This is a genomic window from Providencia sp. UF-224 (assembly GCF_058245955.1).
This window is the reverse complement of record NZ_JBSICC010000002.1, coordinates 57,672-173,014: the sequence shown is the minus strand read 5'-3', so window position 1 is coordinate 173,014 and position 115,343 is coordinate 57,672. Positions and strand designations below refer to the sequence as shown.

At 42.2% G+C, this 115,343-nt stretch carries 99 protein-coding genes and 1 other annotated feature (1 of these 100 only partly in view); of the genes, 36 read left to right on the top strand and 63 right to left on the bottom strand.

The window, feature by feature from the left end; translation table 11 throughout:
* Both dxs and caiF read left to right on the top strand, forming a co-directional pair.
* Positions 1–542, top strand: partial view of a 1-deoxy-D-xylulose-5-phosphate synthase gene (dxs, locus tag AC4IFO_RS03045; protein WP_490731741.1) — the end only. Its footprint begins 1,324 nt before the window's first position; only the last 542 of its 1,866 coding nucleotides appear in the window; its start codon lies beyond the left edge, outside the window; it ends in the stop codon at positions 540–542.
* A gap of 537 nt (positions 543–1,079) precedes the next feature.
* On the top strand, positions 1,080–1,472 hold the full coding sequence (gene caiF / locus AC4IFO_RS03040; RefSeq protein WP_206084583.1) for a carnitine metabolism transcriptional regulator CaiF: 393 nt from the start codon (positions 1,080–1,082) through the stop codon (positions 1,470–1,472).
* A 66-nt stretch (positions 1,473–1,538) separates the two neighbouring features.
* Here the strand turns inward: caiF and caiE are convergent, their stop codons facing one another.
* The 6 genes from caiE to caiT form a co-directional block, all read right to left on the bottom strand.
* The gene (gene caiE, locus AC4IFO_RS03035) at positions 1,539–2,132 is read right to left on the bottom strand and encodes a carnitine operon protein CaiE (protein WP_490731739.1); all 594 of its coding nucleotides are present in this window, start codon (positions 2,130–2,132) and stop codon (positions 1,539–1,541) included.
* 23 nt (positions 2,133–2,155) lie between these two features.
* On the bottom strand, positions 2,156–2,941 hold the full coding sequence (gene caiD, locus AC4IFO_RS03030; protein ID WP_490731737.1) for a crotonobetainyl-CoA hydratase: 786 nt from the start codon (positions 2,939–2,941) through the stop codon (positions 2,156–2,158).
* An 85-nt stretch (positions 2,942–3,026) separates the two neighbouring features.
* Positions 3,027–4,586: a crotonobetaine/carnitine-CoA ligase gene (gene caiC, locus AC4IFO_RS03025; protein ID WP_490731735.1), complete on the bottom strand. Its 1,560-nt coding sequence runs from the start codon at positions 4,584–4,586 to the stop codon at positions 3,027–3,029.
* A 72-nt stretch (positions 4,587–4,658) separates the two neighbouring features.
* A complete protein-coding gene (gene caiB / locus AC4IFO_RS03020) occupies positions 4,659–5,879 on the bottom strand; it encodes an L-carnitine CoA-transferase (protein WP_206084579.1) in 1,221 nt (406 codons plus the stop codon).
* A 72-nt stretch (positions 5,880–5,951) separates the two neighbouring features.
* On the bottom strand, positions 5,952–7,094 hold the full coding sequence (caiA, locus tag AC4IFO_RS03015) for a crotonobetainyl-CoA dehydrogenase (RefSeq protein WP_102139025.1): 1,143 nt from the start codon (positions 7,092–7,094) through the stop codon (positions 5,952–5,954).
* 34 nt (positions 7,095–7,128) lie between these two features.
* Positions 7,129–8,646 carry an L-carnitine/gamma-butyrobetaine antiporter gene (gene caiT / locus AC4IFO_RS03010; protein ID WP_273803196.1) on the bottom strand — a complete coding sequence of 506 codons (1,518 nt, stop codon included), beginning with the start codon at positions 8,644–8,646 and terminating at the stop codon, positions 7,129–7,131.
* 503 nt (positions 8,647–9,149) lie between these two features.
* Between caiT and fixA the strand changes: the two genes are divergently transcribed.
* The 5 genes from fixA (at position 9,150) to AC4IFO_RS02985 (ending at position 13,895) form a co-directional block, all read left to right on the top strand.
* Positions 9,150–9,920: a putative electron transfer flavoprotein FixA gene (gene fixA, locus AC4IFO_RS03005; RefSeq protein WP_490731732.1), complete on the top strand. Its 771-nt coding sequence runs from the start codon at positions 9,150–9,152 to the stop codon at positions 9,918–9,920.
* A gap of 11 nt (positions 9,921–9,931) precedes the next feature.
* Entirely contained in the window at positions 9,932–10,873 is a 942-nt protein-coding gene (locus AC4IFO_RS03000) for an FAD-binding protein (protein WP_490731730.1), read from the top strand.
* Positions 10,874–10,925: 52 nt separating this feature from the next.
* Positions 10,926–12,212, top strand: a complete 1,287-nt coding sequence (gene fixC / locus AC4IFO_RS02995; protein WP_273839288.1) for an FAD-dependent oxidoreductase FixC — start codon at positions 10,926–10,928, stop codon at positions 12,210–12,212.
* Entirely contained in the window at positions 12,209–12,496 is a 288-nt protein-coding gene (gene fixX, locus AC4IFO_RS02990; RefSeq protein ID WP_219245730.1) for a ferredoxin-like protein FixX, read from the top strand. Before fixC ends, fixX begins: the two co-directional genes overlap by 4 nt.
* 73 nt (positions 12,497–12,569) lie before the next feature.
* A complete protein-coding gene (locus AC4IFO_RS02985) occupies positions 12,570–13,895 on the top strand; it encodes an MFS transporter (RefSeq protein ID WP_490731728.1) in 1,326 nt (441 codons plus the stop codon).
* Between the two features lie 64 nt (positions 13,896–13,959).
* Here AC4IFO_RS02985 and pgpA read toward each other — a convergent pair whose 3' ends face one another.
* The 11 genes from pgpA to queA all read right to left on the bottom strand — a co-directional run bounded on the left by pgpA (position 13,960) and on the right by queA (position 24,132).
* Positions 13,960–14,469, bottom strand: coding sequence for a phosphatidylglycerophosphatase A (pgpA, locus tag AC4IFO_RS02980; RefSeq protein ID WP_219245729.1), 510 nt, complete (start codon positions 14,467–14,469; stop codon positions 13,960–13,962).
* Positions 14,459–15,451, bottom strand: coding sequence for a thiamine-phosphate kinase (gene thiL, locus AC4IFO_RS02975; RefSeq protein WP_490731725.1), 993 nt, complete (start codon positions 15,449–15,451; stop codon positions 14,459–14,461). The genes pgpA and thiL overlap by 11 nt, the downstream gene beginning before the upstream one ends.
* 252 nt (positions 15,452–15,703) lie before the next feature.
* Positions 15,704–16,120 (bottom strand): transcription antitermination factor NusB, encoded by a 417-nt coding sequence (nusB, locus tag AC4IFO_RS02970; RefSeq protein ID WP_219245727.1) that lies wholly within the window; start codon positions 16,118–16,120, stop codon positions 15,704–15,706.
* 92 nt (positions 16,121–16,212) lie between these two features.
* On the bottom strand, positions 16,213–16,686 hold the full coding sequence (gene ribH / locus AC4IFO_RS02965) for a 6,7-dimethyl-8-ribityllumazine synthase (protein ID WP_206084570.1): 474 nt from the start codon (positions 16,684–16,686) through the stop codon (positions 16,213–16,215).
* A 91-nt stretch (positions 16,687–16,777) separates the two neighbouring features.
* Positions 16,778–17,890: a bifunctional diaminohydroxyphosphoribosylaminopyrimidine deaminase/5-amino-6-(5-phosphoribosylamino)uracil reductase RibD gene (ribD, locus tag AC4IFO_RS02960; protein WP_490732046.1), complete on the bottom strand. Its 1,113-nt coding sequence runs from the start codon at positions 17,888–17,890 to the stop codon at positions 16,778–16,780.
* Between the two features lie 8 nt (positions 17,891–17,898).
* Positions 17,899–18,348: a transcriptional regulator NrdR gene (nrdR, locus tag AC4IFO_RS02955; RefSeq protein ID WP_206084569.1), complete on the bottom strand. Its 450-nt coding sequence runs from the start codon at positions 18,346–18,348 to the stop codon at positions 17,899–17,901.
* Positions 18,349–18,544: 196 nt separating this feature from the next.
* Positions 18,545–19,513, bottom strand: coding sequence for a protein translocase subunit SecF (gene secF / locus AC4IFO_RS02950; RefSeq protein WP_219245726.1), 969 nt, complete (start codon positions 19,511–19,513; stop codon positions 18,545–18,547).
* Between the two features lie 10 nt (positions 19,514–19,523).
* A complete protein-coding gene (secD, locus tag AC4IFO_RS02945) occupies positions 19,524–21,371 on the bottom strand; it encodes a protein translocase subunit SecD (protein ID WP_219245725.1) in 1,848 nt (615 codons plus the stop codon).
* Positions 21,372–21,397: 26 nt separating this feature from the next.
* On the bottom strand, positions 21,398–21,730 hold the full coding sequence (gene yajC, locus AC4IFO_RS02940; protein ID WP_004905542.1) for a preprotein translocase subunit YajC: 333 nt from the start codon (positions 21,728–21,730) through the stop codon (positions 21,398–21,400).
* 114 nt (positions 21,731–21,844) lie between these two features.
* On the bottom strand, positions 21,845–22,972 hold the full coding sequence (gene tgt / locus AC4IFO_RS02935) for a tRNA guanosine(34) transglycosylase Tgt (protein WP_219245724.1): 1,128 nt from the start codon (positions 22,970–22,972) through the stop codon (positions 21,845–21,847).
* Positions 22,973–23,061: 89 nt separating this feature from the next.
* Positions 23,062–24,132 carry a tRNA preQ1(34) S-adenosylmethionine ribosyltransferase-isomerase QueA gene (gene queA, locus AC4IFO_RS02930; RefSeq protein ID WP_490731721.1) on the bottom strand — a complete coding sequence of 357 codons (1,071 nt, stop codon included), beginning with the start codon at positions 24,130–24,132 and terminating at the stop codon, positions 23,062–23,064.
* A gap of 363 nt (positions 24,133–24,495) precedes the next feature.
* Between queA and AC4IFO_RS02925 the strand changes: the two genes are divergently transcribed.
* From AC4IFO_RS02925 to ggt, 4 genes are all read left to right on the top strand, one after another.
* Complete coding sequence (locus tag AC4IFO_RS02925; protein ID WP_490731719.1) at positions 24,496–25,107, top strand: acyl carrier protein phosphodiesterase; 612 nt, start codon at positions 24,496–24,498, stop codon at positions 25,105–25,107.
* Between the two features lie 210 nt (positions 25,108–25,317).
* Positions 25,318–25,920, top strand: a complete 603-nt coding sequence (locus tag AC4IFO_RS02920) for a peroxiredoxin C (RefSeq protein WP_219245721.1) — start codon at positions 25,318–25,320, stop codon at positions 25,918–25,920.
* Positions 25,921–26,119: 199 nt separating this feature from the next.
* Positions 26,120–26,740 carry a hypothetical protein gene (locus AC4IFO_RS02915; RefSeq protein WP_490731717.1) on the top strand — a complete coding sequence of 207 codons (621 nt, stop codon included), beginning with the start codon at positions 26,120–26,122 and terminating at the stop codon, positions 26,738–26,740.
* Positions 26,741–26,941: 201 nt separating this feature from the next.
* Positions 26,942–28,708: a gamma-glutamyltransferase gene (ggt, locus tag AC4IFO_RS02910; RefSeq protein WP_490731715.1), complete on the top strand. Its 1,767-nt coding sequence runs from the start codon at positions 26,942–26,944 to the stop codon at positions 28,706–28,708.
* A 42-nt stretch (positions 28,709–28,750) separates the two neighbouring features.
* Here ggt and nadS read toward each other — a convergent pair whose 3' ends face one another.
* The 5 genes from nadS to phoB all read right to left on the bottom strand — a co-directional run bounded on the left by nadS (position 28,751) and on the right by phoB (position 33,420).
* Complete coding sequence (gene nadS, locus AC4IFO_RS02905) at positions 28,751–29,053, bottom strand: NadS family protein (protein ID WP_490731713.1); 303 nt, start codon at positions 29,051–29,053, stop codon at positions 28,751–28,753.
* 46 nt (positions 29,054–29,099) lie between these two features.
* Complete coding sequence (locus AC4IFO_RS02900; protein WP_490731711.1) at positions 29,100–29,423, bottom strand: type II toxin-antitoxin system RelE/ParE family toxin; 324 nt, start codon at positions 29,421–29,423, stop codon at positions 29,100–29,102.
* 157 nt (positions 29,424–29,580) lie between these two features.
* Positions 29,581–30,906, bottom strand: coding sequence for a branched-chain amino acid transport system II carrier protein (gene brnQ / locus AC4IFO_RS02895; RefSeq protein ID WP_490731709.1), 1,326 nt, complete (start codon positions 30,904–30,906; stop codon positions 29,581–29,583).
* A gap of 490 nt (positions 30,907–31,396) precedes the next feature.
* Entirely contained in the window at positions 31,397–32,707 is a 1,311-nt protein-coding gene (gene phoR, locus AC4IFO_RS02890; protein ID WP_490731707.1) for a phosphate regulon sensor histidine kinase PhoR, read from the bottom strand.
* Positions 32,708–32,730: 23 nt separating this feature from the next.
* Complete coding sequence (gene phoB / locus AC4IFO_RS02885) at positions 32,731–33,420, bottom strand: phosphate regulon transcriptional regulator PhoB (protein ID WP_219245717.1); 690 nt, start codon at positions 33,418–33,420, stop codon at positions 32,731–32,733.
* A gap of 236 nt (positions 33,421–33,656) precedes the next feature.
* Here phoB and sbcD point away from each other — a divergent pair, with 236 nt between their 5' ends.
* Both sbcD and AC4IFO_RS02875 read left to right on the top strand, forming a co-directional pair.
* Complete coding sequence (gene sbcD, locus AC4IFO_RS02880) at positions 33,657–34,868, top strand: exonuclease subunit SbcD (protein WP_490731704.1); 1,212 nt, start codon at positions 33,657–33,659, stop codon at positions 34,866–34,868.
* Between the two features lie 5 nt (positions 34,869–34,873).
* Positions 34,874–38,557 (top strand): SbcC/MukB-like Walker B domain-containing protein, encoded by a 3,684-nt coding sequence (locus AC4IFO_RS02875; protein ID WP_490731702.1) that lies wholly within the window; start codon positions 34,874–34,876, stop codon positions 38,555–38,557.
* 50 nt (positions 38,558–38,607) lie between these two features.
* Here AC4IFO_RS02875 and AC4IFO_RS02870 read toward each other — a convergent pair whose 3' ends face one another.
* Both AC4IFO_RS02870 and AC4IFO_RS02865 read right to left on the bottom strand, forming a co-directional pair.
* Positions 38,608–39,891 (bottom strand): cystathionine gamma-synthase family protein, encoded by a 1,284-nt coding sequence (locus AC4IFO_RS02870; protein WP_490731700.1) that lies wholly within the window; start codon positions 39,889–39,891, stop codon positions 38,608–38,610.
* Between the two features lie 49 nt (positions 39,892–39,940).
* A complete protein-coding gene (locus tag AC4IFO_RS02865; RefSeq protein WP_490731698.1) occupies positions 39,941–40,975 on the bottom strand; it encodes an isopenicillin N synthase family dioxygenase in 1,035 nt (344 codons plus the stop codon).
* A gap of 251 nt (positions 40,976–41,226) precedes the next feature.
* On the opposite strand from AC4IFO_RS02865, the gene AC4IFO_RS02860 reads away from it, so the two are divergent.
* The 3 genes from AC4IFO_RS02860 to AC4IFO_RS02850 all read left to right on the top strand — a co-directional run bounded on the left by AC4IFO_RS02860 (position 41,227) and on the right by AC4IFO_RS02850 (position 43,784).
* Complete coding sequence (locus tag AC4IFO_RS02860) at positions 41,227–42,087, top strand: MetQ/NlpA family ABC transporter substrate-binding protein (RefSeq protein ID WP_490731696.1); 861 nt, start codon at positions 41,227–41,229, stop codon at positions 42,085–42,087.
* A 346-nt stretch (positions 42,088–42,433) separates the two neighbouring features.
* The gene (locus AC4IFO_RS02855) at positions 42,434–43,033 is read left to right on the top strand and encodes a nitroreductase family protein (protein ID WP_219245711.1); all 600 of its coding nucleotides are present in this window, start codon (positions 42,434–42,436) and stop codon (positions 43,031–43,033) included.
* A gap of 451 nt (positions 43,034–43,484) precedes the next feature.
* A complete protein-coding gene (locus tag AC4IFO_RS02850; protein ID WP_490731693.1) occupies positions 43,485–43,784 on the top strand; it encodes a YmdA family protein in 300 nt (99 codons plus the stop codon).
* A gap of 179 nt (positions 43,785–43,963) precedes the next feature.
* On the opposite strand, the gene AC4IFO_RS02845 is transcribed toward AC4IFO_RS02850, so the two are convergent.
* On the bottom strand, positions 43,964–45,913 hold the full coding sequence (locus AC4IFO_RS02845; protein ID WP_490731691.1) for a bifunctional 2',3'-cyclic-nucleotide 2'-phosphodiesterase/3'-nucleotidase: 1,950 nt from the start codon (positions 45,911–45,913) through the stop codon (positions 43,964–43,966).
* A 589-nt stretch (positions 45,914–46,502) separates the two neighbouring features.
* On the bottom strand, positions 46,503–47,408 hold the full coding sequence (gene mak, locus AC4IFO_RS02840) for a fructokinase (RefSeq protein WP_490731689.1): 906 nt from the start codon (positions 47,406–47,408) through the stop codon (positions 46,503–46,505).
* A 210-nt stretch (positions 47,409–47,618) separates the two neighbouring features.
* On the opposite strand from mak, the gene rdgC reads away from it, so the two are divergent.
* Together rdgC and AC4IFO_RS02830 are read left to right on the top strand one after the other, a co-directional pair.
* Positions 47,619–48,524, top strand: a complete 906-nt coding sequence (rdgC, locus tag AC4IFO_RS02835) for a recombination-associated protein RdgC (RefSeq protein WP_206084547.1) — start codon at positions 47,619–47,621, stop codon at positions 48,522–48,524.
* Positions 48,525–48,764: 240 nt separating this feature from the next.
* Positions 48,765–49,274, top strand: a complete 510-nt coding sequence (locus tag AC4IFO_RS02830; RefSeq protein WP_490731686.1) for a GNAT family N-acetyltransferase — start codon at positions 48,765–48,767, stop codon at positions 49,272–49,274.
* Positions 49,275–49,653: 379 nt separating this feature from the next.
* Here the strand turns inward: AC4IFO_RS02830 and yedF are convergent, their stop codons facing one another.
* The 4 genes from yedF to exbB form a co-directional block, all read right to left on the bottom strand.
* Positions 49,654–49,893: a sulfurtransferase-like selenium metabolism protein YedF gene (gene yedF, locus AC4IFO_RS02825; protein ID WP_353244313.1), complete on the bottom strand. Its 240-nt coding sequence runs from the start codon at positions 49,891–49,893 to the stop codon at positions 49,654–49,656.
* The gene (gene yedE / locus AC4IFO_RS02820) at positions 49,890–51,104 is read right to left on the bottom strand and encodes a selenium metabolism membrane protein YedE/FdhT (RefSeq protein ID WP_273804520.1); all 1,215 of its coding nucleotides are present in this window, start codon (positions 51,102–51,104) and stop codon (positions 49,890–49,892) included. The genes yedF and yedE overlap by 4 nt, the downstream gene beginning before the upstream one ends.
* Before the next feature lie 1,628 nt (positions 51,105–52,732).
* Entirely contained in the window at positions 52,733–53,158 is a 426-nt protein-coding gene (exbD, locus tag AC4IFO_RS02815; RefSeq protein WP_490731683.1) for a TonB system transport protein ExbD, read from the bottom strand.
* A gap of 5 nt (positions 53,159–53,163) precedes the next feature.
* Positions 53,164–54,078: a tonB-system energizer ExbB gene (exbB, locus tag AC4IFO_RS02810; RefSeq protein WP_490731681.1), complete on the bottom strand. Its 915-nt coding sequence runs from the start codon at positions 54,076–54,078 to the stop codon at positions 53,164–53,166.
* Between the two features lie 429 nt (positions 54,079–54,507).
* On the opposite strand from exbB, the gene metC reads away from it, so the two are divergent.
* Complete coding sequence (metC, locus tag AC4IFO_RS02805) at positions 54,508–55,692, top strand: cystathionine beta-lyase (RefSeq protein WP_490731679.1); 1,185 nt, start codon at positions 54,508–54,510, stop codon at positions 55,690–55,692.
* Positions 55,693–55,842: 150 nt separating this feature from the next.
* Positions 55,843–56,517: a DedA family protein gene (locus tag AC4IFO_RS02800; protein WP_490731677.1), complete on the top strand. Its 675-nt coding sequence runs from the start codon at positions 55,843–55,845 to the stop codon at positions 56,515–56,517.
* A 32-nt stretch (positions 56,518–56,549) separates the two neighbouring features.
* Here the strand turns inward: AC4IFO_RS02800 and AC4IFO_RS02795 are convergent, their stop codons facing one another.
* From AC4IFO_RS02795 to ribF, 9 genes are all read right to left on the bottom strand, one after another.
* A complete protein-coding gene (locus tag AC4IFO_RS02795) occupies positions 56,550–57,575 on the bottom strand; it encodes a MerR family transcriptional regulator (protein WP_490731675.1) in 1,026 nt (341 codons plus the stop codon).
* 165 nt (positions 57,576–57,740) lie between these two features.
* On the bottom strand, positions 57,741–60,962 hold the full coding sequence (gene carB, locus AC4IFO_RS02790) for a carbamoyl-phosphate synthase large subunit (protein WP_490731673.1): 3,222 nt from the start codon (positions 60,960–60,962) through the stop codon (positions 57,741–57,743).
* Positions 60,963–60,975: 13 nt separating this feature from the next.
* A complete protein-coding gene (gene carA, locus AC4IFO_RS02785; RefSeq protein WP_490731671.1) occupies positions 60,976–62,139 on the bottom strand; it encodes a glutamine-hydrolyzing carbamoyl-phosphate synthase small subunit in 1,164 nt (387 codons plus the stop codon).
* A gap of 445 nt (positions 62,140–62,584) precedes the next feature.
* Positions 62,585–63,406 carry a 4-hydroxy-tetrahydrodipicolinate reductase gene (gene dapB, locus AC4IFO_RS02780; RefSeq protein ID WP_490731669.1) on the bottom strand — a complete coding sequence of 274 codons (822 nt, stop codon included), beginning with the start codon at positions 63,404–63,406 and terminating at the stop codon, positions 62,585–62,587.
* A gap of 290 nt (positions 63,407–63,696) precedes the next feature.
* Positions 63,697–64,650 (bottom strand): 4-hydroxy-3-methylbut-2-enyl diphosphate reductase, encoded by a 954-nt coding sequence (gene ispH, locus AC4IFO_RS02775; RefSeq protein ID WP_490731667.1) that lies wholly within the window; start codon positions 64,648–64,650, stop codon positions 63,697–63,699.
* Entirely contained in the window at positions 64,631–65,101 is a 471-nt protein-coding gene (fkpB, locus tag AC4IFO_RS02770; RefSeq protein WP_490731665.1) for an FKBP-type peptidyl-prolyl cis-trans isomerase, read from the bottom strand. The genes ispH and fkpB overlap by 20 nt, the downstream gene beginning before the upstream one ends.
* Before the next feature lie 83 nt (positions 65,102–65,184).
* On the bottom strand, positions 65,185–65,688 hold the full coding sequence (gene lspA, locus AC4IFO_RS02765) for a signal peptidase II (RefSeq protein WP_219245695.1): 504 nt from the start codon (positions 65,686–65,688) through the stop codon (positions 65,185–65,187).
* Positions 65,688–68,498 (bottom strand): isoleucine--tRNA ligase, encoded by a 2,811-nt coding sequence (gene ileS / locus AC4IFO_RS02760; protein WP_490731663.1) that lies wholly within the window; start codon positions 68,496–68,498, stop codon positions 65,688–65,690. Before ileS ends, lspA begins: the two co-directional genes overlap by 1 nt.
* A gap of 28 nt (positions 68,499–68,526) precedes the next feature.
* Entirely contained in the window at positions 68,527–69,465 is a 939-nt protein-coding gene (ribF, locus tag AC4IFO_RS02755) for a bifunctional riboflavin kinase/FAD synthetase (protein ID WP_219245693.1), read from the bottom strand.
* 589 nt (positions 69,466–70,054) lie between these two features.
* On the opposite strand from ribF, the gene rpsT reads away from it, so the two are divergent.
* Positions 70,055–70,315 (top strand): 30S ribosomal protein S20, encoded by a 261-nt coding sequence (gene rpsT / locus AC4IFO_RS02750; RefSeq protein ID WP_219245692.1) that lies wholly within the window; start codon positions 70,055–70,057, stop codon positions 70,313–70,315.
* Between the two features lie 57 nt (positions 70,316–70,372).
* Here rpsT and nhaR read toward each other — a convergent pair whose 3' ends face one another.
* Complete coding sequence (nhaR, locus tag AC4IFO_RS02745) at positions 70,373–71,290, bottom strand: transcriptional activator NhaR (RefSeq protein ID WP_490731660.1); 918 nt, start codon at positions 71,288–71,290, stop codon at positions 70,373–70,375.
* A gap of 193 nt (positions 71,291–71,483) precedes the next feature.
* On the bottom strand, positions 71,484–72,659 hold the full coding sequence (gene nhaA / locus AC4IFO_RS02740) for a Na+/H+ antiporter NhaA (RefSeq protein WP_490731658.1): 1,176 nt from the start codon (positions 72,657–72,659) through the stop codon (positions 71,484–71,486).
* 392 nt (positions 72,660–73,051) lie between these two features.
* On the opposite strand from nhaA, the gene AC4IFO_RS02735 reads away from it, so the two are divergent.
* On the top strand, positions 73,052–73,900 hold the full coding sequence (locus AC4IFO_RS02735; protein WP_490731656.1) for an EamA family transporter: 849 nt from the start codon (positions 73,052–73,054) through the stop codon (positions 73,898–73,900).
* A 76-nt stretch (positions 73,901–73,976) separates the two neighbouring features.
* Positions 73,977–75,377, top strand: coding sequence for an amidohydrolase (locus AC4IFO_RS02730; protein WP_490731654.1), 1,401 nt, complete (start codon positions 73,977–73,979; stop codon positions 75,375–75,377).
* A 64-nt stretch (positions 75,378–75,441) separates the two neighbouring features.
* Here the strand turns inward: AC4IFO_RS02730 and dnaJ are convergent, their stop codons facing one another.
* On the bottom strand, positions 75,442–76,581 hold the full coding sequence (dnaJ, locus tag AC4IFO_RS02725) for a molecular chaperone DnaJ (protein ID WP_219245687.1): 1,140 nt from the start codon (positions 76,579–76,581) through the stop codon (positions 75,442–75,444).
* 109 nt (positions 76,582–76,690) lie between these two features.
* Positions 76,691–78,601: a molecular chaperone DnaK gene (gene dnaK / locus AC4IFO_RS02720; protein ID WP_490731651.1), complete on the bottom strand. Its 1,911-nt coding sequence runs from the start codon at positions 78,599–78,601 to the stop codon at positions 76,691–76,693.
* Between the two features lie 337 nt (positions 78,602–78,938).
* Between dnaK and satP the strand changes: the two genes are divergently transcribed.
* Positions 78,939–79,505: an acetate uptake transporter gene (satP, locus tag AC4IFO_RS02715; protein WP_490731649.1), complete on the top strand. Its 567-nt coding sequence runs from the start codon at positions 78,939–78,941 to the stop codon at positions 79,503–79,505.
* 58 nt (positions 79,506–79,563) lie between these two features.
* On the opposite strand, the gene mog is transcribed toward satP, so the two are convergent.
* Positions 79,564–80,145: a molybdopterin adenylyltransferase gene (gene mog / locus AC4IFO_RS02710; RefSeq protein ID WP_219245684.1), complete on the bottom strand. Its 582-nt coding sequence runs from the start codon at positions 80,143–80,145 to the stop codon at positions 79,564–79,566.
* 189 nt (positions 80,146–80,334) lie between these two features.
* Positions 80,335–81,288, bottom strand: a complete 954-nt coding sequence (tal, locus tag AC4IFO_RS02705) for a transaldolase (RefSeq protein WP_272539038.1) — start codon at positions 81,286–81,288, stop codon at positions 80,335–80,337.
* 351 nt (positions 81,289–81,639) lie between these two features.
* Between tal and yaaA the strand changes: the two genes are divergently transcribed.
* Together yaaA and AC4IFO_RS02695 are read left to right on the top strand one after the other, a co-directional pair.
* The gene (yaaA, locus tag AC4IFO_RS02700; RefSeq protein ID WP_490731646.1) at positions 81,640–82,416 is read left to right on the top strand and encodes a peroxide stress protein YaaA; all 777 of its coding nucleotides are present in this window, start codon (positions 81,640–81,642) and stop codon (positions 82,414–82,416) included.
* Positions 82,417–82,607: 191 nt separating this feature from the next.
* Positions 82,608–83,597, top strand: a complete 990-nt coding sequence (locus tag AC4IFO_RS02695) for an aldo/keto reductase (protein ID WP_490731644.1) — start codon at positions 82,608–82,610, stop codon at positions 83,595–83,597.
* Positions 83,598–83,650: 53 nt separating this feature from the next.
* On the opposite strand, the gene AC4IFO_RS02690 is transcribed toward AC4IFO_RS02695, so the two are convergent.
* Genes AC4IFO_RS02690 through AC4IFO_RS02670 form a run of 5 tightly spaced genes read right to left on the bottom strand, consistent with a single transcriptional unit; the run spans position 83,651 to position 90,284 of the window.
* The gene (locus tag AC4IFO_RS02690) at positions 83,651–84,073 is read right to left on the bottom strand and encodes a DUF411 domain-containing protein (protein WP_490731642.1); all 423 of its coding nucleotides are present in this window, start codon (positions 84,071–84,073) and stop codon (positions 83,651–83,653) included.
* Between the two features lie 45 nt (positions 84,074–84,118).
* On the bottom strand, positions 84,119–87,256 hold the full coding sequence (locus AC4IFO_RS02685; protein WP_490731640.1) for an efflux RND transporter permease subunit: 3,138 nt from the start codon (positions 87,254–87,256) through the stop codon (positions 84,119–84,121).
* 3 nt (positions 87,257–87,259) lie between these two features.
* Positions 87,260–88,528 carry an efflux RND transporter periplasmic adaptor subunit gene (locus tag AC4IFO_RS02680; RefSeq protein WP_490731638.1) on the bottom strand — a complete coding sequence of 423 codons (1,269 nt, stop codon included), beginning with the start codon at positions 88,526–88,528 and terminating at the stop codon, positions 87,260–87,262.
* Between the two features lie 17 nt (positions 88,529–88,545).
* Positions 88,546–88,887, bottom strand: coding sequence for a copper-binding protein (locus tag AC4IFO_RS02675; protein ID WP_490731636.1), 342 nt, complete (start codon positions 88,885–88,887; stop codon positions 88,546–88,548).
* Between the two features lie 8 nt (positions 88,888–88,895).
* Entirely contained in the window at positions 88,896–90,284 is a 1,389-nt protein-coding gene (locus tag AC4IFO_RS02670) for an efflux transporter outer membrane subunit (RefSeq protein WP_490731634.1), read from the bottom strand.
* A 153-nt stretch (positions 90,285–90,437) separates the two neighbouring features.
* Here AC4IFO_RS02670 and AC4IFO_RS02665 point away from each other — a divergent pair, with 153 nt between their 5' ends.
* From AC4IFO_RS02665 to AC4IFO_RS02645, 5 genes are all read left to right on the top strand, one after another.
* Positions 90,438–91,121: a heavy metal response regulator transcription factor gene (locus AC4IFO_RS02665; RefSeq protein WP_490731632.1), complete on the top strand. Its 684-nt coding sequence runs from the start codon at positions 90,438–90,440 to the stop codon at positions 91,119–91,121.
* On the top strand, positions 91,114–92,499 hold the full coding sequence (locus AC4IFO_RS02660; RefSeq protein WP_490731630.1) for a Cu(+)/Ag(+) sensor histidine kinase: 1,386 nt from the start codon (positions 91,114–91,116) through the stop codon (positions 92,497–92,499). The genes AC4IFO_RS02665 and AC4IFO_RS02660 overlap by 8 nt, the downstream gene beginning before the upstream one ends.
* Positions 92,500–92,609: 110 nt before the next feature.
* On the top strand, positions 92,610–93,077 hold the full coding sequence (locus tag AC4IFO_RS02655) for a hypothetical protein (RefSeq protein ID WP_490731628.1): 468 nt from the start codon (positions 92,610–92,612) through the stop codon (positions 93,075–93,077).
* 200 nt (positions 93,078–93,277) lie between these two features.
* Positions 93,278–93,499 (top strand): hypothetical protein, encoded by a 222-nt coding sequence (locus AC4IFO_RS02650; RefSeq protein ID WP_490731626.1) that lies wholly within the window; start codon positions 93,278–93,280, stop codon positions 93,497–93,499.
* Positions 93,500–93,555: 56 nt separating this feature from the next.
* Positions 93,556–94,215 carry a hypothetical protein gene (locus AC4IFO_RS02645; RefSeq protein ID WP_490731624.1) on the top strand — a complete coding sequence of 220 codons (660 nt, stop codon included), beginning with the start codon at positions 93,556–93,558 and terminating at the stop codon, positions 94,213–94,215.
* 87 nt (positions 94,216–94,302) lie between these two features.
* Here the strand turns inward: AC4IFO_RS02645 and thrC are convergent, their stop codons facing one another.
* The 4 genes from thrC to thrL all read right to left on the bottom strand — a co-directional run bounded on the left by thrC (position 94,303) and on the right by thrL (position 99,175).
* Positions 94,303–95,598, bottom strand: a complete 1,296-nt coding sequence (thrC, locus tag AC4IFO_RS02640) for a threonine synthase (protein WP_490731622.1) — start codon at positions 95,596–95,598, stop codon at positions 94,303–94,305.
* A gap of 3 nt (positions 95,599–95,601) precedes the next feature.
* A complete protein-coding gene (thrB, locus tag AC4IFO_RS02635) occupies positions 95,602–96,531 on the bottom strand; it encodes a homoserine kinase (protein ID WP_490731620.1) in 930 nt (309 codons plus the stop codon).
* Between the two features lie 3 nt (positions 96,532–96,534).
* On the bottom strand, positions 96,535–98,994 hold the full coding sequence (thrA, locus tag AC4IFO_RS02630; protein ID WP_490731618.1) for a bifunctional aspartate kinase/homoserine dehydrogenase I: 2,460 nt from the start codon (positions 98,992–98,994) through the stop codon (positions 96,535–96,537).
* 24 nt (positions 98,995–99,018) lie between these two features.
* Positions 99,019–99,141: a sequence feature (Thr leader region), on the bottom strand.
* A complete protein-coding gene (thrL, locus tag AC4IFO_RS02625) occupies positions 99,080–99,175 on the bottom strand; it encodes a thr operon leader peptide (protein ID WP_219245668.1) in 96 nt (31 codons plus the stop codon). (Overlaps the previous feature by 62 nt.)
* Positions 99,176–100,207: 1,032 nt before the next feature.
* Between thrL and arcA the strand changes: the two genes are divergently transcribed.
* Positions 100,208–100,924 (top strand): two-component system response regulator ArcA, encoded by a 717-nt coding sequence (gene arcA / locus AC4IFO_RS02620; RefSeq protein ID WP_206084510.1) that lies wholly within the window; start codon positions 100,208–100,210, stop codon positions 100,922–100,924.
* 274 nt (positions 100,925–101,198) lie between these two features.
* The gene (locus tag AC4IFO_RS02615; protein WP_490731616.1) at positions 101,199–102,161 is read left to right on the top strand and encodes an Abi family protein; all 963 of its coding nucleotides are present in this window, start codon (positions 101,199–101,201) and stop codon (positions 102,159–102,161) included.
* Positions 102,162–102,233: 72 nt separating this feature from the next.
* Here the strand turns inward: AC4IFO_RS02615 and creA are convergent, their stop codons facing one another.
* Positions 102,234–102,710 (bottom strand): protein CreA, encoded by a 477-nt coding sequence (creA, locus tag AC4IFO_RS02610; RefSeq protein ID WP_219245667.1) that lies wholly within the window; start codon positions 102,708–102,710, stop codon positions 102,234–102,236.
* A gap of 179 nt (positions 102,711–102,889) precedes the next feature.
* On the opposite strand from creA, the gene robA reads away from it, so the two are divergent.
* Positions 102,890–103,804 carry an MDR efflux pump AcrAB transcriptional activator RobA gene (gene robA, locus AC4IFO_RS02605; protein ID WP_219245666.1) on the top strand — a complete coding sequence of 305 codons (915 nt, stop codon included), beginning with the start codon at positions 102,890–102,892 and terminating at the stop codon, positions 103,802–103,804.
* A gap of 39 nt (positions 103,805–103,843) precedes the next feature.
* Here the strand turns inward: robA and gpmB are convergent, their stop codons facing one another.
* Positions 103,844–104,491 (bottom strand): 2,3-diphosphoglycerate-dependent phosphoglycerate mutase GpmB, encoded by a 648-nt coding sequence (gene gpmB, locus AC4IFO_RS02600; RefSeq protein WP_219245665.1) that lies wholly within the window; start codon positions 104,489–104,491, stop codon positions 103,844–103,846.
* A 52-nt stretch (positions 104,492–104,543) separates the two neighbouring features.
* On the opposite strand from gpmB, the gene yjjX reads away from it, so the two are divergent.
* Positions 104,544–105,080: an inosine/xanthosine triphosphatase gene (gene yjjX, locus AC4IFO_RS02595; protein ID WP_219245664.1), complete on the top strand. Its 537-nt coding sequence runs from the start codon at positions 104,544–104,546 to the stop codon at positions 105,078–105,080.
* A gap of 366 nt (positions 105,081–105,446) precedes the next feature.
* Here yjjX and trpR read toward each other — a convergent pair whose 3' ends face one another.
* The 4 genes from trpR to AC4IFO_RS02575 all read right to left on the bottom strand — a co-directional run bounded on the left by trpR (position 105,447) and on the right by AC4IFO_RS02575 (position 108,934).
* Positions 105,447–105,764 carry a trp operon repressor gene (gene trpR / locus AC4IFO_RS02590; RefSeq protein ID WP_490731612.1) on the bottom strand — a complete coding sequence of 106 codons (318 nt, stop codon included), beginning with the start codon at positions 105,762–105,764 and terminating at the stop codon, positions 105,447–105,449.
* 382 nt (positions 105,765–106,146) lie between these two features.
* Positions 106,147–108,060: a murein transglycosylase gene (gene sltY, locus AC4IFO_RS02585; RefSeq protein WP_490731610.1), complete on the bottom strand. Its 1,914-nt coding sequence runs from the start codon at positions 108,058–108,060 to the stop codon at positions 106,147–106,149.
* A gap of 279 nt (positions 108,061–108,339) precedes the next feature.
* On the bottom strand, positions 108,340–108,642 hold the full coding sequence (locus AC4IFO_RS02580) for a HigA family addiction module antitoxin (RefSeq protein WP_490731608.1): 303 nt from the start codon (positions 108,640–108,642) through the stop codon (positions 108,340–108,342).
* A 10-nt stretch (positions 108,643–108,652) separates the two neighbouring features.
* Positions 108,653–108,934, bottom strand: a complete 282-nt coding sequence (locus tag AC4IFO_RS02575) for a type II toxin-antitoxin system RelE/ParE family toxin (protein ID WP_490731606.1) — start codon at positions 108,932–108,934, stop codon at positions 108,653–108,655.
* 257 nt (positions 108,935–109,191) lie between these two features.
* Here AC4IFO_RS02575 and ettA point away from each other — a divergent pair, with 257 nt between their 5' ends.
* Positions 109,192–110,859 carry an energy-dependent translational throttle protein EttA gene (ettA, locus tag AC4IFO_RS02570; protein ID WP_353244260.1) on the top strand — a complete coding sequence of 556 codons (1,668 nt, stop codon included), beginning with the start codon at positions 109,192–109,194 and terminating at the stop codon, positions 110,857–110,859.
* 494 nt (positions 110,860–111,353) lie between these two features.
* Here ettA and nadR read toward each other — a convergent pair whose 3' ends face one another.
* The 3 genes from nadR to serB all read right to left on the bottom strand — a co-directional run bounded on the left by nadR (position 111,354) and on the right by serB (position 115,211).
* Positions 111,354–112,589, bottom strand: a complete 1,236-nt coding sequence (nadR, locus tag AC4IFO_RS02565; RefSeq protein ID WP_273804498.1) for a multifunctional transcriptional regulator/nicotinamide-nucleotide adenylyltransferase/ribosylnicotinamide kinase NadR — start codon at positions 112,587–112,589, stop codon at positions 111,354–111,356.
* Positions 112,590–112,613: 24 nt separating this feature from the next.
* Positions 112,614–113,999, bottom strand: a complete 1,386-nt coding sequence (radA, locus tag AC4IFO_RS02560) for a DNA repair protein RadA (protein ID WP_047756332.1) — start codon at positions 113,997–113,999, stop codon at positions 112,614–112,616.
* Between the two features lie 234 nt (positions 114,000–114,233).
* Positions 114,234–115,211 (bottom strand): phosphoserine phosphatase, encoded by a 978-nt coding sequence (serB, locus tag AC4IFO_RS02555; RefSeq protein ID WP_225820232.1) that lies wholly within the window; start codon positions 115,209–115,211, stop codon positions 114,234–114,236.
* Positions 115,212–115,343 lie beyond the last annotated feature (132 nt).

Sequence of the window (115,343 nt, the reverse complement as noted above, 5' to 3'; positions counted from 1 at the left end):
GCATACCAACTATGGTTATTATGGCTCCAAGTGATGAAAACGAGTGCCGCCAGATGCTACACACCGGCTACCATTATAACGATGGCCCAAGTGCTATCCGTTACCCTCGTGGTACAGGTACAGGGGCTGAGCTTCAGCCTTTAGCACCATTGCCAATCGGCAAAGGCATTGTCCGTCGCCAAGGTGAAAAGGTTGCTATTTTATGTTTCGGTACTTTACTCGCTCACGCGCTTGAAGCGGCAGAGCAATTAAATGCGACCGTTGTCGATATGCGCTTTGTGAAACCACTAGATGAAGCATTGATCCTCGAAATGGCAAATAGCCATGATGTGTTAGTAACACTCGAAGAAAATGCCATCATGGGTGGTGCAGGCAGCGGCGTGAACGAATTTTTAATGCAGGAAAAGAAAATGATTCCTGTATTAAACCTTGGCCTACCAGACTACTTTATCTCTCAAGGTAGCCAAGAAGAGCTGATTGCTGACCTTGGATTAGATGCTAAAGGCATTACAAATTCAATCACAAGCTACCTGAATAAATAACCCCTTATTGAATGAGAGTCATTATTTCACGTAATGACTCTCATTCTTTAAATACACACAAATTGAGTAATAAATTAATTTGTTATAAAAATAGTTATTTTAAATAACAACTTTCACATATCCCCATTAATTTAATATCATCCCTTTCAATAAAAAAACCAAATATAATCAGCTAATAAACAACAATGTTTATCTCTTTACCCAGAAATAGAATATAAACAAAATTATTGCCTTGAATGTAAATTTCAAAAATAAACACATGCAAATTATATTTAAATCTATTATTATGAACCATGTCACTGTATGACTGCGCAATTTAGGCTCTGACTTATATTCGTTATAAATTACTTAACCATCTAAAAGTAAAGTAAAATATATTAATAACGACTATATTATTTTAACAATTTTAACCAGGCTTTAATAATTAATTATTTTCCTTTAATTTATCACTGGAAATTAATAACATTATTCCAACTACAATTTACATATAGTTTCTCTTTATTTATTCAATTTTAATAATTAGATTTGGGAGCGCTTATGTGTGGACAATATATTAACGAACCCTTGTATTTATCCATAGCACATTGGGTAATGAAGCAAGGTCGTTGGACAACAGCCAGAGAAATATCTAACAATTTCGATATCCCGCATCCTAATGCCGTTAATATTGTCTCTTATATTCTATCGGATGTGGCTGAGATCCAATGTGAAGTTAAAATGATCCCGAATAAACTGTCGGGTCGTGGGTGCCAATGCCAGCGTTTAATAAAAGTGAGTAAAATTGATAACCAACTTTATTCTCGTTTAAGAAACCACCAATCGGAAAAAGTCACCATTGATTCCCCCGTGAAAGCGGCCTCAATGCCACCAAGTGAACTGAATAGAGAGCAGAAATGGCAATGGATGTTATCCAAAGCACAACGCCGCTAGTTAATGTGTTATATCAATAAAAAAACGCAGGTTTTTAAACCCGCGTTTTTTATTTCCGACCAGTACTTATTGCCCTTTAGGCTTCACATCTGTGGTGCCAAACAATTTCGGTCGATTAATTTCAATTTCAGTAAGGGGCTTAGTCTCTTCGAGTCCAATAAGATAGCGACCAGCAAGATCCTGATACTCTTTGGTATTTAGCTGCTTCCAATGTAATTCTTCATCCCTAACCTGACGAAGAAACCGCGCAGGGCTTCCCACTAACATCTGCCGCGGTTCGCCTTGAAAGCCCGCTTTAACAAAACTCATGGCAGCGACAATGCTTTCTTCACCAATCACAGCGCCATCCATTATGACGCTATTCATGCCAACTAACGCATCGCGACCAATGATACATCCGTGTAAAATAGCGCCATGACCAATATGCCCGCACTCCCGCACAATGGTTTCCACATCACTGTAACCGTGCATAATGCAACAATCTTGAATATTGGCGCCTTTTTCAATTACCAAGCGCCCATAGTCCCCTCGGAGTGACGCATTCGGCCCAACAAATACCCCTTCCTTGATAATCACATCACCAATCACAACCGCGGAAGGATGTACATACGCTGTTGGGTGAACCACGGGCCTTGCGCCTTCAAATGAATAGAAGCTCACAATTAACCTCTCAGATGGCTAGGCTAGCGACCTTTCCAGCTTGGTGAGCGTTTTTCTGCAAACGCTAACGGCCCTTCTGTCGCATCTTCCGAATGTAAAACCGCTGGGTAGTTGGTTAGTACCCCACTACGCATCAGTTTATAACCTTCTTCTACTGTCAGTTCCCCAGTCGCACGGAAAATTTCTTTTAATGCTGCAACCGCTAATGGTGCGCTTTGCGTGATTTGCTCCGCTAGCTCACGGGCTCTATCCATTAATTTTTCAATGGGCACCACGTCATTCGCAACCCCCCAACGTAAGGCTTCTTGAGCATCCATGCGTCTGCCTGTCATCACCATTTCATTGACAATAGGTGCCGGTACAATTTTCGGCAGGCGTAAAACACCGCCACTGTCTGGGACAATCCCTAATTGGGCTTCAGGCAGCGCAAAACTGGCATTTTCTGAACAAATAATCATATCTGCCGCCAATGCAAGCTCAAAACCGCCACCAAATGCATAGCCGTTCACTGCCGCAATCACCGGTTTATTCAGATTAAAAATCTCGGTTAAGCCAGCAAAACCGCCAGGGCCAAAGTCCGCATCAGGGGCTTCACCTTCCGCAGCAGATTTTAGATCCCACCCCGCAGAAAAGAAGCGCTCTCCTGCCCCGGTAATAATGGCAACTCTTAAGGATGGGTCATCTCGAAAGTTAAGAAAAACTTCGCCCATTTTGAAACTGGTTTTTGCATCTATCGCATTCGCTTTAGGCCTATCGAGTACGATTTCCAAAATGGAGCCATTACGGGTAACTTTTAATGATTCGCTCATAGTGCAATCCTTTAGTCATCATAGGGTGGCAGCTCTGTTTTGAGTCATAAACACAGCTGCACTCAGAATTAATAGAATGATCAGATTATTGCAGATGCTTTTTCAGTACCTTCCCAGAACAATTTCGCGGCAAATCTTTCCGCACTTCAACACAAGTAGGCACTTTGAATTTCGCCATTTGTTTTTCACAAAAGGCAAAAAACTCTTCCTGTGTTAAGGTTTCCCCTTCCTCCAGCACAATAAACGCCTTAATGGCTTCGTCGCGTATATCATCCGCAACACCTATGACAGCCACATCGACGATAGCAGGGTGCGAGGCAATGATATTTTCGATTTCACTGCAAGAAACATTCTCACCACCGCGTTTGATCATGTTGCTGCTTCTATCGACAAAATAGAAAAAGCCATCTTCATCTTGGTACGCAAAGTCCCCTGTGTGCATCCACCCTGCGTCATCAAAGGTTTTTGCCGTTACTTCAGGGTTGTTGTAATACGCTTTGAATAGCGTTTTGCCCCGTTCGCCTTTAACACACAATTCGCCGACCACGCCACTTTCGACAGGTTGATTATTTTTATCTCGAATTTGCGCTTGGTAACAAAAACCTGGACGACCAATGGATGGCCAACGGCGGATATCGCCCGGCCTGTCTCCAATTAACCCCACTATTGTTTCGGTCATACCATAAGAGGTCAAAAAGCGTTTTACGCCAAAACGCGCCATAAACTGCTCTTTTTCTTCATCGCTTAAATTGAGATAAAACATCGCTTCTCGCAGGCAATGGTCTTTTTCGTTATCCGCCAGCGGTTGGCTTAATAACGTTCGGATCATCATTGGGATCAGCTCGGTGACAGTGGCACGGTGCCTGACAACTTGCTGCCAAAAACGGCGCGCACTGTATTTTTCGATTAAGACAAACGTGGCACCTACAGAGAAAGCTGCCATCGATGCCGTACACTGGCAGTCAATGTGAAAAGCGGGCATCACGGTTAAATACACATCATCGGCGCGTAACGCGTTTTGCCATGAAGAGTAATACCCCGCAAAACGTAAGTTATAGTGAGTGATAATCACCCCTTTGGGTTTTGAAGTTGTCCCTGAGGTAAATAAAATTTCCGCTGTATCGCTCACACTCAGTTCCACAATTTGTGTGAGTTCGATAGGTTGATGCGCCTGTTCTGATAAAAAGTCTGAAATACCGTCTTGTTGTGGGATAGATGTATCTGCAATTAAAAAAATATGTTCGAGACAAGTGCTTTCATCCGCTAAAACACGTTGATAAATATCTAAAAACGGCGTGCAGGTCACCACCATACGAGGTTGGCAGTTCTGCATAATCCACGCACTTTCGTTATATTTATACCGTGCATTGATGGGCACCATAATTGCGCCGATTTTCGCTAAACCAAACCAGCAAAAGAAAAATTCAGGGCAATTATCCAGATGTAAGGCAACTTTATCCCCTTTTTGAATGCCATAGGCTAAAAAGAGATTCGCTGTGCGATTAATTTGCGCATTCATATCTAAATAACTGAATTCGCGAATATTTCCATCACAAGACTCAAAGATAAGCGCCTTATTGTCTTGGTGAGTCAACGCAAGGTCGTCCCACATTTGACGCAAATTTTGTCTACCGATTACATCCATTAATTGTTTTCCCTCTATTTCCCCAATGAACATTCAGGCCAACAGGAAAGATTGACCTGAATAATCATTTAATTACTCAACAATTTTGGCTAGCCCTTTATCGACTAGCTCCCGAATATCATTTTCGTTGTAGCCAATATTTTTTAGTATTTCAGTGGTATCCATACCGTGAGATGGCATACCGCGCCAAATTTGCCCTGGATTGTTTTTGAATTTTGGCATCACATTTGGGCCACGACAGGTTTCGCCATCCATGGTTTGCCAACTGGTGATAGATTCACGGGCAATATATTGTGGGTTAGTTTCTAACTCAGGAATGGTTAACACTTTGGCGCTTGCAATATTTAGCTCGGCTAACCTTGCAAGTACCTCTTCGATGGAACGTGCGCCTAACCACTCATCTAATTTTTCTTCAACCAGTGGCCCATATGGGCATTCAACACGGTGAATCAGTTGTGTGCCTTCTGGAATTTCAGGCGTACCCAATAAATGCGCTAGGCCGATATCTTTAAAGATTTCTTGAATTTGTGTAATACCGACAATTTCCATGACAATATAGCCATCATTACAGCTATACAGGCCGCAACCTGCGTAATACGGGTCTTTCCCTTTGGTCATACGTGGGCAAACTTCACCCCCATTGAAATAATCCATCATGAAGTACTGCCCCATGCGCAGCATAACTTCATACATTGCCACGTCGATGCTTTCCCCTTTTCCTGTTTCGCGCGCTTTATATAACGCCGCTAATGCCGCGGTTGTGGCGGTCATGCCAGAGAAATAGTCTGCCGTGTATGGGAATGCTGGCATTGGTTGGTCTTTATCACCGTTTTGAATGAGGTAGCCACTGAAGGCTTGAGCGATGGTGTTATATGCAGCAAGGTTGGTATATTGCGGATCACCATACTGGCCAAAGCCCGATAAGTGAGCGATAACCAATTTTGGATTGTGCTCCCACAGCACTTCATCCGTGATCCCACGGCGAGCAAATGCAGGGCCTTTACTTGCTTCAATAAATATATCCGTCGTTTCCATCAACTTGAGAAATGCTTCTCGTCCTTCATCCTTAAAGATATTCAATGAGAGCGCCCGTAAATTACGTCGCGAAAGCTGCGGGTAATTTGGCTGGACACGGATAGTGTCAGCCCATGCCACGTTCTCAATCCAAATAACTTCTGCGCCCCACTCCGCAAACATTTGTCCCGCGAATGGGCCTGCAATTTCAATTCCTGAAAATACGACTTTAACCCCTGAAAGCGGGCCAAATTCAGGCATAGGTAAATGCGCTGCCATGTTCGATTCTCCTGTGAAACTCGGTTGACCCTCTAACTTTGGTTAAAGGGCCAATCCACGACGGTTACGTCATTAGCGGTACTGTTTCAGTACACTGCGGCCTAGTGTCAGTATTTGCATTTCATCTGAACCACCCGATACGCGGTCAACACGCAGGTCGCGCCAGAAACGTGCGATCCGATGTTCACCCGCGATACCAACGCCACCCAGTACTTGCATCGCAGAGTCCACCACTTCGAATGCGGCATTTGCACAGAAGTATTTACACATAGCTGCATCACCTGAGGTGATCAGCCCGTTATCACTCTTCCATGCAGTTTCGTATAACATGTTGCGCATTGAATTGAGCTTGATCGCCATATGTGCAAATTTTTCTTGAATTAATTGGTAACGACCAATTGCTTCACCGAATTGAACACGTTGGTTGGCATAACGCGCTGCATCTTCAAATGCGCACATTGCGGTACCATAGTTAGTCAGCGCCACTAAGAAACGCTCGTGGTCAAACTCTTCTTTTACGCGGTTAAAGCCGTTTCCTTCGCGACCGAACATGTCTTTTTCATCCAGTTCGACATTATCAAAGGTAATTTCACAGCAGCTGTCCATGCGCAGACCAAGTTTCTCAAGTTTGTTAACCTTGATACCCGGTTTGCTCATATCCAAGAACCACTCAGTAAAGACTGGTTTATCCGGTGAGTCTGCATCGCGGCTCATCACCACAATGTATGGAGTGTAAGCGCTACTGGTGATAAAACATTTGCTTCCGTTCAGGTAAACTTTACCGTTACGGCGCTGATAAGTGGTTTGCAGGCTACCCACGTCAGAACCCGCGCCCGGCTCAGTAATTGCCGAGTTCCACATTTGCTTCCCTGTGCCGCGGAACGCCATGATTTTATCAATCTGCTCTTGTGTCCCTTCACGAAGCACGGTATTGAAACCACCCGGCAGTTGATACAGCACGTAAGTTGGCGCACCTAAACGACCCAGTTCCATCCATACCGCTGCAACGGTAATAAAGCCTGCATCTAAACCACCGTGTTCTTCTGGGATCAGCAGGTTATCAATTTCCATATCCGCTAACGCTTTGACAAAACGTTCAGGATATTGGCTGTCACGGTCACATTGTGCGAAGTAGCTTTCCCAGTTTTCACTGGCCATCAGTTCACGGATCCCTGCGACAAACAGTTCCTGCTCATCATTCAATCTAAAATCCATATCAATAACCTCTTAAATGTTGTTTCTGAGTAAATTAGTCATCTTTCCAATGCACTTTGGCATCTTTAATAAACGAGAGCGTTACCATAATGTTGACGAAAAAAAGTGGGCATCCTCCGGCAATTATCGCTGTTTGAATTGGTTTCAATCCGCCGAGTGCCAGTAAAACAATGCCGATGACACCCACTAAGACAGACCAACCGATGCGCACTAACAATGGCGGCTCATCACCATCTTTCACTGCGCGACAAGTCGACATAGCGAGGGTGTAGGAACAGGCATTAATTAGTGTCACAGTGGCGATAAAGCAGAGGATGAAGAAGCCCCAAATTGTTACAGTGCTCAAAGGTAAGGCAGCCCATGTCTCAATGATGGCGCGTGGAACGCCAAACTCATCAATCAGTTTTGGAATGTTAATAATATTTTGGTCGACAAGTTGCAGTGTGTTACTGCCTAAAATCGTCCAAATCAGCGTGGTACCTGCGGTCAGACCCGCAACCATACCAATACACAGTTCACGAACAGTACGACCTTTAGAGATACGTGCGAGGAAAATACACATTTGGATAGCGTAGATAACCCACCAAGCCCAATAGAATACTGTCCAGCCTTGTGGGAAACCGCTTTTACCGACCGCATCTGTATAGAACAGCATGCGCGGCATATACATCATTAATACCCCGATAGAATCGGTAAAGTAGTTAACGATAAAACTTGCACCGCCGACAATGAACACCCACCCAAGCATTAAGAAGCTCAAGTAGCTACGCACATCACTGGCAATTTTCACCCCTTTTTGCAAACCAAATGCCACACAAATTGCGTTCAAAATGATCCAACAGAAAATAATGATCGCATCGAGCTGTAAGGTATGAGGGATCCCAAATAAATACTGAATACACTCAGTGACTAGCGGTGTTGCTAGCCCTAAACTGGTACCCATTGCTAGAATTAACGCGACTAAATAGAAGTTATCAACGATTGTCCCGAACCAACCATTAACACGTTTTTCACCTACCAGCGGTACTAACGTACTACTTGGGCGGATAACATCCATTTTGCGCACAAAGAAGAAGTAACCAAACGCAACCGATAAGAAGCTGTAAGTTGCCCACGGTAACGGCCCCCAGTGGAATAAGCTATAGGCTAAGCCAATACTTTTCGCCTGAGTTGAATATGGTGCAAATTCAAAAGGTGGTGTTGAAATATAATAATAAATTTCAATAGACCCCCAGAAAAGCACCGCTGCCGATGTACACGACGCGAACATCATGAAAATCCAGCTCGCACGGCTAAATTCAGGCTTCTCTTCCCCTAGACGTTTTTTAGCATATGGCCCTAAAATCAACCAAAACCAGCCACCAAACATCACGACCATATACCATTCAAATGCCCAGCCCCACACGTTTGTCACGTAGCTAAACACTTGGTTGATCACTTCATTTGAAGCATCAAGGTCACGGACGGTTAACCAGCACAATAGTCCAACAATGATCAATGGAGGAAAAAACACTTTAGGTTCTATCCCACCCTTTTTATTTTCTTTGCTCATAGTTCGATCCCAATTTATTATTTAATACATAAGTTTTAAAATAGATATTATTCTCAATACCTCACCACTTATTTATTATTTAATTCCCATAAATTTAATTAATTATTAATCCAATCACTATTCAAATCATGTCGGCTCGTCATTAACAATTCTGTTATTAAGGTCACAATATTATTCGTGATAAATATTTGTTACTATTTTTATGCGTTTTAATAATTAAAATTCTTAATAAATACAAAAGGATAAAATATAGTGTAACGACGATGTTATTAAATACCTTCAGTATTGGTGATTAGGGTAGCAATATTGAACATTTCGTCGCTAAGTTGATGATTTTTACAATATTGGTGAGTAAGGTAGCAGTATGAATATTTAAGTCACGTTTAATTTCAAGTTTTCAATATTGGTGACCTAGGTTTTATTTTTAAATATCCAGTTCATGATAATTATATAATCCGAAACCAAAACGGATCATATTTATTAAATATATTTTAGGAGATGTAATGAATATTATTACATGCTATAAATCTGTTCCTGATGAACAAGATATTATTATTAATAGCTCAGATGGCTCTTTAGACTTTTCCCGTGCGGATACCAAAATTAGTCAATATGATTTAAATGCCATCGAAGCGGCTAATCAAATTAAAGCACAACAACCCGATAGCAAAATTACAGCGTTAAGTATTGGTGGCAAAGCGCTGACCAACATGAAAGGCCGTAAAGACGTACTATCTCGCGGCCCAGATGAATTAGTCGTGGTTATTGATGACCAATTCGAACATGCCCTTCCTAATCAAAGTGCGATCGCCCTTGGTGCAGCAGCACAGAAAATAGGTTTTGACTTAATCATTTGTGGTGACGGCTCTGCTGACCTCAACGCGCAACAAGTCAGCATTCTACTGGGTGAAAGCCTGCAAGTTCCTGCCATTAATGGCGTGAAGAAGATTGTGTCTCTTGGGGCAGATAACATTGTGGTTGAGCGTGAACTTGAAGATGAAATTGAAACATTGTCGCTCCCGCTGCCAGCCATTATTGCTGTGACCTCCGATATTAACGTCCCTGTTATTCCGTCTATGAAAGCAATTTTAGGCGCTGCGAAAAAACCCGTTCAAGCTTGGAGCATTGCAGATATTGCCCTCACTGACATCGCCGCTTTATCGGCTCAATCGATTGCAGCACCGAAGCAAAAAGTACGTCAGCGCATCATTATTGAAGGCGATGGCGACGACCAAATTGCACAGTTTGCTGAACATTTAAGAAAAATTATTTAATCGGAGGCGTTATGAGCAAATTATCAACCGTTTGGGTCTTTAGTGATATGACATCTCGCCTACCCGAACTGATTGGCGGAGCACTCACTCTCGGTGAACAAGTAAATGTATTAGCATTAGATGAAGCACAAAGTTCCCATGCATTTCAATTAGGTGCAACACAAGTTTTTCAATTAACGGGCAAACCAGATGACCGTATTTTGGAAGACTACGCTGACACCATCGTTGCGACCATCAAACAACATGGCGATAAAGGTCTGTTGCTACTACCGAACACACGTCGTGGAAAATTACTGGCTGCTCGTTTAGGGGCAAGGCTACAAGCTGCTGTTTCGAATGATGCAGCATCGATTACGGTCGAAGCTGACAAAGCGGTTATTAAACATATGGTTTATGGCGGTTTAGCTTTTGGTCAAGAAACCTTAAATAGCATATTTTCCATTGCAACCGTTACCACCGGCACCTTTGAAGCCGCTGCAAGTGATGCATCACGTAGCGGCGCGGCTCAAGCTGCACAATGGGTCGAACCAAAACAATCTGTTGTACGTACCTCGGTTCAGAAAAAAGCAGGTAACTCCGTGGAATTAGACAAAGCTCGCCTTGTAGTGAGTGTCGGTCGTGGGATTGGCAGCCAAGAGAATATTGCGATTGCGAAAAGCCTTGCAGATGCCATTGGCGCTGAAATCGCCTGTTCTCGTCCTGTCGCTGAAAATGAAAAATGGATGGAACACGAGCGCTACGTTGGAATTTCCAACCTGATGATCAAACCTGAACTGTACCTTGCTGTCGGTATTTCAGGGCAAATCCAGCACATGGTCGGGGCAAATGGCGCACAAACTATCGTCGCCATCAACAAAGATAAAAACGCGCCAATCTTCCAATTTGCAGACTATGGGATTGTCGGTGATTTATTCAAAATTCTACCTGCTTTAACGCAGCAATTGGCGAAATAAGCCTATCGCAGTGGGGCATTGGCTCCACTGCTTTGTAAGATTTGGAGAAACTATGTCCGATGATATTTTTGATGCAATCATTGTTGGTGCAGGCCTAGCGGGTTCTGTCGCTGCACTGGTGCTTGCCCGTGAAGGTGCGCAAGTTCTCCTAATTGAAAGAGGAAACTACGCCGGCGGGAAAAATGTTACAGGTGGGCGAATGTATGCCCACAGTTTAGAACGCATTATTCCTGGATTCACCCAAGAAGCGCCTATCGAGCGCATGATCACCCGTGAAAGACTGTCATTTATGACCGACACAGGTGCTGTCACTGTCGACTTCCAAAATAGCGCAGAGCAAAGTCCTGATGAAACGTCTTGGTCTGTTTTACGCGGTAAACTCGACCCATGGCTGGTAGAACAAGCAGAAAATGCGGGAGCGCAATGCATTACAGGTATCCGAGTTGATAAACTGGTCGAACGAGATGGCAAAATCGTTGGAGTCGAAGCAGATGGCGATGTACTTGAAGCCAAAGTTGTCATTTTGGCTGATGGGGTAAACTCACTGCTCGCTGAGCAAATTGGCATGACCAAGCGTGTGAGTGCTGAACATGTCGCCGTTGGGGTTAAAGAGTTAATCGAACTCCCTAAGGATGTTTTATGTAACCGCTTCAATATTAAAGATAATGAAGGTGTTGCATGGTTGTTTGCGGGCTCACCAACTGATGGGCTAATGGGCGGTGGATTTTTATATACCAATGAGGACACGGTTTCTTTAGGCCTGGTTTGTGGCCTGCATCATATCAAAGATGCCAAAAAGTCCGTTCCACAAATGTTAGAAGATTTCAAGCAGCACCCCGCAGTCGCCCCGTTAATTGAAGGTGGCAAAATGATTGAATACGCAGCTCACGTTGTGCCAGAAGCAGGCTTAAAAATGCAGTCAGAGCTTGTCCGTGATGGCGTGTTAATTGCGGGTGATGCCGCAGGTATGTGTATGAATCTTGGCTTTACCATTCGCGGCATGGATTTAGCAGTTGCTTCTGGAGAAGCCGCAGCTAAAACCGTACTTAACGCAATGAAAAAAGAAGACTTTAGCAAACAGGGGTTAAGTGAATACCTCACATTGTTAAATGAAGGGCCACTTAGGGACATGAAAATGTACCAAAAAATGCCTGAATTCTTAGATAACCCACGCATGTTTACGGCTTACCCTGAAATGGCGGTGGGGATTGCGAAAAAGCTGTTTACCATCTCTGATGAAGCACCTGTTCCACTGCGTAAAACCATGCTGCAACATGCGAAAAAAGTGGGCTTCATGAATTTAATCAAGGATGGAATTAAAGGAGTGAGAGCAATATGAGCCAGCCAGTTAACGTGGACGTCAAACTTGGCATTAATAAATTTAATGTCGATGAAGAAAACCCACATATTGTCATCAAAGAGCACCCAGATATGCAAGTGCTCGATACTTTAACAAAGGCCTGCCCCGCAGGTTTATATAAAAAACAAGAAGATGGCTCAGTCCGTTTTGACTATGCCGGATGCCTTGAGTGCGGTACCTGCCGTATTTTAGGTTTAGAGGGTGCACTCGAAAAGTGGGAATACCCACGCGGCACTTTCGGCATTGAATTTCGTTACGGCTGATTAGCATTACTCTCGGAGTTTCAAAAGCTTCGAGAGTTTTATAGCGTATTTTACGCTGACACTGGGATACACAATGAAACCGAAAAGTTTTGATGATATTCAATTCTCCTCCGTGCATCGGCGGATCATGCTATGGGGCAGCGGCGGGCCTTTTCTTGATGGTTATGTATTGGTCCTCATCGGTGTCGCACTTGAACAACTCACCCCCGTGCTCAATTTAAGCAGCGAGTGGATAGGCTTACTGGGCGCAGCAACCCTTGCTGGGTTATTTATCGGTACATCGCTCTTTGGCTATATATGCGATCAAGTCGGTCGGCGTAAAATGTTCCTCATTGATATTGTGGCTATCGGCGTTATTTCTGTCGCAACCATGTTTGTCTCTACGCCATTGCAGCTACTTCTCATGCGCTTTTTAATTGGTATCGTAATTGGTGCAGACTACCCCATCGCCACCTCAATGATCACCGAATTTTCAAACACCAAGCAGCGGGCATTTGCTGTCGGCTTTATTGCTGCGATGTGGTACGTGGGTGCGACTTGCGCCAACCTTGTAGGCTACGCGCTGTATGATGTTGAAGGCGGCTGGCGCTGGATGTTAGGCAGTGCAGTGATCCCCTGTATCATTATTTTGATTGGTCGCTTTGATTTGCCAGAGTCTCCACTATGGTTAATACGCAAAGGGCGAATTAAAGAATGCGAAAAAATGATGGAAAAGCTCTTTGGCCAGCCAGTGATTTTTGAAGCTGAAGAACAGAAAAAAACCCATTTCCTGCAATTATTCACTAAACGTCATTTTTCTTTTGTCTTATTTACCGCGATTATTTGGACTTGCCAAGTGATCCCAATGTTCGCTATCTACACCTTTGGCCCACAAATCGTTGGGCAACTCGGTTGGGATCAAGGTAAAAACGCTGCGCTTGGCAATGTCGTGATCAGCCTATTCTTTATGTTAGGCTGCGTCCCTGCGATGTATTGGCTTAATAAAATGGGCAGACGCCCCTTACTTATTGGTAGCTTTGCCATTATGACCCTTGCATTGGCGATCCTCGGGTTATTCTCCAACCTTGGGATCTGTCTGGTGATCATTATGTTTGGGATCTACGCCTTTTTCTCTGGCGGGCCTGGGATCTTGCAATGGCTTTACCCAAATGAACTGTTCCCAACCGATATCCGAGCTTCCGCCGTGGGTGTGATCATGTCGATTAGCCGTATCGGAACCATCTTTTCTACGTGGGCTCTGCCCGTGTTTATCAGTGAATATGGTATTAGCAATGTGGTGTTGATGGGGGCGGGCGTGTCATTATTAGGCTTAGTTGTTTCGATACTGTTTGCACCAGAAACCAAAGGCTTAACGTTAGCACAAACATCAGTAATGGGAATTAGCCGTCGAAAAAAATAGCGTTCTTAAAATACTCATGAATACAAAAAAGGCCATCGATTGATGGCCTTTCTCATTTTGTTGATTAAAAGGGCAGGAGCTTATACCAAACGCATAACCAAACGGTGAAATAAGCAAAAATAGCCGCGATAATATCGTCGATCATAATGCCAAAACCACCGCTGACTTTACGGTCAAAAATACGGATCGGCCAAGGCTTCCACATGTCGTAAATACGAAAAACAACAAATGCGGTGAGAACCCAAGCCACATTTACCACAGGAATTGCCATCAGTGTGATCCACATACCGATAAACTCATCCCACACAATACTGCCGTGATCATGAATTTTCATGTCGTCCGACGTACGCTGGCAAATATAACAACCAATAATAAAACCAACCACAATAATAGCCCAACATAACCATACTGGTAGGTTGATCATCAATAACCAAAATGGGATCGCAGCGAGTGACCCCATTGTGCCGGGAACAATTGGCGATAACCCACTGCCAAACCCTGTAGCAAGTAAGTGCCACGGATCACGCATGTTTAACCGCTTTTTAGCTTCTGCTTTTTCTTGGCTAGTCGCCATAGACACCTTCCGAAACAAAGTGATCGAAACCTTTAAGGTTTACATCAACTTCTTGGTTATTGCAAAAGTAGCTGATCCCTTCGGACTGCGGTTTGATCTGCCCAATGCAGGTAAAACCAGACCCTGTATGTGCTAATGCCATTTCTAACGCACCACGATTCATTTCAGGCACCGTAAAGCACAGCTCATAATCTTCGCCGCCACTGAGCGACCACAGGCGGCCTTGCTCTACGCTACAGCTTTGCTTTAGCGCTTCCGATTGTGGCAACGAATCTAAGTTGATTCGCGCACCGCAGCCACTGGCTTTCAAAATATGATTTAAATCGGAAACCAAACCATCAGAGATATCAATCGCTGAAGAGGCTAAATTACGCAGAGCTTGCCCTTGTAAAATGCGCGGTTGAGGACGCAAATGTCGTGCAACTAACCACGTTTTGTCTTCGGTATTCGCGACATGCAGCCTATCTTGCAAAATAGCGAGCCCCGCTGCGCTATCCCCCAAGGTACCCGTCACATAAATCCAATCGCCATTACGCGCACCGGAACGGGACATCGCTTTGCCAACTGGCACTAGGCCATGCACTGTATACGTTAAGCTCATTGGCCCACGCGTGGTATCACCGCCAATTAATTGCATTCCATAATAATTTAGCTGTTCAAACAAGCTATCACTAAAGGACTGCAACCACTCACAATCAACACAAGGCAATGTAATGGCTAAAGAAACCCAAGCAGGATCAGCGCCCATTGCAGCAAGGTCACTTAAATTAGAGGCTAATGATTTATACGCAAGATCAGCGGGAGAAATCGTAGGTAGGAAATGAATACCGGAAACAAGAGTATCAGTACTCACAGCAAGTTGCTGTTTTTCTGGGATGGTCATCAACGCACAGTCATCGCCAATACCGATATTCACATCACGTCGGTTAGTGGTTTGACGGTTAAAATAACGTGCGATGAGGTCAAATTCGCCATATGACATGGTAGATTTTCCGTTTTCGCTATCTCTATTTTCGTTTTAAACGAAATAAATAATTTATACTCTGAATAATTCAAGCTACAAATAGGCGGCAAATGACTGCCCTACCTAGAGTCGACTAAAACCTACATCTGAAGCTATTTTAGCCAATACACCTGTAACTTAAAGTATGACGAGCCTATAAGTACAAAGGTAGACTGGAACCCAGCCTACCTCTCGACTACTGTAGTGTTACAGGAGGGAACCCTGATATTATTATTTTTTACGGCGAACCGCAGGTGCCGCTTTATCTAATACACCGTTAACGAATTTATGGCTATCTTCTGCACCAAAAACTTTCGCTAATTCAATGCCTTCATTAATTGCGACTTTATAAGGCACATCTTCACGGAAACTTAATTCAAACATGGAGACACGTAAAATCGCTTTTTCTACCTGACCCAGCTCTTCGAGTTGACGAGATAAATAAGGCGTCATCAGTTGATCAAGCTTGGTTGCATTAGTCGCAACGCCTGATAACAGTTCACGAAAATAGTTTACGTCAACGTCTGACATGTCCTGTTCAGCAATAAACTCATATTCGACTTCAGCAATTGGATTGCCAGATAATTGCCATGAATAAATGGCCTGTACAGCACACTCACGAGCGCGGCGACGAGCAGCAGGTTTCACAAGATTCCCCTTAAATTTAAAAACTATACACAAAACAATTTTGCCGCATGGAGATTGATACTCTCATCATGCGACATCCAATTATTTGTGTATTATTTGCCTTTGATGGCTTTAATTACATTAATCATTTCAAGTGCCGTTAATGCAGCTTCAGCACCTTTGTTACCCGCTTTAGTACCCGCACGTTCGATAGCTTGTTCGATATTTTCAGTGGTTAATACACCGAAAGTTACAGGCACTTCGCTATTCATTGCAACGTGGGACAGACCAGAGCTGCACTCACCTGCAACATATTCAAAGTGAGCAGTACCACCACGGATAACCGTACCTAATGCGATAACAGCATCATATTTTTTGGTTTCAACCAGCGCTTTCGCGGTTAATGGCAGTTCATAGGCACCCGGTACCCAAACGATAGTAATGTTGTCGTTTGAAACCTGACCAATGCGCTCTAACGCATCAACAGCACCTTCCAGCAGACTATCATTAATAAAGTTGTTAAAACGAGCAATAGCGATAGCAACACGCGCTTTTGGCGCAGCAACAACACCTTTAATTACGTTCATAGTCTTCCTCTAATATTAATTATAACCCGCGGGGCGCGGATTTTATCACATTCTTTCGTTTATCGTATGCGCGAATTTCAAAAAAACGCACTTACCAGACAGGACGCAGCCTGACACGCAGGTCATCACCGACTTTCGTCACATCTGTAAATTCAAATCGTGGTGCATCAACTAAAGCACTTAATGCAGGGAAATCAACCAAACCGCGTGCACTATTGCCCAGTAATTTAGGGGCGATATACACAATCAGTTCATCAACAATACCCAGTTTGAGTAACGAGCCTGCTAATTTAGCCCCTGCTTCTACCCAGATACTGTTGACGTTACGTTTCGCCAGTTGCATCATCAAAATAACCAAGTCAGTGCCGTTATCATCAGCAGGAACAGCAATTTGCTCAACCTTCCCTAGCCATGATGCGCTTGCATCTGGGTTTGCACGAACTAACCAACACTCACCATCAAGCTGAGTGACTTTATGGTCAGCCGTCACACGGTTATGATTATCCAGCACAATACGAATTGGCTGGCGTACTTGGCTTTCTGGATAAACATGTTGGATATCCGCGGGGAGCTCGTTCCAACGCACCGTCAGTGAAGGGTCATCCGCAATCACGGTGCTACTGGTGCTTAGAATAGCGCTGGCCTGCGCACGGAATTCTTGGACATCTTTACGCGCCGCAGCACTGGTGATCCACTTGCTCTCACCTGACGCTAATGCCGTCTTGCCATCCAATGAGGCGGCAAGTTTTAACTGAATATACGGGAAGCCCGTACGCATGCGTTTTAAAAAACCGCGGTTTGCCGCTTCGGCTTCCTCTAATAAAACATTGCTGCGAGTTTCAATTCCCGCTTGAGACAACATGTACAGACCACGACCAGCAACTTGCGGATTAGGGTCTTGCATCGCCGCAACAACACGGCTCACGCCAGCGTTAATTAACGCTTCTGCGCAAGGCGGCGTGCGCCCATGGTGGCTGCAAGGCTCAAGGGTGACATACGCCGTTGCCCCTTTTGCTTTCTCGCCTGCCATTCGCAGTGCATGCACTTCTGCATGGGGTTCACCGGCTTTTTGGTGGTAGCCTTCACCTACAATTTCGCCATCACGCACAATCACACACCCGACATTCGGGTTTGGTGATGTGGTAAATCGGCCGAGATGTGCCAATTCAAAGGCACGAGCCATGTAAATGTTATCTTGTTCAATCATTGGTGCTAATCCTGTAATTTCGCGATTTCTTCGCCAAATTCACGCACATCTTCAAAACTACGGTAAACCGAGGCAAAACGAATATAGGCAACTTTATCGAGCTTTTTCAGCTCATCCATCACCAAGCTACCGATCAGTTTTGACGGAACTTCACGTTCCCCCGTTGCACGGAGTTGGGACTTAATGGAAATGATAGCTTGCTCAATATCATCAGAGCTAACAGGGCGTTTTTCCAACGCTTTTTGCATACCGCGATTGAGTTTTTCTTCATCAAACGGCTCACGCACTTCATCACTTTTAATGACCCTAGGCATGACCAGTTCCGCCACTTCAAATGTGGTAAAACGTTCATGGCAAAGTAAACATTGGCGGCGTCTACGGACTTGAGCACCTTCACCAACCAGACGCGAGTCGATGACTTTCGTATCTACAGCTGAGCAAAATGGGCAATGCATAGCGTTTCCTGAGTCCTATTTACGGAGGGATAGTTTACCCTACTATGCAATAAAAAACACCCTAGAAGATGCCTTCTAGGGTGCTTGTAACGCTGCATATTCCGCGCTGTAGAGGTGTTCGCTTAGTTTATTCACCTTAGTGACATATTGTTGAATGCCTCTAGAGATTAATAACACTTGCCGCTGGGCTACAACACTAAGGCAGTAATGACTCTTGGTCTGCGCCTTCTTTCTCGACTTTCGCTTGCATCAAGTGCTCGCGTTTCATTCCCATCTTCAGTGCTAATGCAGAAGCCACGTAAATAGATGAGATAGTACCGATAGTTACACCGATTAACATAACCAGTGAGAAGCCTTCCAGCATCGCGCCACCGAACAGGTACAGCATCAGAACCACTAATAATGTGGTGGCTGATGTCATGATGGTACGGCTCAATGTTTGCGTCAAAGAGACGTTCATGATTTCGTACGGTGTACCACGACGAATTTTACGGAAGTTTTCACGGATACGGTCGGAAACAACGATACTGTCGTTCAGCGAGTAACCAATAACCGACATCAATGATGCTACGATGGTCATATCTATCTCAATATGGAACAGAGACAGAATACCCAAGGTAATCACCACGTCATGGGCAAGCGATAACACGGCACCCGCCGCCAAACGCCATTCGAAACGAAAACCAACGTAAATTAAGATACAGATAAGCGCAGTTAACAGGGCTAATGCCCCCGTTTGCGCCAATTCTGCACCAACACTCGGCCCCACGAATTCGATTCGTTTAACGGTGGCTTTATCATCCACGTTTTGGTTGATAACCGTAATAATCTCTTTGCCAACTTCTTGACCCGCAGTGCCTTCAATTGGCGGAATACGGATCATGATGTCACGGCTGCTACCAAAGTTTTGAATCAATGGGTCTTTATGGTTCGAGTTAGACAAGCTATCACGAATTTTGTCCAAATCAGCAGGTTGGCTTAGGCTAATCTCAATAACCGTCCCCCCTGTGAAATCCAGACCCCAGTTAAAACCTTTTAGTCCGATAATGACAACCGATGCAACCAATAACAGAGCTGAAATCGTGAAGGCAACGTTGTCCCAGCGCATAAAGTCATAGACTTTACGGCCATAGTTCAATTGTTCAACAGTATAATCCTGTGCCACAACGTGCTCCTTAAATTGACAGCTTGTTAATACGTTTACCGCCGTACAGCAGGTTCACAATCGCACGTGTACCTACAATCGCTGTAAACATAGAGGTTGCGACACCAATCGCTGTCGTAATCGCAAAGCCTTTAATCGACCCTGTACCCACTGCATATAGAATGATAGCGGTGATCAATGTCGTTAAGTTTGCATCGGTAATACTTGAGAAGGCGCCTTTATAACCCTCATGAATCGCTTGCTGAACGGATCGCCCGTTTTTCAGCTCTTCTTTGATACGTTCGTTGATAAGTACGTTAGCATCGACCGCAACCGCAAGGGTTAGTACGATACCTGCAATACCTGGCATGGTGAGTGTTGCACCCGGCAACAACGACATCACACCCACGATTAACACCAAGTTCGCTAACAGCGCGCTACTCGCAATCAAACCAAATTTACGATAGTAGATAATCATAAACAGGATAGACGCTAACAGACCCGCGATACACGCCTTCAGACCTTGCTCGATATTTTGCATACCCAGCGTTGGACCGATAGTACGTTCTTCAACGATTTGAATTGGCGCAATCAACGCACCCGCACGTAATAATAATGAAAGCTGGCGTGCCTCATTACCATTATTGATACCAGTGATACGGAACTTGCTACCAAAACGTGCAGAAATACGTGCAGCGTTGATAACTTTTTCGTCTTTCACCAAAATTGAACGGCCTGTCGCATCTTTTTTGCCGCTGTCTTTATATTCAACAAACAGCGTTGCCATCAACTTGTCTTGGTTATCACGTGTAAAGTCAGACATGATAGAACCACCAGAACTATCAAGGCTGATGCTCACTTGCGGTGCGCCGTTTTCATCGGCTTCAGAGGTGGAGTCAGTGATGTGGTCACCGGTTAAAATAACGCGTTTATACAGGACATACGGCGCCCCTTCACGGTCGTATTTAACTTCAGAGTCACCCGGAACACGGCCACTTTCTGCGGCGGATGAATCCACGCTAGTATTCACAAGGCGGAATTCTAATGTCGCGGTTGCGCCTAAGATTTCTTTAGCGCGTGCTGTATCTTGAATACCCGGTAACTCAACCACAATGCGGTCTGCACCTTGGCGTTGAACTAAAGGTTCGGCAACACCTAATTGGTTTACACGGTTACGAATGATGGTAATGTTCTGAGAAACAGCATAATTGCGAGCTTCACGTAAGCGCTCGTCGGTCATCACAGCGATCATGGTGTTGTCGCTGCCATCACTAAACACGAGGTCTGGGTATTTACGTGCTAGTGCTTTTTCTGCTTGGCTACGATCGTCAGCATTACGGAAGCGAACTTCGACGCTGTAATCATTGCCTTTACGAATAGAAGAGTACGCAATGCCTTCTTGACGCAGGTCATTACGCAAACCATCCATGTTTTGTTCCTGCAATTTACCTAATGCAGTGTCCATATCAACTTCCATCAGGAAGTGAACCCCACCACGCAGGTCAAGACCCAGCTTCATCGGCTCACCGCCGACAGCTTCGAGCCATTTAGGCGTCGCAGGTGCAAGGTTTAATGCAACAACATACTGGTCACCCAGTGCATTCATGATGACTTCACGAGCACGTAACTGAACATCAGAGTTGTTGAAACGGGCTAAAATTGCCCCATTTTCCAGAGAGATAGACTTACTCTCAATTTTGTCATCTTGTAACGATTTTTGGACTTGGACCAGCGTTTGTTCATTGGCGGCGGTTCCCCGCACGCCAGTGATCTGAACAGCCGGATCCTCACCATATAGGTTTGGAAGCGCATAAAGCAGACCGATGAGGATCGCAACGATCAACATCAGATACTTCCACAAAGGATAACGGTTTAGCACGGCAGTTCCCTTCGGGAAAATCAGAATTAAATTGCTTTCATTGTGCCTTTAGGTAAAACAGCAGCAACGAAATCACGTTTGATGGTTACTTCGGTGTTCTCACTCAGTTCAAGAACAACATAACCTGTTTCAGACACTTTAGTAACACGTCCGATTAAACCGCCAGTTGTTAAAACTTCATCACCTTTCGTGATAGATTCCATCAATTTACGGTGTTCTTTCGCACGCTTTTGCTGTGGACGCAAAATCATGAAATAGAAGATCAGCGCGAAAACAACAAGCATGATAACCATAGTGTATGGGCTACCCTGCGCTGGTGCGCCTGCTGATGCCGCTGCTTCAGAAATAAAAAAACTCATTAAACTTTCCTCATTGTTTTATTGAAAGCAATTTTTAAGTACAGACTCTAACTAATTCAGTGCGTTTACCAAGCTAACTATGCTACACAGATTAGCGTGATTTCGCACTTAAATTCATTCGATATTTAACGAAGGTTCAGGTTTTCCAATCTTTTGATAGAAATCTTTCGCAAACTCTTCGAAATTACCATCTTCAATGGCTTGTCGGATACCCGCCATTAAACGCTGATAGTAACGTAAATTATGGATGGTATTGAGCCTTGCGCCAAGAATTTCATTACATCTATCAAGATGATGCAAATAAGCACGACTATAATGACGACAAGTATAGCAGTCACAATCCGCATCGAGCGTTGATGTGTCAGATTTATACTTCGCATTACGGATTTTTACCACGCCATTCGTGACAAATAAATGGCCGTTTCGTGCATTTCGTGTTGGCATCACACAGTCGAACATGTCGATACCACGACGAACGCCTTCTACTAAATCTTCCGGCTTACCGACACCCATTAAATAACGCGGTTTTTCTGCCGGAATTTGTGGGCAAACATGCTCTAAAATACGGTGCATGTCTTCTTTCGGTTCGCCAACGGCAAGGCCGCCTACAGCGTAACCATCAAAGCCGATTTCCACCAGTCCCTTAACCGAAATATCACGTAAATCTTCGTAAACACTGCCTTGGATGATACCAAACAGGGCATTTTTATTGTTTAACTCGTCAAAACGTTGGCGGCTACGTGCTGCCCAACGCAGCGACATTTCCATTGAGGTCTTTGCATAGTCCCAATCTGCTGGATATGGTGTACATTCGTCGAATATCATCACGATATCTGAACCGAGGTCGTACTGAATTTCCATCGATTTTTCAGGGCTTAAGAAAACTTTCTCACCGTTAATTGGGTTACGAAAATGTACGCCTTCTTCTTTAATTTTACGCATCGCGCCAAGACTAAAGACTTGGAAACCGCCAGAGTCCGTTAAAATCGGGCCTTGCCATTGCATAAAATCATGGAGGTCACCATGTAACTTCATAATTTCTTGGCCAGGACGTAACCACAGGTGGAAAGTATTGCCTAACAGGATTTGAGCGCCCGTCTCTTTCACTTCTTCTGGGGTCATACCTTTTACGGTACCGTAGGTGCCCACTGGCATAAATGCAGGGGTTTCAACCACACCGCGCTCAAATACTAAACGGCCGCGGCGTGCATTGCCATCGGTCGTTTGTAATTCATATTTCACGTTTGCCTCCAAACATCAGAAAAACAGTCTGATGTTATCGATAGTATTAATTTGCTAAGCAAGCAGCCGATGCCACCGCTTATCACTGATTATTCGCCAATTTTTTCGAATTTTGCATTCGCATTGGGGGTGATAAACATCGCATCACCATAGCTAAAGAAACGGTATTGCTCAGCAACCGCCGCTTTGTACGCATTCATTGTGTTTTTATATCCAGCAAATGCAGAAACCAACATAATTAATGTCGATTCAGGCAGATGGAAGTTAGTGATTAATGCATCAATCACCTGATATTCATAACCTGGATAAATAAAAATTTGGGTATCATCAAAAAATGGAGCAATTAAGGCATCTTGGCTGGCTTTAGCTGCGCTTTCTAATGAACGAACTGACGTTGTTCCCACAGCAACAACACGGTTACCACGCGCTTTACACGCTAATACCGCATCAACCACATCTTGTGGCACTTCCGCATATTCGGAGTGCATGATGTGGTCTTCGATGGTATCAACACGAACAGGTTGGAATGTCCCCGCGCCAACATGTAACGTAACAAACGCCATTTCGACACCTTTTTGGCGCAAAGCGTCAAGCAAAGGCTCATCAAAGTGTAGGCCCGCCGTTGGCGCTGCGACAGCCCCCGGTTTTTCGCTATACACCGTTTGATAAAGCTCTTTATCTGCTTCCTCATCAGGTCGGTCGATGTAAGGTGGCAATGGCATATGACCAATTTGATTCAAAATGCTCAATACATCCCGTTCATCATCAAAACGCAGCTCAAATAAAGCACCATGACGCGCGACCATCGTGGCGTTGACGCTTTCATCTTCGCCCAGTAACAATTCAGTGCCTTCTTTCGGTGCTTTTGAGGCACGAACATGTGCTAATACACGGTGTTCGTCCAACATACGTTCGATAAGAACTTCAATTTTGCCGCCACTAACTTTGCGACCAAATAGCCTTGCAGGGATCACGCGGGTATTGTTGAATACCAGTAAATCCCCTTTCTCCAATTTTTCTAGGACATCCGTAAAAACACCATGCGTTAGCTGCCCCGATCCACCATCCAGACTTAATAAGCGGCAAGCGCTACGTTCAGCCTGTGGATAGTGGGCAATCAGTTCTTCAGGTAATTCAAAAGTAAAATCAGAAACACGCATTGTATTGACATCAATCTAAAAAAAACAGGCAACTAGTCTAGTGCCGCACTGCCTTTGGCGCAAGAAATAAGCGCAAAATCGCACAAAAAACCACCATTATTTAACAAATATTTTGTTAGCAAAAAATTCTGTACGCTATTTATCCATTCGATGAATAAATTATTTCAATTTTACTTACCTTTCATGACAAATTGATTTCTATTATTTTGGTTTTCATCTCAATACTGATACCTCATGAATTTCGAATTAGAGCAAGGCAGCAAGCAAATTGAGCCCTAGGAGCATACATAAGTATGTGACTAGGGTCGGTTTGCGCCGCTAACACCGCTATAATTTGAAAGGCATCAGGTATACTATAAAAGAATGAATTACTTAGCACACTTACACCTAGCCCACCTCGCTGCCAGCTCTCTGCTCGGCAACACAATGGCTGACTACGTTCGCGGCAACCCTGCGGGCCTTTACTCGCCTGAAGTCGTCTCTGGCATTATGATGCACCGCGCAGTTGATCGTATTACTGACACTCACCCTTTGGTCAAAGAGGCCAAGTTACTGTTTCGTGAGGAATATCGCCGCGTTGCCCCGATTACATTGGATTTAGTGTGGGATCATTTTTTGTCTTTGCATTGGTCGACAATTGAGCCCGACACTTCACTGCCTGAATTCGTGCGTTATTGCCGAAATATTATCGAACCTCAGCTTTGTCATACCCCTGAAAAATTTCAGGAGTTAAATGAGTTTCTCTGGCCACAACAGTGGTTAATTCGTTATGCAGATAAAAACTATATTGGTAAATCCCTGAATGGAATGGCGAAAAGAAGACCAAGGCTCAGTGCGCTAAGTGGTTCATTTGATGATTTTTTATTGCAGTATGATGCGCTGGAAAATATTTTCTTTCAATTTTACCCACAAATGATGGCGAATGCGCTGCAACAAATTTTTGCACAAGATGTCACAATACAGGCAAAGGGATAAATTAATGCTTGCACTTTGGCAGAATAAAACTATCTTATTGATATTAATTTATTAAATCAGTATAATTGATAGTTAAAACCTATCACAATAATTGGTTTAAATGTCTTTATTATCAAAAGATAATTTTTTATCCTTTTGGAAGTCTATGTTCGAAAATACACAATTTTTGTGAAATCTCTCGGACAAAAATCAAACTCATAGGAGTAAATTATGGTTCTGGTAACACGTCAAGCCCCTGACTTTACTGCTGCTGCTGTTTTAGGTAACGGTGAAATCGTTGAAAACTTCAACCTGAAAACCCACCTGAACGGCCGTCCAGCTGTGATCTTTTTCTGGCCAATGGACTTCACTTTCGTGTGTCCTTCAGAGCTGATCGCATTTGACCACCGCTATGAAGAATTCAAAAAACGCGGTGTTGAAATTGTTGGTGTTTCTTTTGACTCTGAGTTTGTTCATAACGCATGGCGTAAAACCCCTGTTGATAACGGCGGTATCGGTGAAGTTAAATACCCGATGGTTGCTGATATCAAACGCGAAATCATGAAAGCTTACGGTATTGAACACCCAGAAGCAGGCGTTGCACTGCGTGGTTCTTTCCTCGTTGACAAAAACGGTGTTGTTCGTCACCAAGTGGTTAACGACCTGCCATTAGGCCGTAACATCGACGAAATGCTGCGTATGGTTGACGCACTGCAATTCCACGAAGAGCACGGTGATGTTTGCCCAGCTCAGTGGGAAAAAGGAAAAGAAGGTATGAACGCATCTCCAAAAGGCGTTGCTGACTACCTGACCAAAAACTCTGCAAAACTGTAATCAATCGATTTAGTTTTTCGAAAGCGGGCTTATTGCCCGCTTTTTTCTTTTCACCTTCTCCCCCTTTAAGAAACATCCCAAACAACACAATATATCCCCCTTATCATTTCTCTTAGACTGTAAACCTTTCCTTATTTATATTATTGTTACAATTAGAATCATTTAATTACAAATAAATAACAAAGCTAGGTATCGGAAAATGAACTTAAAACTCATCGCCTCAATGACTATTATCAGTGCATTCCTTGCTGGATGCGATAGCAGCCAAACTGCATCAGAAAGTAACTTCAAAAAATCCATCCAAGACTATCTCGATACTAAAAAAGCGATTTGTATCAATGTAGATCCAATACCAGCAGGCTTTATCACTAAATTCAGCTACCGCAATATTGAGCAGCTGGATACGCTAGTTGGTGCGGGGTTACTGGCTAAAAGTGAAAAACAAATCACGGTGAAAGACGTATGGACTGGTGAACAAACAGGAGATGGTGTCGAATATACGCTGACCAGTGAAGGGCAAAAATTTTATGACGAGAAACAAGCTAAATCTTCCGGTCGTGGCAGTTTCTGCACAGGTAAGCTCGTTGTTAACGAAGTCACTAATTTTACTGAGCCAGCAGAGCGCGGTGGGCAACAAATTTCTATCGCCAACTACACGCAAAAACTGGAAGATATTGCTGCGTGGGCGAAAAATGAAAAAGTGATTGCGGCTTATCCTCAAATTCAATCAGCACAAACACATGCTGAACGTGCACAGCAAAGCCCTCTCATTTTAACCAATAATGGTTGGGTTCACATGTCATTGTTTAATAAAAAATAATATACTTTACGGGCTCTTTTTGAGCCCTTTCCCTACCCATATTTAACACCTGCTTATTCATAAATAACCCTACCCAGTTAACACTTCTTAACTCAAATATTCAACACTCCACACTATTGTATGCTATACATTAAAAACACAAATAATTAACAAATTATTAATTTGTGTTATATCAAACCTTACCTTAACTGGGAGATACGAATGATCAGAACATCATTACGCCCTGCTGCATTATTGCTTTCCTTATTATTTTCAAGCCAACTCTTTGCTGCATCAGAACCTGCCGTTGAAGCCAAAAAAGGCATGGTCGTTTCATCTCAACATTTAGCCTCACAAATTGGCGCAGATATCTTGAAATCAGGCGGAAACGCTGTGGATGCTGCAGTGGCAGTTGGCTATGCCCAAGCCGTTGTTAACCCGTGTTGTGGCAATATTGGCGGGGGAGGCTTTATGACCATTCACCTGGCTGATGGCAAAGACCTATTCATCAATTTTAGAGAAACCGCCCCTGCCGCAGCAAGCGCTGACATGTATCTCGATAAAGACGGTAAGTTAATCAAAGACGCAAGCTTATATGGCTACCTCGCTTCGGGTGTGCCAGGTACCGTTAAAGGCCTCGATTACGCATTAGAAAAATACGGCACGATGAGCCGCCAACAAGTGATGGAGCCTGCAATTAAGCTTGCCAGAGAAGGTTTTATCTTAACCCGTGCAGATACGGATGTACTGGATACAACCACCGAGCGCTTTAAGCAAGATCCTGAAGTCGCACGTATTTTCTTAAAACCTGACGGTAGCGCATTCCAACCCGGTGATTTATTGGTGCAAACCGATTTAGCCAATACCCTTGAAAAAATTGCTAAAAATGGGCCATCCGCTTTCTATGAGGGGGAAATACCGAAAGCCGTCGAGGAAGCCTCAAAGAAAAATGGCGGCATACTCACCGCGAAAGATTTTGCTGATTTTACTATCACGGACACAGCACCAGTTAGCTGTACCTATAGAGGCTATCAATTTATTTCTGCACCACCGCCAAGCTCTGGTGGTGTAACTATCTGCCAAACCTTAAATATTTTAGAGGGTTATGACCTTAAAGAGATGGGCTTTAATTCTGCTGAGTATATTCATACCCTAACCGAAGCTATGCGCCACGCCTATATGGACAGAAATACGTTTCTTGGTGATCCTGAGTTTGTGGATAACCCAACCGAAAAATTGTTAAGTAAAGCCTACGCCGAAGAGCTGCGCAAAGAGATCAAACCAAACCAAGCCACACCTTCAACCCAAGTTCAGCCGGGAATGGGGCCTCATGAAAAGCCAGAAACAACCCATTACTCAGTTGTTGATGAAAAAGGAAACGCCGTTTCAACCACTTACACGATCAACGGTCGATTTGGTTCCGTGGTTATCCCACCGGGAACAGGTTTCTTCCTTAATGATGAAATGGATGATTTCACCACAAAAGTTGGCGAAAAAAACCTTTATGGTTTAGTCCAAGGTGAACGAAATTCTATCGCGCCGGGTAAACGCCCACTCTCATCAATGAGCCCAACCATTGTCACCAAAGATGGCAAGGTGTTCTTAGTGCTGGGCTCCCCAGGGGGGTCACGTATTATTTCTATCACGTTGCAAACCGCATTAAACATAATTGACCACGGAATGCCACCACAAGAAGCGGTCAATGCACCTCGTATTCATCACCAATGGCTACCTGATGAGGTGTATTACGAAGAGCGCGGTGTGTCGAAAGACAGCTTAGCCCTTCTCGATAAGATGGGTTATAAGATGGTTGAGCAAACCCCTTGGGGTGCTGCTGAGCTAATTATGGTTGCTATTCCTGATGGTGCGGGCGTCAGTGCCAAATCATCGGGTAATGACTCAGCCGTTTCAGGCAAAGTCCGCGAAGGCTTTATTTACGGTTCTAATGATGTTCGCCGACCAGCGGGTAGTGCCGTCGGCGTGGATTAATTTAGAATAATAAAACCAAGCCCTGTACTACCACGGGCTTGGTTAAACCCGAATATCCCTTAACTCATCAATAATGCTGGGTTTCTTTTCAATAAGAAATAAAATTTTGAGTGCCATGCCCGATGGGAATCTTCGCTTTTGCTCCCAACTACGAACTAAATCCACACTTGAGCCAATCGCCTCAGCAAACTCTTGTTGCTTCATTCCAGCATGCTTACGAATCGCTTTGACATCAGGTAATTCGAGACGATGAACATTTTCGCTATCTGGAATCAGTTCGCCATTTTCAATAGCGACCATTTCTTCCAAACTACTCACTAAGTCATCAAAAAGTTTTTTTTCCATACCGTTATTCCCATGATAGAAAGGTTTAATTCCATTTAGTCTCAAATTAAGCAAGCTTTTGAATAATAGACCTTAAGACTGTTTTTTCTTGCTCTTTTAAATCATCCTTTCCATTTTTAGCGTAAATCAGAAGCAGGTACAGCCTACCACTGATTGCTCTTGTATAATAAATCACTCTAATACCACTACGTTTGCCTTTATTTAATAGGCCCCAACGTATTTTTTTACATCCACCAGTACAACTTACCGTATCGCCATACTCATAGTTTTCTAACAAAAATGTCTGAAATAATTGAAACTCATCATCGTCCATTAATAACTGTCGCTCACGGCTAAATACCGTCGTTTCAATAAGCTCTAAGTAGTTCATCTGCACCTCCTTGCGCACATCACCACTTTATTCGTACCAAGTACTAATTTCAACCAAAAAAACTCGATATTTATCTGATAAATACATTTCAGTTTTGAAAACACTCAAAAAGAAAAAGGGAGCCAATTGGCTCCCTTTTGTTTGATAATTCAGATAATTAAGCTTGTTTATGCTGCACTGATGGTGACACCACTTTGTCACAGACAATCGCGACGACCAAAACAACAAGTGTTGGCAATACCCAAACTAAATCTTGTTTATACAATGGCATCGCCGTCATCCACTCTGGGATATAGACCTTCAAATGATCGGACGCTTTCACCGCGCCGATTAAGCCTACGACAAAGCTGACTAGCATTGTTGGCGCAATTACCACTGTTGGATTTTTCCACCATTTCAATGTAAAGCTCATTAATATCAAGACAATACAAGGTGGATAAATTGAAACCAACACAGGTAATGAGAAGGCGATTAACTTACTTAAACCTAAGTTTGAGATGATCATGGAGAAAACCCCTAAGATCAGCACAAGCTTACGGTAAGAAATCGGCACATAGCGGCTAAAGAATTCAGCGCAAGCACAAGTCAACCCAACAGCAGTCACCATACAAGCCACAAAAATCAATACCGCAAGGAAGAAGCTGCCGTAGCCACCAAACGTATACTGAACATAAGTGTGCAGGATATCCGCGCCATCTTCTGGATTCGGGATCAGTGAACCGCTATTTTCACCCAGTTTGAATAAGGATAGATACACCAGCGTCAACAGTACCCCAGCAATTAAGCCAGCCCACATGGTATAGCGAGTGAGTAATGATGAATTTTCGATACCCCGTGAACGCGCTGCATTCACGATAACAATACCAAACACCATCGCCCCAAGGGTATCCATTGTGAGGTAGCCGTTAATAAAGCCATTTGAGAAGGCCATATCGCGGTATTCTACCGTTGATGGAATTGGGTCACCTGCTGGCCACATTACGGCTGCGACGCCTAAAATAGCCAGTGCGAGCATTTTTACAGGCGCCAATATGTGCCCTACGCTATCCAGTAATTTGCCCGGATACAGCGAAATACCTATCACTAGCACAAAATAAACTGCGCTATAGATAAGCAGTAACATGTCAGACTCGCCACCAAATAACGGGGCGATACCCACTTTATACGATACGGTTGCGGTTCTAGGCGTTGCGAATAATGGGCCAACAGATAAGTAAGCGACAACCGCGAGCAGTAAACCCGCGGTTTTCCCCACAGGTGTGCTCAGGGCTTCAATTCCGCCCCCAACTTTCGCTAATGCGATAACGGTTAATACGGGTAGACCTACACCTGTGACTAAAAAGCCAAGTGCGGCGGTCCAAACTTGTTCCCCTGCCTGTAAGCCAACCATCGGAGGGAAAATGATATTTCCTGCCCCGACAAATAACGCAAAGGTCATAAAACCTAATGCGATGATATCTCTTGATGATAAACGATGAGCCATATTATGTTAATTTTTAGTAGCGGAAATAGAAAATTACGGGTATGCACCTAGCAACCCTTTGAAATATATATAGCGAGATAGAATTCTGATAAACATACTGTTAACAATATAAAAAGTATGCTTGCTTGCCGATGACAAAACGAAAAATCAAAAAACAGAAAAAATCGCCAATAACTGACAACAAGTAGAACTTTTATAGGGCAAAAAGGCAATAGCAAACCCGAAAACAAGAGGAAATAACTAAACTAATTTTCAGAACCAGTGATTCATTTCAGTAAAATCACAATACCCGTTATATGATTTGCTTGAAAATTAATCAACTCCTCATTTTATCATTCACTTTTTTTGATAACAGGTAGGATATATTATTTTAAAATTATTAGTTGGTGGGATAATATAAAAAAACAATGCATTAATAGAATTAATTAATCGAAATAGAAGCAGGATCCACTTTATTAATAAATTGATTCTATTAATAAAGTGGAATTTTCTAAGCTTTTTTGAGTTTTTTATCATCAACAATTAGCACTGGCGGCAAGGTAAATGAGAACTCACTCCCTTTCCCCACTTGGCTAGTAACCACCAGCTGGCTGCTATGGTGTTGAACGGCATGTTTTACAATAGCCAACCCAAGCCCTGTACCGCCGCCACCTTGGCGTGAACGCGCTTTATCCACACGATAAAAACGCTCAGTTAAGCGAGGAAGATGTTCCGACGGGATCCCGGGGCCATTATCCTTCACACTAAACCGCGCGCCATTGCTGGTTCTTTGCCAATCAACACAAATTTTTGTGCCTTCTGGCGTATGATTAATGGCGTTATACACTAAGTTCGCCACCGCACTGCGCAATTGCTCTTCATTGCCATGCACCCGCAGTGATTCATCGATGTTAAACTCAAATTGCTGGCGACCGTGGCTTAAACTTAACGCCTCTTGCTCAATCATTTTGAGGATCACGGGAATATTTACTTGCTCATCAAGGTTGATTTGCGGGGCAATTTCGATGCGGGATAACTGCAAAAGTTGTTTCACTAAATTATCCATTCGGTGAGCTTGCTCTTGCATCACATTCAGCGCTTTTTTATTGACAGCAGGCATACCTTCTTGGTCATCCATCACCTCAAGATATCCCTGAATAACGGTAAGTGGCGTGCGTAGTTCATGACTCACATTGGCAAAAAAATCTCTACGCGCTTTCTCCAACCGACGTTTTTCAGTGACATCTCGCGCCACCATCAATAATTGCCCTTCCGTATAAGGCAAAATACGAAACTCAACAATTTCCCCACTATTAAGTTCAATGGTTAATGCTTGGTCATAACTTTTGATTGAAAAATAGCGGCTAAAATCAGGGTAACGCAATAGATTGAAAATATGTTGGCCGTTATCTTCTGGCCAGCGAAAACCTAACAACGCCTGCGCATGGCGGTTACACCAGAAAATATTGCCCTCCGTGGTCATCATCACGACGGCATCCGGTAAAGATTCAGCCCCACTACGAAAGCGCTTAATCAGTTGCCCTAATTCGCGACGGCGTTTACGGTTACGTTGCTGCATCTGGTAAATGCCGTAAAATATCGGCTCCCAGCCCCCTCGTCCCTCAGGTGGTAACATGCTTTTATCCAACCAAAGCCAATAAGACAATTTCAGCAAGTTATACGCATGCCACACTAAGGCGGCCAGTAAAGAAACCACTAGCAGCCAAGGTAAGTGCCCGATAAAAACGGACAAAATCAGCGCGGGTAAGATAAATAAAAACAGCCCCCAAATCAGCTGTTTAATCGATAAGCGTTCAAGCACGCATGTCTCTCCCTAGTGTGTCGTTAATAACGAACAGAGAAACGGTAACCTGTACCGCGTACTGTTTGCACCATTTTATCATGACCTTCAGTTTCTAGCGCCTTTCTTAAACGCCGAATGTGTACATCCACCGTTCTGTCTTCAACATAAACGTTCGCGCCCCAGACATAATTCAAGAGCTGTTCACGGCTGTAAACACGTTCAGGGTGCGTCATAAAGAAATGCAGAAGTTTATATTCCGTTGGCCCCATATCAATTGGGGTTTCGTTACTGGTTACACGGTGGGAGGTTGGGTCTAAGGTTAACCCATTCATTTCGATGATATCTTCCGTCGACATTGGAGAGATGCGACGGAGAATCGCTTTAACACGAGCAATTAATTCTTTCGGGGAAAACGGCTTAATCAAATAATCATCCGCACCGACCTCTAGGCCTTTCACGCGATCCTCTTCTTCCCCACGAGCCGTTAGCATCATCACTGGGACATCGCGAGTGGCGCTATCACGCTTCATATGTTTAATCACTTGGAGCCCTGACCCACCGGGGATCATCCAATCTAATAACACCAAATCGGGTAGAGGGTCGACTAACTGTGCAATTGCGCTGTCATAATCATCAGCTTCAATCGGCTGGAAACCATTCTGTTCTAATACAAAACAAACCATTTCTCGGATGGGCGCTTCATCTTCAACCACTAGAATGCGTCTTGCCATGATTGTTCCTGTAAATAAGAAGACATTGTTAATGTGAACGCATTATGCGTCACTTTTATGACAGAATTATGAATGTCTATTCGCAAATCAAATATTTCTCCTTATATTAGCGGGTAAATGTCATCTAAGTGAAATAATTCCGCCATAACACGAGAAAAACACGAGGTTTTGGTAGGATAAGGTATACTGGATAGCAGTAATTTATGCCCTTTATCGAAGACAGGAACTGATGGCTCATGCGCATTATTCACACCTCTGACTGGCATCTTGGCCAATACTTTTTTACCAAAAGCCGTGCGCCTGAGCACCAACACTTTTTAAATTGGCTAGTGAACCAAGTCGAAATTCATCAAGTCGATGCCGTCATTGTGGCAGGGGATATTTTCGATACAGGGTCACCGCCAAGCTATGCCCGCGAGTTATATAATAAATTTATTGTAGATTTGCAAAAAACCGGTTGCCAGTTGGTCATTTTGAGTGGAAACCACGATTCCGTCTCTGTCCTGAATGAATCAAGCTCACTATTAAGCTACCTCAATACTCAAGTGGTCACCTCTGGCAGTGAGCCGAATGTTATCACTCTGCACAATAAACAAGCACAACCCATTGGCCTTGTGTGTGCAATTCCTTTTTTACGACCTCGAGATATCCAACTAAGTGTTGCAGGGCAAAGTATTGAAGAAAAACAACTTTCCCTCCAAACTGCCATTCATGACCATTACCAAGCCAGCTACCAACTTGCCCTAGAGCAACGGGCAATGCTCGGCCTGGATATCCCAATTATTGCCACCGGGCATTTAACGGTGATTGGCGCGGAACTCACAGATTCCGTACGCGATATTTATATCGGCACCTTAGAAGCCTTCCCTTCCGGGGCATTTCCCCCTGCGGATTATATTGCGCTTGGTCATATTCATCGCCCTCAAGTCATTGGTGGAAAACAACAGATTCGTTATTGCGGCTCCCCTATTGCCCTCAGTTTTGACGAAACAGCCCAACAAAAAAGTGTCTGTTTAGTTGAATTTACAGGCAGCGAATTAAGCGAAATCACCCCGTTAGCGATCCCTATTTTTCAGCCTTTACATACGTTAAAAGGCTCGTTAAAAGAGATAGAGCAACAACTTAGTGTATGGCAGGACTACCAAGGCGAAAATGCGGTTTGGTTAGATATCGAGGTGGCTTCTCAAGACTATCTCGCGGATATTCAGCAGCGCATCGAAACACTCACGCAAAACCTTCCCGTTGAAGTTGTGTTACTGCGCCGTGCAAGAAAGCAAAAACAAGGGCAAAACCTTGCGTTAGCGAATGAAACCCTGAATGAACTTACTGTAGAAGAGGTTTTCCTACGCCGCCTGAGTGAAGAAACCCTTGAAGACCCTGAACGTGAACAGCGTCTAACCCAACTTTTCCAGCAATCCTATGACGCATTACGCCACGAGAAAGGGTAATTGATATGAAAATCTTAAGCTTACGTCTAAAAAACATTAACTCTCTCAAAGGCGAATGGAAAATCGATTTTACGCAAGAACCGTTTGCCAGTCAGGGGTTATTTGCCATCACCGGTGCGACAGGGGCAGGAAAAACCACCTTATTGGATGCCATTTGCCTCGCGTTATATCACCGTACACCACGGTTAGATTCAATTTCCGCAAGCCAAAATGAATTGATGACCCGCCACACAGGTGACTGTCTTGCTGAAGTGGAATTTGAAGTTAAAGGTACGGCCTATCGCGCATTTTGGAGCCAACGCCGCGCGGGGAATAAACCCGATGGCAATTTGCAATCACCGAAAGCTGAGCTAGCCCAAGTCGCTGATGGTAAAATCATTACCGTTAAGGTCTCTGAAATTCGCGACCAAATTGCCAAAATTACAGGGTTAGATTTCGGCCGTTTTACAAAATCAATTTTGTTATCACAAGGGGATTTTGCGGCCTTTTTAAATGCCTCAGAAAAAGAGCGTGCAGACCTGCTTGAAGAAATTACAGGCACAGAAATTTATAGCCAAATCTCCAAATATATTTTTAATCAGCACAAGCAGGCAAAAACGGATTTAGACCTATTAAAAGCCAGAGCACAGAGCATTAATTTACTCACAGAATCCGAACACCAAGCACTGATAGAGCAACAAAGTACGCTACAAAAACAAGAAACTGAAATAAAACAAAAACGCACGCAACATCAACACGAACTCAATTGGTGGCAGCAGCACCGCCAGCTTACCCAGCGGGTACAATCCCTTGAGAATGAGCTAAAAAATGCCCAGCTTGAATATCAAGCGGCGCAACCTCAACTGAAAAAACTGTCGGATAGCGAACCGGCGGAATCTCTACGCCCGCTTTGGCAAAATATTGAACGCCTACAGCGGCAACTTACTGAATACACAGAAAAACAGCAACAGTTGCAACGCAATCTGGAAAAACAACAGGCTGAGCGAACTCCGCTACAAGCAGCGCTCATTCAATCGCAGGATGATTACCGCAAACACATTGATTTTGTAAAACAACAAAACCAGCTGATTGATGAAACTGTTCGCCCCCTCGATAACCAAATTTTTCAGTTAACGCAGCAGCAACATGAATTAAAACAACAAATAGCAGAAAAACAGGCGGTTTTTGAACAAAAACAGCAATGGGTGAATGAAACACAAAACCAGATCCAGCTGGCTAATCATCAACTTCATCAGTTGAATGTTTTCTTAGAAGAAAAGCAAAAAGATGCACAGATTAGTGCTCAAATAGGGGGCTGGAAGCAGCAAGGGCGCTTTATTTTTGAACTGACAGACAAGCTCAATAGTCTGTCACAAAAACAGAAAAACCACTCAAACACAATTGAGCAACTGCAAGCGGATAAACAACAACGCACAACAGAACTCACACAAACTCGCTCTGCTTTAGAAAAGCACACCCTCGCGTTTAAACAACAAGAACAACAATACAAAGTCAACCAAGAAAAATATGACATTTATGTTGTTAATCAACAAATTGAGCAACTACAAACACGTTTACAGCATGCCAAACTTTTGCCGTTAATTTTGTCTCAATACCTTAGTGCACAAAGCCAATTACAGCAATTCAACCAACAATATACTGATTTGCAACAACAGAGCGCCCAAACACAAAAAGAGCGCGAACTGGCCGAATTTCAGATCAATGAATTGGCGCCACGCACCAAACTCATCAATGAAAAGTTTCAATTAGAACAGAAAATCGTCAGTTTAGAGCAAGAGCGCCAGCAACTTGTTTCAGGGAAACCGTGCCCATTATGCGGTTCAACCGAGCACCCAGCCGTACAGGCATACCAATCCATTCATCTGAGCGAGACACAACAACAACTCATTCAATTAACTGAGCAACTTGATCACCTTAAACAGCAACAGGCAAAACTAACCACGCTATCCGAAACACAACAACTGCGCCAAAAAGAACAAGCACAACAATTACAGCAAGCCACTGCACACCTAGATAGCTTAAATCACAACTGGAAAACAACATGTGAGCAAGCACTTACACCTGAATTAGCACTGAACGAACAGGCCACCACTGCGTTTATCAATGAGCTAACGACAAAGCTCACAGAACAACAAAAAATCATCAATGAATTTACGATATTAGAACGTGATTATCAGCAGGCTAGGCAGTTACAGCATGAAAAACAAACCCATTTAAATCAACAACAAGCAGACCTTTCACTCGTTGAGGAGCGATTAAAATATCAAACTCAATTATTTGATGAATCACAAAAAGAACTGGCTCAATTACAGCAACGCAAAAATGAACAAACTGAGCAACTTCAAACAGCTTTAGCGCCTTTTGAACTAAAATTACCTGAAAGCGAAGACTTTGATAAATGGGTGAGTGACACCACTCAACGTGGTGAGTTTTATAATACTCAAAAAACAACAGCACAAACACTGAGTCAAAAAATCGAGGTATCGAGTGCTTCGCTTAAATCTGAAACTGAACAATTAAACCAACTTAATCAGCAGCTTGAGAAAGAAAAAAAACAGTTTCAACAGGCACATATTACCCTTGAACAAAAAACAACTGAACGCAAAACACTGCTTTCAGGGTTATCAGTCCCTCAATTTATTCAACAGCTTAACACTCAACAAGAGGTGCTTTCGCAAGCTCAAGAACAACTCAGTAAGCAGCTTAATGAAACTGATAAAATGATTGCCTCACTGACTGGTAGCTTGCAAGAAATCATCGAAGCAATTAATAAAGCCACATTCGAACATCAACAAGTGCAAGGTCAATTTAACGATGCTCTGGCACAAAGCCCATTTAGCACGCAAAAAATCTTCCTTGAGGCTCTATTAACCCTCGAAGAAAAACAACAATTAGAGGCATTAAAACAAGGTGTAAGCCAAAAACTATTGCAAAGTGAAACTCGCCATCAAGAAGGCTTACAATCACTCGAAGCCCTCAATCAGCAACGTGCCACAGGCTTCTCATCACTTTCTGAGGCACAATTACATGAAGCCGTCACCGCCCTCGACGAAGAAATCAAACAGCGCAACCAGCAGCAAGGGCAGATTATTAATCGCTTAGATACCGATAAACAACAGCGCTATCAGCAACAAGATTTACTGCAAGAAATAGAAAAAAGCCAACTCAGTTACGATGATTGGAGCTATTTAAACGCCTTAATTGGTTCCGCTGAAGGGGACAAATTCCGCCGCTATGCACAGGGCCTAACCCTAGATTGTTTGGTGACATTAGCCAACCAACAGCTCGATAAACTGCATGGCCGCTATATATTGCAACGTAGTCATCAAGCTAACTTAGAGTTACAAGTTATCGATAGCTGGCAGGCAGATTCTGTCAGGGATATCAAAACGTTATCTGGAGGGGAAAGCTTCCTCGTTAGTTTAGCGTTAGCACTGGCACTTTCTGACATGGTCAGCAACCGCACACAATTAGAATCATTATTTTTAGATGAAGGGTTTGGCACGTTGGATGCCGAAACGCTCGATATTGCCCTTGATGCCCTTGAGAGCCTGAATGCATCAGGAAAAATGATCGGTGTTATCAGTCATGTGGAAGCAATGAAAGAGCGCATCCCAGTGCAAATTAATGTGAAAAAAGCCAATGGGCTAGGTTTTAGCGAACTTCCAACTCAATATCGGCTCAATTAATCAAGGAAATGGAGAGGAATAAACCGCTTCCTCTCCACAACATTAAGTACTTAGATCGCGTCTAATGCGAGTTCTAACGCATGTTTTAGGTCGTTTACATTCTCAATACCAATAGATAAACGCACTAAGTTATCACTGATACCAATTTTCTCACGTACTGCTTGTGCAACGCCTGAATGCGTTGTCGATGCAGGATGACTAGCTAATGATTCCGTCCCCCCCAAGCTCACCGCAAGTTTAAAAATCGCGAGATTATCTAAAAAACGAAACGCATCTTCTTCGTTATTTCCGACATTAATGGAGAAAGTAGAACCCGCACCAGTACACTGTTTTTGATAAACTTGGTATTCCACACTGTCTTTCGGAAAAAATGCAGGGAAATGCACTTTGCTCACTTTTGGGTGCTGGTGTAAAAATTCCGCCAGCGTTTGAGCGCTGTCATTAGCCCGCTCCATCCGTAACTGTAGCGTCTCCAAAGAGCGCCCTAACATCCAACTTGAATGTGGGTCTAATTGCGTTCCAATAGCATTACGTTGTGCTTTAACTTTTTTCACCAATTCATGGCTGCCAGCAACCGCCCCAGCCACTAAGTCTGAATGCCCACCCACGTATTTAGTTAGTGAGTACACACTTAAATCTGCACCTAAAGCGAGTGGTTTTTGAAATACAGGTCCCAGCAACGTATTATCACAAATCAGTAATGGCGCTTCCCCACCTTGTTTTTGCCCAATTTGTTTCGCTGCTTGGCTGAGTAATTCAATATCAACCAATGTATTTAACGGGTTTGACGGCGTTTCAATATAAATCGCCGCAATTTTTTGGCCTTGTTCGACGCTATTTGCCACATCTAAGACGGCCGCTAAATCACAGCCGTTTTGGAAAGGCACTGACGTAATCCCAAATCGCTTTAACGTATTGAGAAACAAGGTTTCTGTTCCGCCATAAAGGGGTTGTGAATGCAGCAATACATCCCCCGGTTGTAACACCGCCATCAAACACGTCGTAATTGCTGACATGCCCGATGAAAATAGGGCTGCGCTTTGCGCCCCCTCGTACAATGCTAGTCTATCCTCAACAATTTCACTGTTTGGATGATTAAACCGAGAATAGACAAGCCCCTGCTTCTGGCCACTTGGCGCTTGTGTGCGCCCACTCACTAAATTAAAGAAGTCTTTTCCTTCCTGAGCCGTTTTAAAGACAAACGTTGATGTCAGAAAAACGGGAGGCTTAATCGACCCCTCTGAAAGCTGTGGGTCATACCCATAACTCATCATCAAGGTTTCAGGCGATAATGCCTTTCCATTTAAGTCCTTTTTATAACTTTGATCTGACATACTTGGCTCCAACTGATTTTCTTTTATCAATATCAATTTATTCTATTCGTTATAGGATATTACTGTTATTTATTATTTGCGCATATTCCGTAGGGTAAAATCTGCGTGTTACCGCTAAATGTGAACGTAAACGGCCTTTAATCACATTTTTTCCTAAGTTAGTAAATAACGGATTGAGAGGATCACTATCTGGCCCTAAAGCTTGCTGCGCTAAATAACTCGGTAAGGTTAATAATGGTACTTCATCGGCAAAAACACTTGGGGTAATGAAATAAGCAATAGAATAACGGGAATCGCTATTTTTCTTTCTCACCACTTGGTGCACGTTTGCACGCAAATATCCGTTCGTCGCTAATTCAAAAACCTCACCAATATTCACCACAAATGCATTTTCCAGTGGCGCGACATCAATCCAGCCATTATCCGTCTCGACTTGCAGACCACCACTGTTGTCTTGCCATAATAGAGTCAAAATACCGGCATCTTTATGAGCGCCAACGCCCTGTTCTCCATCGTTATTATCTTCTCTCGCTGGATAGTGTATAAGTTTCAATAAATGTTGAGCAGGTTCAGCGATAATGTGTTCGAAGCTGTTTTCAGGAAGATCTAAAGCCACTAAAAACGCTTTGATGAGTTTCACGGCAATATCACGCATCTCACTTTGCCATGCAAGCGCTTGGTTTTTCAATTCAGGCAAGGCTTGCGGCCATTGGTTTGGTCCATGTAAGTTAAACCAAATAGGGTCATTATCGGTCAGTTCGAGTGCGGGTAATTCTTCGCCAATATCTATTTGTTCACGGTAATCAGGCTGGTTTCGTGTGCTTTCTTCGGTAGAAGCCGTATAACCACGAAAATGGCGCGAGTGCTCCATAGAAATGGCTTCTTTTTCCGCCTTTGGTAAGGCAAAAAACTGTTTTGTCGTGGTTAATAACTGCTCTCGAGATTCGGGTGTAATGTTATGACCGACTAAATAAAAGAAGCCAATTTCACGAGCAATAAAACGTAGCTTTTTATAAAAGTCATCTCTGGTTTCAGGGTTATCAAGTTCACTTAAATCAATAATAGGCAATTGTGTTAAAGACATAATGAATCAACCTTTTAAATTATTTTTTAGATAGTGAAGAATTTTCACGTTTATATTTAATGCTTGATTAGATACCACAATAAATATTGCTAAAAATAATTTTAAACTATATCGATATAACAATTTCGAATGAGACTACGTGTATTTTCTGTATATAACTAAAAAACTATAGGGTGAATAAAATATTATTTATAAAAAGTCATTTTTGTTTGGTTAGATATCATCAACAAAAAAATATTAGAGATAATCAAATGAAAAAAATACCTGCATTATTATTAGCTTTGTCATTTTCTACGCTAACCGCTTGTTCACAAGAGGAAAGTTCAACAGAGAAATCAAATCAACAAGGGCAAGCATCGCAAAAAATTATTATTGGCAGCCATGGCAGTGATGCCGATATATGGAAGTTTATTGCGCAGTCTCCAAGTGCGAAAGAAGCAAACTTAGATATTGATGTCAAAATCATTGATGACGGGATCACCCTTAATGTGGCAACGATTGATGGGGATGTTGATGTCAATGCATTTCAGTCCTGGGGGTTTTTAAAAGATTTTAATAAAAGTCATAATAATAAATTGGCGGCAATCTCCACCACTTATTTTGAGCCGATGGGCGTTTATTCGGTAAAACATAAAAACCTTGCAGATTTACCGAAGCAAGCCATTGTGGCCATACCTAATGATGCAGCTAACCATATACGTGCCCTAAAATTACTTGAAAAGGCCCAGTTAATTACACTAAAGCCTGACTTTAACCAAGCAACTGGGTCAACCAACGATATTATTGCCAACCCAAAAGATTTGGTCTTTAGGCAAATAAAATATGCACATGGCCCAAGGGCTTTACCCGATGTCGATATCGCTGTTATTGGTAACACCGCGGCGCAAGAAGGTGGACTTAATGTATTAAACGACTCTTTATTTAGAGAGCAAAATGATGATTCCATTAAAAATAATATTAATTTATTAGTCGTAAAAACAGATAATAAAGACGACCCTAAATTTGCAAAATTAGCGCAGTTGTACCACACTGAAACTGTCAGAAAATATATCATTGATAACTTTGGTGGGACTAAAATTGAAATTACCAAAGATGTTAATGAACTCAATTAAGTAAAACTGGTTATCATTCTTGTCTAGCGGGATTACGCCCCCCGCTAGACTCTTTAACCTCTACTCTACGCCTTAATACCCTCAATTTTTTTCTCTCCATTTTATGCATAGCGCCCTATTTGGAATAATCAAAAACTAGATATCATAAATTAACAAATACAACAAATTGAAATTATTGATAATTTTAAAAAATCAATCTTAGCGTAAAATTTTGAACCTTACGGTTAAATTTTTTTTCTATGATTTTAACTTTCCCCCGCTATAGTAATAACCATTGAAACGAACTGCGGCTTCTAAGATATATTCTATAAAATGCCGTGCGCTAATGAAGATCTAGGAGACTAAAATGTCTAACGCATTTATCGAAATGATTAAAAACCGTCGTACTATTTATAATCTAGGCGATGCTTTACCTGTATCTGAAGAACACGTTACAAAACTAATTAAAGAAGCCGTAAAACACTCACCATCGTCGTTTAACTCGCAAACCTCACGTGTGGTAATTTTGTTTGGTGCTGAACATAAGAAATTATGGAATATGACCAAAGAAGCTCTGCGCAAAATCGTACCTGAGCAAGCTTTTGCTGCTACAGAACAAAAAATTGATAGTTTTGCAGCAGGCGCAGGTTCTATCCTGTTTTTTGAAGACCAAGACATTGTAAAAGGTCTGCAAGAACAATTTCCTTTATATGCAGATAACTTCCCTATTTGGTCTGAGCAAGCCAGCGGGATTGCACAATTTGCAGTATGGACTGCATTATCACAAGAAAATATCGGAGCTTCATTACAACACTACAATCCTTTAGTGGATAATGATGTACAAAAGACGTGGAACATCCCTGCAAATTGGATATTACGCGCTCAAATGGTATTTGGTTCCATTAATTCACCAGCGGGTGATAAAGCCTTTATGGATGATGATGTACGTTTCAAAGTTTTCAAATAAAATGAAACAGTAAGATTTTAAACGAAATGCCCTTATAAAACTTTTTATAAGGGCATTTCTATTTTAACCACTTTTTAAAATCCTTCGCAAAATAAAGCATCACTAATGATGACTTCCATTTAAAAAATAAAATTACGAAATACGTTATTATTTAAAATTTATTTAACGTAACAAAAAATTCAAAAAACATATTTACAAATGAAATTTAACTTAAATAAAAAGATAATTTCACACCTACCCCATTTGTTATTTATTCACAAAAAATTAATGATTAACAATCAATCGAATGATATAAACATCAAATAAATTTTGATGCTTATCAATGAACTAAACCACTTTCACACTAGAATCTAAGTATATTTTCAAAATTTAGTTTGCATTGTCAATAATTGAACTACACTAAAAGTGAAGGCAAAAAACACTGTTCTCAGTGTTATTCCGGAGGTGGACTATGAAACGTTTATCATTACTGACATCCGTAGTTGCTATAATCATTTCAAGTTGTTCTTTCACCTATGCAAGTAATAACTCATCAGGAGGGACAATCACATTTACGGGTTCAGTGTATGAACCACAATGTGTTATAAATGCCAACAACCAAGAACGTGTCAATGTTATGTGCTACCGAAATGGTAAGGATATTTCAATGACGGGCTCTTTAAAAAATGGCAAAAAAATAGAATCTGAGTATGTTAAAGTTGAATACGATAAGTTTAGTAAATTACCTATGTTGAATGTGTTTTATGAATAGTTTATTAGTCGTCAAAAATCAATAACCGCTCGACGTGTTTAGTAAGTTGCTAGTTAAATGCGCCGAGCGTTATTTATTTACCATCCAAATATCTCCCCCCATTTCTTTCTCATTTTTAGGCATAAAAAAGCCCACCCAATTGGGCAGGCTCAGGATAACTTCAATAAAAATGGAAATGCTTACTTAGCGGTTAAATCTACTTGGTAGATAGCGAAGCCAATTTCATCAGTGCCCACTTTTTTCATTGGATACTGTGCATTTTCTTTAATAAAGTTAGCTGCTTTTTCACTTGGTGCAGTTTCAAAGCGAACATCCAGTTTTTTGTCTGTCTTAATTGGTGTAAATGACCAGTTATTTGCCGCTTTAGTCGAAATCTCACCTTTTTCTTTAGACACTTTCGCAATGTAAGCCGCTAAAATTGAACGGTTTTCATCTGGGGAAGCAAATGCAACATTGTTATCACCTGTCCCTGCGAATTTACCGCCGTAACCACGGTAGTTGTTGGTTGCCACTAAGAAAGTCGCTTTCGGATCAATCGGCTTACCTTGGTAAGTGACATTTTTGATTCGGTTAGCATCTTTATTTACGGTTTGGCAATCAACATCATATTTTGCTGGCTGAGTCAGGTCGATTTGGTAATCCACGCCGCTAATTGTGTCGAAGTTATACGTTCTGAAACCGCTCCAATTCAATAAGCTTTGTGGTGCCGTTGATTGTGGGTCGATTTGGTTATACATACCCGCAGAACATTCTAACCACTCAACAACATCCGCGCCCGTTGCTTTAACGACAACCAATGTATTTGGGTACAGGTAAAGGTCCGCCGCATTACGGAACGTTAAATCACCTTTTTCAACTTCAATAAATTCTGTTGGTGAGTTCTTACGACCACCCGCTTTAAACGGTGCTGCCGCGGCTAATACAGGTAAATCAGCCAGATCAGGGTCACCTTGAATGAAGTTTTTGGTGTAGTCGATTTGTGCATCATTAACGATTTGTACAGTAGGATCGCTTTGCACCAGTGCTAAGAAGCTGTACATATTTTCAGAAGCTTTACCAATATGTTTACCCACAAACTTACGAGTATCTTGGTGCTCTTTTTCGATGATTTTCGCTAAGTCGCCATCACGTTCAACAAGGGCTTTTTTATTTGGCTTGTCATAAACCGGACGTGCATGAGCCGTTGCATCAACCACTTTCCATGCACCGTCATCATTGCTTACCACTAAATCGACAACCCCTAGGTGGTCACCCCATTGACCAGGCATGACAGCAGGAACACCATTGACGGTTCCTTTCGCAATATCAACACCTTTGATATCACTAAAGTCTTTGCTTGGGAATACACCGTGTGAGTGGCCAAACATGATTGCATCAATTCCCGGAACTTCACTGAGGTAATACACGGAGTTTTCCGCCATTGCCTTGTAAGGTTCTTGAGAGAAGCCTGAGTGAGGAATTGCAACAACTAAGTCAGCGCCCTCTTTTTTCATTTGCGGTACAAATTTTTTCGCCGTTTCAGTAATGTCGTTAACTAAAACTTTACCCTCTAAATTTGGTTTATCCCAAATAAGGATCTGTGGTGGAACGAAACCGATGTAGCCCACTTTAATTGTATGTGTTTTTCCATCTCTATCTTTAACTGGAGTATCTACAATAATGTATGGGTTGAAGTAGTTTTTACCGGTTTTTGCATCAATAATATTGGCATTGATATAAGGGAATTTTGCCCCTTCAATGGCTTTATGCAGGAAATCTAATCCAAAGTTAAACTCATGGTTACCAAAGTTACCTACGGTATAACCCATTGTATTCAATAGTTTGTGTGCTGGGTGAGATTCGCCATCTTTTAGGCCTTCACCAACAATATAGTCAGCCAGTGGGCTACCTTGGATTAAGTCTCCGTTATCCACGAGTACGGAGTTAGTGGCCTCTTGTTTTGCGGCTTTAATTAAAGTCGCAGTACGAACATAACCAAATTGTTCAGTTGGTTTATCTCTATAATAGTCGAAGTCTACAAGGTTACTGTGAACGTCTGATGTTTCCATAACACGTAAATCAACCGTTGCTGCGTTCGCATTAAATGCGACTAACATAGCAAGTGTCGAGAGCTTCAATACTTTATTCATTAGATCCCCTTAGTTGCCTTTATTGAGAGAAAGTTGCCTCTCGAATCCGCATACACACCTTATGCCATTGAACAAATAACCAACAAAAATGGCATTAAAATTTTACACTATGTGCATGACATCAATTTTTAATGATAATACACTGCAAACAGTAACCATTTTCTGTGACTAAATCACGGTTTTCATCTTTTTATCGAGCCTGATTTTTATATCTGTCACAAAAATGAATTATTCATGACAAATTCACGCCAAATAACTGAAATTATTTTTTTATGTTTTGTGAATAATTTTCGTAGGAAAAAAAGAATTGTGATTTATATCACTTAACATTAGAGAATTTATTTAACTCAAATTTTTTGCTTTATAAATATGCTTATTATTTTATTTTTAATTAATATAAATTTAATTTAAGTAATAAAGGATGATTATTTAAACATGAAAACTAAAACTCTATTTTTTATTACATGCGCACCTTTTTCTAAATAATTCGAGTTGTGGCAAGGCGGCTGAATGAAGCCAACGCAGCCACAACTTGAAGTATGACGAAAAAATGAGAAGCCGAGTGCAGCCAACACCACCACAGCGTAAATTAGGACGAAAATAGCCAAGCCGCGCCACGCACCCCACTCGAATCTCCATGCACCGCTTTACGAATAGGTGTATCGCATTCACGCCCAAATACCCATTGACGAATTCGCGCTGGCAGTTCTTCATACAAGCAATCCACATTGCTCATGCCGCCCCCTAACACGATGACATCTGGGTCGAGCATATTGATCGCTTGCCCTAACGCTTTAGCTAATCGATTCAAATAATTATCCAGCGCTATTTTGGCAAATCTATCTCCTTCTTGCGCCAGTTTAACGATATCTGTGCCGATTTTTTTCTCGCCTGATAACTTTGCGTAATCGGCCATAAAACCTGTTCCTGAGACGAACAGCTCTGTGCAACCCGTTAAGCCGCAATAGCAGTGTTCGTTTGATAAGAACTGCCTGTCACAATCATCTTGCCAAGGTAATGGGTTATGCCCCCATTCCCCTGCGACGCCATTTCCACCTGAATGCACTTGGCCATCGAGTGCAATACCTGCACCACAGCCTGTTCCGATTATCACTGCGAAAACGACCTTTTTCCCTGCACCTGCACCATCTACCGCTTCAGATACGGCTAAACAGTTGGCATCGTTAGCAATTTTAACGTCACGCCCTAATAACTTGCTTAAATCAGCATCAAAAAACTGCCCATTCAACCATGTTGAGTTGGCATTTTTCACTTTTCCAGTCACAGGAGATAAAGTTCCTGGGATCCCAACCCCTACGCTGCCCGTTTGCCCTGTTGCGGTTTCTGCGTCATTCACTAAACCGGCGATAGCATTGAGTGTTGCAATATAGTCACCTTTAGGTGTTGAAACACGCTGACGAAATAAGGTTTCACCATCATCGTCTAATGCAATCACTTCAATTTTCGTGCCACCAAGGTCAATTCCTATTCTCATTGCGCTGCTCTCTTTGATTTTATTGTTTATCTTCCCATCATGACCTGCCTAGGGCGCTTTTTTCAAGTATAAGAGATAAAAACTGAGGGATCACTTAACTTCCTTAATAGGCACCTTAGGCTAAATATATTTTTTTCGCTTAATAACCGACAATTCGTTATCATAGCCCCCTGCTCTAACTGGCTATTTATCAACAAAGGTAGGTTTTTCATGTGGTTCAAGAATATATTGGTCTATCGCCTGAATCGGGATTTGGCACTCTCTGCAGATGATCTGGAAAAACAACTTGCCGCACTTGCCTATCACCCTTGTGGCAGCCAAGACATGATGCAAACAGGTTGGGTCGCGCCGATGAACGGTGCCGATGCCTTAACCCATGCAGCTGGCAACCAAATTCTAATTTGCGCTAAAAAAGAAGAAAAAATGCTGCCATCTCCTGTCATCAAGCAAGAAGTACAGGACAAAATTGAAAAACTAGAAGCAGACCAAGGCCGCAAACTTAAAAAAACTGAAAAAGACGCCTTAAAAGATGAGGTCGTGCACACCTTATTGCCTCGTGCATTCAGTAAATTTAGCAAAACCTATATTTGGATTGATACCGTCAATCAACTCATTATTGTAGATGCGGCAAGCGCGAAACGTGCTGAAGATAATCTAGCCTTATTACGCAAGAGTTTAGGCTCCCTGCCTGTCGTTCCTCTCACATTCAAAGACCCAATTGAACTCACTCTCACCGAGTGGATCCGTTCAGGCTCACTTCCTCAAGGCTTTGCGGTGATGGATGAAGCGGAGCTAAAAGCTATCTTAGAAGAAGGAGGAATTATTCGCTGTAAGAAGCAAGATCTGATCTCTGATGAAATTGCGACCCATATTGAAGCAGGTAAGCTCGTCACGAAGCTTGCTTTAGATTGGGAAGAGCGTATCCAATTTATGTTATCTGATGATGGTTCGCTAAAAAGACTTAAATTCAGTGATACATTAAAAGACCAAAATGACGACATTGGCAAAGAAGATTATGCGCAAAAATTTGATGCGGATTATGTGCTAATGACAAGCGAACTGAGCGCCTTAATCGCTCGCTTAATTGATGTTCTGGGTGGCGAAGCAGAACACTAACACATCTTGAATTTCCTTCCTTATCTCACGATGGCAACTTACCAAAAAGTAAGTTGCCATTTCTTTTTAGACCTCGCCTGCATAGCCACAATTAAGTCATTGACTGGTTGTGAAATCTCTGGTTGATTAAATTACAACCCTGTAACAAATTTACGTTAGTTTGAAATTTGTTAAATAAAAATAATAAATAGCAGCCTCCATTATTGGAGTTTTGGTCAATATTCTATCGAAGGAATAGTCATGAAAGAGCTTATCGAACCAGAAGTGGATGAAAATTCATTAGTGACCTTACAAAAAGTCACTGCGGATAACTTCTCTGAAATCTGCCTACTTAGTCATACATTGAGTGAGGCGCAGCGTAATATGGTCGCTGACAATGCTTACTCTATGGTAGAGGCACAATTTTCAGACTGTGCGTGGTACAGAGGGATTTATGCAGATGATACGCCTGTTGGGTTCATTATGCTGCATTCTGGGTTAGATGATGACGAACTCGAATATGATGGCATTATGCTATGGCGCTTCATGATAGCAGAACCTTATCAAAAGTTAGGCTTTGGCCGCGAAGCATTAATCCAAGTTATACGTTATCTAAAAAAGAAAGGTTACCCACGACTCTATAATAGCTGCGGTGAGGGGGAAGAAAGCCCATTTGAGTTTTATAAAAAGCTGGGGTTTATTCCGACTGGCGGATATATCGATGATGAATGTGAGCTAGTTTTAGATATTGCGAACTGGCAAGACGAATAGCCTAAAAACCCCTAGCCCTATATTTAAGTCATAGCTAGGGGGTTCTAGTGCAGCCAACAACACTGCGGCAAAAATTTTCTCATCCATCAATACGCCAAGATACCCTAAATAATTTGTGTTGCAGCTAGGCGACAATCGAACAGGCTCTAGGAGCATACTAAAGTATGTGGCTAGAGCCTGTGAGTACAGTCAACAACGCTGCGGCAAAAATCTATTTTATCAATCAATAACATGACCTATTATGCCGCCAATATACCCTAAATAATTTGTGTTGCAGCTAGGCGACAATCGAACAGGCTCTAGGAGCATACTAAAGTATGTGACTAGAGCCTGTGAGTGCAGTCAACAACGCTGCGGCGCAAAGTATGACGGGTATCCGCTATTTTTGGATCAAATAACGTATAGTCGGCCCATCTTGCTGGATATCCAAAACCGTATAGCCATAGTTTTTTGCATCTAACGGAATATTATTAATTGATTGTGGGCAATCACTTACTACTTCTAATATTTCGCCGCTTTTTAGGGATGGCATCGCTTCCAATGTTGCTACCGCTGGATATGGGCAAGGCTCCCCGACCATATCTAAACGGTAATCAGGAATAATGTCTTTTTTACTCATATTGCCTCCATTGATGCTTGTGTCGATTTTTGTGTACGTTTACGGAAAAAATGTTTTTCCCAAACTAACATCAGCACAAACGCCACTGCTAATAATGCATACGTCACCAACAAGCCGCCTTGTGGCCCAAAGGTTTCGAGTAAATTCACTTTGTCAAAATCGGTTGCTAACCAAGGGCCTAAATCATCCCAATAATAAGCTAGGATGGTTGCGCCAATAATATTCCCAAAACCAACCCACCAATAATGAACCTGCCCTTCCACTGCGCGGTACATCCAACCCGTTTCACAGCCACCAGCAAGGACAATACCAAAACCAAAGAGTAAGCCACCAATCACGGCATTTGGGCCTGCCCATAAAATTTTAGGTGTCGCACCTAACTGGACATAACTAAAGATACCGATCGCACTGACTGCCATCCCAATAATGATGGCTTTAGCCATATGGGTACGGCCCGTGATCCACAAATCGCGAAAAGCGGAGGTAAAACAAATCTGAGCACGCTCAATTAATAAACCAAAGCCAATTCCGCAGAGGATAGCAAAGCCCATCACTGGAGAGTCAAGTAAGGTATAAAAACCCCACGCCAATGCGAGGGTGAAAATAACCATTCCTAACTTAAAGCGTCGTTTTGCCACATCATGATTTTGCGTTAACGGAGATGCCGCACTGACTTTTTTCAGTTTGACAGGGATCCTAAACATTGGCATCAATGTGAACTTAGCACCAAAATATGACCCTGCCGCAGTCGCAACAGCGAAATACCATGCGTGTAGAGAAAATTGAGGGATCCCAGTAAAGAATGCCGCTAAATTACATCCCATCGCTAAGCGCGCACCAAACCCTGCAATAATACCGCCAAGAATGGCTTGGAAAATGCGAATACGGTGTTGAGGCATACGTAATTTAATATTATTTGCCCAAAGTGCAGCAGCAAAGCAACCAGCAAACATACCGATAATCATGACACCATCAATACGATCTAGAGGTGTGCCTTCAAAGCCAATCACTTTGAAATAACCCCAAGTTTCTGGATGAGCACCAAACAGCTGCATAATGTGCCCTCCCCAGCGAGTAAATTCGCCAGTAACAGCCCAAAATGTGCCCGTTAAACCGAAATAGTAGGTTGATAAAATACCTGCGGCAATTACTGCGGGTAAAGGCTTCCAAAAACCGATGAGATAGTGAGATTTGAAATCAGACCAAGTCATTGTAACATCCAATTGATTCACGCCAGATCCTGGCAGAGAAATTCGCCGTTGTATAATTATCTTTATAATCTGTTATATCGATGCCCCACAGCGAAGTGGAAATATCATACGCTGATATTTTTTTTCGTGAAGTCCTTTTGTATAGAACTGAAGGATATATTGATTTTATGCATAGTAGGATGTTGTGAACGCTGATTTATTATACATTTATTGAACTCTTCAAATTATGTATAAAAAACATACTCATTACGTAGCACAATGTACCAATAAAAAAAAAGCGTTATCTTAATGATAACGCTGGAAATGTAGTCTTATTTTATCTATAGAGGAGTATAATATGAAATTGCCGTTTCCGGCTTCGCTTGCTATGCGTAGTCTGTAGTCAGCCCATTTGACTCCAGTAATAACATTCACGTTAACTTAAAAACACAATATCTTATCTGAGTTACCCAATTACGTAATTATATCTATTTTTAATATAAAGCCTGATTTTTCACTTATTCAAAAATAATACTGAAAATCAAAACTGGCTTTATTAGGTCCCTAGTATTAATCAATTTTAAAAATAAATAACTCGATATAATAAAGTGTTTAAAAGTGTTTCTAAATGTTATTGATTGCATTATAACCCAAGACTTAGGTTGCGCAAGTGTTTTTTCGTTTAACTTAAAAAGTACAAGAAAAACCAAAAATATAATTAAAATCAAAAAGTTATCATTTTACAGCAAAATAAAACACCTATTGTTAAGATATTACAAACTATTTACATTTATACGTATTTATTTCTAATTTGCTATTTGATTTATATTTAAATTAAATATATTTATATAATTTTATTTTTCCTATTATGAGCAAAGCTTATTTAACTCACTCTCAAAAAGACATTTTCATTAAAAACCTTTATAAAGTTTTTATTTTTTGTCTGAAAAAAAATAATCATTTTTTTATTTCAGTTACCATACTCTTTCTATGAATTTTAAATTTTCTCATAAAAAACAATCATCTTGTCGATATTTTTACCTTTAAAATTATCCATATAATTTCCATGGTAATATTATTATCTTGCCAAAATAGTGATAATTAACAAAACCATTCAAACATAATGGTTTATTTTTGGTTATGTTTCTTCGATTCAATAGCATCAAAAATAGTTAAATATCCGCTATTTCAAGCTGTATTAAGCTGCATTTTTAATAAAAAATTGCATTTAAAAAAAGAAGCTGAGCTTATATTTACGTTAAAAACGTAGCCTTAAAACGCGGCTTTACTCAACTCTTCTATTTCGATTTAGAGAAAAAACACCAATAAAACATCAGTTATCTTAATGTTAATTTTGATTTATTGCCTTATATTAGCACTCAATACCCCTTATAAGAGTATTGAGTGTGTAATTCAGACATCCACCTTCAAATGGATACCAATAAAAAGCGTGAAAATAGGATAAAAATCTATTAATAATGATTAAATCATACAAATAAATATAACATTATGCAGGATAGATAACATAGGGCGGAAAAATCAGACAGCTACAGTGTTAATTTTTGTTGCGATTTGATTTTATTAATAAAAAAACGCGCTTTACCATTAAAGATAAAACGCGTTATGTCGGCTTTTGCTGTTAACACTGACTATTTAGAGGTCGTTGCTTCCATCCCAACTAAGCCAATTTTCAAATACCCTGACTGACGTAATGCATTCATCACATCCATCATCGTTTCATAATCAACGCTTTTATCCGCTTGGAAGAAAATCGTTGTTTCTTTATTTGAACTTGTTGCTTGATCAAGAGTTACGGAAAGCTGTTCTTTCGACACCGCTTGATCGCCAATAAAGAGTTGACTATCAGCTTTAACCGTTAAGAACACGGGTTTTTCTGGCCGTGGCTGTGGCTTCGCGGTTGAGGCAGGTAAGTCGACTTTAATATCAACTGTAGCCAATGGTGCCGCGACCATAAAGATAATCAATAGAACCAACATCACATCGATAAACGGTGTCACGTTAATTTCATGCATTTCACCGCTATCATCTTGTTCGTCACCTAAACGCATTGCCATAATAATTACCTTGCTTTGCTATTTGCCAGATCAAGATCACGCCCTAATAATAACGCAGACTGTGCAGCCACATCCCCTACCTGACCACGGTAGTTATTAATCATTCTGGCGAAAATGTTATAAATTACAACCGCCGGGATCGCAGCGATAAGGCCAATTGCCGTTGCAAGAAGTGCTTCTGCAATACCCGGTGCGACGACCGCTAAGTTAGTCGTTTGTGAATGGGCAATCCCGATAAAGCTATTCATGATACCCCATACCGTTCCAAACAAACCGACAAAGGGAGAAATCGCACCGATAGTCGCTAAATAACCATTACCACGGCCCATATATCGGCTGATTGCAGCGACGGCTCTTTCAAGACGGAATGACGTACGCTCTTTTGTACCAGACAAATCAGTGCTGTTCGCAGATAACGCTCTTTCTGTTACCGCTTCATTAAGCAGCATGCGTGTAATACTGTTTCCTTTGAAACCTTCTGCAATTTTCACGGCTTCATCAAGTGATTTCACGTCAGCAATCGCATTGGTTTCGTCTTTTAAACGGCGACGTGCGACTAAAATTTCGAGACCTTTAGAGAAGAAGAGTGCCCATGTAATGACAGATGCAATGACCAAGCCTATCATTACTGTCTTCACCACATTATCCGCATTTTGGTACATCCCCCAAACGGATAAGTCCTGATCAAAGCCGCCTGTTGGGGCTTCAGTTGCAATTTCAATATTTTCATTCACAACGGCAGTATTTACTGCGGGCTCAGAAGATACGGGAGCAGCTTCAATATTTGGTGTTGTAGTTGGAGCCGCAGGTGTCGATGGTGTATTTTGAGATGCAGCGGGTGTTGTTGCAGGTGTAGTTTCAGCGACTGCCGTGCCCATCAAGCCGAACGCCAATAGAATAGAAGCTGTTAGTTTACGCATCAGTTGGCCTTTACTCTCTTTTTAGTGTTGTATAAAAAAATTCATATCGATGATTGTGCCATTCATCGACTAACCTTTAAAAGCGAAATTTAACTCGCGCTGTTCGTCTCTTTTAAAAAAGACGGTGCTGATGATATCAAAGACAGCGCGAATTGATAGTAATTATCATTAGTATTCACAAATTTTTTCATTTTTTTTGTTCTTAGACAATGAAGTCCACGTCTATTACACGGGTATTTCTTCTTTATTCTTATTAATACAACGAAGGCATTTGGTAGATAAATGCAACCTCCCTTCTCCTATATCGATGGAACTAATTGAACTTTGTAATACTGAAGAAAACTCAAGTTACATTTCCCTGCGAATGCTTTAACTTCATAGTATCCACGCCTTTGGGTAGGCTAAATTTAAAATGATAAAGGAAAGCGCATGGCAAACACAAAACCAGAAACCCAGTTAGTGCACATTGGTCGAAACCCTAAATTTACACAAAAAGGCGTGAACCCTGTAATTCAACGGGCATCTTCTATCATCTTCGATACACTTGAAGAAAAACGTCATGCAACGCGACACCGTGCTAATGGTGTACTTTTTTACGGTCGCCGAGGTACGCAAACCCATTTTGCCTTTCAAGAAGCCATGACTGAATTAGAAGGTGGGGCAGGCTCTGTACTTTACCCATCAGGTGCTGCCGCCATCACCAATGCAATCTTATCGTTTATTTCTGCAGGCGAGCATATCCTCGTCACGGGCTCAGCTTATGACCCAACCCAGAATTTTTGCGACCATATTTTAACTAAGCTAAATGTTGAAACCACCTATTTTGATCCATTAATTGGTGAAGGCATCGCAGACTTAATTCAGCCGAATACGCGTATTGTTTTTTTAGAATCCCCTGGATCAATCACGATGGAAGTCCATGATTTACCAGCTATCGTGAAAGCCGTACGTAATAAATCACCTGATATCATTATTATGATTGATAATACATGGGCGGCAGGTGTGTTACTCAAACCATTATTGTTCGATGTGGATATTTCCATACAATCTGCCACGAAATACATTAATGGGCATTCTGATGGCATGTTAGGCGTCGCGGTAGCAAATGAGCGCTGTATCGAAACCTTACGTGAAAATTCGTATCTCCTGGGGCAAACTGCAGATCCTGATACCGTTTATATGGCCAATCGAGGATTACATACCTTAGCCACTCGATTAAAACAGCACCAAGAAAACAGTATACAAGTGGCAAACTGGCTGCAATCTCGCCCTGAAGTGGAACACGTTTTCCATCCTGCCTTGCCAACTTCACCTGGTCATGCGTTTTTTATCCGTGATTTTTCAGGCTGTAATGGCTTATTTTCTTTCCAACTTAAGTCACGCCTATCCGCTGAACAATTCGCTGCTTTTATCGAAAATTTAGCGCATTTTAAAATGGGGTATTCATGGGGTGGGTTTGAATCACTGATTTTGGGTTATCAGAAAGAAGATTTAATCAGTATGAGACAATATGATTTTAATCCAAATGAAGGGACATTTTTCCGCGTGCATATTGGCCTTGAGCATCCACAAGATTTAATTGATGATTTGCAATTGGCCTTTGAACGGATTTAAAGGTTAGGGAGCCAAATTGCAGAAAATACGAGATATTTTCTGCAATTTATTGATCGATGAGCGAATACCCCCAAACAAATCAAACTCAATCTTATTTTTTCCTGTAATATAAATAAAGAAATTCGCATTTAGACAAATACAGGAATGATTATGGAAGTCCTACGCGAAATCGTATTGGCACTTTGGGATCACGATTTCCTAAAACTCTCCAACCCCGAAGTACTTTGGGTTATTTATACCGTACTTTTTGTTGTTATCGTTTTAGAAAATGGGGTTCTTCCCGCAGCTTTTCTGCCTGGAGATACCTTGTTGATCCTTTCTGGCGCATTAATCGCCAAAGGTGTTTTACACTTTATTCCAACCATTTTATTACTTGCTACAGCGGCGAGTCTGGGTTGCTGGTTAGGCTTTATGCAAGGTAGGTGGCTCAGTGAAACCAAAATGGTCAAGCGTTGGCTAGCCCAAATTCCTGAGGAATATCATACAAAAGCAAACAATATGTTTAATAAGCAAGGTTTATACGCTCTGCTTATTGGCCGTTTTTTAGCCTTTGTTCGTACCCTATTACCGTTACTGGCAGGGCTGTCCGAATTGAGCCACCGCCGCTTTCAGTTTTTCAACTGGCTAAGTGGGCTTCTATGGGTTGGTATTATTGTTTCTTTAGGTTATGCCTTGAACCAAATTCCTTTTGTGAAAGAGCATGAGCAAGTTGTCATTAGCGCGTTAATGATCATTCCTGTTATCTTATTAATCAGTGGGTTGATTGGTTCCATTGTGATGTATTGGAAACACCGCAAGGCATTAAGTGGTAATAAAGAGAACTAATATTTATGGCCGCAACATTGCGGCCATAAGCATCATTTTTCCATCAAAATACTCACCGCAGAAAACAAATATTGCCCTATTTCCGCTGTCATCCAAGTTCCTTGGGATATTTTAGGCTCTTCCCGATAAATCGTACGGATCCTTTCCTGAAGTTCTGGGTCACCACCCGTGAATTGATTAAACATATCTAACCATACACGAGCCAATGATTGTACTTCAGGGGAATCTGGAGATTTATGCATTTTTAATGCGTTATTCAGACCTGCAATAAGTTCAGGCCAAACTTGCCCCGCAGAAAAATAATGTTGGCGCACAAATGCAAACTGTTCTTCTGTTAAATGAGGCCTAAATAGCGCTAATTGATACTCACTAAACCCCTGCGCAACAAATTGGATCATAGATTCAGTAATACCTGATGAATTCGCTAACGCATTATCAGTTAAATGAATTTTATTCAGCCTTGCAAAGAAATCAGGGTTGCCTCCCGTGTCTCTTTCCAATGCAGTCATCCATTCATGGCTGAGCCGTTGTGCTTCAATCGATTGAGGCATTACACCTTGTTGCATTAACTCACTCACCGCCAGCACTCGTTGTTGCCATTCTTGGTTTTTCAGCGTATGAGCCGTATATAGCGGTAATTGTTCTAGCTCTTGCGGTGTAAAATATTTATCAAACATCGTCATCATCTCCAATACAGAGAACCAATCAGTCTGAGTTAAGGGATCGCCCACTTGCATTTGCTTTTGGAGTTGCTCCAACCGAAAACGCAATGTTGCTATTTGCTGCATTTGTTCGGTTAACAAAGCAATCCGTTCTTGCAGAAGGCTTGCCATATCCCCACTCTGACCATCCAGTATTTCACCGATGTTTTTCAGTTTGACTCCAACTTGGCGCAGCAATTGAATCTGAGTTAAACGTTCAATGCACTGCATATTATAGAGCCTGTAACCTGCATCGGTTCTTGCAGTTGGAAGCAATAAGCCAATTTCCTCATAATGATGAAGCGTTCGGATGGTTAATCCTGTTTTTTCCGCAATTTCACCCACTTGAAATAGCATAGTTCCTCCTGTAAGTGCGACTGAGGTTACGACCTCACGTAACGTGAGAGTCAATGGGCATTTTGCATTTTTTTAATTTTTTGCGCCACAGCCTTTCAAGCAATATATGACAAAAAAAGCCCCAGTCGGCAGATTACCGCTGGGGCTCAATTCAATACACGTTAATTACTTAATCAACGCGTGCATCTCTTGGACTGAAATCACTTTTTCAGTTGGGTCTGCACTCAGTGACATTGTGGTTGCAAAACCACCGTTTAACGTCGTGTCATAGTGAACTTTATACTGTAATGCACTGCGACGGATAAGCTTCGAGTCTTCTATCGCCTGGCGCCCTGCGGTTGTATTCACGATATAATCATATTCACCATTTTTAATTCTATCCTGAATATGTGGGCGACCTTCGTGCACCTTGTTGACTAAGCGCGGGTTAATCCCTGCTTCACCAAGGACAATCGCTGTACCATGTGTAGCATCTAACTCAAAGCCGTGTTTTAGCAATTTCGCCGCTAAATCCACAACGCGGGTTTTGTCACCTTCACGTACTGATAAAAGCGCACGACCCGATTTTTTCATGGTTGAGCTGCTACCTAACATCGCCTTAGCAAACGCTTCTGCAAATGTACGACCAACCCCCATGACCTCGCCCGTTGAACGCATTTCAGGGCCAAGAATTGGGTCAACACCTTGGAACTTGTTAAATGGCAGAACCACTTCTTTGACTGAATAGTAAGGTGGAATGACTTCTTTCGTCACACCTTGTTGAGTCAATGTTTGACCAACCATGACACGGGCAGCGACTTTCGCTAAAGGCACACCTGTTGCTTTTGACACAAATGGTACAGTTCGTGCCGCACGTGGGTTCACTTCAATCAAATACACTTCGTTGTTTTTAACCGCGAATTGAACATTCATTAAGCCGCGTACACGTAATTCGAATGCTAAGCTACGAACTTGTTCACGCATGACATCCTGAATTTCTTGGCTAAGTGTATAAGCTGGCAATGAGCATGCAGAGTCACCCGAGTGAACGCCCGCTTGTTCGATATGCTCCATGATCCCGCCAATCAGCACCATTTCGCCATCACAAATTGCGTCGACATCCACCTCAACGGCGTCATCTAAGAAGCGGTCAAGCAGCACTGGCGCATCATTAGAAACACTGACTGCGGTTTGGAAATAACGGCGCAGGTCGATTTCATCATTCACGATTTCCATCGCACGACCACCAAGAACGTAAGATGGACGAACAACCAGCGGGTAACCAATACTTGCTGCTTTTTCAACAGCTTGTTCAATCGCTGTTACCGTCGCATTTTGCGGCTGTTTTAGGTTCAAACGATTAACCGCTTGTTGGAAACGTTCACGGTCTTCTGCACGGTCAATTGCATCTGGACTCGTTCCAATTACGGGAACACCCGCGGCTTCTAGCGCACGCGCCAATTTAAGTGGAGTTTGACCGCCATACTGCACAATCACCCCTTTTGGCTGCTCAATACGCACAATTTCGAGTACATCTTCGAGGGTAACAGGTTCGAAGTAGAGACGGTCAGATGTGTCGTAATCCGTTGAAACGGTTTCTGGGTTACAGTTAACCATGATGGTTTCATAACCATCTTCACGTAATGCAAGTGAGGCATGCACACAGCAGTAGTCAAACTCAATCCCTTGACCAATACGGTTCGGCCCACCACCTAGTACCATCACTTTTGGTTTATCGTGGTTTGGATTTGATTCACACTCATCTTCATACGTGGAGTACATATAAGCCGTGTCTGTTGCAAACTCAGCGGCACAGGTATCAACACGCTTATAAACTGGGTGTAAATCATAGCCTTGACGTAATTTACGTAATTCGGCCTCTGATACACCGACTAAGCTCGCTAAACGTGCATCCGCAAATCCTTTGCGTTTTAATACGCGTAAGAAATCTTTGCTTAAGCCATTGATACCTAGCTCTGCAACTTCTTCCTCTAGGCGAACCAACTCCTCAATTTGCACTAAGAACCAGCGGTCAATATTGGTTAGGTTAAAAACGCCATCAACGGACAAACCGGCGCGGAATGCATCGGCAACAAACCAAATTCGCTCTGCACCCGCATCTTTTAATTCACGGCGAATGCGAGTGAGTGCTTCAGGATCATCTTGTTCAACTTTTGGATCAAAGCCTGTGGCGCCGACTTCTAAGCCACGTAACGCTTTTTGCATCGATTCTTGGAAAGTACGACCAATCGCCATCACTTCACCCACCGATTTCATTTGCGTGGTTAAACGATCGTTGGTGCCTGCAAATTTCTCAAAGTTAAAGCGCGGGATTTTAGTCACAACATAGTCGATGGAAGGCTCAAATGAAGCAGGTGTACGTCCACCAGTGATGTCATTCATCAGTTCATCGAGGGTGTAACCGACGGCTAGTTTCGCCGCAATCTTCGCGATTGGGAAGCCTGTCGCTTTAGAAGCCAGTGCTGACGAACGAGAAACCCGTGGGTTCATTTCAATAACAATTAAGCGCCCATCTTTCGGGTTAACTGAAAACTGAACGTTTGAACCGCCTGTCTCGACACCGATTTCACGCAACACCGCCATCGAGGCATCGCGCATAATTTGGTATTCTTTATCGGTCAGAGTTTGCGCTGGAGCGACAGTAATGGAGTCCCCCGTGTGGATCCCCATGGCGTCAAAGTTTTCAATTGAGCAGACAATAATGCAGTTGTCATTTTTATCGCGGACAACTTCCATTTCGTACTCTTTCCAACCAATCAATGACTCATCGATTAATAATTCGTTGGTTGGTGATAAATCTAAACCACGCGTACAAATTTCTTCAAACTCTTCGCGATTATACGCAATACCACCACCCGTACCGCCCATGGTAAATGATGGACGAATGATACATGGGAAACCCACGTCATCTGCAACGGCGTAGGCTTCTTCCATGTTATGGGCAATACCTGAGCGCGCAGTACCTAAACCAATTTTTTTCATTGCTTTATCAAAGCGTTGACGGTCTTCTGCTTTATCAATGGCATCTGCTGTTGCGCCAATCATGGTAACGCCAAACTCAGCAAGAACCCCTTTACGCTCCAGTTCAAGCGCACAGTTTAGTGCTGTTTGGCCACCCATTGTCGGTAAAACCGCATCAGGGCGTTCTTTTTCGATAATTTTACGCACCACTTCCCAATGAATTGGTTCGATATAGGTTGCGTCGGCCATTTCTGGGTCAGTCATAATCGTTGCAGGATTAGAGTTAACTAAAATGACGCGATAGCCTTCTTCACGTAAGGCTTTACAAGCTTGAGCACCTGAGTAATCAAACTCACATGCCTGACCGATAACAATCGGGCCCGCACCTAAAATCAGAATGCTTTTTATGTCTGTACGCTTTGCCATGATTTGCTCCCGATTATTGTGCGTTTTGACTTGGTGTGGTTTGACGATATTCGTTAATCAAATCAATGAAATGATCGAACAAACTTGCTGCATCATGTGGACCAGAACTTGCCTCTGGGTGTCCTTGGAAACTAAATGCAGGTTTATCCGTGCGATGAATACCCTGTAAAGTTCCATCAAACAGAGATTTGTGTGTCACACGCAATGTATCGGGTAATGTTGACTCATCAACCGCGAAACCGTGGTTTTGTGCCGTGATCATAACGACATCGTTATCTAAATCTTTAACTGGATGGTTTGCACCGTGATGGCCAAATTTCATTTTCAGCGTGTTTGCACCACTTGCTAAAGCCAATAACTGGTGCCCTAAGCAGATGCCAAAAACAGGAATATCTGTCGTTAAGAAGGTTTTAATCGCATTGATTGCATAATCACACGGGGCTGGGTCACCTGGGCCATTGGACAGGAAAATGCCGTCTGGATTCATCGCAAGCACCGTTTCTGCTGGTGTTGTCGCAGGGACGACCGTTAGCCGGCAACCACGGTCAACTAACATACGCAGAATATTGCGTTTTGCGCCGAAATCATATGCGACAACATGAAGTGGCAGCTCTTCCGGCGATTTTGCACCTTGCTGCCCATCTTCTAACGTCCATGAGCCTTGAGTCCAGCTATATGCTTCTTTGGTACACACTTCTTTTGCCAAATCTAACCCATTAAGGCCGGAGAAATGGCGGGCCTTTTCTAGCGCTAATGCCACGTCAGGGTTATCCCCCGCAATAATGCACCCATTCTGCGCCCCTTTTTCTCTCAACAAACGGGTCAATTTACGTGTATCGATATCTGCGATTGCCACAACGTTGTGACGTTTCAGATACTCAGATAGCCCTTCTTGCCCGCGAAAGTTACTGTAAACCAATGGTAAGTCACGAATGATTAGGCCTTGTGCATGAACATTTGGAGATTCTTCGTCATCAGCATTAGTGCCGACATTACCAATATGGGGATAGGTGAGAGTAACAATTTGGCGGGAATAGGAAGGGTCTGTAATTATTTCTTGATATCCGGTCATTGACGTGTTGAAAACGACTTCTCCAACTGCGGCCCCTTCAGCACCGATGGCACGCCCGTGGAATTGGGTTCCGTCTTCCAGAACCAATATAGCTGACTTAATCAAAACACCCTCCGGAGAATAATAAATCACGTTTTTTGCATATTAATTCAGATTTTGCGATCTAAATCAATGCCAAAATGAGTTTTTAAGCAAATTTTTGGCAAATTGCGCGCATTCTAATGATGAGATAGGGTCTTGTCTAGAAAAAAATGCATTTTTTACACTTTTATCTTACTTTTATAGCGATCAACCCTAATTTAACCCACGTGACCACCATAATTGATAGCCAATATGAACAAGTAAACGGTTGCTAAGTAAGATAACTGCATATTTTATAATAACGCAGCTTAGATTGAGATTAAAGGGAAATTAACACGAGGAAAAGTCAGTTAAATCGATGAAAGCAGCTATAAAAAATGATTTAATATAAAATAATAATCAAAATCATTATAAACCAATAAATTATAATTATAAAATTGATTTATAATGATTTTTTTAAATTTAAAAACTAAATATCATCAAGGCAAAGTACGTCTTTCATATCATATAACCCAGATTTTTTGGCAAAAACCCAAGAAGAAGCCTTAATAGCGCCATTTGCAAACGTCATGCGGCTCGATGCCTTGTGTGTGATCTCCACGCGTTCACCGATATCAGCGAACATCGCAGTGTGTTCACCAACAATATCTCCGGCACGAATTGTTGCAAAACCGATAGTGCCTGCTTCACGCTCACCAGTGTAACCCTCACGACTATAGACTGCGCAGTCTTTTAGATCTTTCCCTAATGCACCCGCGATAGATTCACCCATTGCTAATGCCGTACCCGATGGCGCATCAACTTTATGACGATGGTGAGCTTCCACGATTTCAATATCCGTATACGTTCCCATCACTTTTGCTGCTTTTTCGAGTAATTTAAGCACCAAGTTAACACCAACACTAAAGTTGGCAGCGAAAACAATTGGGATGACTTTTGCTGCATCAGCAATGGCTTGTTTACCTTGTTCGTCAAAACCTGTTGTCCCGATAACCATCCCTTTTTGGTTTGCTTTACAAAATGCCAAATAATGCAGAGTGCCTTCGGGCCGAGTGAAATCGATAACAACATCAAAATCATCAACGACTTTATCAAGGGAGTCCGTAATATAAACGCCTAACTTGCCAACCCCCGCGAGCTCGCCTGCATCCGCGCCAATCAGTGAGGAACCTTCTCGCTCAATAGCAGCGCCTAATTGAATGCCATCTTGTTGTTGTGCAGCTTGAATTAACTGCCGCCCCATACGACCACCTGAGCCGACAATAGCAACACGTACCACTGAATTTACCATGGTTCATCCTTTTTCATTATTGATGCAACTGACTAAATTTAAACTGTTATCCCAAACGAATATCAATTTTTTCGCGGGAAATTTAACTCATTATTGCGTTACAGATTAACCATCATAGTGAGATTCTGCCAGTATTAATCGACAGTTATTAACAAAAACGTAGAGCACAGACTAATTATCAGAAAAAGTGTTGATGATAAGAAAAATAGGGAAGGAAGATCGGAAATAGAAACAGGATAGAGCCACTTTGATGATGTAAAATGGCCCTTTGAACAGTATATGGCTATGTATTAGTTAATTTCTTTAACTTCTACGCGCAATTCTTTTGGCACTTCAAAAACAATATTTTCTTCTCGGCCTTGTAGCTCGACAACAGAATTAGCACCAAGTTCTTTAAGTCTATCAATGACTTGACGAACTAAAATATCAGGTGCCGATGCCCCTGCAGTTAGACCAATAATGTTTTTATCCGTTAACCACTCGGTTTTAATATCCTCTGCGCCATCAATCAAAAATGCAGGCTTTTGCATTCTTGATGCGAGTTCAGCGAGACGATTCGAGTTTGATGAGTTTTTTGAGCCAACCACTAGCACGATATCGGCACGCTCAGCCAGCTCTCTCGCCGCTTCTTGGCGGTTGGTTGTTGCATAGCAAATATCATCCTTACGTGGCCCAACAATGCTTGGGAAGCGCGCAGTCAATGCATCAATGACATCTGAAGTGTCATCAACGGAAAGAGTAGTTTGTGTCATAAACGATAAATTATTTTCGTCTTTGACTTTTAATTTCCAAACATCTTCAGGGCTTTCAACAAGGTACATGCCACCTTCAGGGTTGCTATATTGCCCCATTGTCCCTTCCACTTCAGGATGCCCCGCATGACCAATCAAAATCGCTTCTTTGCCTTTACGGCTTGCACGAGCGACTTCCATATGCACTTTAGTGACTAACGGGCATGTTGCATCAAATAGCATGGTCAAATCGCGAGAACGCGCTTCTTGACGGATAGCTTGGGACACACCATGAGCTGAGAAAATTAAGATCGAGCCATCTGGCACTTCAGAAATTTCTTCAATAAAAATAGCACCACGCTGGCGCAAATCATCAACAACATAACGGTTATGAACCACTTCATGACGAACATAGATAGGGGCGCCGTAAAGTTCTAATGCCCTTTCTACAATGCTAATTGCGCGGTCAACACCAGCACAAAAACCACGAGGGTTAGCCATTAATATTTGCATTGTGATTCTCCAATTGCGGGTCTACTTCAAGCACTTCAATTTCAAAGCTAATTTGTTGCTCAGCGAGTGGGTGATTAAAATCAACAGTGATAGACTCACCTTCAATTGATTTTACTACACCCGGCATTTCGCTGCCATTCATTGCCGTAAATAACATGATAGTCCCAATTTCAGGGATACCAGTATCCATAAAATCTCGCAATGAAAAATACTGAACTAAATCAGGGTTATGTTTACCAAAAACAGCATCACCGGGTAATGAGAAGTTTTTCTTTTCACCTTCATTAAGCCCTATGAGTTCAGCCTCAAGTTCAGGTGATAATGAATCATTCCCTAACACAAACAACGCAGGCTTTCCTTGTGCGTGTGAAGAATCTGCTGTAGAGCCATCTTCCAGTTTCAATGTGAAATGCAGTAAAACTGCGCTCTGAGCCTGTATTTGAGTAGACATAAACCAAACCTATTTTGTCATAAAATTCAGCCCAGAAAATCTGGGCTGTGTGTTATTACATTGTAACCTATTGTACTACCAATTTATTTTGCTTTTTCCTGCTTTGGCTTTTCAGGTAAAAAACCTTCAAAAATAACTAAAGCAGCGCCAATACAAATTGCCATGTCAGCTAGGTTGAATGTTGGCCAATGCCAATTACCGACATAAACATCAAGGTAATCAACAACAAACCCATGAACCAGTCGATCACTAAGATTGCCAATTGCCCCGCCAATAATTAATGCGTAAGCAATATTGGATAAGCGTTTTTGCGCGCTTTGGCGATACATCATTACCATTAAAATAATGGAGATCCCCACCGCAATACCCGCAAAGAACCAACGCTGCCAGCCACCTTCATCAGCCAAGAAACTAAATGCCGCACCAAAATTTTGCGCGTACATAATGTTGAAAAAAGGCATTACAGCATGTGGTTCGTACAGATTTAGGTCTTTTAGCACTAACTGCTTTATTCCTAGATCTGCCACGATAATCACGATGGTCAACCATAGCCAACGCAAGCCAGTAGAACAAATAGGTGTCTTCATTAAGCAAACTTACGCGATTCGCCGTCACCGGCTACGTTAGTCACACAGCGACCACAAATTTCTGGTTGCTCGCTTGATGAGCCGATATCGCTCGCATAATGCCAACAACGAGGGCATTTTTCGCCTTCTGCTTTACTAAAGGCAATTTTAAGGCCTTTTAGCTCGCTCTCTTGCGCATCAGCAGGCGCCGCTGCAATATCCGCGACAGTCGCTTGAGAAGTCAGCAGAACGAAACGCAGCTCATCACCTAAACTTTGTAGTTTATTCGCTAAGTCTTTATCTGCATACAACGTTACCGCAGCTTCTAATGAGCCACCGATGTGTTTATCTGTACGCGCTTGCTCTAACACTTTATTCACTTCACCGCGAACCGCTAGCAGTTCAGACCAGAAGCTGTTATTCATTTCATTTGACTCATCTAAGCCAAATAAGCCGTTATACCATTCTTCGGTCAAAACAAATTGAGCACGTTTACCCGGTAATTCATTCCAGATTTCATCTGAAGTGAAGGAAAGAACAGGAGCAATCCAACGCACTAACGCTTCAACGATATGGTACAGAGCCGTTTGGCAGCTACGGCGGGCTAAGCTGTCGCCTTTCGCTGTGTATTGACGGTCTTTAATGATGTCCAGATAGAATGAACCCATTTCGATAGAACAGAAATGCATTAAACGCTGAATAACGGACAAGAAGTCATATTCGTCATACGCTTTAGTGATTTCTTGTTGTGCTTCAAGCGCACGGCTTACTGCCCAGCGGTCTAACACCACCATATCTTCTGGCTTCACCATATCCGTTTCTGGATTGAAACCGTTAAGGTTTGCCAACAAGAAACGTGCGGTGTTACGAATACGACGATATGAATCCGCAGCACGTTTTAAGATTTCATCAGAAACAGCGATTTCGCCTGTGTAATCCGTTGAAGCAACCCATAAGCGCAGGATATCCGCACCCAGTTTGTTCATTACGTCTTGTGGACTCACCGTGTTGCCTAATGATTTAGACATTTTACGGCCTTGGCCATCCACAGTGAAACCGTGCGTTAACACTTGGCGATATGGCGCTTTACCTTTCATTGCCGTTGATAGCATCAATGAGGACATGAACCAGCCACGGTGTTGGTCAGAGCCTTCCAAGTACATGTCAGCTGAATTGCCATGGAATTCAGGACGTGCATCAACCACAGCAAAGTGCGTAGACCCTGAGTCAAACCAAACATCTAGCGTATCTGGTACTTTACGGTAAGTTTCGGCTTCATCACCCAGTAATTCAGCAGGGTCGAGATCCCACCACGCTTGAATACCATCAACTTCAACACGTTTAGCGACTTCTTCCATTAATTCTAACGTACGCGGGTGCAGCTCTTCGGTATCTTTATGAACAAACAAAGACATCGGAGTACCCCAAGTACGCTGGCGAGAGATACACCAATCAGGGCGGTTTTCAACCATTGACTCAATGCGTGCGCGTCCCCAACCTGGGATCCACTGAACAATATCAATTTCTTTCAAAGATTGTTCACGTAAGCCATTTTTGTCCATGCCAATAAACCATTGTGGTGTCGCACGGAAAATAACTGGGGTTTTATGACGCCAGCAGCATGGGTAGCTATGGGTAATCGCTTTCTTATACAGCAACGCACCTTTTTCATTTAACAGCTCAACAATCAAATCGTTAGCTTTAAAAATGAACACGCCATCCAATGTTGGATAGGTATTTGGTAAGAAACAACCATCCGGCCCAACTGGGTTCGCTGTTTCTAAGCCGTATTTCTGGCCGACTACATAGTCTTCAGGACCATGGCCTGGCGCAGTATGTACCGCACCTGTACCCGCATCTAATGTAACGTGGTCACCTAAGATTGCAGGAACATCAAAGCCCATAAATGGATGTTCGAAGCGTAATAATTCAAGTGCAGAACCTTCACATTCGCCTAAAACTTCCCAAGCGTCGATGCCGACAGTTTTCATCACATCTTCAACAAGGTCAGCCGCTAAAATGACTAATTCGCCATTCGCTTGCACCAAGTTGTATTTGAATTCAGGATTCAACGAAATTGCGCGGTTAGCAGGCAATGTCCACGGTGTTGTTGTCCAAATAACCAGTGATGGCGTTTTATCACTCGTGACACCAAATTTTTCACACACAGATTTGCTATCTACCGCTGGGAAGCGAACGTAGATAGATGGTGAAGTTTTGTCATAATACTCAACTTCGGCTTCTGCCAGTGAAGAACCACATGCGGTACACCAATGAACAGGCTTAGCACCTTTCACTAAGTGGCCGTTTGCAATGGTTTTTGCTAACGCTCTGATGATGTGGGCTTCCGTTTTGAAATCCATGGTTAAGTAAGGTTTATCCCACTCACCCAATACACCAAGGCGCATAAAGTCAGCTTTTTGGCCTTCAATTTGCTCTTTAGCATATTGACGGCATTGTGCACGAAATTCAGCGGCAGAAACTTTTTCGCCTGGTTTACCAACGATTTGTTCAACTTTGTGTTCAATCGGTAAGCCATGGCAATCCCAACCAGGAATATACGGGGAATCATAACCCGCTAACCCTTTGGATTTAATAATAATATCTTTGAGAATTTTGTTAACTGAGTGACCAATATGAATACTGCCGTTAGCATACGGAGGACCATCGTGCAGAATAAACGTTTTCTTGCCCGATTTTGCTTTACGGATTGCCTGATACAAACCTTCTTTGTACCAGCGCTCTAACATCTGTGGTTCGCGTTTAGCGAGATCGCCACGCATTGGGAACCCTGTTTCTGGTAGATTCAGGGTATTTTTATAGTCACTCATCGATTCTCAGTTCCAATTTTCCGCTAAATTATCTGATTCCTATTGCAGTGAGGTATTCTCTTGCTGCAATTACATCATTAGCAATTTGCTCCTTAAGCGCTTCCAACGAAGCAAACCGCTGCTCATCACGCAATTTCTTACGTAACACTACATCGATATGACGCCCATATAAATCCATAGTGGCATCAATCAGATGAACTTCTAACTGCGTTCCTTTTCCAGATACAGTCGGTCGTGTGCCGATATTCGCCACACCCGGTAGAGGTTTATCACCTAAACCGTAAACTTCTACAGCATACACACCAGTGACAGGTGTGACTAAACGTTTTAACGGTAGGTTTGCCGTCGGAAAACCTATTGTTCTGCCAAGTTGGTTGCCATGAACCACTCGTCCGCTAATACGATAAGCATGCCCTAATAGATTCTCTGCTAACTCAAGGTCGTTATCTTGAATTGCCTTTCGAATGGCGGTACTACTTATACGAAGACCTGAATCGCAAAAGCTTTCTGTATCTGCCACCTCGAAACCGAACTCTCCACCGGCTTGTTGCAAAAACGCAAAATCCCCCATGCGATTTTTTCCAAATCGGAAATCATCACCAATGGCGAGATATTTCACCCCTAACTTGTCAACAAGTAAATCAGAGACAAACTCAGTCGGTGTTAAAGAGGCAAAGTGCTGGTTAAATTCGACACAGAGAAGATAATCAATACCGCTGTCTGCGAGGTATTTCACTTTATCTCTTAAGCGTGTCAAACGCGCAGGCGCTTTGTCACCAATAAAGAATTCAAGGGGTTGTGGCTCAAAAATCATCACAACCGTGGGCAAGCCAAGTTCCTTACCCTTGAGTTTCAAATTTTGTAGCAACACCTGATGCCCACGATGGACACCGTCAAAATTACCAATAGTCAGCACGCAACCATGATGGCACGCCCGGATATTCTGTATACCGCGAATTAGCTCCATAACAGGCTCAATACCGAGGAAATTGCAGGATTATACCTTGTACGACGCATAAGGTTAACCTTAGTTCGCAAAAGGTTTCATTAAACCCTATTTTTTTGATCGCTACACGACCTAATTAGCGGTCATTTTACGTGAACAATAAACCATAATGCTACTCAATATGAGCGCTTAGGCATAGGTATCAAAAAAAGTTGGGATAACCAATGGATTATCAATACAACAAATTTGTTCCGAGGTCTCTAAAAATATTCAATTTTTATCGTTTTCTCGTCAGTGCCTATAGCTAAACATATTTTACGATTAATAAGCAATCAATTCACGAGCAAATATCATACTACCCTCTGATTGATGGGCTAAATTTTTTTTCTATTGTAATTGTTTTTAATTTTCTAACATCAATTACGCATTTTTTCACGCTAAGATCTGTATTCTTCTCATATTTGCTGATAGAATCTTGCACCATTCACAGCGCATGAACATCGAAGTACACGATGTTTATTTGCACAAATCCATTGACAAATGCAGGGCGAAAGGGCATATTCCTCGACCTTTGAATTGTCCTCAATAGAATACATTTGGGAGTTGGACCTTGGCTAATATCAAATCAGCTAAGAAACGTGCCGTTCAGTCAGAGAAACGTCGTCAGCACAACGCTAGCCGTCGCTCTATGGTACGTACTTTTATCAAGAAAGTTTACCTTGCTATCGCTGCTGGCGATAAAGAAGCTGCTCAGAAAGCATTTAATGACATGCAACCTATTGTTGATCGTCACGCCGCTAAAGGCCTGATCCACAAAAATAAAGCAGCACGTCATAAAGCTAACTTAGTTGCTCAAATCAAAGCAATGTAATTTGCTTCTTGATTAGCTAAAAAAACCGGCCTTGGCCGGTTTTTTTATTTATTCAATTTATTGCTCAAGCCTATCAAATGGCACAGAAAATAGCTCTGAAAAATCTTTATTACAAACTCGCTGCACTGCTGGATGCTGGATCATTCTTTCTGCAAAAATAACGTAATATTCTTCTTTTACATTTTCTAATCGCCCCAATTCTACAATATCCTCACCACCTAAAAGGTCAGGTGTATACTGTGAAGGTGCAACAAAAATAGCATTATAATGCATCCCAAATGCTTTCATTAATGCAGCATCATCAAACTCACCTAAGACTTCTACTTGTAAGTTTTTATTGCGTATCCAAGCTAAGATATGCCGACCTAATAGATAACGCCTTCCAGGAATGAGTAAACGGCGTTCTTCTAAACATTCAGGAAATGGTTTTTTCGGTATTGGCTGACGGCAAAAAAAGCTCATATTGCATTCACCCAGTTTGACAGAAAATAACCCCTCTTGCTGAGACGAATCAACAGGGCAGTCCGATAAAATCATATCCAATTTATGTTGGCTTAATTGCTCTAATAGCAGTTCATGGGTTGATTCAAAGCAGCGCAAATGAATTTGCTCATGTTCGACAACTGTCGTTTCTAGAATTCGGCTAACTAGCTGCTTAGATAATGTATCAGCGACACCAACATCAAATAACAAATTGGATTCTCGGCTGTAATTGACGATATCTAGCATTTCTTGGCTGAGCATAAACATTTTGTCTGCATAGCGAAAAATGAGTTGCCCAAGTTCCGAAGGTACCAAACCGCGCCCCTGCCGCTTAAACAATTTACCACCTAAGCGTTCTTCTAGCGCCTTTATTTGCCCCGTGATAGTCTGAGGAGTCAGGTAAAGTGCATCTGCTGCCCCAACGACAGAGCCTTCTTTACATACATGCCAAAAGTAGTAAAGATGGTTAAAATTTAAATGTGAAACCCGCATATCGATTCCTTTTGTACCGTCAATAACAACCTTTGGTGCTATTCACCATACATATCTACCTGTACTCCACGACTTAGGAGCTTTTATTACGTATACCGTAGTGTACCCATCAAAAGACACACCACGGTATATCATAGAATATTAGTTCGGAAATTCTTACTAATAATTAACTAAATTACTTTATAACTCTAGTTCATACTAATTGTTTTTGCTTCGGTAAGACTACCCTTAACATAAAATAACCAAGTAGCGCTGCAACTGTCGAGCCAATCAAAATACCTAGGCGTGAGTAAGTACTATATACCTCATCCATACCATCAAATGCGAGTCCGGTTATAAAAATAGACATAGTAAAACCGATCCCACATAACACTGAAACGGCAAAAACTTGCTTTAAATTAATCGGCTCTGGTAATTTCGCAAAACCAAGTTTTACCGAAATCCAACTAAATAAGAAAATACCAATTGGCTTACCAAATATCAGCCCTGCAGCAACACCTAGTGGCAATGGACTTAATAACCCATCAAAAGTCACACCTTGTAACTGCACACCCGAATTTGCAAATGCAAAAATAGGCAAAATTAAATAGACAACCCACGGATGTAAGACATGCTCAAGCTCTTCAGAAGGTTTTGTTTGGTTTGTACCCCGTAATGGAATTAAGAAACCAACAATAACTCCCGCCAATGTTGCATGAACACCTGATTTTAATATACACACCCACAATATCAGCCCTATAACTAAATAAGCTGCTGTATTTTCCACTTTGCGCCAGTTCATTGTGACCAATATTGCAACACACAACACCGCCAAACTTAGCGCAATCATTGAAACAGAACTTGTATAGAAAAAGGCAATAATCACAATAACACCAAGGTCATCAATAATGGCTAACGCCAATAAAAAGACCTTTAACTCTGTGGGTACGCGCTTACCTAATAAAGCCATAACGCCTAAAGCAAATGCAATATCTGTTGCCGCGGGTATTGCCCAACCTTGTTGAGTGATTTCATTTCCACCATTAAAAAGCAGGTAAATTAACGCAGGTGCAATCATCCCACCTAATGCTGCAATTGCTGGAAATATGGCTTTATCACGACCCGCGAGGGATCCTTCCAATAATTCACGTTTAACTTCAAGACCCACGACTAAGAAAAAAATAGCCATTAGGAAATCATTAATCCATAAAATTAATGGCTTATCTAGTCCGAAGTCTGAAATTTTAATCGACACAGGGATCGCTAAAAATTGCTGATAAGCACCTTGTAATGGCGTATTGGCCATAATCAAAGCAACTATGGCAGCAATAATCAGGAGTAAGCCCCCTGCTGCTTCTAACCTTAAAAATTTACGAATAATTGCTGTCATTTCTTTTAACCTCAATATTTTTTGAATGTTAATATTATGCTAATTATTAATTCGTAAAAAATCGTTTATTTATCCATTAAAACTCGGAATTAACGATCTATTCAGGTTAGAGATCACTCAAAATGATAAAGAAACGTTAATTTCACTATAGACAACTTTTATAAAAACAAATAATAAATTTTTTAAAAAAGTGACTTTATAAATTCAACTTTTTCTCGTTTTTTCTAATTTACATTTTTTGATGTTCTTGTCGCAATCATCCATTTTTTCTGTTCGAAGGGTTTCGCAATAATTTTTAATGTGGGAGACTAAGTTACAACCATTTTGCAAAGCGCTTCGCAAAAAAAAATTTCTTTATTTTTCAAACAAAAAATAATCTTTATTCTTAAATTATGACCACTTACGTATTATTAGCCGTCCTTTTTGCTGCTTTTTGCCATGCAAGTTGGAATGCCTTAGTTAAATTTGGTAATGACCGTTTTTTTGGTCTCGTGATGATTTCTTTTTTTTCGGGTGTATTAGCCATTCCTGCGATATTTTGGTTAGGCTTACCCTCTCCCGAAGCAATGCACTGGTTGGCATTATCGGTTTTGTTCCACATTGGCTACACCTACTTTTTAAGCCAAGCCTATACACACGGTGATTTGAGCCAAATTTACCCAATTTCACGCGGTTCTGCGCCGCTGATAACCGCATTACTTGGTGCCTTATTATTCAATGAATTTATCCCATTGATGGGTTTCATTGGCATATTGCTCATTATTGGTGGTGTTTTACTGATTGCTTTTGCTGGAAGAAAATTTAAATTAAATATCAAAGGAAAAGCGCTAACATTTGCATTATGCACCGCCTTTTTTACTGCCTGCTACACGCTTTCAGATGGACATGGTGCTCGAGCCAGTGACGATCCGGTGGTCTATACACTATGGTTATTTCTATTAAATGGTATTGTTTTAACCATTTCTGGCATTCTCAAATACCGCGGTACATTAGTGCTAGGTATACAGCAATATTGGCGCTCAGGACTCTTTGGTGGGCTAATGCAGTTAGTTAGCTATGGCATCGCTATTTGGGCCATGAGCCAAGCTCCTATCGTCATGGTGGCAGCAATCCGAGAAACCAGTGTATTGTTTGCGATGTTTCTTTCGATTGTATTTTTAAAAGAAAAATTCAATCTGATACGAATCTTAGCCTGCTTGGTGATTTTATCCGGTGTTTTACTTGCCAAGCTCAGCAGTTAATTAGTGCTCTCGCCAAGTTTGCTCGAGCCTTTTATAAAAAATAAAAACTGATTTTTCATTTAGATATGAGGTAACAATGTCTTTTACAAAATCCTTATTAGCCCTCGCAACAATGACGGCTTCTTTTGCCAGTTTTTCAGCCACACCTGCGGATATTATGATTGTTGATGGTACTGTCTTAACGATGGATGCTAAAAATCGGATTATCGAAAACGGCACTGTGGTTATTAAAGAAAATAAAATCATTGCTGTCGGTGGCCCTGAACTGACTAAAGATTACCAAGCTCCAAAGGTATTAAATGTTGAAGGCGATATTGTCATGCCTGGCCTGATTAATACCCATACTCACGCTTCAATGACTGTTTTTCGTTCGCTAGCAGACGATGTCCCGGATCGCTTACACCGTTATATATTTCCCCTAGAAAGTAAGATGGTAAGCCGTGAAATGGTCCGTGTTGGGGCAAATCTTGCTAATGTTGAAATGATTAAAGGCGGTGTCACAACGTATGTCGATATGTATTATTTTGAAGACGAAGTGGCTAAAACAGTAGACAAAATTGGCTTAAGAGCCGTTTTAGGCGAGTCAGTCATCCAGTTTCCTGTTGCTGATGCGAAAAACGCAGATGAAGGCATTCAATACGCAGTGAATTTTATTAATCAATACAAAGGTCATCCTCGCATAACACCTGCTTTTGCCCCACACGCCCCTTATACAAACTCAACTGAACATTTACAGCAAATTTCAAAGTTATCTCAAGAACTCGATGTTCCTGTGATGATCCACTTAGCCGAAACTGATCGCGAACAAGAAGAAATCGCGAAACGAACTGGTGGAAAGAGCCCCGTTCAGTACATGGCGGATATTGGCGCACTGAATAACAAAGTCATTGCCGCACATGCCATTATGGTGAATGAACAAGACATGGATTTGCTGAAAAAATTCGATGTCGGTGTCGCACATAATATCAGTGCCAACACCAAATCAGCAAAAGGCGTTGCACCTGTCACCACCATGTTAGAAAAAGGTATCCGTGTAGGGTTAGGAACGGATGGCCCAATGTCGAGTAATACTCTAACGACGTTAAATGAGCTCAATTTGGTCGGTAAAATTCATAAGCTGGAGAACAAAGACCGAGCGGCAATGCCACCACTTACTGTCGTCGAGCTAGCCACCAAAGGCTCTGCCAAAGTCCTACATATGGAAGACAAATTAGGCTCCCTTGAAACAGGCAAACTTGCAGATATTATTGTAATTGATACTAAATCACCAAACATGGTGCCTATGTATAGCCCATATGCCGCGCTCGTTTATGGGGCGAATGGCGCCAATGTTCGTCATACCATTGTGGACGGTAAAGTTTTGATGCAAGACCGCCAATTACTCACCGCAGATGAAAAAGTGATTATTCAAGAAGCACAAGACTTTGCAAACAAAGTACGCGAAACGGTTATCGCCAGTGGGGAAGTGGTTAAATAATATAAAAAATGGCTGGTTCTGTATTTCACAGACCAGCCATTCTAATTTAGAGAATGATTAACACTTATTTATTCGTTAAATCATCAAAGAATTTTTTCACGCCATCTAGGAAGCTTTTCGAACGTGGGCTATTTTTTTCCCCGCTCTTGCCACCTAAGGACTCACCAAACTCTTTGAGTAACGCTTTTTGTTTCTCATTCAGTTTTACCGGTGTTTCTACAACAATGTGGCACATCAAATCACCTTGCAGACCACCACGCACTGATTTCACGCCTTTTCCTTTCATACGGAAAATTTTGCCAGTTTGTGTTTCCGCTGGGATTTTCAGTTTCACACGGCCATCAAGGGTTGGTACTTCAATTTCACCGCCCAATGCTGCATCGGCAAAGTTGATTGGTACTTCGCAGTGCAGGTTATTACCATCGCGCTCAAAAATGTTATGAGGCAATACATGAACCTGAACGAATAAATCTCCTGCTGGAGCACCGTTCTCACCTGCTTCACCTTCACCAGACAAACGAACACGATCACCCGTATCAACACCTGCTGGAATTTTCACTGACAGTGTTTTATATCTTTCAACACGGCCATGACCATGACATTTGTTGCATGGGTCTTTGATCACTTTTCCGCGACCATGACAGGTTGGGCAAGGTTGTTGTACCGAGAAAAAGCCTTGGCGCATATGAACTTGGCCCATACCATGACAGGTAGAGCATGTATCCGCGCTGGTTCCCGGTTTCGCACCGTTACCATGACACACATCACAGGTTTCTAGCGTTGGAATACGAATTTCTTTGGTCACTCCACGGACAGCCTCTTCAAGAGTCAATTCCATGTTGTACTGCAGATCAGAGCCACGGCTTGGGCGTTGCTGTCTGCGACCGCCTCCGAAAATGTCACCGAAGACGTCACCAAAGATATCGCTAAAGTCAGCACCACCGCCGAAGCCGCCACCGCCGCCCATTCCGCCTTGTTCAAACGCGGCGTGACCATATTGATCATAAGCAGCGCGTTTTTGCTCATCGGAAAGAACTTCGTAAGCTTCTTTAATTTCTTTAAATTTTTCTTCAGATTCATCTTTATTATCCTGATTACGGTCAGGATGGTATTTCATTGCTAAGCGCTTATACGCTCTTTTGATGTCTTTTTCTGAAGCATTCTTTTCAAGTTCTAAAACCTGATAAAAGTCTCTTTTTGCCATTTAATTTACCCTTAACATGCGGAACGGGCGCAGAGTTCCCTCAACGCCCGTATCCGGTATCAGTAACTATTAACCATCATCGCTACAGCTACTGCGCCCGCTAAGGGCATTATTTTTTGTCTTTGTCGTTAACTTCTTCGAACTCAGCGTCAACAACATCGTCATCTTTCTTCGCTTCTGCGCCAGCCGCGCCGCCCGCTTGAGCTTGTTGCTGTGCGATTTCCAGAAGTTTTGCAGATGCAGTGACTAAAGCTTGGATTTTCGCTTCGATATCCGCTTTATCTTCGCCTTTCGCTGCTGCTTCTAACTCAGATGTTGCTTTTTCGATGTTTGCTTTATCGTCCGCTGGTAATTTGTCACCTGCTTCTTCGATTTGTTTACGTGTACCGTGAACCAGTTGGTCAGCTTGGTTACGAACCTGCACTAATTCTTCAAATTTACGGTCAGCTTCTGCGTTCGCTTCCGCGTCACGTACCATTTTTTCGATTTCTTCGTCGTTCAGACCTGAAGAAGCCTTAATGGTGATGTTTTGCTCACGGCCGCTGTTTTTGTCTTTCGCAGACACATGCAAGATACCATCAGCATCGATGTCGAAAGTGACTTCGATTTGTGGCATACCGCGTGGTGCTGCTTGGATACCATCTAAGTTAAATTGGCCCAGTGATTTGTTATCACCCGCTCGTTTACGTTCACCTTGCAGAACATGGATAGTCACGGCTGCTTGGTTATCTTCCGCAGTTGAGAACACTTGGCTGTGTTTTGTTGGGATAGTGGTATTCTTCGAAATTAACGAAGTCATCACGCCACCCATAGTTTCGATACCTAAAGACAGAGGCGTTACGTCAAGTAACAGAACGTCTTTAACATCACCGGCTAAAACACCACCTTGTACTGCTGCACCCATTGCAACCGCTTCGTCTGGGTTAACGTCTTTACGTGGTTCTTTACCAAAGAAGTCTGCAACCACTTTTTGAACCATTGGCATACGTGTTTGACCACCGACTAAGATAACGTCGTTGATTTCGCTCACGCTTAAGCCCGCGTCTTGCAGAGCAACTTTCACTGGCTCCATTGAACGTTTAACTAAGTCTTCTACCAGTGACTCTAATTTTGCACGAGTCACTTTGATGTTCATGTGTTTTGGACCTGTTGCATCAGCAGTGATGTATGGCAGGTTCACATCAGTTTGTTGTGCAGAAGACAGCTCAATTTTCGCTTTTTCCGCAGATTCTTTCAGACGTTGCATTGCTAACGGATCGTTACGCAGGTCAACACCTTGTTCTTTCTTGAATTCGTCAACTAAGTAGTTGATTAAACGTGTATCGAAGTCTTCACCACCTAAGTGAGTATCACCATTAGTTGCTAAAACTTCATAGGTTTTTTCGCCATCAACTTCATCGATTTCGATGATTGATAAGTCGAATGTACCGCCACCTAAGTCGTAAACCGCAATTGTACGGTTACCAATTTCACGGTCTAAACCATAAGCTAATGCCGCTGCTGTTGGTTCATTGATGATACGTTTTACTTCTAAACCAGCGATACGGCCCGCATCTTTCGTTGCTTGACGCTGAGCATCATTGAAGTAAGCAGGAACGGTAATAACCGCTTCTGTAACGGGTTCACCCAAGTAATCTTCCGCTGTTTTCTTCATTTTTTTCAGAACTTCAGCAGAAACTTGTGGTGGAGCCATTTTTTGGCCTTTCACATCTAACCAAGCATCGCCGTTATCTGCCGCGATGATTTTGTATGGCATGATAGCGACATCGCGCTGAACTTCTTCGTCTTGGAAACGACGACCAATCAAACGCTTGATTGCAAATAAAGTATTTTCTGGGTTAGTAACAGCCTGACGTTTTGCTGGCTGACCAACTAAAATTTCACCATCTTGAGTGTACGCAATGATGGAAGGAGTAGTTCTGTCACCCTCGCTGTTCTCCAGAACACGAGCGGTAGTACCATCCATAATTGCAACGCATGAGTTAGTTGTACCCAAGTCGATACCAATAATTTTACCCATCTAAAACGCCTCCAAAGGAATTCTTTTCACTATGATTTCGATATCAATCTATATGCGGCTCAATATTTCTTTTTCAAGGGCGTTTTTAACCCTGAGCCTAAATTATTTTTCAATACGCAATAATTCACAGAGATATCGGTTGATGCTTTAAAGATGGGGTCGTAAATCCATTCATCAAGGGGGGAATTAAAAAAAATTTGCATTTATTGCAAAAAAACCTGTCTTGTGATCATTGTTTAGACAACTAAAACTGCGTATGATTCGCCGCCACCATCATTTTGGCGGCATTTACTTTCAATTTATCTATTTGAATTTTATATACTTTACCAGAGGTTATATGCAGTCTAGCTCTCTTGCAAATCCAGGCCCACTTGGTTTACTAGGCTTTGGTATGACAACCATCCTGCTGAATATTCATAATGCAGGATTTTTTCCGCTTTCATCCGTTATTTTAAGCATGGGTATTTTTTATGGTGGGATTGCCCAATTTATCGCAGGGCTAATTGAATATAAGAAAGGCAACACATTTGGCGCAACCGCATTTACCTCTTACGGAATGTTTTGGATTGCATTAGTGGGATTATTATTTTTACCTACCATGGGGTTAGCCGAAGCAACTTCCCCTGAGTTTTTAGGTGTTTTTCTCGCGATTTGGGGTGTTTTTACTTTCTTCATGTTCCTTGGCACGTTTAAAGCTAACCTTGTGCTGCAATTTGTTTTCGGTAGCTTAACCATCTTATTTGCCTTACTTGCCATCGGCAATCTGACAGGCAACGCTGCACTACTCAAATTTGCAGGTTTCGAAGGAATTATCTGTGGCGCGAGTGCGTTCTATTTAGCGGTCGCAGAAGTGTTAAATGAGCAATATGGTAGAACTGTGCTACCAATTGGCCAGCGCGGCTAATAATTGCTAATGGTATTTAATCAGGTGAGTGAATGCTCACCTGATTTCATTCAAAGAATTACTCGGTACGGATCGCCGATTTAGGTCTAAATGCCTTCACTATGGCAGGATCAGTTTCCACATACGGGCCATCAAGCAATTGAATGCAATATGGAACGCTGGCAAAAATTCCCGATACCAGCACATTACCTTCTTTATCTTTTAGCCCTTCTAATGTTTCAGCAATCGCTTTTGGTTGCCCCGGTAAATTCAATATTAAGGCTTGATTGCGGATCACGCCAACTTGGCGCGATAGAATAGCCGTGGGAACAAATTTCAGGCTAATTTGGCGCATTTGCTCACCAAACCCTGGCATTTCTCGATCAGCAATGGCTAATGTTGCATCAGGTGTCACATCACGACGAGCAGGCCCTGTACCACCTGTTGTGAGTACTAAATGACAGGCAAATTCATCCACTAGCTCACACAAAGTTTGTTCAATCATGATTTGCTCATCAGGAATTAACCGTGTTTCAATGCGAAAAGGGGTTGTCAGCGTTTTTGCCAACCACTCTTCAAGTGCTGGGATGCCTTTATCTTCGTAGATACCGCTCGAAGCACGATCAGAAACGGAAACCAGACCTATGCGCAATTCATTCATACAAACCTCAAAAATTGACTTATCAGAAACTGTTTAATTTTGCCTATAAACAGGTGTGATATCATACCATGAAGCATATTTCCGTGCAGCGTTGTGGTTTTTTTATATTTAAATTGAGAAGTAACTCAATGAATAATAGCCATAAAAAAACCCAACCAATTGGCTGGGTTTTAGCGAAGCTAGAAAAAACTACAGTAAATCTGCAATCATTTTTTCCAGTTTTTCTTGGTCTACAGCGAACTTACGGATACCGTCAGACAGTTTATCAACTGCCATTGGATCTTGGTTGTGCTGCCAGTAGAATTCAGCTTCAGTCAGTTTAGCGCCTGGCTCTTGTGTTTTGCCTGCATCTGTCAGTTTACGCACTAATGTGCCTTCAGATTCAGACAGCTCTTTCAGCAAGCCTGGGGAGATTGTTAAACGGTCACAACCTGCTAATTCAATGATTTCGCCCACATTACGGAAGCTTGCACCCATAACGACAGTTTTGTAGCCATGCGCTTTGTAGTAGTTGTAGATTTCAGTCACAGAAACCACACCTGGATCTTCTTGTGGTGCAAACTCTTTTTTGTCTGTGTTTGCTTTGTACCAGTCAAGGATACGGCCCACAAATGGAGAGATCAGGTAAACACCAGCTTCCGCACAAGCACGTGCTTGAGCAAAAGAGAATAATAAAGTCAGGTTACAGTTGATACCTTCTTTTTCCAGTTTTTCCGCCGCGCGGATACCCTGCCAAGTTGACGCTAATTTAATCAGGATGCGATCATTGCTGATACCTGCATCGTTATACATTTTGATTAAATGACGTGCTTTAGCAATACAGGCTTCTTCATCATAAGAAAGGCGTGCATCAACTTCAGTAGAAATACGACCCGGAACTAATTTCAAAATTTCCAGACCGATATTCACAGCCAGTTTGTCACAAGCATCAATAATTTGTTGCTCGCGATTGCTGCTTTGCTTACGTGCCCATTCAACCGCTTCATCAATTAATTTACGGTACTCAGGAATTTGTGCAGCATTTAAGATAAGCGACGGGTTAGTGGTCGCATCTTGTGGTTTGTAAAGCTTCATTGCTTCGATGTCGCCGGTATCAGCAACAACAGTTGTCAGACTACGTAAGGAGGTCAGTTTGTCGGTCATTTCTTTAATCTCGTTGTTATACCCGTCATATTTCAAGTTGTAGCAGTGTTGGCTAACAGACTGCAACTTGAATTACTTTGCGTATTATAAAGGAATTGTGGCTATCGCCGCACCGTCTACAGATAATATCATGCATCCATATTGCTGCAAGCAAGGAAATCTAGTCAAAAGCAACTATTTGATTGGCAATCGGTTTCGCAACTTGATATCAAGCTGAATCCTTTTAGCGAAATATCTCGTTAGCTAACAATAGCAAAGAATAATATTGATTTGGCTTATTGCATCAATTAGCTATTTAGGATGAATTTTTGCTAAAGTAAGCGTTATTATTCTTTTATAAAGGGTCAAGTCATGCTTATTACTATTTCACCTGCAAAAACATTAGACTACGAAAGCCCGCTTGCGACAGCGAAATTTACGCAACCTGAGTTATTAGCAGAATCGCAAAAGCTCATCAAAGAATGCCGTAAGTTGACCCCCGCAGATATTGCCAGTTTAATGAAGATCAGTGATAAGTTGGCAGGCCTCAACGCAGCGCGTTTTGCAGAATGGCACGCTGACTTTACCCCTGAAAATGCACGCCAAGCTATTTTAGCCTTTAAAGGTGATGTTTATACAGGGATGCAAGCAGAAACCTTTTCCCCAGCAGATTTCGAGTTTGCCCAGTCTCATTTACGTATTTTATCCGGCCTCTACGGTATTTTGCGCCCATTGGATTTAATGCAGCCTTATCGCCTTGAGATGGGAATTTCACTAAAAAATACTCGCGGTAAAAACCTATATGAATTCTGGGGCGATATTATTACAAAACAATTGAACCAAGCACTTGCTCAGCAAAAAGACCAAGTATTAGTCAATCTAGCTTCTGATGAATATTTTAAATCGGTAAATACCCAAAAATTAGATGGGCAAATTATTAAGCCTGTATTCCTTGATGAGAAAAACGGCAAATACAAAGTGATCAGCTTTTATGCGAAGAAAGCACGTGGCTTAATGAGCCGGTTTATTATTCAAAACAAACTGACAAAAACGGATCAATTATCCGACTTTAATTTAGAAGGCTATCAATTTGATGAAAGCCAATCTAAAGGTAATGAACTGATTTTTACTCGCCCAGAGCAAATTTAACCATCCAATAACGGGTATTTATTCACAGTGAATACCCGTCACTTTCAATGCATCACAAAATTCTTGGTACGCCATCACAATTTCGCGATAAAACAGCCATACTAAATCAAATTAGCATCGATTCCTCAGCCCACATTTGGGGTTTATGACAGTATAAAAGAGGTTTTTGCTCACTATTTTGGAGGTGAAGTATGCCGTATGTTGCATCATCAAAGCGCTATACTGAAATGGAATACCGTTTATGTGGCCGTAGTGGACTACGTTTACCACTGATTTCATTGGGGTTGTGGCATAATTTTGGCGATAACAAATCGTTTGATAACTGCCAAGCCATGCTGCGTCATGCTTTTGACCTTGGTATTACGCATTTTGATCTTGCCAATAATTATGGCCCTCCACCGGGATCTGCCGAGACGAAATTTGGCCAGATCTTACAACGGGATTTTCTGCCTTATCGCGATGAAATGATCATTTCATCAAAAGCGGGATATACCATGTGGGATGGCCCTTACGGGGATTGGGGAAGCAAAAAGTATTTAGTTGCCAGCCTCAATCAGAGTTTAAAACGAATGGGTCTTGATTATGTGGATATTTTTTACCACCATCGACCAGACCCTGATACACCATTAGAAGAAACCATGAGTGCTCTTGACCTTATCGTTCGTCAAGGAAAAGCACTGTACGTTGGAATTTCAAACTACCCTGCGGATTTAGCGAAAGAAGCCATTCGCATCCTGACTGAATTAGGAACGCCTTGCCTTATCCACCAGCCCAAATATTCTATGTTTGAGCGTACACCTGAAGAGGGGTTACTCGATCTACTTGAAGAAGAAGGTGTAGGTTCTATCGCATATTCTCCTCTTGCTGGCGGGATCTTAACAGATCGCTACTTGAATGGTATCCCCGCCGATTCACGGGCAGCAGGCAACCCATCGTTACCCCCTGAACGGCTCACTTCGACTGTCTTAGCAAAAGTTAAACAGTTGAATGAGGTTGCAGCAAGACGTGATCAAAAGCTGAGTCAAATGGCATTAGCGTGGTTATTACGCCATGATAGAATCACGTCCGTTTTGATTGGAGCAAGCCGCATTAGCCAAATTGATGACGCGATGGGGATCTTAAAAAACCGCGATTTCAGCCAAGAAGAACTGAAATCCATTGAGCTGATATTAGAAAGTTAATGCTATTCACACAAGTTGCAGGATGCCCTGCAACTTGATAATTTTTTTCTTAATTAACGGTATTCGCCATTGGCTTTAAATTGAACCACTGAATATGGCTGTGTTCTTCCATCTGGCTGTTCCATACCTAAACTACCGATTGGCATACCCGGAACTGAAACTCCAACTACATCCGCAGGCAACGTATCAATCGCATCTAAGCTGCTAACAGGCACATGCCCAACAATCACTTTACCTTTGTATTTAGCGACATGGCAGCTGCGTAAGTTGTATGGCACATTGAGCTCATCATTTAGTTTGTTCAACTCATCATAACTGATTTCATTGACCACAACGTCATACCCTGCTTTTTTAACACCTTCCCCCCATAGCTGGCAGCAACCACAGTTAGCATCTTTATACAGTTGTACGCTCTGGTTTTGAGAAAATGCAGAAAATGACAGTAAAAACATTCCACCTAAAATTATCTTTTTCATTGCTATTTACCTTATCAATAATAATGGCTAATACTTCAAAAGTGTCTATTTTTTATGACGTATCTGGCAGATCAATTTATATGCAGCAGGAATGATAAATAACGATAATAACGGTGCAGTTATCATTCCACCGATCATTGGGGCTGCAATTCGGCTCATCACCTCTGACCCCACTCCCGTTCCTAATAATATGGGTAATAACCCCGCTAAAATAACAGCTACGGTCATGGCTTTTGGGCGAACGCGCAATACAGCACCTTCATATAACGCGCTATCTAAATCCTGATTGGATAAATTACTTATTCCTTGCTGTTTTTCTCTATCCTCAATGGCGTGCCTTAAATAAATCAACATCACCACGCCAAATTCGGCAGCAACCCCCGCCAGTGCAATAAAGCCAGTGCCTGTTGCAACGGATAAATTAAAATTCATCCAATACAAGAACCAAATCGCACCAACTAAAGCAAAAGGTAAACTTAATAAAATTAGCAAAGCTTCGCTAAAGCGCCTAAAGGCTAAATAGAGCAAGACAAAAATAATCATGATAGTCGCGGGTACCATTAACATTAATTTTTGGTTGGCTCTTTCAAGTAATTCAAATTGCCCAGTGAAGGAATAACTGACTCCCGGCTTCATTTGAATATTATTTTTTATCGCCGTATCGATATCATTAATAACAGAGACCATATCTCTATCTCGTGCGTCGATATAAATCCAACTGGTTGGCCGTGCATTTTCTGTTTTCAGCATCGGTGGACCCATTTGCACTACGACATCGGCCACATCACTGAGGACAATTTGTTGCTTATTAGGTGTTAAAATTGGTAATAATTTCAGTGCAGAAACACTGTTTCGGTAATCCTGTGGGTACCTTAGGCTAATAGGGTAACGCTCTATCCCTTCAACAGTTTCCCCTATCATCTCCCCACCTGTCGCCGTTGAGATATACACCTGCACATCACTGATACTCATACCAAAACGAGCCGCTTTTTCCCTGTCGATTTTAACATCAATGTACCGACCGCCCACTAACCGTTCAGCTAACACAGAGACGACCCCTGGGACTGTTTTCGTCACTTTTTCAATCTGTTGTGCAAATGCATCGATTTCTTCAAGGTCTTTCCCTGACACTTTAATGCCTATCGGGCTTTTGACCCCTGTAGAAAGCATATCGATTCGATTACGAATCGGTGGAACCCATAAATTAGCAACTCCCGGCAAACGCACCGTTTCATCTAACTCATCGATAATTTTTTCCAGTGTCATCCCTTCACGCCACTCAGACTGTGGCTTTAAACGAATGGTGGTTTCGATCATTTCCATCGGCGCCGAGTCAGTGGCGGTTTCCGCTTTCCCCACCTTGCCAAAAACGGTATCAACTTCAGGAATGGTTTTGATTAACTTATCGGTATTTTGCAATAAAAAAGCCGCTTGAGCAGGAGATACCCCTGGTAAGGTCGACGGCATATACAGTAAATCACCTTCGTTAATTGATGGAAGAAATTCACCCCCTAAATGCTTTAATGGCCATATCACGGTAAACAATGACAGAACACCAATCAACAATGTCGTTTTCGGCCACGCCAATACTTTTAATAAAATGGGGCTATATATTGCAATTAGCCAACGGTTTAGTGGGTTTTTATTTTCATTTGGGATATTACCGCGGATCCAATACCCCATTAATATCGGGATCACGATTAATGCTAATGCGGCAGCGCCCGCCATCGCATAGGTTTTGGTAAATGCCAGAGGCCCAAATAAACGCCCTTCTTGGCCTTCCAACGTAAAGATAGGAATAAAAGAAAGCGTGATAATAAGTAAGCTGATAAATAATGCAGGCCCGACTTCAACTGCCGAGTCTGTAATTAATTTCCAGCGCTGCGTATTATCGAGAGCTTGCCCTTCATGTTGATGCTGCCATTTTTCTAATTTTTTATGGGCATTTTCAATCATCACAATAGCCGCATCCACCATTGCGCCAATGGCAATCGCAATTCCGCCAAGCGACATAATGTTTGCATTTATTCCTTGGTAACGCATAACAATAAACGCAATAAACAGCCCTAAAGGTAAAGAGATAATCGCCACTAAAGCAGAACGGAAATGCCATAAGAAAACCGCACAAACTAGGGCAACAACAATGAATTCCTCTAGCAGCTTATAACTAAGGTTATCAATCGCATTATCAATCAGAATGCTTCTATCATAGGTTGTGATGATTTCAATGCCTTCGGGTAAACTGGCACTTAAATCCTCAAGCTTTTGTTTTACATCATGAATAACATTTCGCGCGTTTTCACCTGAACGTAGTAAAATGATCCCGCCGACAACTTCACCTTCCCCGTTAAGCTCCGCAACACCACGGCGCATTTCAGGGCCTTCTTGGATGCGAGCCACGTCTTTCAGGTAGATTGGGACGTTATTTTCTGCCATTTTCAGGTAGATTTTATTAAAGTCATCTATAGATTGCAGATAACCATTGGCTCTAACCATAAATTCAGCTTCAGCAATTTCGATGGAAGAACCACCCGCCTCTTGATTAGCCATTTCAACGGCTTGTTTTATTTCAGGTAACGTCACTGAAAACTGCGCTAACTTAAGCGGGTCGGCAATGATTTGATAAGATTTCACCACGCCACCAACGGTTGCAACTTCAGAAACGTTTGGCAGTGCTTTTAATTCATATTTCAAAAACCAATCTTGGAGCGAACGCAATTCAGCTAAGTTATGCTTACCACTTTTATCCACCAACGCATATTCAAAAACCCAACCAACACCGGTTGCATCTGGACCAATTGAGGCAACTGCGCCTTTTGGAAGTTTTGATTGGACTTGATTTAAATACTCTAAAACCCGCGAGCGCGCCCAATATAAATCGGTATTATCTTCAAAAATGACATATACATAAGAGTCACCAAAGGCCGAAAACCCGCGAACTGTTTTTGCCCCCGGCACAGATAGCATTGTGGTTGTTATTGGGTAAGTGACTTGATTTTCAACCAGTTGCGGGGCTTGCCCTGGATAAGTGGTTTTGATTATCACCTGCACATCAGATAAGTCAGGTAAGGCATCAACAGGCGTGCTGCGGATGCTCCATATTCCTGCGATAACTAAAAATACCACGCCCATTAACACTAAAAAGCGATTTGCCACCGAGCGTCTTATAATCCATTCCAACATAGTCTACTCCTGAGATTTATGTAATGAATGATTTGATGGCTCGGATTGCAAGGGAAGCGCTTCCATTCGGGCTAATGCGCCCGCAATATTGGCTTCTGAATCGATAAGAAAAACACCTTGCGTCACAATCTTTTCGCCAACTTGTAACCCTTGTGAAATAGCCGTTGTTTGCTGGGATTCAGTGATAACACGCACTTTTTTAGGGATAAACTCACCATGTTCCCCCACGACAATAACGTGTTGTTCTTTCCCTGAATCCACAATGGCTTGAGAAGGAACTAATAAACTTTCTGGCCCCTTCGCCTGCAAGTTTAAATAGGCAGTCATACCCGGCTTTAATACATTGGCGTTATCTTCAATTTCAGCGCGAATATTAATGGTGCGACTTGCTTGATCTGCACTTGGTAATATCAACCAATTTTTCACTGTAAATTGCTGAGTTGGGTAAGCGGGGATAGACACCGAAAACTGAGCTTGTTTGGTTAATAACTCCGCTACTGATTGGGAAACAGATGCATTCACCCACAAAGGATTGGTTCCTTGTATTTGAGCAATAGCCATTTCTTTGGAAATATTCATACCTAAACGCAGATTTAATGCAGTAATAACACCCGATATCGGTGCTTGGATGGTAAAACGTGTTTGCACTTTCCCTGTTTTAATAAATTGGGAGAGAGCCCCTTCAGGCATGCCATTTAATCGTAAACGCTCAGTCACGCTATTAAGATCGGTTTGGCTTGCCCCCATTTGTTTTAACGCTAAATATTCACTTTGCGCCTCAACCCATGCGGGGATCGTCAAATCTGCAATTGGAACACCTTTTTGGATCCGCTCACCCACTGTAAATGGATACACTTTTTCAACAAAACCACTTTCTCTGGCTTGCACAATCGCAAATTGGTGATCATTAAACGTAATTTCGGCAGGAAATGTTAAGTCATAGCTTAATTGTCCCCATTTTACCTCAACCGTTTTTAACCCTAAATTTTGAGTTTGAGTTGGGTTAATAGTTATCCCTTTACTATCTGCTGATCCTTGGTTTTCATCGGCATATTTAGGCACAAGATCCATGTCCATAAATGGTGACTTACCCGGTTGATCAAACTTGGTATTTGGATACATCGGGTCATACCAATACAACACCGTGCGTTCTTGTTTTTCCATTGGTTGGTGACTATTTTCTTCAATAAAAAAATAGCGATAAAACAAGATTGAGATAACGCTCGATATAATAATAACCAACAGCAATTTAGTGAGGTTAACTAATGACATAACATCTCTCTATCTAATTAGTTTATTTTTTCGACGGATTTTAATATTGAAAGATTGCCTTTTTGCTCAAAGGAAAATTTTAATTCGTCATTGTCCTGTAAGCCTTTAATCATATTTTCATCTTCATAGGTGAAGCGCATCGTCATTGGCGGCCACCCAATACTTTCAATCTCTTTGTGGTTAATCGTTAATTTCTTATTTTCTTTATCAATAGAAATTAATTTCCCTTCCGTATTGATAACAGGCTCTGCAACTTTTTCAGGATAAACAGAATGATTATGATCCGCCGCATTTGCGTAACCTGCCGCAGTGAACATGCCCATTGAAAGGGCAAAAACGATGCCATTTAACTTTTTCATACTTGTCCTCATGATTTAATAAACCCACCACCAAGTGCAGAGAATAAAGTCACCTCATTCTTCTGCTGTTCGATTTTTAACTTCAGTAAATTTTGCTGCTCAGTAAATAAGCTTCTTTGTGCTTCAAGCACATCTAAATAGCTGGAGCCACCATAGCGGTAACTGGCTTGTTTTTGTGTTAAGACACTCTGCAATGTATTGACGTACAGTACCTGTACACTTAATTGCTTTTCCAAGCTCGACTTAATAACCAACGCATCTTTCACTTCACGAAAAGCCACTTGAATACTTTTTTCATAGTTCACAATCGCTTTGTTTTTACGGATATTTGCAAGCTCAAGGTTTCGACTATTTGTTCCTCCAGTAAAAATAGGTAGGGTGATTTTGGGAATAAAATTCCAAACACCATTTGAGGAATCAAATAAGCCTGACAATGAATCGTTGCTGTTAGCGACACCTGTATTGAAGGAAATAGAGGGGAAAAATGCAGCCCTTGCCACACCAATACTGGCATTCTCGGAAATGATATTTTGCTCTGCTGCCATAATATCTGGGCGACTTAATAGAACGTCAGAAGACAAGGTCGAAGGTGCGGTGATCAACGGGTAATTTAGTTCAAAACCACCTTCTGGTATTTTGACTTTTTGAATATAGTCATTCGTTAAAAAATTCACTAAATTTTCATTTCTGGCAATTTCGCTGTGAATGTTTTCGATATTGATTTCAATTGACTGAACTTGCCCTTTCGCTTGTTCTAAATCAGCCAATGTCGCTTTTCCTGCTGCCACTTTTTGTGCCACGATCGATTGGCTATTGAGGTAACTCGTTTTCGTCTCTTGTGCAATCAATAATAGTTGCTGGTTATATGCGACATCTAAATACGCTTCTGCAACCGTTTTAATCGTTAAAATTTGAGTTGCTCTGTGCATCTCTTCTGAGGCAATAAATTTTGCTTTATCCCCTTCAGTTAAATTTTTTATTCGCCCAAAAAAGTCCAATTCATAGCTAATATCTACGCCTGCATTATATTTTTTATCAAATGCTGCACCTTGCTGTAACCCTCGGCTATAGTCGCTCCCCATTGAAGCGTTAATCTGCGGGTATTTTTCTGCGCTAGCTAGCCCAAAACGAACTCGGGCCTCTTCGACATCCAAGGCAGCTAAATACAGATCACTATTTTTCTCAAGCGCACGTTGAATAACCGCTTTCAGTTGCGAGTCTTGAATAAACACTTGCCAGCTTGGCAGTAAAAATGTCGGTTGCTCAGTTGAGGTCGATACACCGCTGTTTAATTGGTTTGGTACATTTAAATTTGGGCGTTGGTATTCAGGTGCTAATGAAACACAGCCACTTAAAATTAGGGCATTTGCTATCAATAATATTTTGGGAAAATACATGGTATAGCCATGCCTCTGATGATTAAAATTGGCGTTATAGTAAAAAAAGCTGCCTGTTAGATTCATGACATGAAAATGACAAATTTGTCATTTTACATTTGAGGATTTCAATGCTTAGAATGAAGTAGTGCAAATATTGTCGTTGAGGTGACTGTGAAATTACTTATTGTGGAAGATGAACATAAGACCAGAGAATATTTATCTAAAGGGTTAACCGAATCTGGCTTTGTGGTTGATGCAATAGAAAATGGGATCACAGGCCTGCATATGGCGACAACTGAAGAGTATGATTTAATTATTCTTGATGTGATGTTACCCGATATTAATGGTTGGGAAATTGCTAAAAACTTGCGAGCAATGGGAAGGAATACCCCAATATTAATGTTAACTGCACTGGGTAATGTTGAGCATCGAGTAAAGGGGTTAGAATTGGGAGCCGATGATTATTTAATCAAACCTTTCGATTTTTCTGAATTACTGGCGCGCGTTCGCACCTTACTGCGCCGTGGTAATAATAGTATCCAAAAAACCCAATTCCATATCGCAGATCTTCATGTTGATTTAATAAAACGACGCGTTACTCGTGCTAACGATAAAATTAATTTAACCAGTAAAGAATTTGCACTACTTGAATTTTTTGTTTTGCACCAAGGAGAGGTTTTATCGCGTTCTTTAATTGCCTCCAAGGTGTGGGATATGAATTTTGATAGTGATACTAACGTCATTGATGTCGCAATTAAACGTTTGAGATCGAAAATAGATCTTAATTATGAGCCTAAATTGATCCACACTATTAGAGGAATGGGGTATTTATTAGAGATCCCAGAAAATGATTAAATTATTTCATCCGCCAGTCTCTATTTTAACTCGGCTCGTCGTTTTGATCGGTGCAACGCTCTCACTGGCTTTATTATTATTTAGTTGGATCATGATCAACTCCGTTGTGCTGCATTTTAAGCAACAGGATGAATACACGTTAAGCCAAATAAATTTAACCATCAGCAGCTTATTAAGCGAAAATTCCGATCCGCAAAATGAACAGTTTTTGCGTATAAAAACTATTCTAAATGAGCACCAAGATATTGCTGTTTACCTTTCAGATAATCAGGGTAATACGTTAGTTTCCCCCAATACGAATAAAGATATTATTGAAGCATTAAAAAACTACAATGCTGAAAAAAATAACCACGAACAATACCTTGAAAATTACCGCATCGCAGAAAAATATATTCAAGTTGGCATACCTAGTGATGCCAAACAATACCGATTAGTCACCGCACTTTCCCTTAATTTTCATCACGATTATTTAAGCTCGCTAATCAATAGCCTAATCATTAGCGCTGTTTTGCTATGTTTATTAACTATATTTATTGTCTATTTTCTGGTCATTAAAGGGCTTAAACCCCTTAAAGAAGTGAGTGATGAAATTAAAAATGTTACTTCAGAAAATTTAAGTGTTCGATTAGACCCCACATCCGTACCAAAAGAATTAAAACAACTCACTGAGTCATTTAACCAAATGATAGTCAAAATTGAGGATGTTTTTGTTAGGCAAACTAATTTTTCAGCCGATATTGCTCACGAGATGCGAACGCCGATTACAAACCTAATGACCGAAACTCAAATTTCGCTAAATAAGAGCCGTACAAAAGAAGAACTTGTCGAAGTTCTTTATTCAAACCTAGAAGAGTATAACCGGCTTTCACGAATGATTTCAGATATGTTATTTCTTGCTCAAGCCGATGATAATCGACTCATTCCTGAGAAAAAACAAGTGGATGTACAGTCAGAAATTGTGCTTATTTTCGATTATTTTGAGTTCTTAGCTGAAGATAATGAAATTAAACTTAAAATGGTTGGCGAAGCTGACATCATTTTAGCGGACAAAGACATGCTAAGAAGAGCACTAACAAACTTAATTTCTAATGCTATCCGCTATACACCTAAAGGTGACACAGTAAGTATAAACCTAGCAAATGTCCAAAATGGCATCGAAATTATTGTCAGTAACCCGGGAAACAAAATCCCAGAAGAACACTTGCCAAAGTTATTTGACCGATTTTATCGCGTTGATAAATCACGCCAACGAAAAAATGAAGGAAGCGGTATCGGCCTCGCCATTGTGAAGTCCATTATATTGACCCATAAAGGAACCATTAACGTGAAATCTGATGAATATTCAACACGATTTACCATTTTCTTACCCAAGAATTAAATATTCAATATGTAAGATGGCAATCTTGTCATTTTACTGTCAGCTTTTAGACAGTATGTATTCATTATTATGACCTTATTGAAATTCATTTAATTAAATAAGGATAGATAATGAAAAAGGTTATTATTGCACTAAGTCTTATTGCTGCTACCACCCATGTTGCCAATGCGAATTCAGATATGGATATTCATAAAAATGCAGCCACTGCATTAACATTTACTGAAAATAATAGTTCTGCGGCTAACCAATATGCCATCCAACAACATTTAAGCCAAGCAGGTATTAATATTGAGAAAAACATTAATAGTGGCACTACCTTTTCTCAATTAGATAGCCATGAAAAAGCCGCTATCGCCTTAAGCTTCACTCAAAATAATACCGCCCCTACTGTGTTAAGCAGTATTCGGTCACACCTTGAAAAATCAACAAACTTCAAACAAAACCAAATGAACCCCGCCACTTTATTTGCGGATATGAATGAACATGAAAAAGCAATTGTTATGCTCAAATTAAATAAAAACAGTTCGTCTGCATACATTCAAAATGAAATAGATAACCATTCGAAATTTATTAATTAAATTTTATCAAAGCCATATTATCCAAAATAAAATAATATGGCTAAAATCAATTGCACCCATGAAGAAAGCTATTATTATTTTATATTTCATCACCAACATATTTAATGAAAAGATTAAACCTCCTACCTATTGAATATTACAAATAATAAATTAGACTTTTTTATGCACTTTATTTAATTCACTTTAAACAAGGGATTTATATGCATAAAACATCTATTTTAATTATATCTTTATTATTTCCTATCTCACCTTTTGCAACAGCATCTTTTCTCTGGTTATTAGAAACACCGCCTTTAACCACATCCGAACTCTGGCAAAATCACGGTGGGAATGGTGGTAATGGAGGCCATGGAGGAAGTGGTGGAAGTGGCGGCAATGGTGGTAATGGCGGCAATGGAGGAAATGGTGGTAATGGCCACTAATTAATAATACCAATCAATATTTCCCCCTTACCTAAAGGGGGGAAATGGAGGCGCTTATGAATAACCAATCAACTTTATCATTCTGCTCTCTACTCTTAATGAGTATCTCTATTACCAGCCATGCCACTAACTCCTTTAATTTATTGATTAGTTGCTTATCTCAAGAAGCCACCACCATCATGACTAATCCTCCTTCACAATTTAATTGCGGGCTAATACATGAGAAAAAAAATACGTTTCAATTGATTGATCACGAAAACACCTCAACTAGTGGACAAAATGGCGCCAACGGCAGTAATGGCAATAATGGAGGAGTGGGCGGCGACGGCCAAAACGGTGGAAATGGGGGAAATGGGGGAAGCCATACTACTCAGAGCCACGGCAACCACGGTGGAAATGCAGCCCCTGGAACTAATGGAAATGGAGGAAATGGCGGTAGTGGGGGCATCTATGGAGGTGATGGAGGTAATGGAGGAAACGGTGACGGCAGAGGGAATGGCGGAAATGGAGGAAATGGTTCAGTTAACGGTCACGGCGGTAGTGGGGGCAATGGAGGATTAAATGGCGGAAATGGCGGCAATGGAGGTGATGGCTCAGGAAGTGGTGATGGCGGAAAAGGGGGTGATGCAGGGCCAAACGGTGGAAAAGGAGGTAAAGGTGGGCGTGGTGGTTCTGATGGTGGGCGCGATGGAGATGATGGATGGAGCTCAATTTAGCTAATAATATCATTATGATAATAATTAATTAGGCATCCGTTAAACAAAAACGGAAGCCTAAGCTTCCGTTTTGACATCACAACCCACTTATTGCTTTGGTGCTAATTTCATTAGAAATTCACGTAATTTTGCAAAATCAGAAGGTAAGAAATGAGATAACAGTGGCGAGTCTGCGCGCTCAGCTAATTCTTTTGGTAAAGGGATCTGCTTATTTAAGATCTCCTCAACGCTTTCTTTGAATTTAGCGGGGTGTGCAGTGCCGAGGAACAAGCCATATTCACCGGATTGGAGTTGATCACGCAACACACGATACGCAACCGCCGCATGAGGCTCTGATAAATACCCTTTTTTATCCAATTCACGAACGGTGTCTTTTGTCACTTCATCGTCAACTGCACCAAACCCAAGCTCTTTCATCGACCAACCTTTACGACGGAAAAGTTCTTCAATGCGCGGCCAGTTATTTGGCTGGCTCACATCCATCGCGTTAGACAACGTTGCAATCGTTTGATGTGGTTTCCACTCACCTTCGACTAAATAACGCGGAACCGTATCATTCACGTTGGTTGCCGCAATAAAGCGTTTAACAGGTAAGCCCATGGATTTTGCTAATAAACCAGCCGTTAAATCACCAAAGTTACCACTTGGAACAGAGATCACTAAATGATCACGTTTTTCAGCAGGGATCTGCGCAACCGCTTCAAAGTAATAGCAGATCTGCGCTAATAAACGGCTAATATTGATCGAGTTAGCTGAATTTAAGAATAACGCTTTTTTCAACTCCTCATCATCAAACGATTGTTTAACTAATGCCTGACAGGCATCAAAATCATCCTTGATAGCCACCGTGTGGATATTTTCACCGAGTGTACAGAACAGTTTCTCTTGCAGTGGGCTAATTTTGCCTTCTGGGTAGAGGATCACTACTTGAACGTTATTTAAACGATAGAAAGCATGTGCCACTGCCGCACCAGTATCACCAGACGTTGCTGTTAGAATTGTAACAGGTTGCTCACCCGCCACTTGCCCCAGAGCTTGCGCCATAAAGCGCCCACCGAAGTCTTTAAATGCCAATGTTGGGCCGTGATATAATTCGAGAGTTGCGACGTCATCTTCCACTTTAGAAACTGGCGCAGGGAAAGCAAATGCCGCTTTCACGCGCGCGGCAAGTTCAGCTTCTGGAATTTCATCACCAATAAACGCGCTCAGAATTTTACTACTACGCGTCACGAAATCTAATTTTAATAATTCGTCGATTTCTGCTGCGCTAAATTCTGGCAAATCTTGTGGGAAAAACAGGCCTTGCTGCTTACCTAAACCTTGTTTGACAGCTTGTGCAAAGCTAACTTGCTCGTTATTATCTTTTAAATTATACAGTTTCATTGTTTACCCTATTGTCCTTGCCCCGGCGAGATCCAAACGGCAGATATGCACAAAGCCTTCATCATTCTGAATATAATGTTGTTGCAAATACGCGGCCATTTTTTCAGCGATGAGTTTGTCATCACAAATGGCAAATAATGTTGGCCCTGAACCGGAGATCCCACACGCTAACGCACCGATTTCTTTAGCGTTTTGTCGAGCCTCCGCAAAGCCAGGCAGTAATTGTGTACGGTATGGTTCTGCAACCACGTCTTGGATCATCGTCGCTGCCAACAGTGGCTGATTAGTATGACAAGCGTGGATAAAACCCGAGAGATAGCGCCCATGATTGACGATATCATGACGCGGATAGCTGTTTGGTAAGATAGCACGCGCTTCAGCAGTCGAGACTTTAATTCCCGGATATGCCATCACCCAATACCAATTGTCGAATGCAGGCACTGGCTGGGAAATAATACCATTTTGCTCGATAATCAGCTGCAATCCACCGAGGAAACACGGTGCGACGTTATCGTAATGCACGCTACCCGAAATACGCCCTTCCAATTCCCCCATCATGCCAAGCAGCTGCGTGTCATCAAACGGTTTTTCTGCAAATTCATTCAGCGCCATCAGGGCTGCAACAACAGAACATGCACTAGAGCCTAAGCCTGAGCCAATTGGCATGTTTTTCTCAAGCGTCATTGCTACATTCAGCGGTTTCCCCAAACGCTCGCAAAACAGCTGCCAACATTGGTAAACGATATTGTGTTCGTTTTTCTTTGGTAGCTTAGAAACAAATTTACCTTTGTTGGTTAACGAAAATGTCTCTGCCGCCTCGACAGTCACACAATCGCCTAATAGTGAGCCATCAGCAGGTGAAACTGCCGCGCCAAGGACATCAAACCCGACGCTAACATTACCGATTGAAGCGGGTGCATAAACTTTAATCACTTATTAAACTCCCAATTTCCATGACAGAGTACGTAACATATCTGCAAATACACCAGCTGCGGTAACATCATTACCTGCACCATAACCTCTTAATACTAAAGGAATTGGTTGGTAATAGCGCGTATAGAAAGCCAATGCGTTTTCGCCATTTTTGACTTTAAAGAGCGGGTCATTGCCATCGACAGCAACAATCTTAACTTGGCAGCGCCCTTCTTCTATCAAACCAACATAGCGTAACACTTTTTGTTCTGCTTCTGCGGCTTTTATCCGCGCAGCAAATTGGGCATCAAGTTGTGGTAAACGCGCCATAAACTCTGGAACTGGGCCTGAACTATCAAAGTCAGCAGGGAGAACCGCTTCAATTTCAATATCTTGTAACTCTAAATTGTATCCTGCTTCACGGGCTAAAATTAATAGCTTACGCGCAACATCCATCCCTGATAAATCATCACGAGGGTCTGGCTCAGTAAAGCCTTTTTCTTTCGCCAATGTGGTGGCTTCAGACAATGACATGCCTTCATCTAACTTACCGAAAATAAAGGATAATGAGCCAGATAAGATGCCGCTAAAATGTACCAACTCATCACCTGCATTGAGTAAGTTTTGCAGGTTTTCGATGACTGGCAGACCAGCTCCCACGTTAGTATCATATAAAAACTTACGCTTTGATGTTTCACTTGCAGCACGTAATTGATGGTAATAATCCATGGATAACGTGTTTGCTTTCTTATTCGGCGTGACGACGTTAAAGCCATCTTTTAAGAAATTCACATATTGTTCAGCAATTTCTTGGTTAGATGTGCAATCGATGATCACTGGGTTTAAGAAGTGATATTCACGCTCTAAGCGGATCAGGCGGCTCAAACTGAATGGCTCTTTCGCTTGTGCTAGTTCCGCCTTCCAATTATCAAGGTCAATGCCTTGCATATTGGTCAACATCGCGCGCGAGTTAGCAATACCGCACACACGCAGGTCGATGTGCTTTTGCTTTAACCATTGTTGCTGGCGATGAATTTGCTCAATTAATGCATTACCTACACCGCCTACACCAACAATAAAGGCTTCAATCACTTGCTCTGCATTGAACAGCATTTGGTGGCAGAGACGAACGGCGGTTGTCGCTGACTCATTAGCAATTACCGCAGAAATAGAGCGCTCAGACGAGCCTTGGGCAATTGCAACAATATTGATGTTACCGCGAGTCAATGCGGAGAAGAAACGCGCAGAAATACCTTTTAACGTGCGCATACCATCACCAACTACGGAGATAATCGCCAGTTGTTCCATCACATCCAGCGGGTCTAACACGCCATCTTTAAGCTCTAAATAGAACTCTTCTTCGAGGGCTGCACGAGCACGCAACAACTCCCCTTGTGGCACACAAAAACTGATACTGTATTCAGACGATGACTGGGTAATCAACACAACTGAGATACCTTTGCGGGACATCACGGAGAAAATGCGTGCCGCCATTCCAACCATCCCTTTCATACCCGGCCCAGAGACGTTGATCATCGCCATGTTATTCAGGTTAGTAATACCTTTTACTGGCGTGCTGTCATCGGTCTGACCATCACCAATCAAAGTACCTGGAGCGCTTAAGTTAGTGGTGTTTTTAATCAGGCAAGGAATTTGGAACTGGGCAATGGGGGCAATGGTGCGAGGGTGAAGAACTTTGGCGCCGAAATAAGAAAGCTCCATGGCTTCTTGATACGACATCCCTTTCAATAAACGGGCGTCTGGTACAAGGCGTGGGTCACAAGTATAGACACCATCCACGTCAGTCCAAATTTCACAACAATCTGCGCGCAAGCATGCGGCTAATACAGCGGCTGAGTAATCGGAACCATTACGGCCTAAAACGACTAACTCTCCTTTTTCATTTCCTGCGGTAAACCCAGCCATTAATACAAAGTGGTCTTTAGGGATATTTAGGTCAGCAATACGCTTTGTTGATTCATTGATATCAACTGTAGACTCGAGGTAGTGCCCCTTTGCTAACAAACTTTCGACAGGATTGATTACCGTGACGTTATGACCCCGTGCTTTTAAAACGGATTCCATAATGGCAATTGACAGTTTTTCACCACGACAAATGATTGATGCGTTAATGCTATCAGGGCATTGCCCTAGAAGAGTAATACCATGCAGTACTTGTTTGATTTGCGCGAATTCTTGCTCAGTGAGTTTTTTCAGTCGGTCATACTCAAAACCGGGCTGTTTTTCCTTCAATCCTTTTAGCAGGTTAGCAAAAATCATTTCGGCATCATTCACATGCGTGATGACATCCTGACCTGCAACCGTTTTATCAATCATTGCAACGAGATGGTTAGTGATTTTTGCTGGCGCTGACAGCACCAGAGCCACTTGCCCATCTGCTAATTTACTTTCAGCGATGTCAGCAACATTCAGTACTCGTTCATCATTCGCAACCGAAGTACCGCCAAATTTAAGCACACGCATGGTATTTCTCTCCTGAATTAACACCAAAAAAAAGCCCGCATCTGGTAAGGGATGCGGGCTTTTTCATTTTTATTTTTTGGATGCGTCAGCCCGCCCCGTTTCCTGTGGTTACGGTGGTGGTGGTAATAATAATAGTCAGGCTGATATTACGCATAAATTCTGTCTGTCTCATTAGATCCATTAGGTTTCTCCCTATACGGTTAAAGCAATCGCTATAAATTGTCAAATTTATTTGTAAAAACACACCACTAAAATCACTTTTTTTTGATTAAAAATTATCTGGATAAAGAGTCTAACGTTGAATAAAAAGAGCGATAACACAGAAGAGATAGCTTTAAAAACCAGAAAAAACAAAATTAATGGTTAAATATTTTTTTAAGCATTTTAATTTAAATTAGCCTATAAAATAGCCAATAATGATGTGTTACCGAGCTTTACTGTGAGCAAGGCACATCTCACCAAAAGCAAAAAATTTATCGTTATTCAGGCTTCATCAACCTAGAAAAATTCACCTTGCTAGACATTAAGTATATTTGCTTGACCGCGTGATTTTATTGACCTTCAATAAACAAAAAAACCAATAAATATGTTTCTTAATTGTAAAAAAAACCATTTAACAGAAATAAAATAAGTAACTTTCCTAATTAAACACCATAAAAACCCAAATCAGAGGTGTTAATTTTACATTCCCGCTATCACTGAGTCACCAAAGCCTCTTTTTGATAAGGGAAAGAACTTTTCGGAATTCGAGCTAGGTCACAAATTGAGCATTATTAATAATGTTATATTTAGCTCGCTAAAAACTTAATGCTTTAATATCAACCTCAAGCGGGAATCCCTCTCATTACCCTCTGCAATTTTAAGTGTCTATCCGATATCTAAACAGCCAGTTAATTTATATAATTATCTCCCTAACAATTTTTGTTAACGTGCTACAATTGATTTTGATATGTATCAACAAAAGTTAGTTTTTTAGGTGGTAAATGCAGTATTAGCTGTTATATTGCTGTTAACAGCCCAATATTGGGAGAGTGCTTATATTTTGATTCATTTTTAGAGTCAATTGCTAGAAACGGCAACATAAAGTCACTGTTGAATTTCAAAACAAATTTATACTCATGAACGTGTTTTTCCAGAGAACAATATCAATAACCACCTAACTGGAAACGGCTTGTGAGTTCAGTATTTTTATTTTAATACTTAGGTAGCAACTATGCAGACCCCACACATTTTGATTGTTGAAGATGAGATTGTCACACGCAATACGCTAAAAAGTATCTTTGAAGCGGAAGGCTATGTGGTCCATGAGGCAACTGATGGCGAAGAGATGAACAATATCCTCTCTGAGCATGACATCAATTTAGTCATCATGGATATTAACTTACCAGGTAAAAACGGTTTATTGCTGGCTCGTGAGTTACGTGAACAAGAAAGCATCGCGTTAATGTTCCTAACAGGCCGTGATAACGAAGTCGATAAAATCCTTGGCCTCGAAATCGGTGCTGATGACTATATCACCAAACCATTTAACCCACGCGAACTGACCATTCGTGCGCGTAATCTGTTGTCTCGTACTATGAATTTAGCAGGAGGTACTGAAGAACGCCGCCTCGTTGAAAGCTATAAATTCAATGGTTGGGAATTGGACATTAACAGCCGCTCATTAGTCAGCCCAGCAGGTGAGCACTACAAATTACCACGTAGTGAATTCCGTGCGATGCTGCATTTTTGTGAGAATCCGGGCAAAATTCAAACCCGCGCTGACTTACTGAAGAAAATGACTGGCCGTGAATTAAAACCACACGACAGAACTGTTGACGTGACGATCCGTCGTATTCGTAAACACTTCGAATCGACACCAGACACGCCTGAAATCATCGCGACTATCCACGGTGAAGGCTATCGTTTCTGTGGTGATTTAGACGAATAATTAGCAGTCTAATTTTTTATCTTTTCACTATTAAAATCCGCTGTCTTTTCATCAGCGGATTTTTTCCTTCTATTTCCCTTCAATTACGTTTTACTGTTTTCAATTAAATTGAAAAAAATCAATCTAGTAATAACAAAAAGTATTGACATCAAAAAAGAGATAAGCATAATTGGCAATAACAACGCTCATTATGCTCCTTTTATAACGTTTACACGTATTTTAGGAATGTAATGAGCTTTTTTATTAGTAAAAATCGCGACGGAACCGCAAATATATGCCTTATACCCCATATGTAAAGCCGTATAAAACACCTGCGGAGATCATTTCAGATCTAAAAACAAAACAACTTAGTTTTATTGATGAAAGTGCTGCAGAAAAAACATTATCTCAAATAAACTACTACCACTTTAAAATTTACCTTCATCCTTTGTTAGACCCAAGTTGTCCTACAGGGAAAAACTATAGATCGGGTGAGTTTTTTGAAGATGCTGTTGATTTATATCGATTTGATGAACAGATCAGATTTATTTTTTTCAAGGCTATTGCGAGAATTGAAATAAAATTGAGAAGCCGCCTAGATCACATCATGTCCTCTATTAGTAATAATCCTTTTTGGTACCTTGATAATCAATGGTTTAGTATAAAAAATAATAATACATACCTTATTGATTCTATTCGAAACAAGATAAGTAATGAGTTTTCAAATACAAAAGAAGAGTATGCCACTCACTATAAATCAAAGTATTACAATATTACTCATGATAACTATAAGTTTTTGCCACCGTTTTGGATAGCGAGTGAATTTCTCAGTATAGGAACAATATCAAAGATATACGATAACCTAAATGCGGCTATTATTAATCAACGCTCTGGTGCCCCCTTGGACTCAATGGCCTCTGAATTTGGTGCACCGAGTTTTAGAGCACTTTGTTCTTGGCTAAGAGTACTTAGAGATATCAGAAACCGCTGTGCTCATCATAGTCGGTTATGGAATGCGAACTTTCGCGCCCCTTCAAATATCATTTCATTACTTAATATTCCACCAACAAACAACAATCGTATTTATAGCCCATTCGCAATGGCACATAGAATATTACTGTTTTTAGACATACAAGACGTTAATTTATATGATGATTTAACGATTTTGATAGGAAAATACTATTGTGTGACAAACTATTTAGATAGTGCTGGTTTCCCCACGGCATGGCATACAGACCCCTTCTGGTCATCACCATGAAAGAGAACGGTTTTTTGTATGGTATTTTTAAATAAGATGCCAGTAAACCTAGGTTATTGGCATCTTACCCTATTACCAAGGCATAATCGGTACTGCACTTAATGCATTCTTCGGAGAACCGTCGATCATTTTGTCTGAGTAGGTTAAATAAATCAGTGCATTCCGTTTTGGGTCGTAGAAACGTACAACTTGCAGTTTCTTGAAGACTAACGACGTTCTTTTCTGGAAAACAACCTGACCTTTTGTTGGTTTACGTTTTACACGGTCGCTCAATTCAATGGGACCAACTTGTTGGCAGGAAATTGCCGCATCAGACGTATCTTCCGCTAACCCTAACCCACCCTTGATCCCACCCGTTTTTGAACGACTCAAATAGCATGTCACATTTTCAACATCAGGGTCATCAAAGGCTTCAACAACAATTTTATGGTCCGGCCCAAAAATTTTAAACACAGTATCCACTGAACCAACTTCTTCAGCGAGCGCTGAACCAGACGCCGCCGCTAACAACGACGCAAATACGATTTTTTTTAACGTGGAAAAACGCATACTGGGTTTCCTATTCAATTTACACCAATAAAACACCTTAACGGGGTTAATTATTTACTTTTCTAACTAATTCCCAAATACAACTCATTTACTATAAACGAAAAAGATAACTTGATATAGAATAGCAATTCATTGATAGATTATATCTGTTCTATAAGTCGCATTGGCTGGGGATATACATGGATCAAACTAATATTATTCGCGACTTACTTCGCTGGATAGATGATAACCTCGATAAACCGCTTTCGCTTGATAACGTCGCTGCAAAAGCAGGCTACTCTAAGTGGCATTTACAACGAATGTTCAAAGAGGTCACCGACCAAGCGATTGGGGCTTATATTCGAGCTAGAAGGCTTTCTCGCGCTGCGGTAGCGCTACGCTTAACCAGCCGCCCGATTTTAGATATTGCGCTGCAATATCGCTTTGACTCGCAACAAACATTTACGCGCGCCTTTAAAAAGCAGTTTAATTTAACGCCTGCTTTTTATCGCCGTAGCGAAGAGTGGTGCGCAGCGGGTATCTGCCCGCCGATTATTTTAGATAATCACGTCAATATTGACCATGAATTTATGCACATGCCTGAGTTGTCACTGGTTGGCTTAGAACAAAGCTGTTCATATGCGTTAGAAGAATGGTCAACCGCCTGCTCAAAAATGCGCCAAACGTTCTGGCACTATTATTTGGACAATACGACAACTATTGCCTCTGAAGTATTTGGTTTGCATCATGCAATCCATAATCCTGAAAAGGAAGATGAACAGACGGTGTTTTACACCACGGCAGTGAAACCTGAAGATGCAAGTTTCAATACCGATCAATACGCAAATATCACGCTACCAAGTGGAAATTATGTGAAATTTTCATTTAGCGGAGTACCAACGCGTGATGCACTGCAAGAGTTTTTGTATCAGATCTATGGTGTGTATTTGCCAAAACTCAATTTGACCCGTCGACCAGGGTATGACATCGAACATTATCGATTAAAAAATATTGAGTTGCATAAGATCACACCTGACAGTGATGACCCCAAAACGCATATTGATACGTTTGATTACTATGTACCTATCAAAACGGATGTCGCTGTAGCCGCTTAATCGAAAGGCGTTTCTACCATGAAACGCCTTTTCCTCTCACTAGCCTTGTTGTTCATCCAACGCAGGTTGCGTTAAATGCGTGACTTCCCCTGCTGTTTCCACAATCCAGCCATTCGCTAACCATGGGCTGTTTTGGTAATCCACACGTGATAACGAGCAATTTCGTAAGCGTAGGCGACGTTCTGAATACGCAGGGACGCCCATAATACGGCTTATCAATGAGCTCAGCGCAATGCCATGACTGACGAGTAATGGTCGGCTACCTTCAGGCAAATCTAAGCAACTATTGAGCGCCGCAAACATACGAGTGTAAAGCTCCTCCATCGATTCCCCATTAGGAATTCGCCCACCACGGGTGCCATCAATCAAGCTTTTGCGCCATTGTTCTTCTTCTTCCGTTAATGATTCAATCGCTCTTTGCTCCAGCACGCCCATATTTAGTTCACGTAGACGCGGTTCTGTGATAATTTCACATCCGCATACACTTGCAATGATTTGTGCAGTTTCTAGTGTGCGCCCCATATCACTAGTGATAATATGGGTAATGCCTTCTGATTTTATCCTTTCAGCCACCTGCTTTGCTTGCAATCGTCCCGTGGCTGTCAGAGGGCTATCAGATTGTCCCTGGATGCGGCGAGCCAAATTCCATTCAGTTTCGCCGTGGCGAACAAGATAAACCTGTAACATAGATGTGTTCCGTTATTACTTTTCGAAGTATGTGTTCAAAGGAAAATAATGAATGTACCAAGTTATAGCTGCAACGACTAACCCTGCCAAAATTAAAGCAATCCATCTAGCTTTCGATGCTGTTTTTGGGCCAGGCAGTTATCAAATTGAAGATATTAATGTCGATAGCAGTGTTCCACAGCAACCTATCGGTAATAATGAAACCCGTACAGGCGCTAGACAACGCGTGATGGCTTCAAGACAAGTTCGCCCAGAAGCTGACTTTTGGGTTGGTATTGAAGCGGGTATTGATGATGATATGACTTTCGCTTGGATTGTCATTGAACATAAACAAATTCGCGGTGAATCTCGCTCTGCAAGTATTATGATCCCAGAAAAAATTCTGGCAGGTATTCGTGAAGGTCGTGAACTCGGCGATGAAATGGCCTTTTTGACGGGTATCGATAATATCAAACAACAAGGTGGAGCCATTGGTTTTTTCACTGACGGCGTATTAACCCGCACCAGTGTTTACCAACAAGCCTTAATATTGGCTTTGGTTCCCATTAAGCATGAAATTTATAAAGAGCTAAACCAAGTCGAAGACTAATTATACTCAAAATAATTAAAATTGCATGTAGGCAAAAGTGCCACTTTATACACACCAAAGTATGGGAAACCATACTTTTTTTATGTGTACTCATTCGAAGCATAACGAATATGGATATTCTAAATAATTCGTGCGGTGACTAGGCGACCAGCGAGGATAGCCTGGGGAGCATACATAAGTATGTGACCCAAGTAGCCGAGAGCAGTCAACAACGTCATCGTGCGAAGTATGAAAAATAAAGATATTCTAAATAATTCAGATTGTAGGTAGGCGGCGAGTGGCGCTAAGCCCTAGGAGCATACACTAGTATGTGACTAGGGTTAGCAAGCGAAGCCAACACCCCTACAATTTGAAGTATGACGAATATCAGAGGAGTTGCTGCTCCAGCCACTCCTTCACAGGAATAGGCGCTGACTTTAGGCTATTTGACCCACGTGTAATTGTTGCGATCCCAACACCGAGCTCATTTTTCAGCTCTCGTTGGCTCATTTCACCACGCATCAGCTCTTGTACGATTCTGACTCGAGTTGCTAAGGCCGTTCGTTCATCTGGAGTAAGCAGTAATTGCAAAACTGGCAATTGAATATCTTGTTCAAAGGCCAGTTGAAGCAAATTCACAAAGCGCAGCCAGTCAGCGTTCTCATCGGCTGTTAGCGCCGGATCATGGTGTTGATTTGCTGTCATCGTTTATCCATCCATACTATTTAACTAGTACAAATAATAACACACTCTGATTAGAAATCATCAACCAAACGCTACTCATGATTCAACAACACAAAAAACAACCAAATTTCATTTAGTTACTTCATTAATACACTAAATAGTTTGAGTTCTGACTAGGCTCCCCGCGAGGATAGCTCGAGGAGCATACACAAGTATGTGACTAGGGTTAGCAAGTGAAACCAACACCCCTATAATTCGAAAGATGGCAAGTCTTAATACTCAAAATAGTTCGGATTGTAGGTAGGCGGCGAGTGGCGCTAAGCCCTAGGAGCATACACAAGTATGTGACTAGGGTTAGCAAGCGAAGCCAACACCCCTACAATCCGAAATATGAAGAGTATTTTTAGTATTTCATATTCCATTCATTGGGCAGTAAAACCTTACTCCCCTTTTGCCCCATAAAATGACGATAGAACAAATCATACGACAGCACATTTTTCACGTAGCCGCGGGTTTCTGAGAACGGAATACTTTCAACAAATGCCACGGCATCAATACGGCCGCCACTGTTCCCCAACCAACGAGTCACCCTTGATGGACCTGCATTATAAGCCGCACTGGCTAAAATACGGTTATTACCAAATTGCTGGTAAACATCTTCCAAATACGCCGTACCCAGTTCGATATTCATCGTTGGGTTAGTGAGCTGGCTAGTATTCACATAATCAATACCTTGCTTCTGTGCGGTATGTTTTGCTGTTGCTGGCATTAACTGCATCAAACCTGTTGCGCCCACTGGCGAACGCGCTTGTGGGTTCCAAGCACTCTCTTGGCGAGCGATAGCCATCGCATAACTTTTTTGTATATCTTTTGATTTGGTATACAGATTAAATTCTTTGTCCCACGCTAACGGAAAGCGCTCTTCAAGGTGATCCCACAGTTTTGCCGTGATAGTAGCTTGCACACTGAGATCTGCCCATTGGTTATCGAACGCATAACGAGCCAGTTGTTCTTGTTGATTGGCAGGGCGGGATGCCACCAAGCTAGCCCATTCTGAGCGCGCTAAATTATCCATTTCCCAATACATTAGCTCGCGCACACGTTGGACCTCAGGGAGCTGGCTGATGCTCGCATCTGGCTTCACCGCGCTTTTGACTAACACAGGGTAATCAATCTCTAACACTTGTGCGGCAACCATCGGGTAGAAACCACGTTTTTCAGTTAGCTGGCGAAGCAGCGTTTCGCCTTCTGCTTTTTTCCCGGCATCAATTAGCGTAATCGCCTGCCAATATTGCCATTCTTCTTTGTTTTTCACGTCCGCTGGAAGCTGCCTTAGCCATGAAGCAACACCCGTTTTATCCCCTTGCCCTAACGCAAGACGAACACGGCGCTCTTTTAACGAAGCTGAATTCGTTTCCTGAATAGTCTCATCACGCCACTGTGCTTGTTCAGGGGTCACATCCCCCATGTACTGCCATGCAATGCTGTCTTTTAGCTGCTGGCTTTCAGCCATATTCATTTTTTGCGCAGAGCTTACGCTGCTTAATACGGAGCGAGCAGCATCTGGCGATTGGCGTGCATAGCGGTTAAATGCCGCAATGGTTGCTTGGCGAGTAAAATCCGTTGGGGTGACAGTTTTTGCAAACGAAACCACCGAAGCTGGCTCATTTTGCAATTTAATCAACGCATCACCAATGGTTTTATAACTCGGCGGTAGACGTTTTGCTAAATAACTGGCAATCGACGGGTTCCCTTCTTTAATTGCCAGATTAATTCGCTCTAGCACCATTTCAGCACTTAAATAGCCTGCTTTTTCCCATTCGTTAAAGAGTTTATCGCAGGCCGCGGGCATTGAATGGCCATTTAACCACGCTTTTTCAGCGCCTTGCCAAGCCACTTGTTTGTTCCCAACAGCCCAGTTAGCAAAATAGAAATTACATTGTGCTTCGGCAGGTTTTGGTGCTTCCGGGCTAAATTCAAGCAATGATTTCCACTCTTGGCGACGGGCAAGTTCGTTGACAAAACGCGTTTTTAAATTCTTAGCAACAGGTAGCGTTGGGTAGGCGTTAATAAACTCCTGAACCTGACGAGGTGAAATAATATCAAGGTCTTGCGTCAGCTCACGGTAAGCCAAATAAGGATAAAGAGGATAATCATGCAACGTCGGTAATAAGCGCTCCACTTCATCCATTTTATTTGCATCCCAAGCGGTTTTAATCGCTTGATACCGCTCCCGCTGTGACTGTAGGGAATCCGCCCATACGGTGCTAGAAACTAGCATCATTGTCACTGGAATTGCCGCTAACCAACGTTTCATATCCACTCGCTCCATCGCTAAATTAAAGTCAAAATACAGGAAAAACCTTAACCTATATATACCCCAAATAATTCGAGTTGCAGGTAGGCGACAAGCGAAGATAGACGAGAAGCATAGATATACTATGTGACTCGGCGAGCGTAGCGTAGTCAACACCGCTGCAACTTGAAGGATTACGGGTATATTAAACATATATCAATAATGTTAATGCTACCGAAAGTTTTTATCGAGCAACAGCGGAGAGTTCCTGAATTTACCTGCTTTACAGTCTTTTACGTATCATTTATGCAGCTCAGTATCCACTTGAGTCGGAAATAAAGGTTTGATTGCCGGCCGCTCTGCTAAAGAGGCTTGCCACAGCTCATATTGAGCCTGCATGTCTACCCACATCTTTGCACTCGTTCCTAATGCCATTTCCAAGCGGAGCGCCATATCGGCCGAAACGCCACTGCTGCCATTAAGAATACGCGACAATGTTGCACGAGTGACACCCAACCCTTTCGCTGCATCAGTTACTGAAATACCCTCTAAATACTCACGCAACACCATACCCGGGTGTACTGGATTATGCATTTTATTCATGATTTTCACCTTAATGATAATCTTGATAATCAACGAGGATGGCATCTTCATCCTCAAATTTAAACGTTAACCGCCAATTTCCATTGACGGATATTGACCAATGACTTTGCAAATCAGCACCTTTTAACTGATGTAGTTTCCAACTGGGTGCAGACATATCTTGTGGTCTTTTGGCCGTATTTAACGCAGTAAGCTGTATCCGTAATTTTGTAATATGTTTCGCTTGAATACCTGAGGTAATTCCCATCATAAAAAAACGCTCTATTCCTTTGTGCTTAAAACTTTTTATCACAATTCACTCCCTGTATAGCGTATCGACTCACTATACAATCAGAGTTAAAAAAGTAAATGTTTAAAAATAAAACACCGCTGTTATCTGCCTATCTCTCATCAGATAACGGGGAGGGATGGATGATCCTCTGATGTTCAGGTATAGTTCAGGACAAACAATTTATCGCGGTTTTTCGCTGTCTTTTAGGGCATTTTCCCCTGACGTACAGAAAACAGCATAAAATTAAAATTCCCTTTATAAAACAAAAGGTAAATAACTTGGCTCAATTCGTTTATAGTATGTATCGGGTTGGAAAAATTGTTCCACCGAAACGTCATATTTTAAAAAATATCTCTCTGAGCTTCTTCCCGGGGGCTAAGATCGGTGTTTTAGGTCTCAACGGTGCAGGTAAATCAACATTACTGCGCATCATGGCGGGTATTGATACCGATATCGAAGGTGAAGCACGTCCACAACCTGGTTTAAAAATCGGCTACCTGCCACAAGAACCAAAACTGAACCTTGAGCACACCGTGCGTGAAGCAGTAGAAGAAGCCGTTGGCGAAGTTAAACGTGCATTAACGCGTTTAGACGAAGTTTATGCCGCCTACGCTGAAGAAGGTGCAGATTTTGACAAACTGGCCAAAGAACAGGGCGAGTTAGAAGCGATTATTTCCGCGCAAGATGGTCACAATTTAGATAACCAATTGGAGCGTGCCGCTGATGCGCTGCGCCTGCCAGCTTGGGATGCAAAAATTGAAAACCTCTCTGGGGGTGAACGCCGCCGTGTGGCAATTTGCCGCCTACTGCTGGAAAAACCAGACATGCTGCTGCTCGATGAACCAACCAACCACTTGGATGCCGAGTCTGTTGCGTGGTTAGAGCGCTTCTTACATGACTACGAAGGTACCGTTGTGGCCATCACGCATGACCGTTACTTCTTAGATAACGTTGCAGGTTGGATCCTTGAACTTGACCGTGGTGAAGGTATTCCATGGGAAGGCAACTACTCTTCATGGCTTGAGCAAAAAGATGAGCGTTTGGCGCAAGAGGCATCAACTGAAGCCGCTCGCCGTAAGTCTATTGAGAAAGAGCTTGAGTGGATCCGTCAAAACCCGAAAGGCCGTCAATCGAAAGGTAAGGCGCGTCTGGCTCGCTTTGAAGAACTTAATAACGTTGAATATCAAAAACGTAATGAAACAAGCGAACTCTTTATTCCACCTGGACCACGTTTAGGTGACAAAGTCATCGAGGTTGAAAACCTAAGTAAATCCTATGGTGACCGCGTATTAATCGATAACCTGAATTTCTCCATTCCTAAAGGGGCAATTGTTGGGATTATCGGTCCAAACGGTGCGGGTAAATCCACCCTATTCCGTATGATTTCAGGTCAAGAGCAGCCTGACTCTGGCTCTATCACGTTAGGTGATACCGTGAAAATCGCCTCTGTTGATCAGTTCCGTGACGCAATGGATGACAGCAAAACCGTATGGGAAGAGATTTCCAACGGGCAAGATATCATGCGCATTGGTAACTTCGAGATCCCAAGCCGTGCTTACGTTGGTCGCTTTAACTTTAAAGGCGTTGACCAAGGTAAACGTGTTGGTGAGTTATCCGGTGGTGAACGCGGTCGTTTACACTTAGCCAAACTACTGCAAGTAGGCGGCAACGTACTGTTACTCGATGAACCAACCAACGACCTCGACGTAGAAACCTTACGTGCGTTAGAAAATGCGCTGTTAGAGTTCCCAGGTTGCGCTATGGTTATTTCCCATGACCGTTGGTTCCTTGACCGTATCGCTACGCATATCATTGATTATCAAGATGAAGGTAATATTACGTTCTTCGAAGGTAACTTCTCTGAGTATGAAGATTATAAAAAGCGTACGTTAGGTGCAGAAGCGTTGCAGCCGCATCGGATGAAGTATAAGCGTATGACCAAATAATATTCCTCATTCTTCGGCTTGCAGCGGTGTTGGCTTCGTTTACTAACCCTAGTCACATACTTATGTATGTGACTAGGGGCTGTTTATCTTTGCTGCTGATTTTTACCGCTAAAAAAGGTCAAAAAATAATTAAAACAATGATAAATGTGTCAATCAAGATGACTAACTATTATCTACGTTAACTATTGTGCTTAAACGCTGCCCTGCGGGTTCGATTAAAGCGCGTTTCACTCATTTGATGCTGTGTTGAGAGGCTCTTGCCTAGTTCACTAGGCAGCGAACCTCTCGCCTTGCCTAAAATGGCTTTAATTCGAATAAAAATTGACCATCAAAGATAAACAGCCCCTAGGGCTTAGTTTCACTCGCCGCCTACCTGCAAGCCGAATTATTTTGAATATAATGAATTGCCGCTTAATTCTTCTAACGTCTGCGCGTTTAAGGGGTAGAGGTAATAAAAACGGTGCCCAAACAGCACCGTTTTTTATTGAGGGATTTTATAGGTCATCCAACATCAATAACTGCTGAACGAGGGTGACACACTCCAAGAAGCGCGTATCGTAGTCTGATGACTCCACACGGACAAACTCAACATTATTTTTCTTCAGCATTTCAATGAGTAAATTTTGGAACGCTTTTCGGTCTTTATCACTGCCTAAACTTCGCAAACCATCGGCAACCCATGGAGTATTGTTCTCGAGAACGATAACCAGATCGAATCGATACTCATCTATCAAAGCTTGAACAAATGGGTGCTCTTTACCTTCATAACGCAAACAGAACGCTTGTGTCGTCACAAAGTCCGTATCGATAAATGCCACTTTATTTGCATATTTAACTGCAAAATCAATGTACTGTGCATGCCCCAGTGCGATTTTGTCGTAATCCGAATATTGCAGCGCCATTTCGTCACCGCCTAAATGACTAAAGACATAATCACGGCCATATTCCCAAGCACTGGATGTATTAAAGATATTGGCTAATTTATTGACCAGCGTGGATTTCCCGCTGGATTCCCCACCTAAAATCGCCACTTTACGCACAAAGAATGGCTTCACTTCAGTCGGAATATATTCCCAATAACGAAATGGTGCTTGGCGGATTTGGTTACCGCTGATATTCATAAACGTGCGCTCAGGGTCGATAAGGATGGTTTCAATTCCCAAGTATTTCTTATAGCGAGGGGCGTCGTTCGCCTCCCCTGAATAGATAAAACTGGGGTTAATGTTGTGCTTTTTCAAAAAGCCTTTCATCCCATCGCTCCACACTTCCCAGCCGTGTGGATAAGGCTCGATCCCCTGTTCATCAAACGAATGAATATGGATATTCTTTTGATATTTAAAGGTTTGTAGCAACCAACGAAGTCGGTCGCTCACGGTAGGTTGTTGGGACATGGAACTATTAACGAACAGTTCTTTATCACGTGGCTCATCGTGGCACAAAATAATATGCAGTTCATCCACTTGGCTACATGCCCGTTGGATCAGATAAATATGCCCCGTGTGCAACGGGTAAAATTTACCAAACACCACGCCAATGGTTTTTTGCTGATTGGGAAATTCCAATCCAAGAAAGCGATGAAGCGCCGCAATTTTTTGGGCGCTAGGGCTCTTAATTTTGTCATTAATCAACTGGCTGAGATAGCCTTTGGTCATATCTGTCGCATCCGCAACCTGTTGCAGCGTATAACCCGCCCGTTTGATCGCGTTTTTTAGATAGTCAAATTCAGCCATGGTTTTTCCTTTTAACTCAGAGCGTTATAGCTCGTCCAAAATACTTAATGCATCCGCTAATTTTTTCACCCCATACACTTTCATATCTGGCGGTGATTTTTTCGGCATATTCGCATGGGGAACAATGGCGCGTTTAAAACCGTGTTTTGCCGCTTCTGAAATACGCTCTTGCCCGCTTGGCACTGGGCGAATTTCCCCCGCCAGCCCAACTTCACCAAAAACGACAAGGTCGCGCGGTAACGGACGGTCGCGAAAACTGGACACAAGGGACAGCAGCAAAGCAAGGTCAGCACTGGTTTCAGTGACCTTGACGCCACCCACCACGTTCACAAACACGTCTTGATCCGACATTTGCAAGCCACCATGGCGGTGCAGCACCGCCAATAAAATCGCTAAACGGTTTTGCTCTAAGCCAACTGCAACACGGCGCGGGTTAGACATCATTGAGTGATCAACCAGTGCTTGAATTTCCACCAGCAGTGGGCGCGTACCTTCCCATACCACCATCACCGAACTGCCTGAGGTAATTTCATCACCGCGACTTAAGAAAATGGCTGATGGGTTACTGACTTCTTTGAGGCCTTGCTCTGTCATGGCAAACACCCCTAATTCGTTTACCGCCCCAAAACGGTTTTTATGGCTGCGCAAGGTGCGAAAACGGTTATCGGCATCACCATCTAACATAATCGAGCAGTCAATACAGTGTTCAAGCACTTTAGGCCCTGCCAACGAGCCGTCTTTGGTGACGTGACCCACCATAATAATCGCGACACCACGGGTTTTGGCAAACCGCGTTAAATAGGCGGCAGTTTCACGAACTTGCGCGACACTCCCCGGAGACGATTGAATATCCGCCATATGCATCACTTGGATGGAGTCAATCACCATTAATTTGGGCTGTTCTTGCTCAGCGGTTAAACAAATTTGTTCGATGCTGGTTTCAGAGAGCATGTTGAGCGAGTCTGTTGGCAAACCTAATCGGTGGGCACGCATCGCCACCTGTTGCAATGACTCTTCCCCCGTTACATACAGGGTTTTCATTTCGCGGGATAACAAACACATGGTTTGCAGCAACAAGGTACTTTTACCGGCTCCCGGATTTCCGCCGATCAGGATAGCACTTCCCGGCACGACGCCACCACCCAACACGCGGTCAAATTCTTTAAACCCAGTGGTAAAACGCGGTAATTCTTCAAGGCTGATATCAGAAAGTTTCTGAACTTTACTCACCCCCGCCGCATTCCCCGCATACCCCGTTAACCGGTCATTACGTGAAGCCGAGTTTGTTGAGGCAAGACGCACTTCCGTAATCGTATTCCATGCATGGCAAGCACTGCATTGCCCCTGCCAACGCGGATAATCCGCCCCGCATTCATTACAGACAAACGCCCTTTTTACCCCTTTCGCCACACCAAACTCCTCGTTAAAATTATGCTGTATTACAACCGCCGAACCACAGTGTTCTAATGATCTTGAATCTTGAATCTTGAATCTTGAATCTTGAAAATTAAATTAGCTTAATATTCAAAATAGTTCGTGTTGTGGCAAGGCGGCAAAGGAGGATGTCTTGGGGAGCATACACAAGTATGTGACCCAAGCAGCCGAGTGAAGCCAACACCGCCACGGCACGAAATATGAAGAATATTAGCGTTCCTCGTGCTTCAAGCCCCCGCTGAGCACACACAACACCCCCATGAGATCCGCATGACGAATCGCTACTTTTGCTCTCGCATACACTTTCGGTTTCGCATGGTACGCTATTCCCAGCCCTGCTTTGCGGATCATTTTGAGGTCATTAGCACCATCACCGATCGCCACAGTTTGTTCTATGGGGATTTCGAGTTTTTCTGCTAATTTTACAAGAGTTTGCGCTTTATATTTCGCATCGACTATCGGCCCTTTGACCTTCCCTGTTAGCTTGCCATTTTTTACTTCAAGCTGGTTAGCCACAGCCGCAACTAATTTGAGTTTTTGTTTTAGGTTATCGGCGAAGAACGTAAAGCCGCCAGAGGCGATTGCAATATGCCAGTTCATCGCTTGTAGCTTGCGAACAAGGTTCGTTAAGCCTGGCATTAATGGCAGTGTTTCTAAGACTTTATCTAAGATAGCCGCATCTGCGCCTTCCAATAATGCAACGCGAGCACGTAAGCTTTCTGTGAAATCGAGCTCCCCTTGCATGGCGCGCTCAGTGACCTCTGCCACTTGCTCACCTACTCCTGCTAAGCGGGCGATTTCATCAATACATTCGATTTGAATTGCCGTGGAGTCCATATCCATCAACAAAATCCCCGGTGAACGTAAGCGCGGAATTTGCCCCAATGGCACTACGTCTAATAAGCATTCATCAGCGAGTTTTTTAATTCTTGGCGTAATACTGCCTGCGATGCGGACGACTTGGTAATCATCTATGCGCCATGAAGACACAATCACAATCGCAATTCCTAGGCGTTGTTGGAAATTGCTGATCCGCGCTTTGTCTAGCCCGCGACCATAGAGCAGCCACCCACTGTCACCTGCACGATAATCCAGGGGCATCACTTCTTCCCCGCTTAAAGAGAGAGGTAAACCCGGCCATTTTTGAATCTCGTCGGGTAGGTAACAATAGGTCAAACTCGTTGACATGAAAATGCGCTCCTGTAATCGAAATAACTTTTTTATAATGATGAGTTGCGAGTAGCCGAACGAAGCCACTATACTAAACTTTAAGGCTTTATAACCTTACGTTTTTACCGCGAAAACTAAATAAAAACCCCT

Coding starts and splice junctions, on each gene's coding strand:
- caiF (WP_206084583.1), top strand. CDS start 1,080: ATGTGTGGACAATATATTAACGAACCCTTGTATTTATCCATAGCACAT.
- caiD (WP_490731737.1), bottom strand. CDS start 2,941: ATGAGCGAATCATTAAAAGTTACCCGTAATGGCTCCATTTTGGAAATC.
- caiC (WP_490731735.1), bottom strand. CDS start 4,586: ATGGATGTAATCGGTAGACAAAATTTGCGTCAAATGTGGGACGACCTT.
- caiB (WP_206084579.1), bottom strand. CDS start 5,879: ATGGCAGCGCATTTACCTATGCCTGAATTTGGCCCGCTTTCAGGGGTT.
- caiA (WP_102139025.1), bottom strand. CDS start 7,094: ATGGATTTTAGATTGAATGATGAGCAGGAACTGTTTGTCGCAGGGATC.
- caiT (WP_273803196.1), bottom strand. CDS start 8,646: ATGAGCAAAGAAAATAAAAAGGGTGGGATAGAACCTAAAGTGTTTTTT.
- fixA (WP_490731732.1), top strand. CDS start 9,150: ATGAATATTATTACATGCTATAAATCTGTTCCTGATGAACAAGATATT.
- AC4IFO_RS03000 (WP_490731730.1), top strand. CDS start 9,932: ATGAGCAAATTATCAACCGTTTGGGTCTTTAGTGATATGACATCTCGC.
- fixC (WP_273839288.1), top strand. CDS start 10,926: ATGTCCGATGATATTTTTGATGCAATCATTGTTGGTGCAGGCCTAGCG.
- fixX (WP_219245730.1), top strand. CDS start 12,209: ATGAGCCAGCCAGTTAACGTGGACGTCAAACTTGGCATTAATAAATTT.
- AC4IFO_RS02985 (WP_490731728.1), top strand. CDS start 12,570: ATGAAACCGAAAAGTTTTGATGATATTCAATTCTCCTCCGTGCATCGG.
- pgpA (WP_219245729.1), bottom strand. CDS start 14,469: ATGGCGACTAGCCAAGAAAAAGCAGAAGCTAAAAAGCGGTTAAACATG.
- thiL (WP_490731725.1), bottom strand. CDS start 15,451: ATGTCATATGGCGAATTTGACCTCATCGCACGTTATTTTAACCGTCAA.
- ribH (WP_206084570.1), bottom strand. CDS start 16,686: ATGAACGTAATTAAAGGTGTTGTTGCTGCGCCAAAAGCGCGTGTTGCT.
- nrdR (WP_206084569.1), bottom strand. CDS start 18,348: ATGCATTGCCCATTTTGCTCAGCTGTAGATACGAAAGTCATCGACTCG.
- yajC (WP_004905542.1), bottom strand. CDS start 21,730: ATGAGTTTTTTTATTTCTGAAGCAGCGGCATCAGCAGGCGCACCAGCG.
- queA (WP_490731721.1), bottom strand. CDS start 24,132: ATGCGTGTTTCTGATTTTACTTTTGAATTACCTGAAGAACTGATTGCC.
- AC4IFO_RS02925 (WP_490731719.1), top strand. CDS start 24,496: ATGAATTACTTAGCACACTTACACCTAGCCCACCTCGCTGCCAGCTCT.
- AC4IFO_RS02920 (WP_219245721.1), top strand. CDS start 25,318: ATGGTTCTGGTAACACGTCAAGCCCCTGACTTTACTGCTGCTGCTGTT.
- AC4IFO_RS02915 (WP_490731717.1), top strand. CDS start 26,120: ATGAACTTAAAACTCATCGCCTCAATGACTATTATCAGTGCATTCCTT.
- ggt (WP_490731715.1), top strand. CDS start 26,942: ATGATCAGAACATCATTACGCCCTGCTGCATTATTGCTTTCCTTATTA.
- nadS (WP_490731713.1), bottom strand. CDS start 29,053: ATGGAAAAAAAACTTTTTGATGACTTAGTGAGTAGTTTGGAAGAAATG.
- AC4IFO_RS02900 (WP_490731711.1), bottom strand. CDS start 29,423: ATGAACTACTTAGAGCTTATTGAAACGACGGTATTTAGCCGTGAGCGA.
- brnQ (WP_490731709.1), bottom strand. CDS start 30,906: ATGGCTCATCGTTTATCATCAAGAGATATCATCGCATTAGGTTTTATG.
- phoB (WP_219245717.1), bottom strand. CDS start 33,420: ATGGCAAGACGCATTCTAGTGGTTGAAGATGAAGCGCCCATCCGAGAA.
- sbcD (WP_490731704.1), top strand. CDS start 33,657: ATGCGCATTATTCACACCTCTGACTGGCATCTTGGCCAATACTTTTTT.
- AC4IFO_RS02875 (WP_490731702.1), top strand. CDS start 34,874: ATGAAAATCTTAAGCTTACGTCTAAAAAACATTAACTCTCTCAAAGGC.
- AC4IFO_RS02870 (WP_490731700.1), bottom strand. CDS start 39,891: ATGTCAGATCAAAGTTATAAAAAGGACTTAAATGGAAAGGCATTATCG.
- AC4IFO_RS02865 (WP_490731698.1), bottom strand. CDS start 40,975: ATGTCTTTAACACAATTGCCTATTATTGATTTAAGTGAACTTGATAAC.
- AC4IFO_RS02860 (WP_490731696.1), top strand. CDS start 41,227: ATGAAAAAAATACCTGCATTATTATTAGCTTTGTCATTTTCTACGCTA.
- AC4IFO_RS02855 (WP_219245711.1), top strand. CDS start 42,434: ATGTCTAACGCATTTATCGAAATGATTAAAAACCGTCGTACTATTTAT.
- AC4IFO_RS02850 (WP_490731693.1), top strand. CDS start 43,485: ATGAAACGTTTATCATTACTGACATCCGTAGTTGCTATAATCATTTCA.
- AC4IFO_RS02845 (WP_490731691.1), bottom strand. CDS start 45,913: ATGAATAAAGTATTGAAGCTCTCGACACTTGCTATGTTAGTCGCATTT.
- mak (WP_490731689.1), bottom strand. CDS start 47,408: ATGAGAATAGGAATTGACCTTGGTGGCACGAAAATTGAAGTGATTGCA.
- rdgC (WP_206084547.1), top strand. CDS start 47,619: ATGTGGTTCAAGAATATATTGGTCTATCGCCTGAATCGGGATTTGGCA.
- AC4IFO_RS02830 (WP_490731686.1), top strand. CDS start 48,765: ATGAAAGAGCTTATCGAACCAGAAGTGGATGAAAATTCATTAGTGACC.
- yedF (WP_353244313.1), bottom strand. CDS start 49,893: ATGAGTAAAAAAGACATTATTCCTGATTACCGTTTAGATATGGTCGGG.
- yedE (WP_273804520.1), bottom strand. CDS start 51,104: ATGACTTGGTCTGATTTCAAATCTCACTATCTCATCGGTTTTTGGAAG.
- exbD (WP_490731683.1), bottom strand. CDS start 53,158: ATGGCAATGCGTTTAGGTGACGAACAAGATGATAGCGGTGAAATGCAT.
- exbB (WP_490731681.1), bottom strand. CDS start 54,078: ATGCGTAAACTAACAGCTTCTATTCTATTGGCGTTCGGCTTGATGGGC.
- metC (WP_490731679.1), top strand. CDS start 54,508: ATGGCAAACACAAAACCAGAAACCCAGTTAGTGCACATTGGTCGAAAC.
- AC4IFO_RS02800 (WP_490731677.1), top strand. CDS start 55,843: ATGGAAGTCCTACGCGAAATCGTATTGGCACTTTGGGATCACGATTTC.
- AC4IFO_RS02795 (WP_490731675.1), bottom strand. CDS start 57,575: ATGCTATTTCAAGTGGGTGAAATTGCGGAAAAAACAGGATTAACCATC.
- carB (WP_490731673.1), bottom strand. CDS start 60,962: ATGGCAAAGCGTACAGACATAAAAAGCATTCTGATTTTAGGTGCGGGC.
- dapB (WP_490731669.1), bottom strand. CDS start 63,406: ATGGTAAATTCAGTGGTACGTGTTGCTATTGTCGGCTCAGGTGGTCGT.
- ispH (WP_490731667.1), bottom strand. CDS start 64,650: ATGCAAATATTAATGGCTAACCCTCGTGGTTTTTGTGCTGGTGTTGAC.
- fkpB (WP_490731665.1), bottom strand. CDS start 65,101: ATGTCTACTCAAATACAGGCTCAGAGCGCAGTTTTACTGCATTTCACA.
- lspA (WP_219245695.1), bottom strand. CDS start 65,688: ATGAAGACACCTATTTGTTCTACTGGCTTGCGTTGGCTATGGTTGACC.
- ileS (WP_490731663.1), bottom strand. CDS start 68,498: ATGAGTGACTATAAAAATACCCTGAATCTACCAGAAACAGGGTTCCCA.
- ribF (WP_219245693.1), bottom strand. CDS start 69,465: ATGGAGCTAATTCGCGGTATACAGAATATCCGGGCGTGCCATCATGGT.
- nhaR (WP_490731660.1), bottom strand. CDS start 71,290: ATGCGGGTTTCACATTTAAATTTTAACCATCTTTACTACTTTTGGCAT.
- nhaA (WP_490731658.1), bottom strand. CDS start 72,659: ATGACAGCAATTATTCGTAAATTTTTAAGGTTAGAAGCAGCAGGGGGC.
- AC4IFO_RS02735 (WP_490731656.1), top strand. CDS start 73,052: ATGACCACTTACGTATTATTAGCCGTCCTTTTTGCTGCTTTTTGCCAT.
- AC4IFO_RS02730 (WP_490731654.1), top strand. CDS start 73,977: ATGTCTTTTACAAAATCCTTATTAGCCCTCGCAACAATGACGGCTTCT.
- dnaJ (WP_219245687.1), bottom strand. CDS start 76,581: ATGGCAAAAAGAGACTTTTATCAGGTTTTAGAACTTGAAAAGAATGCT.
- dnaK (WP_490731651.1), bottom strand. CDS start 78,601: ATGGGTAAAATTATTGGTATCGACTTGGGTACAACTAACTCATGCGTT.
- satP (WP_490731649.1), top strand. CDS start 78,939: ATGCAGTCTAGCTCTCTTGCAAATCCAGGCCCACTTGGTTTACTAGGC.
- mog (WP_219245684.1), bottom strand. CDS start 80,145: ATGAATGAATTGCGCATAGGTCTGGTTTCCGTTTCTGATCGTGCTTCG.
- tal (WP_272539038.1), bottom strand. CDS start 81,288: ATGACCGACAAACTGACCTCCTTACGTAGTCTGACAACTGTTGTTGCT.
- yaaA (WP_490731646.1), top strand. CDS start 81,640: ATGCTTATTACTATTTCACCTGCAAAAACATTAGACTACGAAAGCCCG.
- AC4IFO_RS02695 (WP_490731644.1), top strand. CDS start 82,608: ATGCCGTATGTTGCATCATCAAAGCGCTATACTGAAATGGAATACCGT.
- AC4IFO_RS02690 (WP_490731642.1), bottom strand. CDS start 84,073: ATGAAAAAGATAATTTTAGGTGGAATGTTTTTACTGTCATTTTCTGCA.
- AC4IFO_RS02685 (WP_490731640.1), bottom strand. CDS start 87,256: ATGTTGGAATGGATTATAAGACGCTCGGTGGCAAATCGCTTTTTAGTG.
- AC4IFO_RS02680 (WP_490731638.1), bottom strand. CDS start 88,528: ATGTCATTAGTTAACCTCACTAAATTGCTGTTGGTTATTATTATATCG.
- AC4IFO_RS02675 (WP_490731636.1), bottom strand. CDS start 88,887: ATGAAAAAGTTAAATGGCATCGTTTTTGCCCTTTCAATGGGCATGTTC.
- AC4IFO_RS02670 (WP_490731634.1), bottom strand. CDS start 90,284: ATGTATTTTCCCAAAATATTATTGATAGCAAATGCCCTAATTTTAAGT.
- AC4IFO_RS02660 (WP_490731630.1), top strand. CDS start 91,114: ATGATTAAATTATTTCATCCGCCAGTCTCTATTTTAACTCGGCTCGTC.
- AC4IFO_RS02655 (WP_490731628.1), top strand. CDS start 92,610: ATGAAAAAGGTTATTATTGCACTAAGTCTTATTGCTGCTACCACCCAT.
- AC4IFO_RS02650 (WP_490731626.1), top strand. CDS start 93,278: ATGCATAAAACATCTATTTTAATTATATCTTTATTATTTCCTATCTCA.
- AC4IFO_RS02645 (WP_490731624.1), top strand. CDS start 93,556: ATGAATAACCAATCAACTTTATCATTCTGCTCTCTACTCTTAATGAGT.
- thrC (WP_490731622.1), bottom strand. CDS start 95,598: ATGAAACTGTATAATTTAAAAGATAATAACGAGCAAGTTAGCTTTGCA.
- thrA (WP_490731618.1), bottom strand. CDS start 98,994: ATGCGTGTGCTTAAATTTGGCGGTACTTCGGTTGCGAATGATGAACGA.
- thrL (WP_219245668.1), bottom strand. CDS start 99,175: ATGGATCTAATGAGACAGACAGAATTTATGCGTAATATCAGCCTGACT.
- arcA (WP_206084510.1), top strand. CDS start 100,208: ATGCAGACCCCACACATTTTGATTGTTGAAGATGAGATTGTCACACGC.
- AC4IFO_RS02615 (WP_490731616.1), top strand. CDS start 101,199: ATGCCTTATACCCCATATGTAAAGCCGTATAAAACACCTGCGGAGATC.
- creA (WP_219245667.1), bottom strand. CDS start 102,710: ATGCGTTTTTCCACGTTAAAAAAAATCGTATTTGCGTCGTTGTTAGCG.
- robA (WP_219245666.1), top strand. CDS start 102,890: ATGGATCAAACTAATATTATTCGCGACTTACTTCGCTGGATAGATGAT.
- gpmB (WP_219245665.1), bottom strand. CDS start 104,491: ATGTTACAGGTTTATCTTGTTCGCCACGGCGAAACTGAATGGAATTTG.
- yjjX (WP_219245664.1), top strand. CDS start 104,544: ATGTACCAAGTTATAGCTGCAACGACTAACCCTGCCAAAATTAAAGCA.
- trpR (WP_490731612.1), bottom strand. CDS start 105,764: ATGACAGCAAATCAACACCATGATCCGGCGCTAACAGCCGATGAGAAC.
- sltY (WP_490731610.1), bottom strand. CDS start 108,060: ATGAAACGTTGGTTAGCGGCAATTCCAGTGACAATGATGCTAGTTTCT.
- AC4IFO_RS02580 (WP_490731608.1), bottom strand. CDS start 108,642: ATGAATAAAATGCATAATCCAGTACACCCGGGTATGGTGTTGCGTGAG.
- nadR (WP_273804498.1), bottom strand. CDS start 112,589: ATGGCTGAATTTGACTATCTAAAAAACGCGATCAAACGGGCGGGTTAT.
- serB (WP_225820232.1), bottom strand. CDS start 115,211: ATGTCAACGAGTTTGACCTATTGTTACCTACCCGACGAGATTCAAAAA.